We start from the raw sequence: 115343 nt of genomic DNA, 5'->3' as shown, positions 1-115343 counted from the left end.
ACGCGAAGGTTTACTAAAAACACCTGAGCGCGTGGCTAAGGCGCTGCAATATTTAACACATGGTTACGATTTAAAACCTGATGAAATTCTAAAGGGTGCAATGTTTGAAGAAGATTATAGCCAAATGGTTGTGGTTAAGGATATTGAAGTGTATTCGATGTGCGAACACCATATGCTGCCATTCTTCGGTAAAGCACACATTGCTTATATTCCTAACGGGCACATTGTTGGGCTAAGTAAAATTCCACGTGTAGTTGATGCTTTTGCCCGTCGTTTACAGGTGCAGGAGCGTTTAACGAACGAAATTAGAGATTGTATTCAAAATACCCTTAACCCTATGGGGGTTGCAGTGGTGATGGAATGCAGGCACTTATGCATGTCTATGCGTGGTGTGCAAAAGCAAAATTCGGTAACCACAACATCAGCCTTTACGGGTACTTTTTTAAGTAACGATAAAACAAGAGCTGAGTTTTTAAGGTTAATTACCGCAAGTTTAGATTAACCCCCATCCCCCTAGAGGGGGTATGGATTTAACAATAATTTTAACTAAATATTTAATTTCCCCTTTAGGGGATTAAGGGGTATGAAAGCATATATTTTTCCCGGACAGGGAGCACAGTTTGTAGGTATGGGTAAAGATCTTTATGAGCACCCAAAAGCTGCAGCATTATTTGAACAAGCCAACGAGATTATTGGTTTCCGCATTAGCGATATTATGTTTAGCGGAACAGATGAAGAGCTTAAACAAACCAATGTAACCCAACCGGCAATCTTTTTGCATTCGGTTATTTTAGCTAAAGTATTGGGCGACGATTTTAAACCAGATATGGTTGCAGGCCATTCGTTAGGCGAATTTTCGGCATTAGTGGCCGCAAATGCACTAAGCTTTGAAGATGGATTAAAACTGGTTATTGCCCGTGCAAATGCCATGCAAAAAGCATGCGAGGCACAACCATCAACCATGGCGGCTATTTTAGGGCTAGCTGATGATGTAGTTGAAAAAATCTGTGCAGAAATTGATGCTGTGGTCGTTCCTGCAAATTATAACTGCCCAGGACAGTTGGTAATTTCGGGCAGCATAGAAGGGATTGATCTCGCTTGTGCCAAACTAACAGAAGCAGGCGCTAAAAGAGCTTTAAAATTAAATGTAGGCGGTGCATTCCACTCTCCTTTAATGGAGCCTGCAAAAATTGAATTGCAGGCAGCTATAGAGGCCACTGCTATTGCTGCACCAATTTGTCCGGTTTACCAAAATGTTGATGCAAAGCCATATACCGACCCAACTGAAATTAAAGGCAATTTAATTAAACAATTAACGGGTGCTGTACGTTGGACTCAAACAGTAGGGAATATGTTAGCCGATGGTGCAACAGAATTTGTAGAAGTTGGTCCAGGTAATGTGCTACAGGGATTGGTTAAAAAGGTAAGCCGCGAAGTACAAACCAGTAGTGCTGCCATAGCTTAATTTATTCAAAATAGAATATTTTGCCAACGCCATAAACTCAGCTGTTTATGGCGTTGTTTTTTATCAATATTTAATATCTTTATCCGTAGATGAAAATGAGCTTTGGTGTAAAAATAAGATTTCTATTGCTTGTTTTGGGCTGTTGCCTCATTGCAACTTCTATTTCATTAAGTCGGTTTACAACCAAAAGTGAGCTCCTGGAGCACGACGCGCAAGAGATTCAACAGAACCTTTTGATTAAAGAAAAAGCGGTAAAAAGCTTTTTGGCTGATAAAAATCAGGTTACTAAGGCTAAAAAGTTTCATCTCAACCCGCAAAATGCGATAGATTTTATCAATACCTATCGCAAAAATAATGGCATAAACCTGTTAACCTATCAAAATAACCAACTTAAGTTTTGGAGCACCTATAAAGTTGCAGAAATAGATCCAACTACAATAAAAGAGGGTAGTTCGGTCTTGTTTTTTTATAACGGATGGTATGAGGTGATTAAAAGTACCCAGGGTAATTTTAGCTTTATTTTCTTGATCGGTATTCAATCTCAGTATCCTTTTAAAGAAACAAAGTATTTTAAAAATGATATTGATCCAATTTTATCGAATACCAAAATATTAACGCTTGCATCTTTCACCGATAAGGATGTGTATGTAATAAAAAGTTTGGATAATAAGTTTTTATTCGGACTTAAGGTTAAACCAGGATATTCAGAAACCCATTATTCAGGTACACAATTATGGTTGTTTGTTGCCGGTATGTTATGCATCTGCATGTTTTTTAACTCTTTAAGTTCGTTCATCGCCAGGCGTGGACACATTGCATGGGGTACTTTTTTGCTATTGTTTTTCTTCCTAGCCTTTAGGTTGACAGATTTATATTACGGTTGGTTTAACCACAGGTTTACTTTAGATCTATTTGATCCCAAGATATATGCCGATAATTTCCTGATGCCTTCGTTGGGCGATTTTCTGTTAAATGTAATTGCACTCACCTGGCTGCTCTTATTTATGTATAACCATAAGGAGCAATATAAGTTTCCGGAATGGGTTAAGCGGAGCAAGATAATTGGCGTTGTTATTCAGGCTGGATTAATGGTGTTGATCGGTCGGATAGTTTGGGATACCGATGACATTTTCTTTGGATTGATTTTTAACTCAAAAATTAATTTCGATATCGTTAATATCCTTAAACTCAGTGGAACCAGCTGGGTAGGGATTGTCATTTTATGTCTGGCCTGGTTTCAGATTTACCTGATAACTGCTGTTTCGGCAACAGTAAGCAGCCAATTAAACGTAAGCAATAAAGAGCGGGTCATTATTTTTTTAATTGGCTTTGCAGGTGTTTTTATCTACAAGCTAGTGGTGGATTTTAATGCTTTTTTTATCGTTTTTGCCCTCGTATTATTTATCGTGGCACGGGCTGTTTATTTAAAAGAAAAGAATTTCTCAATCGGCATGTTTGCCATTGTGTTTTTCTGCCTGGCTTTTAATACTTCCATTAAATACACCAAATATAAAGACATTAAGGAAAGAAGTTTGCGCGAGCCTTTGGCCAGAAAGGTACAATCGTCAGAAGATCCGAATGCCATTATTGCTTTAGGTACTTTGGGTAATGAAATTGTTAAAGATAACTTTCTGACTAGCTATTTTACTCAAAACCGAAAAGGCAGTTACTCGGTGCTAAAAAATCATATTAAAGATTATTTAGATGGCTATTTAAACCGCTACGATTATCAGATCTATCCATATGACAGACTGGGTGCTGCGATAGAAAATTCTGATACGCCACCAATTGATAAGTACAAAAACCTAGTTGAGGCCGGGTCTGTTAAAATTGATGGATCCAACTTTTTTTATCAGGTTAACAATACATTTGGTTATCAGGATTACTTTGGTATCATCTCCGTTGTAGATAAGGGCAGTTTATTAGGTACACTCGTTATCGAACTCCGCTCGAAGCCCTATAATTATAACAATCGGCTACCCGATCTTTTAGGCGATCAAAAATTGATCAAAGACGAAGATTTTAAGGGGTATTCTATTGCCTTGTACAGCAATAATAAATTGCTTAATCAATCTGGAAATTATACATATCCCTTAGATGGCAGCATCTTTAAAGGTAAAAAAGATGATTTTATAACCAGTAATGATGATGAACTTCATTACAGCCATTTAATTTACAAGCCAACTAACAGCAAAATGGTTGTTATCAGTAAAGAGAAGGTAGATTATGTAGAACGTTTGGCGGCGCTATCGTTTTTCTTTCTGATATTTATCATCTTCTCCTTGTTACTTTATGGATTAATATGGCTAATCAAAAACCTTGACGATGATAAGGTAGGCTGGTTTAGTATCAATAGGTCTTTAATGATCAATGCCAATAAAATTTTGTATAAAACCAGAATCCAGGTATCTATTGTGCTGGCTGTTGTTGCAACACTGGTAATTGTAGGTTGGGGAACTTACTATTACATGAACAATGAGTACCGTGGGCAACAGGATACGATATTAAAAGATAAGATAAGAAAGGTGCAGCAGAATTTTGAGAAACAGATTTTTAGCAATGGCATAATTGCAAACGACGAGAACGCTGCAGCAGATTTTAACAATTTTGCTGATATCAATAATGCGGACCTGAACCTATACGATCTGAGTGGTAACCTCATCATGACCACTTATCCAAAACTCTATAATTATAAAATTATCGGTAAAAAAATGGGGCCATCTGCCTTTGCTTCTTTAGGGGGCTTGCATCGTTCAGAATTTATCAATACGGAGGAAAAGATAGGCAACTTAACCTACGCTGCAGCATATGCTCCCATCAGGAATGCACAAAATAAAACAATTGCCTATATCGGCCTGCCAAATTACTCTACCGAAGAAGAATATACAGATAAACTGGCGCTTTTTGTAAGTAACCTCATTAATCTCTATGCTTTGGTATTTGTGGCTATTGGCGTATTGGCTGTATTTTTGGCCAATCAGATTACCAGTCCCTTAACTTTTATTCAGGAGAGTATCAGTAAAACGAAAATCGGGCAAAAGAACGAACCCATCGTATGGCGTAGGCATGATGAGATCGGCTCTCTGATTAAGGAGTATAACCACATGATTGCAGCCTTAGAAGATAGTGCGATTAAGCTAGCCAGATCGGAACGGGAGAGTGCCTGGCGCGAAATGGCGAAACAGGTTGCCCACGAGATCAAGAATCCGTTAACGCCCTTAAAATTAGGTGTTCAGCTGTTAGAAAAATCTTGGAAAGAGAAAGATCCAAACTTCGAACTGAAGTTTAATAAATTTAGCAAATCGTTTATAGAACAGATTGATAGCCTTTCGAAGATTGCTTCTGAGTTTTCTAATTTTGCCAAAATGCCCGATACCAACCTGGAGCGCCTTTCTTTACTCCCGATTATTGAACAGGCGAGAGAAGTATTTAAAAGCACGGAAAATGTAACCATTGATGTACTTAACAAAAGTGATAAGGACATCGAAATCATGGCCGATCACGATCAGCTTTTGAGAACGTTTAACAACCTGCTTAAAAACGCAATAGAAGCTATTGATGAGGAAAGTTTATGCTGCATCACCATCATCATATATGTAGATGCAAAAAATGCATATATCGAGATAAAAGATAATGGAAAAGGTATTCCGCTGGTCCTGCACGATAAAATATTTGTACCTAACTTCACTACAAAAACGTCAGGTACAGGTTTAGGCTTAGCCTTTGTTAAACAGGCTGTAGAAAATGCTGGCGGTTCGGTTAAGTTTACTTCGATAAGCGGTTTAGGAACAACGTTTTATCTTAACTTTCCTTTGGCTTAAATTAAAAACAGGTAGAGATTGATTAATCAGGAGGTGGATTTTATCTCAGCTCCACTTGAGCCTTGCCCATGGTATTGCCATCAGCATATAAAATTACGGTATATATGCCCTTTATAAATGGTTTAGGGTTTGCCCAATCGATAACATAGGTACTGTCATCGTTATTATAGTTAATAAAAATAGAGTGGCTGAACTGCATATCCTGCCCATCGGCCTCAAAATGGTTTCCTTCGTCTGCAAGCAGATTCCCAGCGGGATCGAATACCCGGAGATAAATGTTATGATGTCCTTTTTCTGCCAATTGGTTGGGCACAACATTAAAACGCACGCTTAACTTCTCGGCAGTAGATGATTTGGTTACTTCGACTTTTTTGCCGCTTGATTTTGTTCTGAAAGCAATAATTTCGGCAGATTGAAGCTTTAATGCTGCGGCAGTTTTAACTTTTGCATTTAAATTAGTGTTTTCGTTTTCTAAGTTTGATGCCTTACTGCTGATGTTTCTTAGGGTGTTCTGTAGACTATCGCGACTGTTTTTTAGGAAAATGTTGTCTTTCTGCAGCTGAATAATCTGATCATTGTAGTTTTTTACAAATGTTTTCAGTTCATTAATCTGCGCATTGGCTTTATCGAGTTCGCCCTGGGTAATCTGGTTTTTTTCTAAAGCGGCTTTAAGTTCTTCGATTTTTACCCGGGCCAGCTTCTGCTCTTCAACAAGCTTCTCATTTAAATCCAGGTTCAGTGCATTAACCTTATCCAGTTCAACCTCAATCTTTTCTACCTCAAGCCGCAGTTTATCCTTCTCTGTACTAACTGTTACAAATCTTTCACTTTGCTGTCGATCTTTAAAAAACAAGTAAGCATTTGTGCCAATTAAAGCTGCAATAACGATGACCAGGAAGTAAATTTTGTTTCTATCACCCTTATTAATCTTTTGTGGTTCCATTTTTAATAACGCTGTATCTTCTGTAAATTAATATACTTTTGTTCTCCATAGGTAAATTGGGGGTACACAATTAATTTTAGCAGGGCGCAAATTAAAATTTTTAATAAACTTATAAGAGTTTTTAAAAAAAATCGTTTACTTGCTAATGTTCATTTGTATTCAAATCAACACAAACACACAACCTGAATAAAAAATAAGACAGAAATAATGCTTAAAAACTTCCTATACGCACTTTTATCTTTAACTGTAGTACCTTATATATTAAATGCACAACCTTTATCAAAAATTGCACCAAAAAGGGAGTTTAGGGGTGTTTGGGTGGCTACTGTTACCAATATAGACTGGCCATCGAAGCCAGGTTTAAGCATCGATCAACAAAAGCAGGAGCTGATTGGTATTTTAGAAAGACATAAAAGTCAAGGGATGAATGCAATTATTTTGCAGGTTAGACCAGCAGCTGATGCGTTTTACGCAAAATCCAGAGAGCCCTGGAGCCAATGGTTAATGGGTAAACAAGGTTTAGCACCTGCACCTGGTTACGACCCTTTGGCCTTTGCCATTAAAGAAGCTCATTTCAGGGGAATGGAACTCCATGCCTGGTTTAATCCTTATAGGGCCAGTATGAGTAGCTCAGCTGTTTTAAGCGAAAACCATGCTTATCGTAAACACCCTGACTGGTTTTTTACCTATGGTGGCAAAAAACAGTTTGATCCGGGTATTCCGGATGTAAGGGAATATATTGTTCAGGTAATTTTAGATGTAGTAAAAGGATACGATATAGATGGAATTCACTTCGACGATTATTTTTATCCTTATAAAGTAGAAGGGCAAACGATTAACGATGGAAATACTTTTTACAAGTACCCCAATAATTTTTCAGATATAAAAGATTGGAGGCGCAATAACGTCGATCTGCTTATCAAGCAGTTGGATGATAGTATTCACCACTATAAAAAATGGGTAAAATTTGGCATTAGTCCTTTTGGTATCTGGAAAAATAAAAATGAAGATCCCGAAGGTTCTGCTACCAGCGGCCTATCCAATTATGCAGAACTTTTTGCCGATAGCCGTAAATGGGTTAGAGAAGGTTGGGTAGATTATATCAACCCTCAAATTTATTTTACGTTTACCAGAAGAGTAGCGCCCTATGGTATTTTGGTCGACTGGTGGAGCAATAATACTTTTGGTAGGCATGTTTATATCGGACAGGGTGCCTATCTGGTAAATTCGAGGGCAGAAGCAGCCTGGAAAAACCTGGGCGAAATACCCAATCAGATTAGATACATAAGAAATAACAACCGGATTCAGGGGAGCGTGTTTTTTAGTTCTAAATCATTAAGTACAGTTGCTAAAGCGGTGGGCGACTCTTTAAAGAATGATTTTTATAAGTACCCTGCTTTGCCGCCGCAAATGCCCTGGCTGGATGAAGTGCCGCCAAACGAGCCCCAAGCATTAACGGCAGATGCACTAAAAGATGGTGTGCATTTAAAATGGCAGCTTCCGGTAAAGGCAAAAGATGGAGAAACGGCCTCGGGATTTGTAATTTACCGGTTTAGCGAAGGTGAAAAAATTTCAGTACTCGATCCTAAGAACATTGTTAAAATAAGCTTTGAAGATTATCTATCATTTATTGATACCAGTGTAGAAAGCGGAAAGCGGTACAGCTATCTCGTGACTGCACTAGACCGATTAAAAAATGAAAGTGAACCGAGCGGGCCTGTTGGTATCGAAGTGCCTTTAGCGAAGGAGTAATAAGCACTATTTTTCTTTCTTATTGGTCGATTCTCTTTCTACAACAGCTGGATCGAGCACGATATGCTCCATGTTGGCATATGGGCTCTCCTGATTAATCATTTTCAAAAACATTTTAGCACATTCTATGCCCATTTGCGGTGCATGCTGATCAATTGTTGATAGATTAGGGGTAATGTAAGCGGAGAATGCTTCATTGGCGAAACCAATTACACCAACTTCAGGAGGTGTCTCATCAATCTCTTTAAGCTTTTTAATTACACCTAATGCGGTAAAATCATCACCTGCAATAATAGCATCAGGTTTGTTTCTGCTGCGCATTAACTTGCCAGCACCAAACCGGCCGTCTTTAATGGATAAACCACCAAAAATAATATGTTCTTTCATTAGCGGAAGGTTATGGTCGGCTAAGGCTGCTTTGTACCCTTCTAAGCGATCGTTAAATATTTTAACCTGATGAACGGTGGTTACAAACGCAATTTTTTTATAACCCTGATCGATTAAATGTTTCGTAGCGATATAACCTGCCTTGAAATCATCAAGTGTAATGGTAGGGACTTTTAGTTCTAGATCTACACGATCGAATAAAATAAGTGGTTTATTTTGCTTAATAATTTCGGCAAAGTGCGAAACATCTTTTGTTTCTAAAGACATGGAGGCCATAATGCCGTCTACCTGCGCCTCTAGTAAAGTTTTAACGCCGTTTATTTCGTTCTCTACAGATTCGTTAGATTGGTAGATAATAACACGGTATCCGCTGTCTTTCAGCCCGTCTTCTATGCAATGGATAATAGATGCGAAGAAATGTGCTTGTACACTTGGTACAATTACACCAATAATATGGGTTTTGCCAGATTTTAATGCAGAGGCGAGTTTATTTGGGCTATAATTTAATTTTTTAGCCATTTCAACAACGGCCTTTCTGGTGGCGTCACTTATTGCCGGAAAGCCACTAAGCGCCCTGGAAACTGTCGAAACAGTAATATCAAGCTCCTTGGCTATATCGTATATGGTGGTTTTCTTTTTCAATTGCAGAGGGGGGAGAATCAATTACAGCGTAAATTTACTAAACCTTAATAATAATGTTCTTTTTATACATAAAATATAATATCGCATAAAAACCGAGCACATAGGTTATGGCCCAAACTAAGGAAGCATTTATCGGGCTAAAAAACGGGCTGTAACAAGTTTCATAGAAGCGCACCAATAATCCTGTTTTTGTACCATCAGGTTTGGTAATCTGGATCAGGTTTAATACTCGGGGCATTAATCCTGCTAAGAAAAAGACCGTTATGGCATTTACACCATAAACAACAAAAGGAGTAGTGAATTTTTTGTAACCCTGAACATCAATGATCCAGTAACAAAGTGCCAGTCCAATTGACGCCAATCCACCTGCGTAGAGCACATAAGAACTTGTCCAAAGGGCTTTATTGATCGGAAATTGTAAATCCCAAAGTAAACCTAAAATAACAGCGGTTATGCCGGCAGTAAATAACCAGGCCACCTTAGTTGGATTGTCTACATCTTTTTTGCGCATCCAAACACCAACCAAAATGCCAAATAAGCACGTTCCTACCGCCGGTAATGTGCTTAAAATCCCTTCCGGATCCCAGGTTTTGGACGATGCCCAGGTATGTGCTTCTGTTAAAATACCGCGGTCGATCCAGGCGGCTAAATTGGTTTCTTTTTCCAGGTTGGGGTAGCCTACTCCCGGTACAGGAATAAATGTCATTAAGGCCCAATAAAGGGCAAGGATTACAACAAAGATTTTGAATATGGTTTTGTTCGGTACCTTGATGAAAATGATACTGCTAATGATAAAAACAATGCCTATTCTTTGTAAAACACCTAAAAGACGAACCGTTTGAAAAGCCTCCCAAATCGATCTGCCATCTATTATGGCACTGATAATTTTCCCGAAAATGGCTAAAAAGAGACCGAGTAAATAAAGTATAATACCACGTTTAATGGCTTTTATGATTATTTTTTGATGTGTAGACGGATCTGTTTTACTATTGCTCATGGCAAATGCAATGGATACTCCAACAATCCATAAGAAGAATGGAAAAATTAAATCGGTGGGTGTACATCCATTCCATTCCGCATGCGCTAAAGGCGCGTAAATATGCCCCCAGCTGCCCGGATTGTTCACTAAGATCATTGCGGCTACAGTTAATCCCCTGAAAAAATCAAGAGATAACAATCGGGATTTAGGTTCGGTCATGATTAGCTTGTTTGGGTTCAGCAAACTAATTTAGAATATTGTTTTTAGAATGAGAAATAAATAAGAAGTTGGGGGGGATGAAGGGAGCGATAAATTTAACCAGATAGATCTCTCCATTCCGCTGCGCTCCAGTCGAGATGACGAAGTTTTTTTATCTTTCACTGAAGAAACCGGGATCAGTAATGAAAGCTGCCTTACGTTCAATAAACCTGACCGACAGCGTTATCCCGATTTAAGGTTAATTTGTTTTATCGTTTTTTTATCGGGATTAAGCAAAGGGCAGGACTACAGGGGCCGAAGCACTACGGACACTGCTTTCCAAAAAAAGAGATTTTGGAAAATTAGACTTTAATTATGTTGGTTGGTGTCACAGCAACCAATAGGAAGGTACTATGCTCAACATGACGGCCTGGTGGGCAAAAAAAATCCTGCCTTGAGTTAACAAGGCAGGATCAATATTTATTTTAACACAGGTTAATCCACAAATTTCCAGCGTACAAATGCTTCCATTGCTTCATATTCTGCAAGTCCTAGTTCGTCGTATGCTTTTGCCGTATCACGGTTACGGTCTTCGGCACGCTGCCAAAACTCTCTTGAATCGTCGCCAGGGAAAACCGCCCTGTCTTTTTGGCTCTGGTGTTTGAAAATGGCATATTTTTTACGCTCAAGCTCCTGCGGAGAAATAGGAACAGCCATTTCGATTTCATACGTTTCAAATTCGTGCCAAGCACCGCGGTACATCCACAACCAGCAATCTTGTGCCCAGGCTTCGGTTTTGCGTAAACGTTTTAATGCTTCTAAAATAATATTAAAACAAACAATATGCGTTCCATGCGGATCTTCAAAATCGCCTGCTGCATATACCTGCTGAGGCTTAACTTCTTGCAATAGCGCTATTGTAAGTTCGATATCGGCATCCGTTACCGGGTTTTTCTGAACCTTACCGCTTTCGTAGAAAGGAAGCGCCTGAAAATGGATATGATCATCTTCAAGACCGCAATATCTTGCGCCGGCAATAGCTTCTCCTTTTCTGATCAATCCTTTAACCGTTTGGATCTCTGGCGTATCTATCTGGTTAGGTTGTTTCTGCTCAATAAAGCTTCTCATTTTGTTGTAGAGATCTTTCAAATGTGTATTGTCCATACCCATTTTCTCTGTGAAATCTACATTGAACTCAACGAAACGAAGTGCATCATCATCCCAAACCGCGGTATTACCTGAGGTTTGATAAGCTACGTGTACATCATGCCCTTGGTCAACCAGACGTAGAAAAGTACCGCCCATCGAGATCACATCATCATCAGGGTGCGGTGAGAAAATAATGATTCTCTTTTTGGCAGGCTCTGCTCTTTCCGGACGCTGAGAATCATCAGCATTCGGTTTGCCTCCTGGCCAACCTGTAATGGTGTGCTGTAATTTATTAAAGATATGGATGTTGATATTGTATACTGGTCCTTTTTCAGTAGCCAGTTGTGCCATACCATTATTGTTATAATCGTCTTCGGTTAACTTTAAGATCGGTTTTTTCAAGGTATTGGCTAACCAAATCACCGCTTTACGGATCAATGCATCTGTCCAAACGCAATCTTTAACCAACCATGGAGTATCAAAACGGGTCAGTTCTGAAGCTGCAGGTGCATCAAGAATGAATTCTACATGATCAGAAAGTTGCAGGTACGTTGCCGGAACATCGCCCGAAATCTCACCTTCAACGGCTTTTTTGATAATGGAAGCCTTTTTACGGCTCCAGGCCATTAATATAATTTCCCTTGCTTTGAAAATTGTACCTATACCCATGGTAATGGCCTTAGTTGGTACGAAGGTTTTTCCGCCGAAATCGCGTGCAGCATCACGGCGGGTAAGGTCGTCTAAAGTAACTAAACGGGTACCAGAATTTGGTGCAGATCCTGGCTCGTTAAAGCCGATGTGACCTGTACGGCCGATACCTAAAATCTGGATATCAAGACCACCAAGATCACCTATTTTCTTTTCATATTCTAAGCAGAATGCAGGAATGTCTTCCAGTGCAAGCGTACCATCAGGGATGTGAACATTCTTCTTATCAATATCGATATGATTGAAAAGGTTTTCGTTCATAAACGTAACATAACTTTGTGCCGCAGTTGGCGCCATTGGATAATATTCATCCAGGTTGAAAGTAATTACGTTTTTAAAACTCAAGCCCTCTTCTTTGTGCAGTCTAACCAATTCGGCATAAACTGCAATTGGGGTAACACCTGTTGCTAAGCCCAGTACTGCAGGTGTGTTGCTTGCTTGTTTAGATTTAATGAGCTCGGCAATGCGGTGTGCAACATTAATTGAAGCAATTTTTGGATTTTCGAACACGCTTACCGGTAATTTCTCGAAACGTGTCTCCTCCAGTAGATTTAATCTAGCCATTTTTTTTATATGGATTTTAATGTACGGAGCAGTAAATATAGAGAGTTATGCCCAATTTGTAACAAAGGATATTTACTTTTATTGCAAGTATTTATATAAAATTCGATTAAAGGGGCAGACAAACGTTTGATCTTTTTAGATAAAAAACCATTATGAACACACAGATTGAAAAGTTGTATTCGAAAGCAGGTAAATCGGAGCGTTTAATTATAGGATTGATGAGTGGTACATCAATGGATGGACTGGATATTGCACTTTGTTTGGTAAAGGGAAGCGGTGCTGAGACGGAAATCCGGATTTTAAAATTTAAAACAGGCGATTATACCGATGATTTTAGGTCCAAAATAAAAGCCGTTTTTTCAAAAAAAGAAGTCGACTTACAGTTGGTGTGCCTGATGAACGAACATATTGCAAATACCCATGCAGAGCTAATAAATGAAGCACTAAATGAGTGGGGTTATCAAAATGAGGCTATCGATTTTATTGCCAGTCACGGCCAAACCATTTTTCATGCGCCAAAGTCTCTGCATCAATTAGCCGATTATCCAAATGGCACATTACAAATAGGTGATGGTGATCATATTGCGCTAAAGACTGGGATTATCACCCTTTCTGACTTTAGACAAAAACACTTGGCCGCTGGTGGCGAAGGTGCCCCCTTAGCGGTTTATGGCGACTATTTAATATTTTCGAAAGCTGGCGAAGATCGGGTAATGTTAAATATAGGTGGCATAGCAAATTTCACCTATTTGCCAGGCAGTACCGATGCCAGTGAAATTTTTTCGACGGATGTTGGCCCTGGAAATACTTTGATGGACCAGTATATGCAGAAATATTTTAATCAATTTTATGATAAAAATGCGGCTGTTGCCTTGGCAGGCGAATCTAATCCCGGTCTATTGTCTGCGTTATTAAACTGCAGCTTTTTTGACCTGGATTTTCCTAAAACCACAGGGCCGGAATTGTTTAATCTGGCGTATTTAACCAGTGCACAAGAACAGTCATCAACAACCGGTTTAAGTGCGGCCGATGTAATGGCTACCTTATGTCATTTTTCTGCAGAAACCATTACCAATGCAATTAAGCGTTGCTTTGGCGAAGATGCCAAAGCACAGGTTTTTATGAGTGGCGGCGGAATGCATAACCCCTTGCTTGTACAGCTTCTAAAAAGCAAGTTACCTTTTTGCAACTTCTTAACCACTGAGGATTTAGATATTGATCCCGATGCAAAAGAGGCTGTTTTGTTTGCTGTTTTGGCCAACGAAACGCTCTGTGGCAAACCGATAAACTTTGGCGATAGGCAAGGCGTGCCTTCGGTTTGTATGGGTAAAATCAGTTTACCAGCGTAATAAAACGCAATTGTTTTGTGGATTGTAAATCAGTTTGTACAGGTTAAAAATTTGGTTTGTGCGGTATTTTGTTAAATTTGTTTTAACACTAATCTTCTAACAAAACCAAATTTTATGGAAAAAAGTTACCTAAAATGGTCACCAGGATTTTTTGCAATTTTGTTGATCCCATTTCTGCTGCTCTTATTTACAGAGATGGCGCAGGCACAAAACAAACGGTATACCATAAGCGGTAAGGTTACCGATGCGGCAAATAACAGCCCCGTTCCTGGCGCTGTTGTAAAAATTATCAATACAAATCTGGTAACAAGCACAAGTTCCAGCGGAACATATAGCTTTTCGGTTGATTTAGCACCCGGTAAATATCAGATCCAAATTTCTTTTATAGGCTTTAAATCAAATATCGAATCTGTAAGCCTTGGCGACAATACCACTGTTCAGGCAAATAGTGCTTTGAGTGGTGATGCAGTGGGACTAGATGAAGTAATTGTTACGGGTACCTCTCAGGGAACTACCCGTAAACAGCTCGGTAGTTATGTGAGTACGGTAAAAGGTGATGATTTAAATAAAGCACCGAGTGGAAATGCGCTGGCCTCACTTCAAGGAAAAACTCCTGGTGCACAGATCAGCCAGAATTCTGGAGATCCGGCGGGCGGAATTTCTGTGCGTTTAAGAGGGGTGAGTTCGGTTAACTCATCATCAGAACCACTATACATAATCGATGGGGTAATTGTAAATAATTCTACAACCAGAGTAACCAATACCTCAGGAAATTACGATAATATTAATAATGGAGTTCAGGTCGGAAATATCGGTCAGAATAGAATGGTTGACATTAGCCCGTCTGATATTGATCATATTGAGGTTTTAAATGGGGCAGCAGCAGCAGCCATTTATGGGTCGCGCGCAAATGCGGGGGTAATCCAGATTTTTACCAAGAGAGGCAAAACCGGAGAGCCCCAAGTGAGCTTTAGTACAAGCCTAACCATAAGTGAGCTCCGTAAGCAAATTGAAGTAAACCAGGCGCCTGTTAGATTTGGGGATAATGCAAACTCTGTAACGCAAGATATCATTCAAACAGTTCCACCTACTCCAGGTGCCACTCCTGTTTTACAGACCGCAAAAACTCCAGTTACCAGATATAACTATCAGGATTATATTTTTCATACCGGCGTAGGCACAGATAACTCCGTTTCTGTTTCAGGTGGAAACGATAATACCAAGTTTTACACATCGGCAGGATATTTTTCAAACCAAGGGATTATAAAGAATACAGATTTCAAAAGAATGAACTTTAGAGCAAATCTGGATCAAAAGATTAATAACTGGGCTAAAATGACCGCTGGCTTTAACTATGTACACAGCGATGCCAATGAAAAACCAGATGGGAATTCATTCTTTTCGCCAATGAACTCAGTTACCATTATTGGTAATTTTCATGATATTTTTGCTAGAGATATACTCGGTAACTTGCAGGCTGTTGGCGAACGCGGCCGTGTAAATCCGGTATCGGTTATCGAAGATATTAAACAACGAGAGTTTACCAATCGTATTATTGCCAACTTAGGCTTAAAGCTTAATCCCGTGAAAAACCTAACCATCGATTATACCATGGGGGTTGATAATTCTATTCAAAACGGAACAACATTTATTCCGCCCTTTACCTATAATGTAAGTACGGGCTTTTATGGTGGTGGAGCTAGTTTAGATCCATCATTAAATGGTTATGCAAGTGCGGCAAATGCAACTACAACACTATTTAATAATGAATTAAATTTCACCTACGATGCAAAAATATCAGAGCTGTTAAGTTCTACAACACAATTGGGCGGATCGTATCAATATCAGAAAGATTTGTTCAGTTTGTTAAATGGTAGGGGTCTGGCACCACTTATTGAAACCGTAAATGGCGCCAGTACTATATTGCCAAACAATGATAACCGTTCAGAATTCTCGATAAGCGGTGCTTATCTACAACAGAATTTTAAATATAAAGACCATCTTTTTGTTACAGGTGCAGTCAGGGTCGATCAATCGACTGTTTTTGGAGAGGGGAATGGAACACAGTTTTATCCAAAAGCAAATGTAAGTTATGTGTTGTCATCTGCCAATTACTGGAAGGGCCTTGGCTTATCTTCATGGTGGAATACCCTCAAAATCAGGGCAGCTTATGGCGAATCGGGTAATTTAACAGGTATTGGGGCCTACGACCGTTTTAATGTGTATTTACCCAGCGCATTAAATAGTAAAACATCACTGGCATCTAGCAGCACATTAGCCAATACGGATGTTAAACCGGAGCGCCAAAAAGAACTGGAATTGGGTACAGACATGTCGTTTTTTAACAACAGATTAGGCTTAACTTTTAGCTGGTACAATAAAAGTGTTAAAGACCTATTGTTGGGTGTGGTAATTGCGCCAACTTCCGGTTATTCGAGTCTGTTGGATAATATTGGCGGATCACTTAAAAACAGAGGGATAGAACTTATGCTTACAGGGGTGCCATTAAAAACGCAGGATTTTACCTGGACCACCACCTTAATTTACAATAGAAACCGGAACAGAATTGTCGGATCTGGCGCGCAACGTTTAATCAATACTAATGCCGGGGCACCGGTTTCTATCACAGATGGTTATCCTGTTGGTGTTTTTTACGGAACTTTCTTTGCCAGGAATGCCGACGGAAGTTTATTAACCAATGCGCAGGGAATTCCACTAACTGAAAGAGGGGTTCAAAAATCGCCAACTGAATATACTGTGCAACGCGATGCGAATGGATTGCCTACTGGAGATCCTCTACGCAAGGTTCTTGGTGATCCAAACCCAGATTATACAGGGTCGTTTGTAAACGATTTTACTTACAAAAAGTTAAGTCTGCACATTCAGTTAGATGCAGTACGGGGAGGCGATGTTTGGAATGCAGATTGGAGAACCCGTCAGGGTGTAGGTAATGGTAAAGTAGCTGAAGCAGAATATTTAGGACAGTTGCCACGAGGCTACGTAGCGGGGGCTTATAATGTAGAAGAATGGCGTATTGATGATGGTTCTTTTGTGAAACTACGAGAAATTTCTTTGAGCTATAACATTGGTAAGGTAAAGTTTGTTAAAGATCTTACCATAAATATTAGTGGTAGAAATCTGGTTTCGTGGGATAATTATAAGGGCTATGATCCAGAGTTGAATGCAGGTGGACAATCAACAATTTTAAGAAATATCGATTTTGGTGCGGTACCGATCCCACGTACATTTTCTTTCGGTTTACAAGCCAAGTTCTAATTCATTGAAGAAATAAATCATATTAAGATGAAAAATTTAAATTCAAAATATATTCGCTACGTATTTTTCTTTGCAATGGGCGTTTCGATGCTTGCTTGTAAAAAAGAATACCTAAACCCTAATGGAGCTGTAGCCGATGATGTACTTCTTTCTACAAGAGGTTTGACCGGGATTACTGTCGGCCTTCAGAAAAATTTCTCCACAACAAGGGCTGGCCTCTTATATGCCGCAACTACGGTTAATGGCATTACCACAAACGAGTTAATTTCTGTTAATACGGGAAATACCAATGAAGATCGGTTAATGACAGGCGGAGTGCAGGTAGATGGTACAAATTCCGTATTGTTAAATGTTTGGACCAGTTCAAATAAAATCATTTTCGATGCCGATAATGTGATAAATAATGCCGCTAAACTTGCTGATAAGGGGCTAGCTTCTGGTTTAATTGCACATGCCAGTATTTTTAAAGCTTTAGCGTTAGGTAATTTGGCAGAATTTTGGGAGAAAGTTCCGGCCGGAACCGGGCAGAATGTAACTTTTGTTACAAGGGCAGAAGGTTTTAACAAAGCCATTGCAACCATTGATAATGCTTTGGCCTTAATTGCAGCAAACCCAATCAGCACCTCCTTTTTGAGCAACATTCCTACAGGAGTTGATATTCCGAATACGTTGAATGCGTTAAAAGCACGTTACGCCTTATTTGTTGGAAACTATGCAGTTGCATTAAGCAGCGCCAACGCTGTTGATTTAACCAAAAGATCGTCGTTCACTTATGATGCGCAAAATCTCAATCCCATTTTTGAAATTGCTACTTCTACTAATAATGTAATCCAACCTAAAAATTTAAATTTAGGGCAAACTGGTGCCAATATTCCAGATGTAGGTGATACAAGAATTCCGTTTTATACTACAATAAGCACTACAGTTCGTATTAATGGTTTTGGTGCGGCTAGTTTAGCGCCAATTCCAGTTTATCTGCCTGGCGAAATGACTTTAATTAAGGCAGAGGCTTACGCTCGGCAGGCCAGCCCTAACCTGGGGTCAGCACTAACTGAGTTAAACAAGGTAGTAACGCGTCAGGCAACAGGAAATGTGCTCGATGCTAATTATGGAATGGGGGCTGGGTTACCTGCGTTAACGGGTAGCTATACACAGCAACAGCTTTTAGATCTGATTTACAAACACCGTTGTATTGAGCTTTTTATGTCTGGTCTAAAGCTCGAAGATATGAGAAGGTTTAATCAGCCATTAACCGATCGTAAACGGAATTTCTTTCCTTATCCTTTTCAGGAAAGGGATAATAATACCAATACCCCTGCAGATCCAACTTTCTAGCAGATGAAAAAGTCCCGATTTTCGTCGGGACTTTTTTATAAAATATTCAATTCTTTTTCGCGGTAACGTGAAAGTGATTCATGATCCAAATCTAATTCTGTTATTAGATAACTAATGCTTTCTATCGGGCACACCCTTAATCTTAAAGCAATATCGAGCTTCTCAGAAATACAGAGCACAGCGGTTCTTTTTGCACAGGCCAACATGGCCTTTTTAAGTTGGTTAATTTCCCAGTAAGTATCCGTCAGGCCTTCGTCTGGGTGGATGGCGCTGGTTCCCATCAGGCATAAATCGGCCTTAATTTCCGATAATTGTGTAATTACCTGCCCGCCATAGGTAACTTGCGAATTTTTTGAAAACAAGCCTCCGATCAAAATCACTTCGATATTGTTGTATTTGGCCAGTTCTACTGCCACCAACGGACTAATGGTGAAAAATGTAGCAGATAGGCCCTGTGGAAGCCGTTTTACAAACTCTAAAATCGTTGTTCCTCCCCCGGTTAAAACGACCATGCCATCTTTGATCAACTGAACGGCTTTCTTGCCAATCGCAATCTTACTATCTCTGGCATAAACCGTACTATCGTCAAAAGAACTGTGATAAGACTTCGATAAAGCACCGCCATGAACCTTATAAAGCAAGTTTTCATCCACAAGCTCTTGTAAATCCCGTCTGATGGTATCTTCCGAAACATTAAGCAACTGCACTAAGTCGGATGTTAAAACACGGTTATGCAAGTTAATCTGGCGCATGATGAAGTCGTGGCGTTCTTTTTTCAGCATAAATCATTTGATTTTCTACGAATGTATAAAAAGATTTTAAAATTATATTATTTGCGTTTTTATGCGTGTTTGTGCGATAAAATTTTGTTTGATAGGAAGATATACTTTATTAAATTGTTTTTTTATTGAAAAACATTTATGATATTAGCTAAATAATAAATTTAAATGCGCTTTTATGCGTGTTTTGGCAAACAACAAATTAACTAACAACTAACAACCCATTCCATTCCCTAAACAGGCAGTTTATGAAAAAAAAACTACTACTAATTTTTATTGGTACGTTTTTGTTGCTGGCCCATGCCATTGCGCAGCAAATAACCGTTACCGGTAGGGTTACGTCAGAAGACGGACCAATACCTGGTGTTTCCATCCGTGTGAAAGGAAACACAGCCGTTTCGCAAACCAATGCAGATGGATCATATACCATTAAAGCATCAAAAAGTGATGTTTTAATATTCTCTTACGTTGGTTACACAACGATAGAAAGAACCGTTGGCATAAATACGACAATTAATGTGGCCTTAAAATCTAACTCAAAAGGGCTGGATGAGGTTGTAATTACTGCCCTTGGTAATACTGTTAAGAAACGAGAACTAGGAACTTCCCAGCAAACCGTAAGTGGCGCAGCAATTGCAGAAACACAGCGAGAAAACTTTATTAACGCTTTACAGGGGCGGGTAGCAGGTGTAGAGGTGACAAGCTCTTCTGGGGTTCCAGGAGCATCATCTTCGATAACGATCCGTGGGGTAAGTTCTATCAGCGGTAGTAACCAGCCACTGATGATTGTGGATGGATTACCTATTGATAATAAGACTTTAAATACTTCTGCCTTTGTATCTGATGCGAGTTCAAATACTGCTTTTAGTAATAGGGGGGTAGATTTTACTAACCGTTCGGCAGATATCAATCCTGAAGATATTGAAAGTTTAGTTGTTTTAAAGGGACCGGAAGCGGCAGCGCTTTATGGTATTGATGCTGCAAATGGAGCAATAGTAATTACGACTAAAAGAGCAAAGGCAGGTGCTGGGGCTGTTAATTACAGTAACAGTTTCAGGGTGGAAGCAACTAGAGCTTATCCTGAAATTCAAAAACAATATGGACTTGGCGGTAGCGGGGTTCCCGGATCTGTATCTACCCTGAATAATATTTATCAGTATTTCGGTCCTGCCTACCCTGAAGGAACACAGTTTTACGATAACGTAAAAGATTTCTTTCAAACAGGCTTTACTCAAAAGCATAACCTTTCATTTGAAGGCGGTTCAGACAAAGTTAATTACCGTATTTCGAGTGCCTACACTGATCAAAGTGGTGTTGTACCAAACTCCGACTATCAGAGAATCAACTTGACCGGAGCCTCTCAGGGGATTGTAAATAGCTGGTTGAAAACTGATTTGTCCATGAATTATAGTTATGCAGTTAACGATCAGCCATTAAAAGGCAGTATTGGTCCTTTATTGGGCTTATTGGCCTGGCCGCAAACCGATGATGCATCGAACTATTTGACTCCAGCCGGAACCAGAAAGCTACTCGCCTTTGGATCGGCAGGTAATGCTGAAATTGATAACCCTTATTTTAATGTAAACAAGAATATCATCAATTCAAAAACAAGCAGGATCATTTCAAATCTGGGTTTAACTATTACGCCATTTAGGTGGGTAAATATTAAAACCAATATTGGTATGGATTCTTATACCAATCAAAACTTAATTGTCCGCCATCCCGAAAGTGCTTCAGCCTTTAGCAGAGGCGGAACAATTGATGTTGCTAATGATATAACCAGAAATATTAACCTGCAAAATCTGATTAATTTTAATAAGCAACAACTTACTAAAGATATTTCCTTTGACGCTACACTTGGGAATTCCCTGCAGAACTTAAAATCAAATGTTGATGCCGGATATGGTGAAGGATTTTTAGACCCTAATTTTAATTCATTAAATAATGTAGCCACAAAATTAGTTAGAACTTCAATTAGCCAACGCCGTTTGGTAAGCTTCTTCGGTAGAGCGACTTTCGATTATAAAAATTACCTGTTTTTAACCGGAACCATCAGAAACGACCGTACTTCTACCATTCCGATTGACCGGTATTCTTTTTGGTATCCATCAGTTCAGGGAAGTTTTGTTTTTACGGATGTACCTGCTTTCAAAGGGCTTAAAAATGTGTTCTATTACGGTAAGTTAAGGGCAGCTTATGCAAATGTGGGTAAAGATGCCAGACCATATGCCTATGTGCCGACATTAGAGAATAAAACAACTTCTGGCGGCGGTTATGGCTATGGATTTACAGGACCGAATCCAGGTTTAAAACCAGAATTTGCAAAATCTTATGAATTTGGGGCCGAATTGGGTTTCTTAAATAACAGGTTAGGTCTCGACGTAACGGTTTATCGCAAAGAAACCACTGATCAGATTGTAAACGATATCAGAAGTAGTTATGCAACAGGTTTTATTTTGTTAAACCTTAATGGCGGCTCTACCAGAAACCAGGGTATTGAGTTAACCTTGCGCGGAAATCCTATAAAAACAAAAGATTTTAACTGGGACGTTTTAGCTAACTTCGAATCGGCAAGGGGGAAAGTACTTTCGCTTCCAAATGCGCTACCTGAATCTTATGTGTCTGATACCTGGTTATACGCCAATGTGCGCAATGGTAATACACCTGGAAATTCAACCAGATCATTAACCGGTCTATTTTATTTAAGAAATAATCAGGGGCAGTTGTTAATAAACCCTACAACAGGAGTGCCGGTACGTTCTACTACCTTTATTGAGGGTGGATATGACAGACAGCCTGATTTTACAATTGGTTTATCTAATACGTTTACCTATAAAAATATGTCATTGTCATTCCTGCTCGATATCAGGAAGGGCGGAGATGTATTGAACGCTACCCAGCATTTCTTAACCACCATTGGTTTAGCTAATAATACTGTAGATAGAATGACCCCAAGAATTATTCCTGGCGTACTGCAGGATGGTAGAGAGAATACCGCAAATCCAACTCCGAATAACATAGCCTTTGTTCCTTATTATCAAAATACATTTTATTCTACAGCAAGCGAAGAGTTGTTTATAGAAAAGGATATCAACTGGATTAGGCTGAGAGATGTTACTTTTAGTTATAAGCTGCCGCAAACGATGCTCAAGAAACAGAATTTTGTGAAAAGCGCGAGTGTTTTTGTTACTGGAACAGATTTGTTTTTGATTACCAACTATACTGGTTTAGATCCGGTTGTTAACGGAAATACGGCTGCTGTTGGTGGTTCGGGAGCTTCTGGTATCGATTATGGTAATTTTCCAATGCCTATTGGTTTAAACTTTGGAATTAAGATTGGATTATAATGGAAAAGATTATGAAATATATATATATAACACTGCTAACAGGATTTTTATTTACCGTTAGTAGCTGCAAGAAATATCTGGATGTAAATACTAATCCAAATGCCCCACAAACGGTTACTGCAAATTTATATTTGTCGCCAATGTTACACTGGATGGTAACTGCCCCGCAGTACGATGGCAGGTTTATTGGAAGATATACCCAAAACTGGACCTCGACAACAGCAGGTACCACCTGGGATTTGCAAGGTTATGATCCGTCATCTGATAACGGTGCTGAATTGTGGAGGGATGTGTATTGGAGCTTAGGTCAGAATCTAGTAGATATGAACACTAAAGCAGAGGCTGAGCAGCGATGGGATTTATTGGGTGTTGGCCAGATTTTAAAAGCATGGGGATGGCAGTCCTTAACCGATGTACACGGAGAGATTATTGTTAAAGAAGCCATAGACCCAACTAAATATCTGTTTAATTATGACAGCCAGGAATATGCTTATCAGGAAGTGCAACGTCTGTTAACCGCTGCCATAGCTAATTTAGCCAGGACAGATGGAGCAGTAGACGCTGTTTTCTTAGGTAAAACAGACTTGATTTACAAAGGCGATCGTGCAAAATGGACCAAGCTGGCCTATGCCATGTTAGCTTTAAATTTAAATCACTATAGCAATAAAGCCAGTTACAAGCCGGATGATGTAATTGCTGCGGTTGATAAATCTTTTACAAGCAATACAGACGATGCTTTAATGGCATATCCAGGTGTTACCGGAAATGACGACAGAAATTTCTTAGGCCCAACACGAGGTAATATGCAAACTTATAGGCAAACACCTTTTATTGTTAACCTGATGAATGGAACACAGTTTACCGGAGTAGTAGACCCAAGGATGAGCCGGATGTTGGCTCCTGCGCCAGATGGTGTTTATAGAGGTATTGTAACTGCTGCAGGAACTGGAGCTTTTACAGCAAGTCAGCTGCCTAACAATTTTTGGAACATCGCTTCTATTGCTGCACCAGCAGCCAATACACAAGGAAGGTATATTTTTTCTGATAAATGTAAACTGCCGGTAATGACCTATTCTCAATTACAGTTTATTAAAGCAGAGGCCGCATTTAAAAAAGGAGATAAGGAAACCGCTTTAACAGCCTATAAAAATGGTATATCAGCGCATATTGATTTTGTTAATGCCAGAAACATTGAGGATAACCAATCTCCAACCCAAATCACAAGTGCAGAAAAAACAGCTTATATGAGTGCTACTGCAATTGTTCCTGCAGCAGCTGCAGATTTAACCTTAACGCAGATTATGTGCCAAAAGTATATTGCACAATGGGGCTGGGGACATTTAGAAACCTGGATGGATATGAGAAGGTATCATTATACCGATGCTGATCCTGTAACGGGAAAACAGGTGTATTTGGGCTACGTTTTTCCAACTACACTGTACTCTGATAATGCGGGTAAACCGGCTTATAGAATTCGTCCACGTTATAACTCAGAGTATGTTTGGAACAGAGATGCTCTGAGTGTAATTGGTGGATTGGCAACCGATTATCACACTAAACAAACCTGGATTATTCAACCTTAATTAGCACGTTATGAAAATAAAATATATAGGTTTGCTGGCGGTTACGCTGGTAGCGGCTTTTACATTTTCTTGTAAGAAAGACAATAGCATACAGGTTATTGATACGCCTGTAGATGCAACAAATGTTTCTAGAATTAAATATTTCAATTTTGCTGCAGGCGCGCCTTCTGTAAATTTTTATGCCAATGGCACAAAAGTTTCAGGGATATTAAGCGCTACTGGCTCAGAAAGTACAACCGGAACAGCTTACGGCGGCGTATACCCTGCCTCTAACTATAGTATTATCAATCCGGGTACTTATAAGATAAATGGAATTATACCCTCAACAGCCGCAGCTAATGCAAATGTTTCGATTTCTGAAGTGAATCCGGCTTTGGCAAATGGTAAATACTATTCGCTATACACCAGTGGTATATACAACAGTACAACCAAAACAGCCGAGTCGTTTGTTTTAGAAGATGTGCTACCGCCTTCAACATCAAGCAACACGGTATCTTATGTTCGTTTTGTTAATGCCATTCCAAATGGAACAGCGGCAATGAATCTGGTAATTAAAAATTCAGTTACAGCTGTAGAAACCATAGTGGCAACCAATATTGGTTATAAAAGCGGATCTGCCTTTGTTGCTGTACCGGTTGGTAGTTATGAGTTATATGTAAGATATCCATCTTCATCAACTAATATTATTTCGCGGAATGGAACAACAAATGGTGTGGTGGGCTTTTTGGGTGGAAGAGCCTTTACTGTTGGTGCCAGAGGAGATATGACCATAACTTCCGCTACAGCAGCAAACAGGCCATTGTTGGATAATACAGCCAATCAATAGCAGTTTTTAAACACATTATCAAAGCCTTGGTTTTATTAACCAGGGCTTTCTTGTTCTTGTTTGCCAATTTTACTAACTTGTAAATCCGATTAACTGCATTAAAATGAGGGTTTTATATCTTTTTTTGCTTATTGGTGTAAGTTGTCTCCAGGTAGAAGCGACAACATTTGTGGTGGTAAATAATGCAAACGCCGGTTCTGGCTCTCTACGCGATGCTATTCTCGGTTCCAATGCAAATGGTACCGCAACTGCCGATCTCATCCTATTCGATATACCGGCAACCTCAACAGGAGACATAACCATTACCCTTACCGAAGAATTACCTGCGCTCACTTCAAACATTGTAATAGATGCAACTACCCAGCCCACTACCTTGCTGGAAAGCCCAAGTATTAAGGTTAAATTAGTGCGTGGCGCAAGTCAGTTTTTTCATGGCCTGGTTATAGATGGAATTGAGCATATTGAGATTTACGGGCTTTATTTCAGTAATTTTGTATCTCAGGCAGGTATTCCGGCTGACGACAGAAAAGCCGCGGTTTTTTTGAAAAATGCAGCACATGTTACAATAGGAGCGCCCAATAAGCAAAATGGTTTTGGCAATAATTATACCGCTATTATTTCGCCAACTCAGCCTTTTGTACAGGACGACATTACCATTTCTTCCAATATTATCGGATTAGATCCAGCAGGGAAAAGCCCAGCAGGAAATGTTGTGGGTATCGATTTGAGTTACCTCAAAAATTCGACAATTGGTGGAAATACTGTCGCACATGGAAATCTTATCTCTGGTAATTCCAATGCCATTTCATTAGGTGCGCTGTCAGGAAACGTTAACATTTCTTTCAATGTGATCGGTTTTGATGTCACGAAGGCTAAAACTTTTCCTCAAATGCAGTCGACGGGTATTTTTGCCAATGGTGAAACCGTCAACCTTACCATCTCTGATAATTACATTGTCTCCCAGTTTAAAGGGATAAAAGTTGATAACTTAAAATTGAAATATACAATAACCCGCAATGTAATCGGATGTGGAGTAAATGGCGAAAACTTTGGCAATATAAAATATGGAATCGAGTTGTATAACTGCTCGGCAGGTATTATTGGCGGACCGACCGCTGCAGATAGGAATATTATTGCCTATAACGAATCAGCTATATTAGTAGATAAATCATATCCTGTAAGCATATTGAAAAACAGTATATATTGCAATGGTTCATCCGCCATCGGCTTTAAGGATATTCCACCAGATAAAAGCATTACGCAATCACGAATTGGATTGATTACGTCAACATCGGCAAGTGGCACCTATCTTCCCAACTCCATTATCGAGCTCTTTTACGATGATGAATGCCCTGATTGTCAAGGCAAAACTTTTATTGCTTCAATACCAACAAATGCTAATGGAACATGGCAATACAATGGAGCCTTAACCACAGGTATAACCAGTACAGGAACCAATGCTGACGGAGCAACTTCTGCATTTTCAAAACCATTCTTAGCTGACGGAAGTAAAATCATAACCGATGCCTTTTGTGGCAATTCAACCGGAAGCATCACTAAATTAGACGTTAGTGATGCCAGCGTTTTTAGCTGGTTTAATGAAGCTAACACGCTGGTTGGAAATGAAAAAGATTTGAAAGATGTGTCTAGTGGCACCTATTACCTAAAGGCCAGCCAGCCCGGAGGTTGCGAATCTGTTTCGGCAATTTATACCATTCGAAATACCGATATAACCTACAAGGTAAAGAGTTCTACTATAAAGCCTGCAAGTTGTAATGAAGACAATGGGAGCGTAAGCATCATAGCCTACGAAACACAAACACCTCTACTTTTTAGTTGGACAGATAAAGATGGAGTAGTCGTAACTACAACCGAAATGCTTAACAATGTAGCCCCTGGAGATTATACTTTAACTGCTGCTAACGGAAATGGCTGTACAAATGTAGTCGGAACTTTTGTAGTGGGAATTGCCGAACTTCCGGTAATCGATTTTTCTAGATTACGCACTGCTATAAGCTGTGATGGGAAATCCGTAAGTGTATACGGTGTAGATATAGATGGAACAACTGGCCCCTTTACCTATAGGTGGTTAGATAAAAATGGCAATACTGTAGCCAATACACCTGTTTTTCAAAAACTTAAGCCAGACAAGTACCAGCTATGGGTAAAAGACAGGTATGACTGTGAGGTAGGTAGCGAGGTACTCGATTTAACAAAACTTGAAAAAACGATTTTACAAGTACCTAATTCGATAACGCCTAATGGCGATGGCATAAATGATACTTGGAAGATAAATGGTACAGAAAACTACCCAAACGCTGAGTTTTATATATTTAACAGGCTGGGCGACCAGCTTTTCTACTCAAAAGGCTATGCAAAAGAATTTGATGGAAATTATAAAGATCAAGCACTTCCTGCTGGTGTATATTATTACCTTATCGATCTGAAAACAGATTGTGGTAAAGTTAGCGGGAGCTTAACTATATTGAAATAACAAAGGCAGCTAAAAGATTAACTGCCTCTATTATTATAAATTTCCTTACAAAATTTTAAATCCTAAACTCAATTGGAACAAGTTAGGTTTTTGGCTGTATTTCTCACTTTTACTGATGTTGGATAAACCAGCTTCGTAACGTAAATCAACCGAAATGCTGCCCACATCTACACCCGCACCAGCTTGTAGGCCCAATGCCTGATTCTTGTAGTTGTCGAAATCGGTAGCTTGTTGATAAGCAGAGCTGAACGACGAATTTTCATCTAAAACAAATGAAATAACCGGACCAGCCATTAAACGGAAGTTTAAATTTTTAGCGCCAAATTTTGTTCCCAACAGAAGGGGAACGTCCAACGTGGTAAATTTTACCTTTCCTTCAGCTGTAACTTCATTCCCGTTATCTTGCGTAATGCTGATAAATTTGTTGCCTTTACTGCCAATGTAAGCCTCTGGTTGTACATAAAAGCTAGCCCCGCCAATACGTGCCCAAGCGCCAATCTGGTAGCCTAAACGGTTTTCTTCGCTTGCGAAATCTGCATTTAACTTAGCTAAGTTTACACCTGCTTTAACCCCAAGGTTAAATGTTTGTGCTTTTGATGTTGTCCAACCTAAGGTTAGGAAAACAATAGAGAAGATGATCTTTTTCATGTTGTTTAAATTGTTTTTTTTAAGGATTATAAAATCATAAACAGTGCTTGAGCAATTTAACCTGCATTTTTAAGGCTTTGGTTTCTATTTAAAGTCTGCATCAAGCGGTTGTTATACCGGGTTAGATTTTATAACGTGGTTTTAACACAATTATCGTGCAAAAATATTCCGCGAATCTCTACTTTTTTTGTCACATCACATAAAAAGGTATTAACCTGAGCAAATATTTTTTACTTTTGCATCAAATAAAATATGCCATGGCTAATTTTCAACTTACTTCAGAAACTGCATTTAAAGTAAAAACCAAGTTCTTAAGGAAATATCGCGATCTGGCGAGCGAGCCTTTAGATTTTACGCCAGGCAAAGAAGATCAATTGGTTGAAGATTTAATGCGTTTGGTAAAACGCGACCGTACCTACATCGAATTTACCATTCAAAAAGCACTTGCCGATACCAAAGGAAACAGGCTTTAGTAAATCTTTCCTTTGTTTACATGCTCTTCTTTTTAGCGTAACGCTTAATTTACGCTTAGCCTAAATAAGCTGTTTTTAATATTTATCGGTTTTTGTACATTTACCTTTGTACTTAACTAATAATAATCTTCCAAAAAGAGCGGTATTTCATTTAACTTGCCCTTCGGAATTAAAATATATAAGGGAATGAAAAAACTAAAATATGGTCTTTTAGCAGCTGGCTTTGGGGTGGCTGTTTTGTCTTTTTCATTTAAAGAAGATTTATTCCTCGTATCTAAAAACCTGGATATTTTTGCTTCGCTCTATAAAGAAATCAATATCAATTATGTTGATGACACCAATGCCCCTCAGTTAATGAAAACGGGGATTGATGCCATGTTGGATAGTTTAGATCCCTATACCGAATATGTTCCCGAATCGGAGATTGAAGATTACAAGCTGAAATATGTAAGCACGCAGTATGGAGGTATCGGCGCCAGCACTGTTTTTATCGATGGAAAACTGTTTATCAACGATGTTAGTGAAGGTTATCCCGCAAATAAAAGTGAGGTTAAAGCAGGAGATCAGGTGGTGAGCATAAACGGAATCGCAGTAAAGGGGAAAGACCGTCAGGAAATTAGTCAATTGTTGCGCGGCCCGAAAGGAACACCCGTAGATTTGTTGGTGATTAGAGATGGAAAGGAAATCACTAAAAAACTTGTCCGCGATGAAATAAAACAGCCTAACGTTTCTTACTCTGGAATGGTTGGCGATGGCATTGGTTACATCAAACTCGATAAATTTCTTGAAAATTCCGGACAGGAGGTTAAGGATGCGCTGTTGGCTATTCAAAAAGAAAATCCAAAAGGCGTGGTTTTAGATCTGAGAAACAATGGCGGGGGTATTTTGCAGGAAGCGGTTAAAATTGTGAACCTCTTTGTGAATAAAGATCAGCTTATTGTTACCCAAAAAGGCAAAAATGTAGAGAAAACCATTGCCTATAAAACACTTTTAACCCCGGTTTCTACTTCGGTTCCGTTAGTAGTGCTTGTAAATGGAAATTCGGCCTCAGCTTCAGAGATTGTTGCGGGTTCTTTACAGGATTTAGATCGGGCCATTGTAATTGGCCAGCGCAGTTATGGCAAAGGCTTGGTTCAGCAAACCTTTAACCTGCCCTATAACAGCCTGGTTAAAGTAACTGTGGCGAAATATTATACGCCATCGGGCAGGTGCATCCAAAAATTGGATTATACACACAAAAATGCAGATGGTATTGCCGAGCGTTTTGCCGATTCGACCATGGTAATGTACCAAACCAAAGCAGGAAGGAACGTGTATAGTGGCAATGGTGTATATCCCGATATTGTGGTAGATGCCGTAAAGCTCAGCCCGATTACCATTTCAATGCTTAATAAAAACCTTTTCTTTAACTACGCAAATCAATATAGGAAAGAAAAACCAAGTTTGGCATCAGCCAAAACTTTCCAGTTATCTGATGCTGATTATGCTGCATTTTCTGGCAGCTTGGCCGATAAAGATTTAACCTACCTAAGCCGTACCGAAAGGCTGCTTTCCGATTTACGTGTAGAAGCCGAAAAGGAAAATAAATCTGCTGAAGTAAAAACCGATCTGGAGAATCTTAAATATAAACTTACCTCTTCTAAAAAAAACGATCTGATTAGCCATAAAGCAGAAATAAAAAGAGTTTTAGAAACACAGATCGTAAGCCGGTATTTTTACGAAAAAGGAAGAATTGAACAGAGCTTCCAGTACGATAAAGAATTGGCTGCGGCAAAAAACCTTTTTACCAACCAATCGCAGATTCTGGCCATTTTAAAAGGAGATGGAAATTATAAGGTGATCGGAAAACCGACCAAAGCCACCGCATCAATAGACTAAAACCTAACCAAACGATACCGCTATCCCTATGAAGAAATTAGCCCTAATATGCCTTGTGCTATTAATTGCTTTACAGTTAAAAGCCCAGGATTATACACCTACAGCCGCTAATTTAAAACAGCGGGCATGGTTTAACGATGCCCGATTTGGTTTATTTATCCACTGGGGGCCATTTAGTATACCTGGGAGTGGCGAATGGGTAATGAACGAACGAAAGTTGAATGTTCATAACTATACTAACCTTAAAGATTTTTTTAACCCTGTTGAGTTTAATGCCGAACAATGGGTAAGCATGGCGAAGAATGCCGGAATGAAGTACATTACACTGATTACCAGGCACCATGATGGTTTTAGTATGTGGGATACCAAATATTCTGATTTCAATATCATGAATACACCCTACAAAAAAGATATCGTAAAAATGATGGCCGATGAGTGCCACAAGCAGGGCATAAAACTATACCTGTATTATTCGCTGTTAGATTGGCGCAGAGAAGATTATCCGCACGAAACTGGCCGTACCGGGCAGAACTCAGGTAGAACGGGCAAAGGTGATTATGCAAGCTATTTGCAGTTCATGAAAAACCAATTAACCGAGTTGTTGACCAATTATGGTGAAATAGGCGGAATCTGGTTCGACGGGCATTGGGACCAGACTGAACCAGAAGGGGCAAAAGACAGGACATCGCGGATTGATTGGAAATACAATGAAATTTATGGTTTAATCCACAAACTTCAGCCACAGTGTATGATTGGTAACAACCACCACCTTACACCTTTTGCCGGAGAAGATTTTCAGATGTTCGAGCGCGATCTGCCCGGAGAGAATAAATCAGGCTTAAGTTTTCAGAAGGCATCAGATAAATTACCGCTCGAAACCTGCGAAACCATTTCAAATTCGTGGGGATATAATTTGAGCGATACCTATTACAAGTCGAATAAAGAACTGGTACATATGTTGGTTAAAGCAGCAAGTTTAGGCTCCAATCTTTTACTCAACATCGGACCAATGCCGAGCGGTAAAATCCAACCAGAGTTTCAAGACAGGTTAGCCGGTTTGGGCAATTGGCTTAAAATTTACGGGGAAAGTATTTACGGCACAAAAGCAGGATTTATTAAGCCACAGGCCTGGGGAAGCATTACACAAAGCGATAACAAAGTTTATATCCACCTTGTTGATGGAAAAACGACAACACTTAATTTGGAAAATGTTCCGGTAAAGAAAATCAAAAAGGCGTATTTATTGAAAGATAAAAGCGTGGTGAACTACACCTTTAAAAAATCAACATTAACCATTACTACAACTTTAAATAGTGCAGAACCCGATCAGGTAATTGTTTTGGAGATTGGGTAAGTGAACGTTTATATAGGCTGTCATCGTGAACGCAGTGAAGAATCTTTCTGAATTTCAATTAAAAGAGTCGTCATTGCGAGGTACGAAGCAATCTTAATGCGTTCGCTGTTAGCGATAGTTGTAAGATTGCTTCGCCGGCTGAAAAAGCCTTCTCGCAATGACCATCTCTCTCGTTCAAAAGCCTATTATCTTCCTATAATTTACTAAATTCAATGCTTTTATTTAATTTTAGCACAATTCTTCCCCCTTTATGAGAAAATAAACGTAAAACGTTTTACTTTTAGGCTTTAAATTCTAATGTAAGAAATTATAAGCACACATGCAGTTCAAGAAAACCTCGTCTATTCTATTTCTAACGGCCTCTCTATTCTCCTTTAATGCAGTTGCGCAGCAGAACCACAAACTTACCCAGTATGTAGATCCGTTAATCGGATCGGCAAAACATGGGCATGTTTTTGTAGGGGCAAATGTGCCATTTGGTGCAGTTCAGTTGGGCCCGAACAATATTTTTGAAGGCTGGGACTGGTGCAGTGGTTATAATTATAGCAGCAATACCATTACCGGTTTTGCGCACACCCATTTAAGTGGTACGGGCATTGGCGATTTAGGCGATATTTCGATTATGCCTGCAACGGGTAAACTAGTCTTAGAAAAGGGAAAAACAGCTGATGATCAGCAAGGTTATCTCTCCAGATTTTCTCATCAGAATGAAATTGCAAAAGCAGGTTATTACAGCGTATTGTTAGATAAATATAACATTAAAGCCGAGCTAACAGCCACTGAAAGGGTAGGTTTTCACCAATATACTTTTAAAAAAGGCGCTGAAAATCCACATGTCATTATCGATTTGATAGAAGGTATAGGCTGGGATGCACCTGTCTCGGCATCATTTAAACAGCTTGATGCGACCACCATCGTGGGGCATCGTAATTCGAAAGGTTGGGCAAACGATCAACGTTTATATTTTGTAATTAAACTTTCACAACCGATTAAAAGTCTGGCGTTATATGACAGCACAGCAGTTAAAAGTGGTGTGTCGTTATCTGGCAAAAAACTAAAAGCAGCGGTAAGCTTCAATGCCATTAACAATGATAAATTACAGATTAAAGTTGCTTTATCTCCGGTAAGCATCGAAAATGCTATTTTAAACCTAAAAACAGAATTGCCTGGCTGGGATTTTGCCGCTACAGCTAAAAACAGCGATGCGAAATGGGAAAAAGAACTGGCTAAGGTGAAAATTGAGGCTTCAAATACGACCAAAAAGATATTTTATACCGCTTTGTACCATACCATGGTGGCCCCATCACTTTTTAACGATGTAAATAAAGATTACCTCGGTACAGATAAAAAGGTATACAAAAAGGCAAATTTCAATAACCTCACTACCTTCTCCCTGTGGGATACCTACCGTGCGGCCAATCCATTGTATACCATCCTGCATCAGGATAAGGTAAACGATGTGGTAAATACCATGTTAGCCATCTATAAACAACAGGGTAAACTGCCCGTTTGGCATTTAATGGGCAGTGAAACCAATACCATGGTGGGCTACCATGCCGTTCCGGTTATTGTTGATGCTTGTTTAAAAGGGTACCGTGGCTTTGATGTAAACCTGGCATACGAAGCGATAAAACAATCGGCTATGCAGAAAACAGATGGCATCGAATACATTCAGGAGCTTAAATACATTCCTGCTGATAAAATAAACGAATCAGTAGGGAAGGCTTTGGAATATGCCATTGACGATTATTGCATTGCACAAATGGCCAAGGCACTGAATAAAACAGCAGATTACACTTACTTTAGCAAAAGATCGAAACTGTATAGTTTATACTTCGATCCGAGCGTTCAGTTTATGCGGGGTAAACTTACTGATGGAAACTGGAGAAGCCCGTTTGATCCCTTTTCATCCAAACACCGTGAAGATGACTATGTAGAAGGAAATGCCTGGCAATATACCTGGTTGGTGCCGCAAGATGTAGAAGGGTTGATCAATCTTTTTGGAGGGGATAAAGCTTTTATCAATAAACTCGATTCGTTATTTACCTTACCCTTAGATTTGGGAACCAACGGTTCGCCGGATATTAGCGGGTTGATCGGTAATTATGCCCAGGGAAATGAGCCCAACCACCACATCCCTTATTTATATACTTACGCAGGCCAGCCATGGAAAACTGCCGATCTGATCCGTAAAATCGACAAAGATTTTTATTCTTCAAAACCAGATGGTTTGTGTGGTAACGAAGATGTAGGTCAAATGAGTGCCTGGTATATTTTCTCCGCAATGGGCTTCTATCCTGTAAATCCGGCAAACGGGGCTTACGTTTTCGGAACGCCATTGGTTAATGATGCGATTATTTCGCTGCCCGGGAATAAGAAATTCAGTATAAAGGTTGTGGATAACAGTGCGGAGAATAAATACATTCAGAAAATTGTGCTGAATGGTAAAGCTTATACCAAATCATATATCTTGCACAAAGCGATAACAGCTGGCGGAAATATGCAAATTTATATGGGCAATAAACCATCAGCAAGCTGGGGTGTAAAACCTGGGGATAGACCAACATCCGGAAAATAATTCCAGATGAAAAGGAGGTTATATTGTAAGTCTGGTTTATCTAGATTTTGTCACGTTGAGCCCGTCGAAATGCCCCTCATGGTGTTCTGGGAGGTCCTTCGACAAGCTCTCCACAGGAGTCCTTTGGACAGGATGACAATCCATATTTATAATACATCCTCATGAAAATTAACCATAACAAGTATCAACTATAAGATCCCAAATAAATGAGAAAACTATTTCTACTTCTCTTACTCTGTTCGGTTTTAACCGTAAATGCACAACAGCGCTATGAACTAAATTCGGGTTGGGTATGTACCAATATCAAAGATGCTAAATCTTCTGGTTCAGAAATTTCGAAAACAGGTTTTTCGCTGAACAATTGGATGCCTGCAACTGTACCCGGAACGGTATTAACTACTTTGCTGAATAACAAAAAAGTACCCGATCCATTTTATGGAATGAACAATGAGAAAATTCCTGATGTATATAAAACCGGTAACGATTATTACACCTATTGGTTTGTAAAAGATTTTGAAGAGCGCGCTGTGGGTAGCGAACAGGTTTGGCTGCAGTTTAGGGGAATAAATTACAAAGCCGAAATTTATTTAAACGGAAAAAAAGTTAACCCGAAAACGCAGGTGGGTATGCACCTTAGGGCGCAATACAACATTACCAGCCTGTTATCCCCGAATGGGAAAAACAGGCTGGCTGTAATTGTTTATCCGCCAGATTTTCCGGGCAATCCCAACGGGGGGCAGGGGGGTGACGGCACCATTGCCAAAGGTTTAACCACACAATATACAGCCGGTTGGGATTGGATTCAGCCCACCCGCGATCGTAACACGGGTATTTGGGATAAAGTGACCATTGAGAAAACAAAAAGCATTAATGTCCTGAATCCACAGGTCATTACCCTGGTTCCGGGCAAACGTTTACCTGAAGGGAAACAAAATCCGGCTACCGTTAAAGTTTCAATTGAAGTTGAAAACCCTACCAGTAAGCCTGTTTCGGGTATTTTACAATATCAAATTGCCGGAAAGTTGATTAAACAGTCTACCACTGTTGCTGCAAATAAAACAACTACCGTTAAACTCCCTGATTTACAGCTCGAAAATCCTAAATTATGGTGGCCAAGCGGATATGGGCCGCAGAACCTGTATGATGTGAAGATCGAATTTATAGCGGCCAATCAGGTTTTAGATCAAGAACAGCTTAAAGTGGGTGTTCGCCAGATAGACAATATCTGGAACGAGCATACCAGGAGTATGGGCGCTTTTGTAAACGGGCAAAAGATTTTTATTAAGGGCGGTAACTGGATTATTTCTGACGCGATGCTCCGTTTTAGTGATGCCCGTTACGATGCTGAGGTGCGTTACCATAAAGATATGAACCTCAACCTGATCAGGATCTGGGGAGGAGCAATTTTAGAAAGACCTGAATTTTACAACGCCTGTGATAAATATGGTCTGCTGGTTTTTCAGGATTTCTGGTTCAGTGGCGATTGCAATGGCCGTTGGGTAGATCCCATGAAAAAAGAAGATCAATGGACACGCAGAAATTATCCAGATGATCATCATTTAACCTTAACAGCCATTGAAGATCAGATCAAGATGATCAGAAACCATGCTTCGCTTGCTTTTTGGTGCGGAGGGAATGAGATTACCCCTCCGGAAGATATTTTGGAACCTTTAAAGAACGATATTCTGCCGCGTTTAGATGGAACGAGAAAACTTTTCGATTTTTCTAATAGCGATGAAATGTCTTTCAATTCCATTGGTGGAAACGGTGATGGCCCGTACGGTATACAGGATATTAAAACTTTTTGGGGTACCAGAACCTTCCCTTATAACTCGGAAGTAGGCTCGGTAGGCGTAGGCGACTACGTTTCTTTGCTCCGTTTTATCCCAAAAGAAAACCTGATTGCACCACAATACAAAGCCAAGCCCGATTCGGTGTGGGATTATCATAAATATATCTCTTATGAACAATACCTTAATCCATACGGTAAGCCTAAAAGTGCAGAAGATTTTGCAATGAAGGCTCAATTGGCCAATTACGATCAATACAGGGCATTGATGGAAGGTTTCTCGAACAAAATGTGGGACTGGTATACCGGTTCGATCATCTGGAAAACCCAAAACCCCTGGACGGCCATGCGAGGACAGATGTACGATTATTACCTGGATCCTAACGCCTGTTTATATGGTTTAAGGAAAGGAAGTGAGCCTTTGCATGTGATGATGAATCCTTTGGATAGTATGGTTACCATCGTAAACAATGGGTTTGCCATCAAAAACAACCTGATGGTGCAAGCGAAAGCTTACGATATGGATGGCAAAGATTATTTCTATTCGCAGGTATTCAATTCGGTTGGTCCATCTTCAGTAAGAAGGTTGTTTCCGTTGAATGATTTCCTGGCCAAACTGGATAAAAAAGAAGGTGTGTTCGTTTCTTTAAGGATTTTAGATCAAAAGCAGAACATTTTAAGCGAGAACATTTATTGGCTTCCCGGTAAAGATGGCGAATATTCGGGTTTAAAAAGCATCAAACAAGCACCATTAAAAGTAGCAGCAGCTGATCAGAAAAACGGCAAGGTGGCCGTTACTTTGAGCAATGCAAATGGAAACCCTGTAGCATTTTTTAACCGTATTGCTTTAATAAATGGCAATACTGGCGAACGTGTACTCCCGGCTTTTTATGATGATAACTATGTAAGTATTTTACCGGGAGAAAGTAAAACGGTAACTGTAGAATATACAGGGAAACAAAGTAATATGGCTGTAGAGGTATATGGCTGGAATGTAGAAAAACAGAAAGTAAATATTCAATAAGTTGCGATCTAGACCTCGCAGGTTTCGAAAACCTGCGAGGTCTTTACTGCTTCTAATAACAAGCCCTTCGTTTCTAAACCTGATGAAGCGGAAAGCCCACAGCGAGTGAGGACTTGAAGCGATAGCAGGACTACTCTGGCCATTAAAACAGAACCCCACATTTCCAAAAAAAAACATCGGCTAGTTTTGGCCCACCGCTTTAAAATTGCTTCTTACCTCGTAATGATGATACCAACAAAAAAGGCGACACTTTAGGTATCGCCTTTTTCCATTTAAATATGTTTTACAACCTAGCTTACGCCGTGCAATTTTACTTTTAATCCGTCCATGTTGTTGTTTAGCTGCAGTTGGCAGGCTAAACGCGAATTTGGTAGCAGATCGGGCAAAGTATCTAACATGGCATACTCATCGTCTGTCATTTCGTTAAGTTTCTCTTCGCCTTCTAACACATCAACGCAGCAGGTAGCGCATAAGGCCATTCCGCCACAAGTAGCCAGAATATCGTACTCTGATGCTTTTAAAAACTCCATCAGGCTTAAACCCATGTCAGTTGGGGCAACGTGTTCAGTAACGGAGCCATCCGGCTCTTGCATGTATATATTAATATTGTTTTCCATTTTTTAGCTTACTTATATTGATTCACAAATATAGTAGAAAGCTTAAAATTCTGAAACTCCGTTTACCGTTGTATATTTCATGGTATATTTCACACCTGGGTTCATGTAAGAATAAGCGCTGTGGCTCATTAATGCAGCCTCGTGGAAACCACAAAGAATCAGTTTTAGTTTATTGGTGTAAGTGTTGATATCGCCAATAGCATAAATTCCAGGGATGTTTGTCGAATAATCATCAACGTTAACCTCGATTGCACTTTTATTGATATTTAAGTTCCAGTCTTCAATCGGACCTAATTTAGGGCTCAAACCAAACAAAGGAATTAAGTGATCGGCCTCTACCACCGTTTTTTCCATGGTACGGTTCTGTACAATTTCAACCTGCTCTAATTTGTCAGTTCCCTGTACCGCCTGAAGGTTGCTGTTTAAAATCAGATTGATTTTTCCGCTTTCTGCCAATGCCATTACTTTAGCAACCGAATCTGGAGCACCACGGAAACTCTCGCTTCTGTGCACCAAAGTTAGTTCAGAACAAACTTCTGCTAAGTAAATGGTCCAGTCTAAAGCAGAGTCGCCACCACCAGCAATCACCATTTTCTGATCACGGTACTTCTCTGGGTCAAGGATCATATAGTTTACACCCTTACCATTCTCAAAGTTCTCTAAGTTTTCTACAGCAGGTTTACGTGGCTCAAAGCAACCTAAACCACCTGCAATTACCACAACTTTAGCTTCGATAACGGTACCCATATTGGTCGTTAAAACGAAATCTGCTTCGCCACGCTTTTCTAAACCTTCTATACGCTCGCCCAAAGTAAACGTTGGATGGAAAGGTTTTGCCTGCTCCATTAAGTTATCGATAAGTTCCTGGGCCAACACAGAAGGATAACCAGGGATATCGTATATCGGTTTTTTAGGGTAAATTTCAGACAGCTGACCACCAACCTGAGGCAGGTAGTCAATTAAATGGCAACGCATTTTTAATAAACCGGCTTCAAAAATGGCGAATAAGCCAACCGGACCAGCGCCTATTACGGCTATATCAGTAGTGATCATTAAAAAAAATTTGACGCAAAGTTACAAAATAAAGTATTATCAATCCTGCTATTTAGAAATATTCTAGATAATTTTGTAATCCAGTTGTATTCAATATTTTATATGCTTTGGGTTGGGTTAAAACAAAAGTTAAGGGTTTTTAGGTGTTTAAAGCAAATTATAATTGGTCTATGGATTTAGTGGGAAATTTAATCCGCTTACTCTGCCATATCATAAAAAGATAATATTTTAGCTTTGCCAATAACCCGTTCCCCTTCATGAATATGCCATACCTGTCCAACATGTAAATATTGATGGAGCGATGGGAAATCAAGAAATCTAACTTTTACAATCTTTTTCTCCCCGGGCTCGATCGTTGGCCATTCGCTGAAATTAAGATCACCAATGTAAGTTTGCAATATTTGGCCCTGTTTATATTCAAATACATGATTAGGTCTGAAGCCTGATATAATCCCAGTCTTCCTTCCTCCTTCACTTGTTGGTTTTAGTTTCAGTTCCGCCTTTACTAAAACGAGTGGGTTCGAGTTTTCATACTCTATTTCATTAAAACTTACCAATGTGTATTTGTCATAAGCCATTAAATCAAAAATTTTTGATTCACCTGTTGCTAACCATTTTTTGTAAATAAGCGCTCCATTTTGATATAAATACAGCTGATTATTTTTAATTTCTTTATGAATTTTCATCATCATAACTCACAACTTTACCAACTCATCCCTAAATTTTGAAATACAAAGCTCCATACATCAGCCGCTTCTTCAATCACCTTTGTGGTAGGCTTTCCTGCACCATGGCCTGCTTTGGTTTCGATCCTGATTAAAACTGGGTTTTCGCCTTTGTATTTATCCTGTAGGGTTGCTGCAAATTTAAATGAATGTGCAGGTACCACGCGGTCATCGTGATCTGCTGTTGTTATCAATGTTGCCGGATAATTAACACCGCTTTTTAGGTTATGGAGCGGCGAATATTTAATTAGGTAATCGAAATCTTCCTTTTTGTCGCTACTTCCGTATTCAACTGCCCAGCCCCAGCCAACCGTAAATTTATGGTAGCGCAGCATATCTAAAACACCAACAGCTGGTAAAGCCACTTTAAACAGATCGGGTCTTTGGGTCATACAAGCACCTACCAAGAGCCCGCCGTTTGAACCGCCAGATATGGCAATTTTAGATGGATTGGTATACTTCTCTTTAACCAGGTATTCGGCTGCGGCAATAAAATCGTCGAAAACGTTCTGTTTTTTCGATAACATTCCGGCTTTGTGCCAGGCTTCTCCATACTCGCTTCCACCGCGTAAACTCGGCTGAACGTAAATGCCACCACGCTCTAAAAACAACAAACGCGAAAGACTGAACCCAGGGGTTAAACTAACCTGAAAACCACCGTAAGCATACAAATAAACCGGATTGTTACCGTCAAGCTTGATCCCCTTCTTTGATACGATAAACATAGGTACCTTGGTACCATCTTTTGATGGATAAAACACCTGTTTGGTTTCGTAATTATCGGTATTAAATTGGAGTCCAGATTTTTTATATAATATCGATTCGCTCTTGTTGATGTGGTAACGATAAATGGTGCCTGGAGTAGTGAAATTGGAAAAGGTGTAAAAGAATTCTTTATCTTCTTTGTAGCCGCCAAAGCTATCAACAGTTCCAATTGCGGGCAGTTTTACATCCCCAACTTTTTTTCCGGTTAAATCAAACTGAATAATATTGGTACTTGCATCTTTTAAATAGGACGCCCATAAAAATCCTCCTCCACTTCCGATTCCCTCTAGCGCCAATTTCGATTCAGGGATAATCTTCTGCCAGTTTTTAGGATCGGCATTTTTAGGGTCGACCAAAACCACCTGTTTGTTTTCTGCGCCCAGGTCGGTGTTTACCAGCAGTTTATCGCCAATATTATCAACAACGCTGTGGTTGTTTTCAAAGCCCTTAACCAATAAGGCAATTTTGCTATCCGGCGCTTTTAAATCCTGGTAGTATAGTGCGTTGCCTGAAGTACCCGCATTGGCGTAAACCACCAAAAAGCGTTCATCTTCGGTAACATTGGCACCGAAATATAGATTTGGATTGGTTTTGTCTTCAAAAATTAACTGATCATTTTGTTGCTGATCGCCCAATTTATGGAAATACACTTTTTGGTATTTATTGGCTGCAGAAAGGTCGGTTCCTTTAGCGGGTTCATCAAATTTACTGTAGTAAAAACCATCGCCCTTCCAGGCTGCGCCAGAGAATTTGGTCCATTTCAGCTCGTCAGTTAATTTGGTTTTGCTGGCTATTTCCATTACGTAAATATTGCTCCAGTCCGATCCGGCTTGTGCAACCGAATAGGCCAGGTATTTTTTGTCGTGCGAAAAGCCCAAAAGCGAAACAGCTGCCGTTCCATCTTTTGTGAGTGTATTTGGATCCAGAAAAACCTCTTCCTTACCTTCTAATCCTTTTTTAATAAACCAGATGCTTTGGTTTTGAAGCCCGTTATTTTTGGCGAAGAAATAATATTCGCCAACCTTAAATGGTGCACTTTCTTTAGGGTAGTTCCACAATGCTGTTAAACGCTTTTTAATGTCGGCACGGTAGGGGATTTGCTCAAGATAGTTTTGGGTAACCTTATTTTCGGCTATAACCCAGGCTTTCGTTTCAGCCGAGGTATCGTTTTCTAGCCATCGGTAAGGGTCGGCAATTATGGTTCCAAAATAATTATCTTTTGTGCTGTCTTTTTTCGTTTCAGGGTATTTCATCAATGTTATTTTTTCTGCAGGTTTTTTGCCTTGATTGCAGGCAAACACACTTAATGCAAATAAGCTCAATACAATTTGCTTTTTCATCTTTAATAAGATTTGTTTACTAATATATGTCTTTTTTTTCTTTGGGTTGATTACGCAGATTTAGAGATTTTTCCTTTCGGTGTGATTGCACAGATTTTAGGATTTCACAGATTAAGGCGTTTTAAGCTTTAGTCTTTCTGCTTTAGTCTTTAAGCTTTTTCCTTTGGGTTGATTACACCGATTTTAGGATTTCACAGATTATAGTCTTTCAGCTTTTTGCCTTACCTTTGAATTTGTACATGGTTAAGAATATTTACTTCGCTTCTGATTTTCATTTAGGCACACCAAATTATGCCGAAAGCCGTGCCCGTGAAGCGCGTATTGTAAGTTGGTTGAATTTTATAGAACCAAATTGTAGCGAACTGTTTTTAATGGGCGATATTTTCGATTTCTGGTTCGAGTATGCTAAAGTAATTCCGAAGGGATTTATCCGTTTACAGGGTAAATTGGCGGCTATGGCCGATGCCGGGATAAAAATCTATTTTTTTAAGGGTAACCATGATATGTGGGTGCGCGATTATTTCACAAAGGAAATTGGCCTGGAAATCATCAGCGATGAATTGATCATGGAAAGAGAGGGCAAGAAGTTCTACCTGCACCACGGCGACGGCTTAGGGCCTGGCGATAATAAATATAAATTCTTAAGAAAGATTTTTAGAAGCAAACTTTGTCAATGGTTATTTGCCCGTTTACATCCAAATCTAGGGATCGGTATTGCCAATGGATGGAGCCAGGGCAGTAGGGCTGCGCAAACTGAAAAGGAAGTTTTTTTAGGTGAAGATAAAGAATGGCTGGCCATTTATGCCAAGGAACAGTTGAGTAAGGAACATTTTGATTATTTTATTTTCGGACATAGGCATCTGCCGCTCGATATCGATTTGGGCAGCGGAAGCAGATATGTAAATATCGGCGAATGGCTCAACTATAATTCTTATGGGGTTTTTGATGGTGTGGATTTGAAATTGGAGTATTACAAGCCAGATGCTTAATTTTTAAGTTCTTTTTTTCGGAAAGCAAAGTCTGTAGCTTTTTCTAATGTCCGTCGGGCTTTTCGTTATAGTCCCGATGAAGAATTCTACCGTGTGGACACATCTTTGTTAGCCTTTATTTGTTTTTAACACATATTCCAAAGGCGATCGTCATGCTGAATTTATTTCAGCATCTTTCCTGCTATTAACAGATTCCGATTCCCTATAAATACTAGCTTGGAAATAAATTTGTTGTTTTCTGCTCTATGCCGCGGTGGCATGGTACTTTGGAGCGCCAAAGTACCCAAAGCGCTTTGTCAATCCAGCAATGGGCTCTTTACACAATCTCACGCACATCAAAAAAACAGCGGCACTTTGTTTTGTGTTCAGCACTTATTAAAGCTTTAAAATTTGCATTTATGAACACAAAACCACTGCGTTTTAGGTTTGTTCGTTCCAATTGTAATGAACTACTCCTGTTTTTTTGATTCTCCAGGCCCTTGGGATTGACGGCGTTCTTCGGTAAAACCTGTAATTTATTAAAGCAAGCTAGCAAAGCGTATAAAAAAAACCAAACCAAAAGATGTGTCCACACGGTAGGATGAAGAATTGGGAGCTGCCACTTCATCCGATAGCTATCGGATCCCGTTTAGGTACGCAGGTTCGTGCTTATGTATACCTGCCGCTAATTATAAACCCGATAAAACGGAAAGCCCGGAACGAGGCAGGAGTGAGGACTTGAAGTGATAGCGGGACTATCGGCTGCCACAGGCACAGAACTGTTCGTTTCCAAAACCTTTAAATAACTTTTTTTGAATTTTCCGACTGGCAGCAACATTTTGATTTTTTATCTGGCTTGAGTATTACGTCCAAACGATTAACCAATCGCTAATCCTAAACAAACTAATTCAGCTTTTTTCCTTATTTTTGCATTTCCTGAATTTTTGGACCTATACGGACCGTCGGGAAATTTCAACAAGAATAAATATGTTAGATAAATTAGAAGCTATAAAGCTGCGTTGGGAAGATGTAGAAGAATCGTTGAGCAATCCGGATGTAATTCAGGATATGAAACGTTTTGCGGCTTTAAACAAAGAATATAAAGACTTGGGCAAAATTGTAGACGAATATAAAATCTACAAAAATGTGATGAGTAATATTGATGCCAACAAAGAAATTTTAGCTACTGAGAAAGATGCTGAAATGCGTGAGATGGCAAAAGAAGAACTGGATCTTCTGTTAAAACAACAGGAAGAAATGGAAAGTAATATCCGTTTGATGTTGATTCCTAAAGACCCTGAAGATGCTAAGAACGCGGTATTCGAGATCCGTGGTGGTACCGGTGGAGATGAGGCCGCTTTATTTGCCGGCGATTTATACCGCATGTATACCCGTTATTTCGAAACCAAAGGCTGGAAAGTGGAAACTGTTGATGTAACGGAAGGGACAGCAGGCGGTTATAAAGAGGTAATTCTGAAAGTGAGTGGCGATGATGTTTATGGTCAGTTAAAGTACGAAAGCGGCGTACACCGCGTGCAACGTGTGCCAGATACAGAAACCCAGGGCCGTGTACACACTTCGGCAGCGTCTGTAGCAGTTTTGCCTGAAGCTGAAGAAATTGATCTGTACATTAATCCTGCCGATATAGAGCTGCAAACTTCGCGCTCAGGTGGTGCCGGCGGGCAGAATGTAAATAAAGTAGAAACAAAGGTTCAATTAACGCACAAGCCATCGGGTATTGTGGTGGTTTGTCAGCAAGAACGTTCACAATTGGGTAACCGGGTTATTGCGATGGAGATGTTGCGTAGTAAACTTTACGACATCGAATTGCAGAAAAAGAATGGTGATATTGCCGCTAAGCGTAAAACAATGGTATCAACCGGCGATCGTTCAGCGAAGATCAGAACCTACAACTATCCTCAGGGCCGTGTTACGGAGCACCGTATCGGATTAACAATGTACAACTTGCCAAGCATTATGGATGGCGATATTCAGGAGATTATTGATGCGCTTCAGTTTGCTGAAAATGCAGAAAAGATGCAGGAAGGTGCTGTAGGATAAGGGGTTATATATTTTTTGAAAAAAAGTTTGTGAATTAAGATATAGTCTCTATATTTGCAACCTCGAAAGAGACAAGAGGTTCGAACTTTAAAGAGAACAAAAGGAGTGGTAGTTCAGCTGGTTAGAATGCCTGCCTGTCACGCAGGAGGTCGCGGGTTCGAGTCCCGTCCATTCCGCAACAAATGCCTTAACTTGAAAAAGTTGAGGCATTTTTGTTTAATAATCGTTTTGATTAAAATATTTAGAATGAGGTTCAGTGTGTTACGTAATTATTGATTAAAAAGTCGATTATTATAGTGATAAACTGAATATAGTGTCTATATTTGCAATCCCGCAAGGGGAAGAGGTTCGAACTTTAAAGAGAACAAAAGGAGTGGTAGTTCAGCTGGTTAGAATGCCTGCCTGTCACGCAGGAGGTCGCGGGTTCGAGTCCCGTCCATTCCGCGAAAATAGTTTTAAATTCAACTAAAAGCCTGTAAATTAAATGTTTACAGGCTTTTTCGTTTTCTGGAAACACCAAATTATTCAATTTTTTATTCCCAATATCATTCCAATGCTGTAATACGCGTTTCTTTTTTTTAATGAGGCAGCCAAAATAATTTGTGAACAAGTACTATGAATTAATAGACAAGACCACACCATGTCTATTCAGCTCAAAAACCGTAAAACTGGTAAATAAAACAGTATTCTGTATAAGCCCATTGCGGGCTTTAGTGACGAACTTTGCGGTGCCGCTGGTGAGAAATGCGATCTGAAACTAAATAACCTTGAATTAGTAGAATAAGATAAACTTTATTGCAATGAAAACAATTTTCAGGATAATGTTATTAGCTTTTATAATGGGAACTTTATTTTCTATAACGGCCTGCAATAACAATAAAAATCAAGAAAAAATGACAACAGAAAACACTGCGATTCTTTTCCCCAAAGGAGAAAAATTAACTAATGGATATTTTACTGGAGATGCTTATCTGCAGACACTTCTGGCTAGAGATAAGAACAACAATTTTGTCTTGGGTAGCGTAACTTTTGAACCAGGGGCAAGAACCAACTGGCATACACATCCTAAAGGGCAGGTGCTGATTGTTACCGAAGGCGAGGGTCTTTATCAGGAAAAAGGGAAAACAACCCAGACCATCAAAAAAGGTGATGTGATCAACATACCAGAAAATGTGCAACACTGGCATGGAGCCACGATCAGAACAAAGATGGTACATATTGCCATTACCAATTACGAAGGTGAAACTAACGCAGTTTGGTTAAACCCTGTAACTGATGAAGAGTTCAACGCTGCCAATAAAAATTAAGCCATGAGAATAATGGGCAAAAGCAAGTTTTTAAAATGGCTACTATTTTTTGTGCTCACCATAAGTATGATCAAAATGAATGCACAACCTAACAAAACAGCTAATGCGGATTTGTCTGCACAACAGCAAAGTTTGGTAAAGATTTCGGCACTTACAGCAACGGGAAACCTGCAACTGTTAAAAGTGGAATTGAATAAAGGGTTGGATTCCGGACTTGCTATTAACGAAATTAAAGAAGCCCTCGTTCAGCTTTATGCGTATTGTGGTTTTCCAAGAAGCCTTAATGCCATTAACGTTTTTATGACTGTAGCAAAGGAGAGGAAAGAAAAAGGGATCAGTGATAAAGTAGGGAAAACAATTATCGTAGAAAATAATTCTAAAAATAAGTATGAACAGGGCAGAAAAGTGTTGGAAGAACTGACCAAGACACCACAATCAAAACCTGCCCCGGGCTTCGGAGCATTTGCACCACGTATTGATGCTTTTTTAAAGGAACATTTATTTGCAGATATTTTTGTTAGTGACGTGTTGAGTTATAAGCAAAGAGAAATGGTAACGATTGCAGCCTTGGCCTCAATGCCTGGTGTAGAAGGTCAGCTGCAGGCTCATATCAACATGGGAAAGAATACAGGCATAACTGAAAATCAATTGGAGCAATTAGCAATGCTGGTTGAAGCAAGCGTGAATAAAACACAGGGAAATACCATCAGGAAAATAGTCGGGAAACCATTGCTTCCTGTAATTGAGAAGGATATGATGGTGCGTATTTCTGAAATAGAAATTTTACCCGAATACCTCGAAGAATATAAATCCATTTTACGGCAGGAGGCCGCCGCTTCTATAAATATTGAGCCTGGTGTAATTGCCATTTTTCCTATGTTTCAACAGAAAACCCCTACCGAGGTTAGGATCATAGAAATATATGCCAATAAGGCAGCATATCAGTCTCATTTGCTAACACCGCATTTTCAGCATTACAAAACAACCACCCTAAAGATGGTAAAAGCATTAAAACTGGTAGATATGAACAGCCTGGATAATGAAACAATGCTAAAGGTTTTTAGTAAACTTAAATAAGATAGGTTAGGGACGAGAAAGGATGTGGTTTTTGAAATCGTTAAGGCTAAATCAACGAATCCGTATTATCAAAGTGATTGAACTGTTATAATTTGCAGCCTGACAATAGATTATGCATATTTTTCGGCTTCAGTCAATTCATTGAATTCCGGTATTCATTGGGCGAATGCCCAACCTGTTGTTTAAAGAAACGGGTGAAATGTGAGGGATATTTAAAGCCAAGCCCATAAGCAACCTCGCTTACCGATTTGCTGGTATCAAGGATCTGTTCTTTCGCAGCATCAATCAGTTTTAAGTGTATATACTCTAGCGCAGATTTTCCTGTTTCTTTTTTTACCAGGTCTCCGAAATATTTTGGAGACAGGTTGAGTTGCGCTGCACAATACGAAACGGAAGGTAATCCCAGCGTTTGCAGCTTTTCCGATTTGAAGTACTCATTCAGTAATCCCTCAAATCCAGTCAATACATCCTTATGGATATGTTCTCTGGTGAGAAACTGCCGGTCGTAAAACCGAACAGAATAATTCAGGAACATTTCGATATTGCTAACGATCAACGTTCTGCTATGCTTATCAATTGGATGAGCGAGTTCATACCGGATCTTATTAAAACACTCCAGCACTATTTCTCTTTCTGCATCAGATACATGAAGTGCTTCATTAACATCGTAAGAGAAAAAGCTGTATTTGTTAATACATTTGCCAAGATGGGTTCCTCGGATCAGATCGGGATGAAAGAATAATCCCCAGCCTGTCGGCTGTATCATGTTTTCGCTTTCCTCAAAACCAAATACCTGCCCGGGTGCAATAAAAAGAAGTGTTCCCTCTTCGTAATCATAGTGATTGCGGCCATATTTCATCTCCCCGCACTTCTCGTCTTTTAAAAAGATCATGTATACATCAGAAATATAACGTGCCTCTTTTACCGGCTTTGATAGCGACTGATCAAGAACACTGACCAAAGGATGCAGGGTTTTCTGGCCGCGCTCGTTATTGATCTGGGCTACACTTTCAATTCTAAGGGGATTTCCCATGACTTCGTTATTTTAAAGTGAAAATAGCTTAAGTATTTCAATAATCCCCACAGAAGCGCTAATGAACAGAAATATTGGTAAGAGAAACAGGAACCTGTATAACGATCTGATGCAAAAGTATAAACTGAACAAATAACAACTAGCCTTTACCTTTATCGATCTCTTTGGCAAGCCTAATGCGCAGCTTGCCCGCCAACAGGTTAAAGCTTACCTGAACATCAGCGAAAGACCTACAACGCAAAGTAAAAGACGGCACGTTAAAGTCTGTAAAACTGCCCGGTGGCGATTGTTTTTACCTGAAAGATTTACTGGCTGCCTACCTGGAAAGCCAGCAAAAGGACCGTATTTAATTACCCCTGCTTTACCTGTTGTTTACCCTTTGTTGCTACCAAGTTAACCCCAACGTTACCCCAGGCTTACCCCGGCTTTACCTTTTGGTTACCTAAAAGGTAAAGCCAAAGCTTGCTTTCGCAGAATGGCAACACCGCTTACGGTTATGTTGCCCTTAAGCAGGCTGCCACAGGTGGCCTGCTTAAGGGCAACGCGGACCAACCATAACGGTTCATTTTAGCTCATTATCCGTCTTAATTGGTCCATTTCAGCTCATTTTAGCTCAAAATGAGGTGCCAATACTGTTAATCCACTAGGTTTGGACATGGATTTAAACATATCGGTATAACAGCAATCCTTTTATACAAACATTTTTTCAATAAAAAACAAAAATTATGGCAACATATTCAAAAGGCGCAAATGGCGCATTCTCGGAAAAAGTAGGCCGTGTAATTGGCAGCAACTGGCGCAGCACAGATTGCCTGAAAGGTCTGCCTAAAAAGAGCAGTAAAACCAGTGCCGAACTGCAGCCCCTGAAATCCATCAGGTACTTTGCCGATTGGACCATTAAGAAAGAAGCAGATAATGATTGGCCTAGCCAAGACGGATTGACGCTTGAAAAGTCGCTACGGGTATTAAAACCAGGCGGAAAACTCATCTCGATCTCTGGTCCTCCCGATCCGGATTTTGCGCAACAAATCGGTGCATCCTGGTTCGTGAAACTGATTATGCGCCTATTGAGCTCAAAGGTAAGGAAGAAAGCAAAAAGGCTAAATGTGGATTTTTCCTTTCTGTTTATGAGCGCCAGCGGATCTCCGTTGAATGAAATTACGACGCTTGTAAACGCGGGGGCTGTTAAACCTGTGATGGATAAAATTTTTCCGCTCCAATAGGCCAATGAAGCAATAGCTTATGTAGAAAGTGGCCGTGCCAAAGGAAAAGTGGTAATAAAAATCAAGTAAATAATCGATGAATGTTCGGTTGTATTTTTGTTTGTTCCACAACAAAGGCCTTAACTTGGAAAGTTTAGGCTTTTTGTTTCTTTGACTTTAATAATTTTTAAAGCCGGTGCTTTGTAGCGTTTTAATGCGCTTTGTCGTTTTTCATTAAAAACAAAATAGACGATGAAAAAAATAGCGCTTGTATTATTGTTGGGTGTTGCCCTACTAAGCTGTAAAAAAAATAAAACTACTTCTGATTGTGGGGACAAGATCTGTACTGAAGAATTTGCCTCGGTAACGTTAAAATTTGTAGACAATAAAGGCGCTGGTGCGGAAGTAAAAGATTTCAGTGTAATCAACCAAAGAACAGGAGAGCGGGTAACGGCTAATTCGAGTGTTTATACAAGTACCATAAAAGGTTTATTTATTATCGTTGATGATAATAATAAACTTGGTCTGTCAGAACAAGGAGATAATCTGAAAATTACTGGTACCTCTGTAGAAACGAACCAGACTAAATCTGATGTAATCAAAGTAAGTGTTGGCAAGTGTGCGTGTCACATCAATAAAATCTCAGGACCGCAGCAGATTGCTTTCGATTAAACCTGTTAATATGTTCAAAACCTATAGCCTTAACCTTAGTTGAGGCTTTTTTTTATTTCAACAAAATCAGCATCAATCTGTGCTTTTACTTGCTTATTAGAAACAGCGTTTTTTAAAAGCAAGGTCTCACATATTTCTCTTAAATCTTTCTTATTGCATTAAAGCCTTGTTAATCATTAAACTGTGTAAATAATTTAGGGTAAATATTTGATTTTTATGAAAAGTATTGTTTAGTTTAGCTAAACAATAATTGATTTATGTAAACAATATCTTAATCCTGATTTAACTATGAAAACATTGAAACTTTTATCATTCTTAATTATTCTAATGGTTTGGTCTATCATGTCCTGCAAAAAGGCTGGCACTACTGATCCTAAAGAAAAACAAATTTCAGATGAACAAGCTTTAGCAGTGAATGCATTAGTTGCGAAACCTAAAAAAGTTTTGTTTATAGGTATTGATGGCTGTGTATGGAAAGCCATTACGGCCACAAACGCGCCTAACCTTAAAACGTTGATGGACCAATCGTACACCAGTACCAATGCGTTGGCCCAGGTGCCTACCTGGTCATCAAATGGTTGGTCGGCATTGTTTACCGGTGTTGGGGTAGCCAAACACAAAGCTTCCGATAATAGTTTTTCGGGATCTGATTTCGTAAACTATCCTTCTTTTTTTAGGCAGATCAAGACCAGTTTGCCCAGCTTGCGTACCGCATCAATTGTTACCTGGTCTTCGATCAATAATTTTATAGTTGCAACACCTGATGTAACGGTGAAACAGAACAGCGCAAACGATAATGCAACAGAAACCAGAATCATTCAGGAAATTACGACCAGCAATACCGATGTTGCATTTTGCCATTTCGATAATGTTGATCATGCCGGGCATGCCAGTAATTATAGAACCACAACGCAAATGTACATGGATTCGGTAAAAGCTGCCGATGCACGTGTGGGAAGGATATTAACTGCTTTAAAAGCACGGCCAACTTATAATAACGAAGATTGGTTAATTGTGGTCGCCACAGATCACGGTGGAGATTTAAGCCATGGCGGTTCGAGTTATCTCGAGCAAAATGCATTTATCATTTTAAACAACAGTGCCATTTCTCCTCAATTGGTTAATGCTTTACCAACCACCGCAACAGAATCGACACCCCACAGTATTTCTACTGTTAATTTTAAAACCAATGTTTATGGTCAGCTGCCTACGCTCAGTAGTCTTAACCTGAGCGCAACAAGCAGTTTTACCATCGAGTTTAGGGCCAGGGCAACAACCGCCACCAGCGATCCGGTAATTATCGGGAACAAAAACTGGGCGAGTGGTTACAATAAAGGTATTATCATTGCCAATAGAAACGGCGTAATCAGAGCCAACTTTGGCGATGGCACCCACAGATTGGATATTGATGGTGTTGATTTAACCGATCAGTTGTGGCACCATGTGTCGATAGTGGTTAACCGTAGCACACAAAAAGCAACCATGTACGATGGTGGGGTTCAGGTGGCTGAAGGTAATTTATCGGCAGTTGGCGATTTGCAGAGCAATATTGCATTTCAGATCGGTCAAGATGGTACAGGGAACTATAGCCCGTATTTTACAGGCAATATATCAGAAATCAGGTTGTTTAAATCTGCATTACCTGCAGCGAGTATTAGCGCCTACAGTTTTACAGCTTTAACTTCATCGCACCCGCAAAATGCCGACCTGGTTTTATATACCAAGGGAAACGAGGGCACCGGAACTGCTTATAATGGAAGTTTGGTTACACCTCAAATTAGTATCCTGACTAAAAGCAGTGCAACAGTTACCTGGAGTGCCTTAACTACTCCAATATTTAAACGTAAAACAACCGATTATCACGGCGCACCTTATTTGTATAGTGTACCACCAACAATATTAAAATTTTTAGGAATCACGGCGCCTAGCTATTATGATGGGCAGGCCCTGGTTAATTTTTAACTGATAAGAATAAAAAGAGGGTGTATCATAAATATAGATTTGTCATCCTGTCCAAAGGACTCCTGTGGAGAGCTTGTCGAAGGACCTGTTGAAATATGCTTTAAGGTGTTTCGACAGGCTCAACATGACAGGATCTGTGCTGAAATCGCCTTTATGATACACCCTCCATTATTAATTTACGCCGAGAAATAATTTTAATCCAGCAATGTCCAGGTTTTTCTGGCCTGTACCTGCTGTACAACTTGCTGTTCGGCAACCACAATATTTTCTTTGCGCTGGCCAATATATTCTAATCCACTCAACTTATTCCAAAGCGCTACCAATACATTCATAAATTCGTTGGCCATTAGCATACTGTTGTTAATTTGTTTATGATCGTAAACCAGTTCGATGGTTTTGGCCAAAAGCTCTTCAAAGTTTCCCGGGGTTACATCTTTCCACTCGTAAAAATACTTTAACAGTTCTTCTCTTTCGCGGGGGTCAATCAGTTTAATGGCCGTAAAAAAAATGTGTGCCAGGCTGGAGAAATAACCTGCTAAAACTGCTGGCGATTCGCGATGTGCAATGTTTCTATATTCGTAAAATAAACCCGCAATGTAATCTACAATTTTCTCTGAGATTAAACGGATGTTCTTGCCTAGCGGTGTAATGTTGTCCCTTCCTCCTGTTTTATCGATAATTTTAAAAGCAGCCAGCTGTAAGTCGTTTAGTAAAACACTAAAAGATTCATAATATCTAATCAGGGCTGGATGACTTGTTATGGTTGAGCTGGGCGGGATATAACTGTTGTTGATCGATAACCGGCCATTTTCGTAGTAAACCTGCCCAATGGTTAAGAAATAACTATCTGCTGTTTGTGAACCCACCTCGCTCTCCGGTAAAACCGCAATAGAATAACTTTTGGCAAGCTCCGGGTAACGGATCGGGTTTTCTTCAGGGTTTGGTGTGCCCGTTGGTACACGGTTAAAGGGGCTCACCACTAATAAAATAACATAGTTACGCGGTTCCGATTGGCCAAAATAATGGTTGTGTACCAGCGTATCCATATTATCAGATTGTATAATATCAATGTGGCAGCCTTCGGGCGTAATGGCATTACAGTATCTCACCCTTACCTCGATATGGTTGGTTGCTTTTTCGATAATTTCGATATCGTGCGAACTTTTATAACCTGCAAAAGGCGGTAAAAGTCCGTAATTACTATTATTTAAATGTAGAGAGGCGGCATCGCGTACAAAGTCCTGCAAATAAAGATCACTTAATGTAAAATGATCACTGGAAAGCTTCATGCCATTAATCCAGTTAATGGATTTATATTTTAGCGGCTTTATCATGGTAGATGTTTTTATTATAGATTAGATAAAGATAGCACTTTCTCCAACTTCATTGGGTTTGTTTACGTTTTCAGATACCCGTTTAGCGTAAATCGTCATTTTTTCTGTAATGCCATTTTCGATAATGTCGAGATCCGGATCGATGAAAATATTGCGTTTAAAAAAAGAAGTTTTAATAAAGAAAATCCATTTATAATTTTCCATATCGTCGCCCCTAAATTCTACCGGGCTTTTGGCAAATTTTAAATTGTAATCATCAATAAACTTGTGGAACCAGATACCGAAGTTCATGTTTTCTACAGCTTTTACCTTTACCTTTAAAGGTTCGGGATCGCTGCTTTTTTTGTAAAGCTCCAGCTCCAGTACCAATAAACGGTTAAAATCTACATGGTCCATGTTGATGTCCAATGGCGTATCGGGATATCTCCAGATCTTATAGATTTCTGAAGGGATACCAAGCAGTGAAACATAAGCCCACCAAAAAATAAGTGGAACAAAAAAGCAGGTGATGCTGCCGGCACCAAACCATCCAAAATTTACAACGCTTAACCAGTTAAAGGCGAGCTGATATAAATAAACGGCTAAAATAGCCGAAATTACAGTGGCAAAAAAGATAAAAGCCTTGCGCTCCAGCATATCTTTAGGGTAGTATTTTGTTAGCAGGTAAACGAATACTGTTCCCATTAAAAGATAAAAAATACAGCAGATAATATACCCCCAGGGCATGAAATTAAAGTTCAGGAACCCTAAGAAACCCGGAGCCGCTAAAATAATGCCGATAAGCAGAATACTTACGATAAGTCTTTTGTTATTAAGAAACTGGTTCTTTTTGTTGATGATAGAAAGCACCGCCGTTGAGACTATAAATATCAGCGGAAATAAGAGAAAGCGAATAAAAAATGATTGAACGTCCATTAATTTTGATAGATGTGATGTACTACAAATATAGTATCTTTAGTATTTGATTATAATCCTATTTTTTTTCGATAATATAAATTTAACCTATAACAAATAAGCAAGCTTAAAGTTTAAATGAAAAAAGAAACTTTGATTAATAACGAACTCTTTACAGATTATAAAGCGGTGGCTCATGCTGCCGATTTAATAGAGCGTAAGGTAATTGATGCCGATCGGATTGAGGTGATCCCGATAGGGCCAGATAAGCGTGCTTTTGCTAAGGATATTGAAAATACAACTACCTACTATACGGAAAGAAGAAGGCAAGACCGTATCCGCATCAATACCAATAGAGAGGGTTTGTACGATATGCTGCCTGAAGGGCTTTTCCACCGTCCGCCAACTGGTAGTGCAGGTATGGACGAGGAATCTATGATTAAAGATATCAGGGATAGGAGAGAAGAAGAAAAGGAAGCCAGGTTGTTTTTTACACCCTTTGATGCGGAAATTAATTATGTAAGGGTCATGACCGAGTTATATGAAAATATGCTCGATAAAAAAACAACCTATTCCGATTTAAGTCAGATTTTTGAATTTGGATGGGATGAATTTAATTTACTCAATAAAGAACAAAGCATCATCTGGATGCACCTGCTACCCGAAATTCAGCAAAAGAGAAACGATATCGGTTTTGCATCAAAAGTACTTACTGCACTGTTTAACCTGCCACTTACCATTGTAGATGCTACAGCTAATATTGCACCGGTAAAAATTGCCGAAGAAATGCAGATGCAGCTGGGTGGAAGTGCATTGGGCATTGATACCATCATTGGTGATCGCTTTACCCCCGAACACGAAGCTTATCATGTTAATATCGGTCCAACTTTGCCACAGGAACTGGTTAAGTTTATTCCCGGACAAAAAAACCGGGCAATTTTAGATATGGCCATCAGTTATTTAATGCCTGTTGATGCAGAGGTTAATGTAGCGCTCCTTACCGCACCCGATTATCAGGAAACGATATTGAGCGAGGATGGCGAAAGTGCATATTTAGGGTATACGGTATACCTTTAGCATGTATTCGTGGGAATTATACTAGTAGATCTCTCCATTCCACTGCGTTCCAGTCGAGATGACGGCCTGGTTTGTTAAACTGTCATCCTGAACGGAGTCGAAGGATTTCCAATCTGCGATACTCCTGATATAGAGATGTTTTTTACTCTTTTCTTTGACTCGATCGTCATGCTGAACTTGTTTCAGCATCTTTCAAGCTAGATAGACCCTGAAATAAATTACCTTCGGTGAGCTCGCCAAGGCTTGGTTCAGGATGACGAACTGCCTTAGAGGACTGAATAGATAAAAAAGTTATTTTAAATTAAACCGCTTTGTACAACACTGGCTTTAACAGCATACGGTAATGCACATTCATCGTACTCCTTAGGTTTAATTTCGCCAAAGTTAAACTCAACAGTTCTTCCCAATCCTGTATGCTAAGGTTAAGCTGATCTGCAGGTTCGATCAAAATATCAGTAGTTTTAATAAAGCCTGCATTTGGTTTATTATCCATGATCAGGCCTTTGGCCAGGGTAATGCCCTTTAATTTGTTGCCCAGCTCGTAACGGCAAAAATTGATTACATCAGCCTTTGTAATAATCCGGTCGGCCGTGGTTAAACCATATTTATAAGCCTGCACTCGGTTGGTTGCATTCAATCTCGACCGGCCGCCTTTCGTTTGGCTCAATAAAACGATACTCTCTGCATTTACTTTATTGTTATCGTATACCACTAAACGGCTTCCGGCATTAATGTGGTTGGCCTCTTCTGCTTGTGTAACCCAGATATCAAGGAATAAAATATCCGCATCGCCAATCGGTTTCAATACAATGTAGCTGGGTAATTCTTTAATGTCTTTAAGCGCTGAGCGGCTTTTTTGTTCAATAAGCGCGATATTCTGTTCCAAATTTTTAAGGATGGTGCTTAAAAAATCAGGTCCGTAAGCTGTAAAAGCTGCTTTCTCATCGCGTAATAGCTCAAAAAGGTAATCTACTAACTCTTTGGCGTTTCTCGTATCAAAACGCTCCGTGCCTCCGTACCGGATCGAAAAAGATCCGTCTCCTTTTTCGTTTTCATTGGTGTAAGGAATCTCGTTGTAACTTTTCCCTTTATTATCCTTCAGGTTTTCTACCGCAAGCATCTGATCGAATGATTCCGTTTTAATCGGGATAATATTGTTCATCGTTTTAAGGCGGTGTTTGATCTGGCTTAACCGTTTATTTACCACCGGGAACGCATTGATATAAATATGAAGCTCGTTCAGCATTTCCTGATTTATAGCCGCCGGAAAAATTACTTTAAGCCATTTTACCGAATGATCGATCTGGTTTAAAACACCCGGTTGGAAAAGGTTGGCAAACTCAGGAGGTAGTTCCCTGCTTTCGTCGATATTAAAATCGTTAAGATCGCCCAGGGTAATAAACCTGTTGCTGTAAAACTGTAAAACATCTGCTTTAATCAGATTAAGCAATTGTTTGTGCTGAAACGGTGCCTGTACCTTACCCGTTAAAGGCTCATCCATAAAACGTTCTGTATAGGCGGCGAGCTCATTGTTTTTGTAGAACCATTTCCCCAGTGAGAGCAGATCGTAAGTGTTTTCGGGTACCGAATAATTTTTCCAGTCGAAAAATAAATTCAGTTTATTAAAGTCCATCCAGTCTTTAATGCCGTCAAAGCCTATGTAAATGGTGTTTTTATCTACAGAAGTGCCAGGGAGGGTATTGTGTATAGGCTGCTTGCCCAACTGTTCTACATTAAAAAGTGTATTTCCGGTAACAATATATTTTATAGATGCATTATTTAATTTCACGGTATGCAGCGGGCTAAAAAAAATATCGGTTTTCTTTGCCTTATCATTTTCCTGCGGGATATTCTTTTTAAATGCAAACTGCGAATAGATCGAAAGATAGTCCTGTTGTTCAATCGGCCTGGCGTGCATAATGGCATGTGCCGGTAACGATGAAGTTAAATGATCTGGAGCTAAAATACGGCTGATCTTGTCAAAAATCCTGTTCTCTAAATTTTTAACATCATTGGATACATTAAAAAGCTCATTGCTTAACGCCTCAATAATCAGTCTAACAAGTGGATCGAAGTCGTTACTGTCTTTAATATTCCAGAAATCTTCTGCATTTTTTAAAATTCTGTTCCGGATTTCATCTTTTGATGAATAAAAAACTGGTTTCATGTGTAGAATATTTTGGGCGTTTTAGATTAAGTTGATAATGGGCTAAGAAATAAAGCGGTATTAAAAAAATATTTTTCTCCTGTGGTTTTTATTAGTGCACTAACGCTAATATCTACCTTTTTTTTAATCTCGGTTATCTTACGTAACGGGTATACATTTTCTACCTCAGTAATGCGTACTTCTACCTCGGTATTATATATCCTAAATTCATAGTCGGTTATGGATTTTAGCAACGATTTGCGGAATTTTTCCTCCCAAATGCTCTCGCTCACGATTAGCTCAAAGTCGAGATCCCATATTTCACATCCAAAATCGTTATGGAACCGATGCTCACCAAAACGGCTAAAAATAATCAGTTCTATGTGGTTCGAAATCGATTTTCCGAGGTCAGCTGGCTGAAGGCCAACACCTGAGAAAACCGACTTAAATCTGAAGGGTTTGTTGTAAAAATTTTCAGACATACACGGTTTGGCTTAAAGTTTGTTAAATGTAAAAGAAATAATATCGTTTTAATAACCAAACAACAAATATTAAAAAATGTTATAGTATAGTGTTAATTTGAAAATTTTGAGTGATTTTATGTGAGCGAGATGTAAGATTAATATGATAACCAATGCTATGTGAAACTATTAATGCTCTATGAAACCCATTAATGCCATCGAAATCAGGACCGCTTACACGAGGTTTATCTTAAACTTTGTATTCCTAACGCTTTTCTCTATCCTTTGTATTTATCTCTTTTTTGTCGCATCCGATTATGAGTATACCCTGCTCGATAGAAAGGTGAAGGAAACCGAAAAACTATCTTATCTGAGAAAAGATATCAATACCAATTTCGATCTTATCCTTGTCCGTTTTAAAGAACTTGCCCAATACCGCGATTACAATGCCAACGAAATGAGCAAACAGAGCATCCTTTTGGGCGATATCCAAAGTGCCAACAACAGGATTAAAGACCTTATTTCTAAAAAAACGCAGGCCAGTCCGAGTTTTGATCTCTACACCAAAATAAACAATAATGTTGGTGCAATGGCCGATCTGCAGGATTCGCTTATTAAATCAAGGGGCGATATCCAAAGGTATAAAGAACAGATAAACGATTGCCACCGCGCAAACCAGGCTACGGCAACTAAAATCAGAAACGGACGCTTCGGCCGATAATTAAACGATTATGATAAAATTAAGTATAAAAGAAAGACGCGAACAATTCTTGTTTTTTATAGCGCTGTTTGTTTTTACTGTAGGGCTTTTAAGTTTTGGTATTTTTTATAGCGATAAATCGCGCTACGAAATCTCCAAAGAAGAGCTTGAGGTAAAAATCAGCGAGAACGAAACATTCGAAAGTATGGTAAAAGAAACTTCGCCTACCATTGATACCACTTACAAACAGATTACCCGCTACAACCCAAATGTACAGGCGGTTTTCTTGAAAAACGATATACAGAATTCATTAGGCGCTATCAGGGCTGCGTTTGACCGTAAAGCATCAGACCAGCGTTATAAAATATTTGTTCAAACGGCACAGCTGTACGACAGGTTATTTTACGATAGGCAGGAACAAAATAGAAACATTACAGATATCGAATTGCATAAACGGCAATTGGACGATTGTATTCTCAACAGGCGACAATTGCAGCAAACCATATCTGCTAGATAAATACCTCAAAAACAACCTATAAAAAACGCTACCTATGTCTGACACAAACACCAAGCAAGTTAATTCAAATTCGCAGGGCTATGTTATTCTCTACATCCTATTAGCTGTATTGCTCTTAACAGGTCTTATTTTCCTATTTAAAAGTTCATTGTTCGAAAAGAGAACAATTGATGCGCGGATCTTAAAAGATGAAATTTATTTAAACGAAAGTCTGGTTTTTACCGATAATACCCCAAAAGCTACCAAATGGTTATGGGAATTCGGAAACGGAGAAAAAGCCACCACAAAAACCGGTTCTTATCACTACACAAAGCCCGACACTTATATTGTGCGCTTAACCGTTGATGGCGAACTCCGTCAGGAATTTCCGGTTACCGTACGCGATACCGTTCATACACCGGTTGTAGATAGCGTACTAACCATTAGCGGCCCAACTGCAGGTTTGGTTAACGAAGAAATCAGGCTCGAAGGAGATGGGGAAGGAAAAGATTTCGAATGGTCGTTCGGCGAAACTGGGCGCGTAGATGTTAAAGGAAAAACCGCTTTATACACCTACCGGGCCCCAGGGAAATATGTGGTACGCCTGCGTTCGGATAAAAGCCGTAAACCCGCTTTTCTAAACATTTTGATCACTGATCCAAATGCCGAAATCGTTGAAGATATTGTTGCCCCTGGCGATGGCGAACGAAAAACCATTGATGATATCAGGGCGCGTTTACAGGCCATCGCCAATGGTGCCGATTTTAACTCCAACTATTACTATCTCGTTAACAAGTACATGTGCGGTAACGAAAAAGTAACGGTAAATGTTGAAATGAACGGTAAGAAAAAACAGACCGATATTTACTCGTACTGCATGGGACTCACCTTTGGGGGAGAAATAGCCGTTGATGAAGCGCAGCTAACCATCAAGCCAAATTCTACCTGTGCCAGCTTGGTAAACATTAAACAACATTCGGGAACGGCCCAGCCTGCGGCAACAACTGCTGATGCACCGGCCAAAACAAGATAAATTAACCGCTCACCTAATTTTAAAGCTCATCTACAGATTATGAAAAAATACTATGCCTTAACCCTCCTTTTTATAGGAATATCGTTTGCCTACGCACAATCGCCGGCATCCTTTGGCAAAAGAGTAAAATACATGCCTAAATCTTACGAAAGGCCTTCAGAAAGCATAAACGTAATGGACAATACCAGTAGCAGCAGTTTGCCATGGATTGTTTTTTCAGACCGTGAAGATAATTATACCACTACTGCACCCGGTGGAAGCCTGATTATGAAAAAAATCAGCTTTATGGAACCTTTCTATGTTTCAAAAGAAGAAAACGGCTACCTGAAACTGATTAAATACAAGGCCGGAATGATCAGGGGCAGAAAAATAAACGATAAAAAAAGTGCCATCAGTTATGGTTGGATCGCAAAATCTAAACTGCTTTTATGGCAACGCGCTTTCTCTAACCAAAAAACAGGTTATGCAGAAAAAGCCATCGGTATCGTAAACGGGAAAAATGCCTTAACCGAACCAAAGTTCTATTTCGATACCACCGATTCTATTCTGGTTTACAATACACCCGAACTTAAAGACCGGCGTACAAAAGTAAGGTTGCACGAAATTGCCTATATCTACAAAAAATCAGAAGATGGTAAGAAATACCTGATCGGTTCTGATGACCAGCTGGTTGCAGATACCGCTTTAAAAAGTATTTACGGTTGGGTTTCTGCCGAAGCCGTACACAGCTGGGGCGACCGTTTGTACATTACCTCGGTTAAACCTGGCGATTACGACAAGGATGATTCTACTTCGGTAGCCATCAAAAACGGAATTAATAAAGGAACAGCTTTCGCTGTAGATCCCTTATTGCCAAGGGAAAACCTGATCCTGCGTAGTGTACCCGTTGTTTCAAACGATGAAGGAGGTAACACGGTAGGTATCGCTGCAGATGTTTTCAATAAAAAAGACAATAAAATATTAACCATTAACGGTTCTGCACTTTCTTATCAGGACTACCTGAACCTCCGTAAAAATAAAAGCAAGGTAAATGTTGTTTTTGTAGTGGACGGTGGCAGCCCAATGACCAAGTATTTTTCCGGAATGACCAATACCATTGCTTCTTTCGAAAATATTATGGGCGATTTTGGTAAAGGAACAAAAGTAAACTTTGGTGGTGTAGTATACCGCGGCGAAAGTGGTTGCGCTTTAAAAGGTATTTTCGTAAGCCCAATCCAGAACGATTACAGGCAGTTGATGACTTTCCTTTCAAATCAGGCTAAAAATACCGTTAGGTGTAATGGAGAAATAAGTGAGGAACCTGTTTTTCAGGCAATAAAAGCTGGGTTAGACTTATTTAAAGCAAAAAAGAACGAAACCAATTTAATTGTTTTAGTTGGCAGTACCGGAAATACCGGGGGAACCAACAATTACCTCATTAATGAATTGAGTGAGCAGGTTGCGCAGGCAGATGCGCGTATTTTGGCCTTACAGGTGTATAGTGATTTTAATCAATCATTTAACGATTTTGTAATCCAGTCGCGTAAACTCGTTTCCGAATCGGCTATCCGCTCGGCCGAATACAGAAAAAACACCATGGTAAAGGGTGAGGGTTTAAAAAGCTTCCAGCCTTATAATACCAGTTTACAGGATTCTATCTCTTACTATTTAGATTATCCTAAAAACAGTTTAATCCAGGGCGGGGTCGTTTTCCCAACAAAAGGTTCTGTAAACTCCAACCAGAGCATGACGATTGCTTTGCGCCGTTTTGTAAAAGAAACCAACTCCGATATCTATAACCAGATCAGTTCGTTGGATAGTGCTTTCCGTTTAACAGGCATATCGCGTAAAAACCTGACTGCCGATGTAGAAGGTTTATTGCCAGAGCCCGTTGGCCCTGAAGTTGCAGACCGTATGCCACACAATGCGTTTAAATATTATAGCACTGCAAACCTGTCGGTTGATGCGGTAAAAAACAACCCCTCAACATTACAATACGCGATCGTTTTAAACAACATGGAGTACAAGCAGATTGTAGATGTGTTTTCGATTATGTTGGGGCAGAATTTACAGGCCGATCAGTCTTCTTTTAGGAGTAAACTTGTTAAAAATTATGTGAAAATGCCAAAACAGATGCTGGGTATTAAAGAGTCATCGGGCAACATAAAGCGTTTAACCTTGGCCAACTATATTAAATTGGTAACAGGTTTGCCTTTAAACAACAAATTTTTAGAGGAATATACCGTTGGCGATTTAAAGAACACTTCTAAAATGCCACTCGAAGCGTTCGAAACGTACATTAAATTATTAAATCAATCGGTTCAACAGATTAAGAGGGCTACTCAGATTGAGCAGCAGTTTATCTCGAACGGCAAAATATACTACTACATCACCGAAAATAATTTTAACCCGGCAGTATTGCCTACAACCAACTAAGGGATATGGCAGTTACAAATTTAAGCGAATCGGTTAAAACAGCCTTGCACATTGCACAGTCTTTGGCTAAAGAGTACAGAAACGAAGTGTTTACTGCAGCTCACCTGCTCAAAGGATTGATGCATAAAGATGTTGGCCTGCGCTCGTTCATTACTTCTATTGGTAAAGATGAAGAATACATTAGCGAATGGGCTGAAGTGCGGATTGATGAACAGGCAAAATCAGCGAGTTTTACCGATACCGTAAGCGGTGCGCCAGAAATTGCAGTGATTTTTGAAGAGGCCGATAATGTACGCATTAAACTGGGATTGGATTTAATTACCCCGGTATGTGTGTTAACCGCATTGGCAAAACCGGGTATCGGTTTTCAGCCCGATCAGTTAAAATCGTTCCCCATTAAAGAACGTGAGATCCTGGATCTGTATGTAAAAGATGATGAAATTTCGCGGGTGGTTTCGCCTGATAAAACAAGCGCTGGTGCCGAAAGTAAAAGTACAGGTAACGCCCTGTATAAATACTGTATAGATCGGTTGCAGATGGTGCGCGATGGTAAAACCGACCCGATTATCGGCCGTGATAAAGAAACCAGGCAGATGATGGAAATCCTTTGCCGCCGCACTAAACCAAATGTAATCCTAACCGGTGATGCCGGCGTAGGTAAAACGGCTTTGGTTGATGGTTTTGCCATTGATATCGTAAACCAGAATGTACCCGAGAATTTAAAACCCGTGCAGCTTTTTGAGCTCGATTTAGGTTCGTTAATTGCAGGTGCCTCTTACAAGGGAGAAATAGAAGACCGTTTAAAAAACATCATCAAAGAAATCAAGCAGTTTGAAAAGGCTGTGCTGTTTATTGATGAAATCCACACTTTATTGGATAGTAAGGGCCCTTTGGGAGCGGGTATAGGGAATTTGCTGAAACCAGAACTGGCCCGTGGCGAAATTACGGTAATCGGTGCCACAACCATTGATGAGTACCGCAAAATTATCGAGCCTGAGCAGGCTTTCAGCAGGCGTTTTGAAGTGTTGCAGGTAAATGAGCCAAACGAAGAAAGCACCATTAAAATGCTGCAGAAACTGGCCGTAAAATACGAAGAGCACCATACCTTAACCATCGAACCCGATGCTTTGGGCGAATGTGTGCGCCTGGCCAAACGTTACATGAAAGATAGGAGGCTCCCTGATTCTGCATTCGATCTGCTCGACCGTACAATGGCCGCCATGAAAATGATGAACGATACCTCCGATCAGGTAATCGAAAGTTTGGAAACCGATCTGGAAGCTTTAAATGCCAATACCGAAGAACCGGAAGCAGAGAAATTTGCTGATTACAAATGGCTTTTCTCCTTGCTTCAGAATAAATTAAGTCCGGTTTTACTGGGGCGTTTAACAGATGAAACACAAACCGATGCTTTCGAAACCGCCGATGAATACCAGGGTTATATTACCAAAAGCCTACAGGAATTAAAAAAATATGCCGCTGAAAAAAGCGATCGCATCAGCAAACAGGATATTGCTTCTATAGTGGCCTACAAAACGGGTATCCCTATGGGTAAACTGCAAGCTGGTGAAAAGGAGAAATTGCTCAATATGGAGCAGTATCTTAAAAAACGCGTGGTAGGACAGGATCAGGCTTTAAAAGCTGTTTCTGATGCTATACTCGAATCGCGCAGCGGATTGAATAAAAAAGGACAGCCAATAGGATCCTTCTTTTTACTGGGGCCAACCGGAACCGGTAAAACAGAGCTGGCCAAATCAATAGCCGAATTTTTGTTTAACGACGAAAAAGCGATGATCCGCTTCGATATGTCTGAGTTTAAGGAAGAGCATAGTGCAGCCTTACTTTATGGCGCGCCTCCAGGTTATGTAGGTTATGAAGAAGGCGGTTTATTGGTGAATAAAATCAGACAACAGCCTTATTCTGTACTGCTTTTTGATGAAATTGAAAAAGCACACCCTTCCGTTTTCGATACTTTTTTACAGATCCTGGACGAAGGCCATATGCACGATCGTTTAGGAAAAGAGGGCGATTTTAGTAATTCACTGATTCTTTTTACCTCGAACATTGGTAGCGAATGGATTGCCGAACAGATCGGTAAAGGTGTAATCCCTGCTTCTAATCAGTTAATGGAAGTAATGGCCGGGCATTTCCGCCCCGAGTTTTTAGCCAGGATCTCCGAAATTGTTCCTTTTGCGCCGATAAATGAAAGTAATGTGGTGCGTATTTTCGAAATCCAGTTAAACAGTTTGGTACAATCGCTCAATAAAATGGGTATCGAGTTTGAAATTGCGGAAGACGCCAAAAAAATGATCGCTTTAGATGGTTTTACACCCAAATATGGTGCAAGGCAGCTATCGGCCGTTATCAGAAATCTTTTACGCAGGCCAATCTCGAAATACATCATTTCTGGTGAACTAAAAAAAGGATCGAAGGTTGTAGTAAGCAAACATGCAGCGGAAGATAAACTCGAATGGAATATTATTCAGCCTGAAACGATAACATTGGAACAAAAATTGAGTTAAAACGTTAACTATTATATTATTAGAAAAAAATAATCGTAAACCTAAATCAACATACTATGTTTAATTATGAAATTGGTGGTAACGAGCGAAAAATTGACACCTCAGAAGCCTTCGCGGAAATTGCCCACAACAAAACACTTTTTGTACAGAAACTTACCGATAACGATCCGATAAAACCCGAAAAAGTAGAGGGATTAAAAACGGTGAAAGATGTATTCGAACATTATAAACCAAATGTGAAGGTAGCTTTCGAGAAACAGGATGGATCTACCGTTAGCGAAACGATAAATTTCAACGATCTGGGCGATTTTGGTGTGAAAAACATCATCAACCAAAGTAACTACCTCACTAATGTGAACATCGAAAAAGAAATGTCACTTAACGTGATCAAACAGTTAAAATCGAACAAAACCTTAAAAGCTACACTTGATGACGAAGAAACAAAGTCGGCCTTCATTAACGCCTTGAAAAACTTTGTTGACGAATTGGAGCAAAATAAATAATCTAAACGCCAGGAAAACATGTCAAACCCTCAAGAAATAAAAACCGACGAAAATACAGGCCAGGCAGGCTTTAAACCAGCTGAAGCCAAAACCATAGAAAAAACATCACTTAAAGATAACCTCGAAAAACTGGCCCGTGTTGGCGGTTTCGATCTGTTGGAAGCCACTGTTGATGGCCTGCAGAATTTAAACCCTGAACGTAAAGCCCGTAAACAGATCTTCTTAACAGGTGATGAGAAAAAGAAAGAACGCGAAGAGTTGAAAAAGAAAATCCAGCTTTGGATCGATGTACTTGAATCTTCTACTTCAGTTGCCGATATGGTAGAAAAAAGTACCCAAAAGCTAAATGCGGCAGAAGAAAACCTGAATAAAAACATTGGTACCGCATTAGAAAGTACAAGAGAACTGGAGCAGGCATACCGTTCGGTACATTTATTTTATAAAAATACCGAATCTGACAAACTTAAAAATGTGGTGCTGTTAAATGCATCAATGGATCAGATCAAAGATCTCGATAATCCACGTTTTATCGAATATGTAGATGATGAGCTAAAACAGAATTATGACCGTTTGGATCTCCGCAATAACTACTCGCTGATGGTTGTGCCTGGCTATATGGGCTCCAATAAAGTGTTGGAGAGATGGGGTAAAATTGCGCATAACAACAAAGCCATGCTGGTAACCGATTTTGCCGATCTTGATCAGCCGGATGATGTACTTGATTTATTTACCGCAGCAAACTTTACCGGAGGCGATGCATTCAGATCGAACGTAATCATGACCTGTAACTGGTTGGTTGGCCGGGGTAAAGTTGCAGAAGTGGGCGAGGAAGACGATTTAACCGTGCCCGGATCAGCAGCACTTGCAGGTAAAATGTATTACACCTTAATGTCGCAGGTTACTGCAGGTAAAAAACATGGCGCTATAAACGAGGTAGATGGTGTAAAATTCGATTTAAAGAAAAGTGAAATCTCCCATTTAGAAAGAGTAGGTTTGGTGCCAATGGTTAACGAATACGGTAAAGTAATGGCTTTCTCTGCCAAAACCTTATTTAATGGCGATAACATTGGTTTACAAACTTATTCGGTTGTACGCGTATTCGATTATATTACCAAAGTATTATTCGATTTCCTGAACAGAAGGGCTTTCGAAAACTGGACTTCTAAAACGGAACAGGACCTTCGTGGCCAGATTGTTAAATTCTTGGATGGTATCCAGGGTGCCGACCGCTTAATCGAACGATTTAAAATTATGCGTTTCGAAAGAGATGAACAACAAAAAGACAGGATCCACCTGGATATCCATATCACACCATATTTCCCGGCTAAAAGTTTTGTGGTAAAACTGGATGGACACAAAGGTGAAGATGAAAATACCACATGGAGTTCAGAATATAATCAGCAATAGTTTTTGATAGCTGAAAATAAAAACCCAACCCCAGCGTTGGGTTTTTTTATGGGTTATGCATAACACTTAACAAATTCTTTATAATTTTGTAATGCATCGGCCAGATCAGATTAATCAAAAAAAATGAAGCAAGTACTTCTCCTCAATGGGGATATTGAAAAAAACGCATCTACAAATTTCCTGATTAATGCCTACAAGCAAGGGGCAGAAAGTGTTGGCGCTACCGTTAGAGAGTTGGCCATTATCGATCTGATATTTAATTCGAACAAGCTGTTTAACAACAGACAGATTGCCGATTTGGAGCCCGACCTGCAGAAAGCGTTAACTGCCATTAGGCAGAGTAACCATGTGGTGCTTTTTTGTCCGGTATATGTTGATCATATTCCTGCAAAAGTTAAAGGGTTTTTCGATCGTCTTTTTATGCCCGATCAGATCTTTACGACCCAGCAGCAGAATGTAAACAACAATTTTAGCGGTCGGTCGGCCAGGATTGTATCAATCTTGGATGAGGCAACTTTTAAAGAGTGGAAAGCTAATAAGAAAACCACTTATTTATCCATAAAAAAAATAGTGTTCGAAAAATGTAAGATGAGCCCTGTATTAACCAATACCATTGGCGAACTGCATTCGCTCGAGAACCATTATAGCCAAAAATGGCTAACCAAAATGGAAAAATTCGGCTCACAGCTCATCTAAAATTTCATCATTTATGTCGCCATGTGTCATACAGACCATCAGATTATTTTTTTACAATTATCATAAATCGGTTTATCTTTCTGAGCCTAACTTCTTTTTAGCCACAGATAAACACGGATTTTTTTAGCTGTGTACATCCTTTCCGTCTGTGGTTAATATTTATTTCTGCGGTGTGTGTGTCTTAGCAGATCATTATATTTACTTTATCAGTGCACTTGTCCTAAAACACAACACTTTGTGTACAATCGCTACGATTTTGTAGTGCAACCACTTACTGTAATGTATTTGTAACACTAAAGATAAATCTGCTTTTCCACATTTTTTCCACAAAAAGACGTTGTATAACTGCGTTTTTAGGCGGTAGATACATGTGTCGTTTTTTTGAATGGCGGTTATCACCTATCAATAAGCTATATAGATCATGTTTGGCCTGATATTTGGGAGTCTTGGCACAGTAGCGGAGGCTACGTAAATCAAATTTTTAACCTTTAAATTTTAAAACTATGGCTTTCAAAGCTAGATTAAATTTTTCAGGCAAGGAGTACGATGTGCTTCATTGTGCCTATGCGTTAAACCGTGATGTAGATGCTAAGGGAAGACCCTCTTCCGGAGTTTACGGCGGTACCATCGACATTGAGATCGAATCAACCGAAGACACCTCAATAATCGAGGCGATGGTAAACAACCAGTACAAACCTATTACAGGAACGCTTCTGATCAAAAAAACAGAAGAAGATGCCAAAATGAAAGAAGTTAATTTCGAGGATGGCTACATTGTTAAATATTCCGAAGGGATAAACATTGTGGGCGATCACCCGATGACGCTCAAATTCCAGATTTCAGCCAGAAAGCTTAAATTAGGCAACGCCGAGCACCTTAACGACTGGCCAAAAGCCTAGAGAAAGGTTGAAGGTAAAAAGGTAGAGGGTGTAAGGTTTAGGGCATGAGGTAAATAAATGCCAACGCCATGCGCTCCACGCCAACCGCCAACCGCAATTCATTCATTTCAAAACATTTAAACTTACTACAATGGCATTTAAAACCCGTTTAAACTTAGGATCAAAAGAATTTGATGTACTACAGTGCAGCTTTTCATTAAATAGAGATGTTGATGCAAAAGGGCGTCCATCTTCAGGTGTTTATGGTGGTACTATCCACATCGAAATCGAATCAACCGAAGATACTTCAGTGATCGAATCGATGGTTAACAACCAGTACAAGCCGCTTTCAGGAACATTGGTTTTCAAGAAAGGCGAAGAAGATGCAAAAATGAAAGAACTGTCTTTCGAAGACGGTTACATCATCCAGTATAACGAGGGTATTGCGGTAAACGACAATACACCTATGACATTAAGTTTTGTCGTATCGGCCCGTAAGCTAAAGCTGGGCAATGCAGAACACGAAAACGATTGGCCTAAAGCTTAGTCATTACTAAACATATAGTAATTAAAGTGTCCCGATTTTCCGGGACGCTTTAATCCTTTGCTATTTTCATCACCCTACATTTACCTATCATCCAATCATCCAAAAAAATAACATGGCTTTTTGATGCATATATTAATTTACAAAGCCAGCTCAAAAATTAATGCTCAATTATGTCTAACCATTCCAAACATGTTGCAGTAAAAAACGATTACTATTCAGGTAAAATGTTTGGTTCGGCATCAACACACAATATTCATCTGAACATACGGTTTGCAGAAAATGGATCCATTTTTAATATAAGGGCATATGCATACCCCGCATTTGGCTTAGGGTAATTGTTGTGATCAAGATAAATTAATATGGAAAAGAAACTCATTGCTGAAATCAATATAGAGGATAAGGAAATTACACATTTTGCTTCTTTTATCCTTCAACAGGCTTTTAACGAACATCACTATTTTGAACTGCGTTTTAACCACGACCAGATGGGGGCGCCGGGGCTGATCAGTTTAGATGATAGCCGCGATTTTGTGGGTAAAACCTTAACTGCTTCTTTTGGCCATTCGGCAGAAGGTATGCAGAATTTTGTAGGCCTGGTTTCTAAAGTTGAACTATCACAAAGTCATGGTTACCATGGTGTTTTAATTGTAAGTGGGTATAGCCCAACTATTTTAATCGATCGTGGACCTGATTTGGGTTCATACTTAGATAAAGACCTGAATGAGATCGTGAAATTGGCAACTAAGGATACGCCTGCCAATGATTTAAAAGTGGTGGCCAATGCCGCAAGAAATACATCAATCGATTATATAATCCAATACCGTGAAAGCGATTTTGCTTTTTTGAACCGCCTTTCGGCCGAGTACCACGAATGGCTTTTTTACGATGGCAAACAGCTTAATTTTGGAAAACCCAATACACAAAAGGAAATAGCCCTATTTTATGGCAGAGATGTTCAGGAAATGCAGTATGCAATGGAAATTGCACCGATAAAAAATAAACGGTTCTCCTATAATCCGAAGCAGAACGAAATGTTGCTGAGCGAAAGTACAGGTAAGGTAGATGGTACACCCGATTTATCTCATGCTGTAAAAGCTTCTAATCTTACTTTTAGTAAAACCTTCAACCAACCTTCATTAATCAGGGTAGATAATAATAACGATATTAAAAACCTGGTAGAAAATGAAGAGAAAGCCAATACAAGTGAGCTTTTAAAAGTAACAGCCAGGGGTGATAATGCAGGTTTAAGCATAGGCAGTATTGCCGAAATTACAATGAGCCTTCGTAAAGAACTTGCTTTTACATCCGAAAGTCTGGGTAAATTTCTTATTACCAGTATTACACATTATATAGACGAAAACGGCAAATACCACAATACTTTTGAAGGAAAAGTATCCACAACTGAACGTTTACTGGTAAAGAACTTCGAAAAACCACAACCGGATATGCAACTGGCAGATGTGATTGATAATAACGATCCACAAGGCCAGGGGCGTATTAAGGTTAAATTTAAGTGGGAGTGTTTAACAAACGACGTTACCGAATGGCTACGTGTAGTTACGCCAAGTGCCGGTGTTGGCGATAGGGGTAATAACCGTGGATATTTCGCCATACCAGAAATCGATGATCAGGTAATGATTGCGTTTGAAGAAGGTAATATAGCAAGGCCGGTAGTAATGGGAAGTGTTTACCACAGCGCTAGTGTGGATAGTAGCCCTTTAATTAAAAACCACCTTAAAAGTATCATTACCAGAAGCGGACATTTAATAGAATTTGATGATAATCAGGATACACAGGGCATTAAAATTACCGATATCCACAGCAATATTATCCATATCGATACCAAAGGCAATAATATCACCATTACCGCTTTGGAGAACATGACTTTAAACTGTAAGAACATGCAGATTAATGTGGAGGAAAATATGGACGTAAAAGTGGGTAAAAACATTTCAGAAAGTGCTGGTGAGAATATTACCTCAAGTGCCAACGAAGACATTACACAAACCGCCGGAAAAGATATCAATATCAGCGCCACTGGAGATATGAAAGAATCAGCAAATAATAAAACTGAAATGGTAGAAAAAGCATACATGAGAAGTGCGCAGGAATCAACTCAGTATGCTGAAAAGGTAACTATTTTTAGCACTAAAGAAAACATGCTGTTGGAGAGTTCTGAAAAAACGGTAGAGATTAACAGTGCAGAAAAATCAAATCTTTTTTGATATGGCCATTAAGAAAACTGCTAAAAACCTGATCATTACGATTACTGATCAATATGTTTCCACTTCGCAAACAGCATTTGAAACTGCTGAAAAGGTAGAGATTGTTGCCTTAGGAGAAAATTTGGTTTTAGCTTCTAACAAAAAAATTAATATCACCGGTAAATAAGCAGGCTATGGCAAATGTAGTGTTTAAGAAGCCGAGGTTTGTAGTACCAGAGGCAACAAAAGATAAAACTATAGTTGATTTGGTGATGATGGTTGCAGGTACCACCGACCCTATAAATACTAAAGGATTAAAACACGAGGCAAATACAACTTATTGGGATGGCAAAGATAAAGACGGCAATGCCAGTCTTGTAAATTTTTGGGCAAAAGTAAAAGAATTAAAACCTCAATTCCACAACTTACACATAGAAGGAAAATTTTTTAGCTGGTCTGGCGATAATGATACCCAGGAGCGAAACTTAGCTGCAGATCGTTTATTGGATTTGATCAAAAGAGAATATCCGGGTTTTAAAAGAAAGGAAGTACACCTACATTTAATAGGGCATTCGCACGGTGGCAATGTTATTAATCAGTTTACTAATTTAATTACAACAGAAAAGGGTAAAGCATTTCCAGAGTTGTGGAAAATAAAAAGTATTACTTATCTTTCTACCCCCTTTTTTCAAAATAAGCACCAGTTAAACCATGCTAAACTACATCCTGCCTGCAAAATTATCAATGTACATAACGGGTATGATTTAACACAACAGTTTGTCGCGGATTTTTCATTAATCAATCTCGAAGTTCTGATCCGGAATTTGAATAAAGGTAATTTTGATAAAGCATTAAAAAGGATAAAAGCTGTAGATTTTACAACCTTTGATGTATTAAGCGATTTATATATTAAGGATGATACTGAAGGACCTAGTTTGTGGAGAAATATGGCCATCCTTTTAGATGGGATTAAATTGTTGATAAGTGCAGTAATAGATTATATTTTAAGTATCAAAACTGAAAGATTCAAAGTTGAAAAAAAACAGTTTTTAGACTTATTGAATAGGATTTTAAATTGGGCTACAACAGCCCAAACAGTATTTTCAACAAATCAAAGTAGAAGAAGAGGTGGCTATGGAAGATCTGAATTTTTTACCGATTTAAATTTATTGGTAGGGCTGAGACTTTTTAACGAAATTTTAGCGATAAAAACAGGTGAGAGTGACAGCTATTTACTTGGCATTTTAGAAACTTTATTTAAAGAAAATTCCGGAATAACAGATAGTATTGAGCAAACTGGTTGGAACCCCAAAAAGCAGACTAAAGGTCTTGAAATAATTGATGTTCCTATTACTGATTCCGATAAATACAACAGCAGAAAGAAAAAAGCAAATTTTGATGCTTTTTTAACACCCCTCCAATCAGCATTGCAAGCCAAGAAATTAAGAGAAGTTTTGATGCGTTTATTGAGCCAGTTTATAACGGGCAATCAGGTTAAAGATATTCAAGACAAAATCGGTAAGCTAGAATATGTTGTTTCTGGAGAAAGTGATACCCAGTTAAAGTTACTTAGGAAAACACATCTTCAAATTTATCGCAATTTGGTAACCAGGTATCATGCAGATCTGGTTGCTCCTCAAGATTTAAATACCGGCCTAATGGAAAGACCCGGTGGCATACCTTATTTAGCCACCATATCCCATAGTTTAAGTCATAGTCAATTTTGGGATAAAGCAAAAAATGGATTAAAAAGTGCATTTGGTTCAGGAATAAATCCGGGTTATAAAGGGAAATAATATGGAAGTTAAAAAGAAGAGTCTTTGGGTAGGTATTGCACTCATTGTTATTGCAGTTGGCGTTATTTTTCCTATTGAAAAAACAGACTTTTTAGATGATTTGGTTTATACTTTTTCAACCTTACTAATTGGACTATTGGTAATCATTTACGCAATATCAGGGGCGAATTTTTTAAAAGTTATAGGCTTCTTATTAGGAAGTATTTTAATAAGCATGCTCTTCTGGTTTTTGTTTGAACGGGGTGGATGGGGCGCATCAATTGCAGTTATTTGGGGCGGGATTCCTTCAGGTCTCATCTCGGGCATTTTATTTTTAATTGGTAACTATTATTTAAAATTGGGTGAAAAGAAAGACTATAAATACCTTAAACAATTGTTACTCTATTTCTTTATGCTGTTAATAGTTTGTGTATTATTCAGATACGGAGGTGATTGGTATTATGATGTTTTTCAAAGCTAAATGTATATTAAAGTAGGATCGGTAATTCCTTATAAAATAGATTGAAACAGTTAAAATGGACATTTCAAATAAAACAATATATTATTCAGGCTTAAACGCTCTTCGTTTAGATTGGCCCGCAGAACTATCTGTAAAATATGGTGTTTTAATTATTTTTAATGAGGGTGAAGAAGATAGCAACGAAGTGAAATACGAAGTGCGTGTTACCAGGTTAAAGCCAGGTAAAGAGGGACAACCTCTATTTCAAGTTGAGCGGATCAGTGATGTTTTTGTTAATGAAATCTTGCCTGATCTGGTTGCAGATCGTCTGGCTTATGCTGCAGGAAAAGTATTTTATCCTTTGGTAATTACTGTTGATCAGAATGGTGGTTTTCAAAGTATTTACAATCACCAGGAAATATTAAAAAGATGGCAATCTGTTAAAAAGAAGGTGCAGGATAATTTTGAAGGCGACCTTGTAGAAAGTTATATAGCGCGGATGGAAAAACAGCTAGCCAACGCGGATAGTATAAACCTGGCATTTTTAAATAACGATTGGTTTATCCACACTTTTTTTAAACAGATTTATAAAGAATATGGGCAGAACCATGAAACGGAATCCATATACAAATTTCCGATTGCCAGAGGCTTTAACGTAGAGGGTTATGTAACGCAGGAGAAATTAGCTGCCCAATCCAATAGTTTTGGAGCAGTAGAATTGATTCATGATGGTACTATTATGCCTTTGGAAGATGAATTATATATCACAAACAGGGCTACTGGTAATTATGAGGGATATTATCTTTTACATCCGAAATTTAAGCGGATCATATCTATAGTTTCTGATTTCAGTTACGGAGCACAGGAAAAGGCAAAAGTGAAGGTTAAAATTGCATTGATTCCCGAAAATGACCAGGAGTTTGATCACGATTTCGAATTAGATACCAATGTTAAAGTTTTGCCTGTGACAGAAATGGTGGTACTTGATGGCCCGTCAAAAAAAGGATTTTGGGATCGTTTACTAAATAATTAAGGCAATGGCAGAGAAACATATTGTAGTTCAGGGGGCACAGTGTATGTGCAAATTTGGATCGGCGCCCGATAAACTCAAAGTGCTAACGCATACCAAAGAATATGCAAACGATAAAGATGGAAGCCAAAAATCCATAGCAACCACGATGGATATCGGCCCAACTTTTGAAAAGAACATGTTTGGATCCTGCTCAAAAATGTACAATAAACCCTGTAATGCAGTGGTAACCAAATGGTCGGGTTTTTATGAAGATACCATCCTTACAAACGGAGGTAAAATTTTGCTCGAAGATAGCAAAGCTACCTGCCCTATCGGAGGCACTGATTGCATTGAGATTGTTCAACATGGCCAAAAAGCAGAAGCCTCAAAACAAAACTTTAATAACGCAAATAAAGACGTACAATCACAGCTTAATCCCATGTCAGAATCTTTAGATGAATCTGCAAATAATTTTAACGGTGTGGAAGCGAGTGTTAAAGCATAACGTATGGCAAAGGGAATAAAGAAAATTGTTTGGACCGGCGAAGGTAAAGTATACAATGCCAATAAAGGATCTATACCCGGTCAGTTAGTGGTAGTAGCTCCCGATCAATATGTTTGGTTTAAAATAGGAGAATGGCAGCCTGGTACTACCGAACAAGATAGAAAGAAAGATATAAAATGGGCCGTTTTTAACGAGAAAAGCGTGATAGATCTTCAGAAAACAATACCCAGCAATTTTAGCTATGGTTACCGCATACCCAAAAAATTATGTGGACCATACCTGTGGTACATTGAAGCAACATGGAGCGGGAATTTTGATAGTAAATCAGGCTTAAAGATCAGGGGCGAATCGCCTGCAAAAATAGTAGACAGCAGGTGGACTCAAAATGAAGGAGGCGCAGATGTGCGCAAAACTTACCAGTTTTCGTACGGAGAACTCATCTGGCTCAGGCTCTTTACCGAAGGATTAAATGGTTATGATAATGTGGAGGTGAGGGTATTCAGAAAATTGAGATCAGCATTAGGGCTATGGCCAAAAGATGATGAAGAAACCCGCAAAATTTATCGGGTAAGTGTAACTAATGGCGAAATTAACCTAAAAATTCCCAATACGTATTCATGGTACCAATCTATGAATGATAGAGCTGATGTTGAAGAATTTTATGTGCGTGTGGTGCATCCCGTAACGGGTAAATACATTGAAGATACAGGTGGTAAGGGTGATACTGCCCATGCTAGGTTTTTAAGGATAAAAGATAAACTTAAATCGCAGGTAGTAGACATACCCGAAAACAGAACACCTGTTACCATTTACCAGCCCGATAAAAACGAGGCAAGATTTGAGCTATGCAAGTTTGAACAAATTAATATAACAGAAGAAGGAGGTAAACCCGAACTCGTTTTCGATAATGGAAGTGGAGTTAAAAATGTTATCGATAAACGGGAAAAAACCTTAGAGTCTATTATTTTTAAATTTGATAGTACGGAACTTTTGCCCGAAAGCCTTAAGCAGCTTAATAATATATTACGGTTCTTGCTCGAACATCGATACAGCACCATTCAACTCGATGGTTTTGCTTGTGTAATCGGTAAGCAGAACCATAACAATGTATTATCAGAAAACAGGGCAAAAACAGTAAGAGAATTTTTTATCAAAGGAAAATTAGATCCCAATCGGATCAAAACAGTCGGACACGGAGAGGTAAATCCCACAGACGATAAAAAAGGGCGTGATAATATTAAATATAGAAATGAGGCAGACTATCAGAATAACCGTAGGGTAGACGTTGCTTTTGAGTATTACGGACATAATGCACAAACCATTATTTATGAGACTATAGTTGGCAATAAACCAAAAGATATTACCGTGGAACCCGTAAAATTCGAGACCAAAGCCTGTTTTGACCGTAAAAAGCACAATAAAACCATCAAATTAATCAACATTGATGTAAAAGCTGAGCATGAGGGCAAAATTACAGTTCCGGCAGTATCAACAATGAGTAAATTTAATGTTATCCCATTAAATTACATTTGGCCCAGGCGTAGTGGTTTAATGAATAATTACTTGGTCCACATTCATACCTGTAGATACTTTTCAGTTCCAAATAATCCTACCCTTGCCATCCATGTTTATTCCGATATCAAATGGACGGTAGAATTTAAATGGTCGCACACGCAGTCTTTCGCGTATTCTTATGGCAATAAATTATACGGTTACGAATTAAAAAATGCCCAAAATAAAGCTATTGGTGCGGTAATAGATGCAGAATGGTCTAAAAAGTACGGTGAAATGGCACAAAAGTTCGAGCTTTCATTAACCGGAGAGTGGACCTCGGCAAATGGCAGTAAACAAAAAGTAGAGTTTGGTAAGGAGTGGGAAGAACGTATTGCTAAAACCCTGCGTATTTTTAATAAAATCAAACAGCTGGCCGATGATGTAGTTCAATCACCAGTGGCAAAAGGGAAATGGAGCTTTGAGGTAAAACCGCCTGTTATTGCTTTTTCGGCACAATGGTACCTCCAAAAAACAAATGGTAGGGTTGGTGAAATTGTAGAGATCGGTGCTGATACCAAACCGCTTGTTGAAGCCAATACTTTTATCGATCTGTTCAAGATTTTTGTGGAGTATGGTGGAAATGCCATTTGTCCCGGTGCCGGAACAGTAATTAACTGGGTACTCGAAAAACTTGAAAAAAATGTCCAGATCACATTTTTAGTAACTTTTGGTGGGGCAATCAATATTAATGGCCAAACCAAAATAAATGTTCTCTTTCCCAAAGAAACCACTGGCAATGTTAAAGTTACAGGTGAAATAAAGGTTTCTGTAGAGTTTAAGGCATTGGCTAAAGCCGGCACGGCGAATATGGGTGTTGAAGGTGTGTTAACAGCCGATGTTAAAACAAGCGTAACCGGCGGTATTGAGGTAGGTGCCGATAAAACCGGGATCTATGCCAGTCCAATCGCGTCATTTGCCGGTATTAAAGCTAAATTTGTTGCGGCTACAACAGTAAAATTCGGTTTTATTAAAAGAACATTCAGCTACGAAGGCGAGTCTGTTATAGTAAAACCAGATGAGATAAAATTCGAAAAAAATTATATTTAATACTATGAAAATAAAATTATTGTCATTCACTTTATTACTAGTGATTTTAACATCTGCCTGTAAAAAAGAGGTTATAGATATTGCGCAGTTAACTTTCAATAAACCATTGGATATTGATTTAAACAGTTATGCTTCTCGGGTGGAAAACCAGAATGGACATATCGAAGTTTCAGATGGTGGTTTTAAAACAGTTGATAAGGGCGAAAAAGTTGTTAAATATTCTTTCGATGAAAAGGAAAGCGCCAATCTTAAATTCGATGGTGCAGCAATTAGCCCTTCATTTGGGGCAGTTATTACCACCTATAACAACCTATTATCGTTTGCAACATTTACCGTTAATGCAGAGCAGACGGCTGGCAGTATACAATATCTCAAGAAAAAATTCGGGAAACCTGATAGTGCCTCGGTAAACAATATCATGGCCGAAGCGCTAAGTGCCAAAACCAAGGCAATGCTTAAAGAAAGCTTTCCCGAATATTATAAAGAGTATAAAAATGATTTCAATAGTATGGTTGTTGATTATCCACAGGTAACTTCATGGGTGAAAAATGATGTCCTATATCGGTTAACACTAGATCCGGTAAATAATAGTTTAAACTTTAAACTCGATATTATTACTAAAAAAGCATTTGAAGACGCCGTAATTATGGGGTATCATAAAAATATTGACAATCCTTTTAAATAACCGAGTAAGGCATGATAAAAGAACCCTATTATTTAGTTGACTTCAATGTCTCTCTTGCAAATTTCGATATATTGATCAATGATGTGCTGGCCTTTTCATATGATAGCGGGGGGAGCATTTACTCAAATTACCCCATAAATCATTTTATACTGAACAGTGGGGCGCAGCAGGTTAAAGTGAGGTTTAAGCCCTTGGCAGATTCGAAAACGATACATCAGGATGCAGAAGCTATTATTAAAATACAATACCTTGACGCTTCAACAATGGATAAGGAGCAGCTTAAAACTGTATATGAATATAAAATGCAGCAGGCTAAAGATGGTAAATTGCCCCTTTTAGAGTCTATCGGAGAATTTAAGGCAGAGGTACCTTATCAATTAATAGGCTGGACCAATGCTGGCATTATCGATGTTGAAAATGAAGCTGCCATCGAGAAGGTACACAACTATTACCGTCGGATTTATACACTTTTTAAAGATCGGGATGTGAATCTGCTTGCATCGCTCTTAAAAAAAAGGTACGAAGAAACAGATGCATCTATGTACCTGGAAGAAGATAATATTGCCGGACTGAACAGTATTTTCAAAATGCTTGATGCTGAGGGTTATGTGATACAGGATTTTCCGGAAGTGCCAAGGGTAGAGTTTTACGCAAAAAATAGGGTGGTAAACTTAATCAGGGAGAATAAATCTCCGATTATTTCTTATTTAAAAACGGAAGAAAACGAAGAATTTGGTTTCCCTTTTTACATACACCTGCCAAAAGGCAATAATGGGTTTGAAATTATCCGCTAGACGCACAATTGCCAGGAATAAAAATTATGAGCGGAATACTGTTTAGTCGAAATTGTATTTTAAGCTGTAGTGCTCAAACTAAAGATCAAGAAAAAAATCATTGGAAATTGGTCTGGTAATATGAAAGATCTTAAAACGGGGGCATATGTTGAAAAATGTAAAAACCGGTATTTCTTATTTCTGGATGGAGACCCTTACAGGTAAAGCGATGTCTGTTGAGTTAACGGCCTTAAACGGGAGAAATGAAGCAGCTAAAAACTGGATCGCTTTCCGTGCTTTCGATGAGTATAAAAATTAGTAATTGTCCGAAATTACGTTTCAAAAAGTAATACCATGCCCTAAAATGCTACAGTATTTTAAGCTATTGTATGTAGTAAAAATGATACGTTTCATGATTTCAAAAAAAATACATTTTTTTTCTTGGCAAAAATCTGCATTCTGTTAGCCGTAGGGTAATATTTTTGAAATAGGCATGAGTGTTATCCGTTATGGATGAGCTACATATACAATAATTGGCTTAATTTTTGGTTTATATATGATGTAGCGGAGGCTATAATAAATCAAATTTTTAACCTTTAAATTTTAAAACTATGGCTTTCAAAGCTAGATTAAATTTTTCAGGCAAGGAGTACGATGTGCTTCATTGTGCCTATGCGTTAAACCGTGATGTAGATGCTAAGGGAAGACCCTCTTCCGGAGTTTACGGCGGTACCATCGATATTGAGATCGAGTCAACCGAAGACACCTCAATAATCGAGGCGATGGTAAACAACCAGTACAAACCTATTACAGGAACGCTTCTGATCAAAAAAACAGAAGAAGATGCCAAAATGAAAGAAGTTAATTTCGAGGATGGCTACATTGTTAAATATTCCGAAGGGATAAACATTGTGGGCGATCACCCGATGACGCTCAAATTCCAGATTTCAGCCAGAAAGCTTAAATTAGGCAACGCTGAGCACCTTAACGACTGGCCAAAAGCCTAGAGAAAGGTTGAAGGTAAAAAGGTAGAGGGTGTAAGGTTTAGGGCATGAGGTAAATTAAATGCCAAACGCCATGCGCTCCACGCCAACCGCCAACCGCGATTCATTCATTTCAAAACATTTAAACTTACTACAATGGCATTTAAAACCCGTTTAAACTTAGGATCAAAAGAATTTGATGTACTACAGTGCAGCTTTTCATTAAATAGAGATGTTGATGCAAAAGGGCGTCCATCTTCAGGTGTTTATGGTGGTACCATCCACATCGAAATCGAATCAACCGAAGATACTTCAGTGATCGAATCGATGGTTAACAACCAGTACAAGCCGCTTTCAGGAACATTGGTTTTCAAGAAAGGCGAAGAAGATGCAAAAATGAAAGAACTGTCTTTCGAAGACGGTTATATCATCCAGTATAACGAGGGTATTGCGGTAAACGACAATACACCTATGACATTAAGTTTTGTTGTATCGGCCCGTAAGCTAAAGCTGGGCAACGCAGAACACGAAAACGATTGGCCTAAAGCTTAGTCCCAATAAAAACCGTTACTAATCGCTGGCTAAAAAGCGCTGGTGATGGTAACGGTTTTTTGGCTTTAGAGGTGTGATATAAGGCGCTAATTATGGCTACTGATTTAGAATATATTAAGTTATTTAATTCCTGCATAGTATCTCCGATAAAATCGGTTGAGATTAATCGAATTATTGATGATAAAATCATAAGTAATAAATCAAGATATCAGGCAGTAAGGAATAAATTGCTTAACTTAAAAGAATATACCTATCGAAATACCTGTTTTGTAACCGAACCGGATGATTTATTCCTTAAAAGGAACCCTAAAATCGGCAATAGTTTTTTTAGCAGGTCATTTTTAGATCATAGTGTTTTCTCCGAAAATACAGGCATTCCCTGGTATTTTATTGCCTGTGTACATTATAGGGAAAGTAATGCTGATTTTACCAAACACCTGCATAACGGCGATCCACTTAGCGGTTTTACCAAACAGCATCCTGCTAACAGACCAAAAATTAATCATGGACCACCGTTTACTTTTGAAGAAAGTGCCGTTGATGCTTTAAAATTACGTGGACTGGATAAAGAAACAGTTTGGTCTTTGCCAAAAGTTTTGCTGCGTCTGGAGCAATATAATGGTATAGCAAAGGCTTATCAGAATAATAATATCAATTCGCCTTATCTGTGGGGCGGTTCTAACCTTTATACTAAAGGCGGTTTTCCCCGAGATCATTTTTTTAGCCTCGATTATGTAAATAAGCAAATTGGAACTGCCGTTATTTTGAAAGTTATGGAAAGCAGAGGTTTAATCAATATCCCAAGGCAATAATATGAAAACATCAGGTATTCCATATCTTTTTCTGATATTCTTGCTTTTTTCTTGCGAAGCGAAGCATAATGACCAGCAACTGGATAAAACTGGCAATGTTGATACTGTGGCAGGGAAGATAAAAGCAGTTTCCGTCGAGGCAAGCTCGCTCGAGACGTTAGCTGCTAAAATGTTAGCCTCCAGAGAAAGTTATCTGAATGATGGAAAAACAGCGGCCGAAGAAGTATTTATAAAAGCATTTATTGACACGTTAAAACAATCAAAGACTTTTGAGTCGGACTTTGCGAACCTAAAGAAATACGAGATTAACGTTTTAAATGCTGATGACCATAAACTTAGGGTGTTTTATTGGCTTTCTCCCTATTCTGGAACCATGTGGCATGTGCAGAATATTGTTCAATACCAAGGTGAAAATAACATGGTAACCGCGGTTTCATTTAATCATCTTTATGAGAATAAAGATGATGAAGGTAGTCCTACGCCTTTTTTTCAGCACATTTATAGCTTAAACACATCGCCACAAAAAACCTATTTGCTTACAGGTTATGGACAAATGAGCGGTACCGAGCCGTATAGTGTAAGTCATACGCTAATCATTAACCATTCAGAATTTAGCATTAATAAGCCCTTATTTAAATTAGCGAAGGCAGCCAAAACTCAGTTATTCGCTTCAGCAGATCTCAAGGAAGGTCAAAGCAAGGAAAAACTAACGGCACAATTGGCCATGATTTATAATCCGCAAGATAAAACCATTAGCTATCCAGAGGTTAGCGAAACTAAAAACGGATCTGTTTTCAATGGAAAAAGAAATGTTTTAACCTTTCGGGATGGAGTGTTCAAGTAATAATAAACTATTATTTAATCCGCATGGAAAAGAAATTAATCACCGAAATTAACATAGAAAATAAGGCAATTACCCATTTTGCTTCATTTAGCTTAAAGCAAGCTTTTAATGCACATCATTATTTCGAGCTGCGGTTTAACCACGATCAGATGGGCTCGCCGGGGATGATCAGTCTGAATGACAGTCGCGGTTTTGTGGGTAAAACCCTTACCGCTTCTTTTGGCTATGATCCTGGTAGTTTACAGGAATTTGCCGGCCTGGTAACCAAAGTAGAACTGGCACAAAGCCATGGTTATCATGGCGTGCTGATTGTGAGTGGTTTCAGTCCAACCATTTTGATCGATCGCGGTCCGGATTTAGGTTCCTACCTCGATAAGGATTTAAATACGATTGTAAATCTTGCTACCTCGGATGTACCTTCAAACGATATTAAAATTGTATCAAATGCCGCTAGAAAAGATCCTATCGATTATTTGATTCAATATCGGGAGAGTGACTTTGATTTCCTGAACAGGCTTTCGGGCGAATACCATGAATGGTTTTACTATGATGGCAAACAACTAAATTTTGGTAAACCAGATGATCAGAAAGAAGTTGCCCTGATTTATGGGCGCGATGTACAAAATCTGCAGTATGCCATGGAAATTGCGCCAATTAAGAATAAACGGTTTGCTTATAACCCCAAACAGGACGAAATGTTGCAGAGCGAAAGTAGCGGACAGAGCGACGGATCGCCAGATCTTGCACACGCCATACAAGTGTCTAACGCGATGTATAGCAAAACCTTTAATCAACCATCGCTTATCCGGGTAGATAATAACAATGACATTAAAAACCATGTTCAGAACGAAGAAAAGGCACACATCAGCAATTTGTTGAAGGTAAATGCAAGTGGAGACAATGCTGCTTTGAGCATTGGCAGTATTGCCGAAATTACAATGAGTGTGAGAAAAGAACTATCTTTTTCTACAGAAAGCCTGGGTAAATTTCTGATCACCAGTATTAACCATGAGATTGATGGTACGGGGAAATATTATAACACTTTCGAAGGTGTGGTAGCTACAACAGAGCGCCTTTTGGTAAAAAACTACAGTAAACCAAGCCCTGATATGCAACTGGCAGATGTGATAGACAATGCGGATCCGCAAGGGCAAGGGCGTATTAAGGTGAAATTTAAATGGGCGTGTAAAACCAACGATGTAACGGAGTGGCTGCGTGTAATTACGCCAGATGCAGGAAGCAGCGATAAAGTGAGCAAAAACAGGGGTTTTGTATTCATCCCCGAAATTGGCGATCAGGTAGCTTTAACCTTCGAAGAAGGCAATATTGCCAGGCCAATCGTACTGGGTTCGGTATTTCATGGCAAAAGCGGGAGCGGCGGTAGTGCCAGCAATAACAGCAAAAGTTTGACATCTAAAAGCGGACATACTTTAACCATGGATGACGGCGCAGGTATGATTATGCGGGATAAAGACAGCAATTTTATCGAGCTGGATGGAGCCGGTAAAGCCGTTTTCGAAACTAAAGAATCAATCCTGATTAAATGCGGGGAGAGCAGCATTTTTATGGATAAAACGGGAAAAATCATCATTAAGGGGAAGGACATTTTAACACTAGGAGAAAACATCGGGAATTCTGCCTCAATCAGTATTGGTATTGGTGTAGGACCTGAAGATGGAACACCAACCTCCGGAATAGGAATAGAATCACAAACCTTAGATATTGGCACTAAAACGCTTTCAATGAGTGGCGAAACAGAGGCCAACCTGGCTTCGAAAAAGATTAATGTGGGCGGCGAGAGCGAAACGAATATCAGTAGCGGTACCATCAATCTAAACTAATTTTCGACACTTAAGCTCAATGAACCCGATACAACTGGAATTATTTAAGATAGATAAACAATGGCAACAGGTAGTAAGGCAACATCCATCAGAAACCCTGTTTCTCTGTTTAGGTGAGCGGCACGAAGTAAATTTATTCGAAGCTTATTTTAAATACCAATTAACAGAAGAAAGCAGGACCAATGATATATTCCTGCTCCATTATCAGGAGTTCCAGAACAAAAATGATTATGGTAAAAGTTTGGTTAAAGAATGGAAAGAGATTTTTGATTTATGGCAGAAGGATACAAAGGCGGGTGTTATTTGGAATGTTGAAACAGGCGGGGGCGATAAAAATTATAACACCGATGCTTACTTCCCCGTTAAGGCTTTGGTACAGTTGTGCAACCTTTATCCCGATTTAAAATTAAAGAAGATATATGTTCAGTTGGCACCAACTGCCATCCATGATATAGCTGGGTTATCCGAATGGATTAACGAGTGGTGCAGTAGTGTTAAAGTATTCGATAACCACAATATTAAACTGGTTTATACCGAGCACCATACACACCGTACTTTAAAAAAATTAAAACAGGGTACCGAATTCAGGATCAATATAGATGTGAGCCAGTTGATGCAAAATGCAGCAGCACATACCAACCGGGAGAAGAACGATCCCGAAAGTGATTACCAGCAACAGATACTGATTGCGAGTAATTATTTAAGTAAAGGCAAACATGAGCAGGCCAATGCAGTTTTAGAACGGGCAATTGTAATCGCCCAGAAACAAGGATTGCATGAAGCCGTAGTAGCCGCAAGGATTATGCTGGCACAGAGTTTAGCGATAAAAAATAAAAAAAATGAGGCACGCCAGCAATACGAACTGGCATTGGCCCGTGCCGGAGAAAACACACTGTTGAGTGCACATATCCACATGAGCTATGGCAGTTTCTTACTGGCACATTCGGGCAAAGATGAAGCTAAAAAGTATTTTGAAAAGGCAATTAAAATCGCAGAATTTATAGAGAACGATTTTATAGCAATGGAATGTACAAGGTTACTCGGGCAGCTCTCGGAAAGCAAAATAAGCGGCTCTGCAAAAGCCATGGGTTATTATTTAAAGTGTTTAGAAATTGCCAGAAAAATGCCGATTGAAAAACGGCGACAGAGTTCGATGGCTTATACCGCATCGATCATATTAAAAAAATATGGAGAAGAAAGCCCTGAAGGCAAAAAATTAGATATGAATATGCGGCAGGATTACGGAGAAGACTGGAAATCAATGGCCGAGGTGCCAAAAAATCACGCCAATCCATTATCATAAAAAAATATACGGATGAAAAAAATAAAAGTGAGTAAACCGAATATGTCTACTGATAGGTCAGTTAGCCTATCTGCAAGCTTAACCAAAGCCGAACCAAAAGCAGTTGGCGGTGGTGGAGCTGTTGCCCCCGGAAGTAATCCCCCTGCTGCAAAAAGTACCTTAAAGCTTGTAAAAGCTAAAAAGCCTGCAATGGCCAATACCGCGGTACAACATGTTAGCAAGCATTTTGACGTGGTGCTGGCTATCGATTTTCACTGGACAACCATTCCTATTCCACCATCTTTTGGATTTATTCCGTTGCCTTTGCCACATCCTTTTATTGGGATGGTGTTCGATCCGATGGATTACCTGCATTTCAGTATTCCCATTCCAAAATTTGCACAAGGTTTAATCGGTACGGCCAGTATCCCGATGGGGGGCTCAATTTATGTACATGGCCGGCATAAAGCCACTACTACCACTACAGTAATGGGTGTTTTGCTTCCTTTTAGACACATCAGTTCCATTCCCGTTTATTTTATTGTGAATATTCCGGGGTCCCCACATGAAGGTGAAGTATATTGGGGTTCTACCACAGTAAAAGGGCAAGGTTCGGAAATGAGTGGTTCTAACCCTGGCCAGGTGCTTACCTGCTGGTGCCCACCAATGGGTTTAAAACCCCTTCCTACGGTGCCTGGTAAATTGAAGAAAAATCCATTGGCTTATTTCGCTTTTTACAGCGATTTATTGAGTATGTATGTACAGATTAATACCGGTAAACCCGTGTTGGTTGGTGGTACATTCGCGCCCCATAATTATACGTTGAAAGAGTATTTAATGCGTTTTGCGGCCATTGGTATTATGAGGGGGCTCACCAAATTGGGCGGAGCTTTAGCTAAAGGGGCTTTAAAGGGTGTGAATAAGCTTCTCCAGCGGATGTTGGGTAAAACAAACCCACTGTCGAAAAAACTTTGCCATTGGGGGCTGGAACCTGTTAATTTTGTTACGGGTGCCATGTTTTTCGAATGGACAGATTTCGAACTGCCTGGTGGCCAAACACTGGCCTGGAACAATGTGTGGCGCAGCGATAAGCCATATGCGGGTATGTTGGGCAATCAGGTGTATAATAATTATGACCTCTATATTTACCCCGATCCTGACGCTGGAATTGTAGGTTTTAGCCATCCAACGGAAAATATGGTGATGCCTTTACCCTATATCGAACCGTATTCAGGCAAACAATACGATCGTGCACAAAAAATCTGGATGGAACGGCCTGATGAAAATACCTGGATACTTACCATCAATCAGGATATTTATACCTATTTACTTTTTAGCAGTGGTGCCAATGGAAATATCTATCGGATTAACCAGATTGAATACACCAGCGGTAACAACCTTACCTTTTATTATCAGAAACAACTTTTATCACGCATTGTAGAAAATTCTGGCCGTGTGCTCGAAATGCAGCATAATGACGCAGGCACGGCAATTAAAGCGGTTTATTATCAATATAAGAACACCAGCGATCTGTTGGTGAGTTACGATTATGATCAACGTGGCAACATGATCAAAGTATACGATCAGGCGGGTAAAGCCATTAGTTTTGAGTACGATGATCACGATCGTATAATGAAAAGAACAAACCGTAATGGAATGGCTTATTTCTGGCGTTATGATGAAGAAGGCCGTGTAATCCATACCGAAGGCAGGGATGGTTTTATGAGTGGATCAATAAGCTATTTCCCTGAAGAAGGATATAACGAAGTATATTATCGCGATGGTAAAGTAGAACGCTATTATTATGATGAAAATGATCTGGTATACAAAAAAGTAGATGCTATGGGTGGCGAAACCTGGTATGAACACGATCGCTATAATGAAGAGAAGATGGTTTCCAGCCCCGAGGGTAGGGTAATTGGCTATGAATACGATGAAAGGGGCAATATTACCACTTACCATACCGCAGATGGTGAACAATACCAGTATGCATACGATGAAAACAATAACCTGATTTTGCGTAGCGATCCTGCAGGAGCAAACGAAACCTGGTTGTACAACGAGCAGAACCAATTGCTTAAACATGTGCAAAAAGATGACCGTATAGTCGATTTTTATTATACTGACGGACAGAAATTACCGGTGTTTTGTCGCGATAATGATGGTTACGAAATCCGCTGGACTTACAATGCCTTAAACCAATTGATCGAATCGGTTTCGAGCGAAGGCAATACCCGTCGTTGGACTTATGATGACTACGGTCGACTGATCCGTTTCAGCCCTGATAGTGATCAAACTACGATCTGGGAGCGCGACGATTTGGGCCGCGTAACCCTTGTAAAAGATTTTGGAGAAGAAGCGTTACGTTTCGAATATGACGCTTACGATCTGCCGGTGTATGCCACAGATGGTCGTGAAGAATGGCGTATGGCTTACACGCCCATGGGTAGCCTTAAAACACAGATCAGAAGTAATTATTTATCAAAACAAAATAGCCAGACCCTCCATTTTACCTATGATAATTGGGAAAATTTAAAAGCCATTACCAACGAAAGAGGCGAAGAGTATGTCTTTTTAAGGGATGCGAACGATAATGTGACGAAAGAAATTGGCTTTGATGGACAAGAGCAACAATATATTCGTAACCAGGATGGACAGGTTATTAAAACGATACAGGCTGATGGTAAAGCCATTTACCATAATTATGATCTGAGCGGCCGTTTGGTATACAGTAGTTATGAAGATGGTACCTACGAAGCCTTTCAGTACAATAAACTCGGTTTGCTAATTGCCGCTGAGAACGAACTTTCTTCGGTTAATTTTAACCGGAACCCATTGGATATGATTACCCAGGAAATACAGGATGGCTACCAGATTAATTACCAATATGATGTTTTTGGCAATCTGATCAGTTTAAAAAGTTCATTGGGTGCCGACATTAAATATGATTATGATGAAACGGGTTATCTGAATGGCATCGCAGCTAAAAGTGGCGGATCAGCAGAATGGATGGCAAGCATTGGCCGTAATAAAAACGGACAAGAAACCAGCCGTAGTTTAAGTGGTGGGGTTAAGGCGACATTCGATTACGACCACGAAGGCCATCCAATTAGTCAAAAAGTTGAAGCCAGCCGTTCCATCACAGCATTTAAACAATATGCCTGGGGGCCAAACGATAAACTGAATAGCTGCTTAAATAGCATTACTGGGGGCAGCATCAATTACAGATATGACACTTTTGGTAGCCTTTCTTCAGCAAGTTATAGCGATGGTAAAGTGATTTACAAGAATCCCGATGAAACAGGGGATTTATACAAAACAGCCGATCGCAGCGACAGACGTTACGATAAGGGCGGTAAACTGCTTAAAGATGACCAATGGTATTACCGATACGATGCGAAAGGCAACCTGGTACAAAAAAGTAAACGTAATATTATCGGTCTTTCAAAGGAAGAAATTGCTAAACCGGAAGACGATGGCTTATTTGGCAAAAAATTAAACTGGGGAATGGCCAATCCCGATAACCCTAATGCTGAAACGCTGGATATTTTAGCCGACGCCGAACCCGATTTGCCAGAGTGGAAGGAGGGAGATTGGGCTTATGCCTGGGCCGCCAATGGCATGATGAAAGCGGTTAAGAATCCGCATGGCGAGATCATCAGTTTCGAATACGATACCTTAGGCAGGAGGAAAGCCAAAATTGTTAAAAATACGGTTTACCGCTATGTGTGGGATGGCAATTTATTACTCCACGAATGGAATTACCCTTTAAGCAAACGGCCAAATTTGGTGGTTAACGAGGACGGTCTCCTCAGCTACGATAAAACAGAACCGCTGGGCAACGATTTAATTACCTGGGTGTACGATCAGCATAAATTTACCCCAAGCGCCAAGATCATCAATGGCCAGTACTATTCCATTATTAGCGATTATTTGGGTACACCTGTTCAAGCTTATGATGATGCCGGTAAAAAAGTTTGGGATTGTGAACTTGATATTTATGGAAAAATACGTAAACTTAGTGGTGATAGCGGATTTGTGCCATTTAGGTATCAGGGACAATATGAGGATGTAGAAACGGGATTGTATTATAATCGGTTTAGATATTATGATCCAGAAAGTGGTAATTATGTGAGTAAGGATCCCATTAAATTAGAAGGGGGATCCGCACTTTATGGTTACGTGCAAGATACAAATGAATGTTTGGATGTTTTTGGCTTATCAAAAACACCAACCAGGACATTACAAAAGAATTGGTTGAAGCATGTAGGTTCTAAACACGTCAATCCTGATATACATCATGGTTTTCCTGAAGAATTTGCAAATAAATTTAAAGAAATTGGTGATATCGATGTAAATAATCCTAAATACTACTATAATCTACCAAAAGAAAGCCATACCAAAAAGCCGGGAATACATACTAACAGCTCGAGAACTGGTCAAAATTGGAATAAAACATGGGATGGAATTTTAAAAAGTACAGAACGGATGAATTTATCAAAAGCTGATGCTAAAATTTTTCTTGAAGCCAGATTAAGAGAGCTTGCCAGGAAAGAGAGAATAAGTAAATACAACGCAAACGCTGTAAAAGGAAAATGTATTTAATTTTAATATTATGTTCGAAAAAAAAGATGTGCCCCTGATTTTTGAAGAATTTCAGGAAAGAACAACAAAAATTAAGGATTTAAATAAGGTGCCTGTATCAGACCCGGTATATTTAAAATTTTTATCGGAATACAAGGGTCTAGAAATCACACCTGACATAGAAATATTTAGCTATGAAGGTGCTTTAAATGAAAATAAGTATATTGAGAAAAATTATCCAGCGCTATATGATAAAATTTGGATGATTGGACGAAGTGGGCAGGGAGATGAATGGTTTATTCATATAGAAAAGTCAACCATTTTGTTTTATGATCACAATAAAGGGGAATATAGTTCTATTGACGACTTTCTTGATTTTCAAATTAATTTTCTCGTATTCCTTCAAGCTGCTTTTTTGTACCGTGAGCTTGAAGAACAATTAGATGATTATGACGATAATCTGCCAGTAGAAATTCAGGAATTATTTGTCAATAGTTTAGAAAAGATTAGTAATGATTTCTATTTGAAATACCCCTATAAATACTTTTGATTTCTGATCGGGTAATACCATCAGTATAAATTTACCTCAATCGCCAACAATCGCTAATGGCCTGTACAAACCATTATTAGCAATTATTTTGGTACACTGTATGGGCTTATGGTGGTGCAGGTAAGAAAGTTTGGGATTGCGAAATGGAAATACGTAACCTTAGCGGTGATCGCGAATTTTTGCCCGTTTAGGCATCGGGACCCGTACGGGGAGATAAAACCAGGCTGTATTTTAGTCGGTTTAGATATTATATTATGATCCTGAGATATCACAGCCTAAACCCTATCCTTTAATAACAGTTTGATCACATTTTTTAAAGCTGGGTTCCGGTTAGATTCTTTCCAGATCATGTAAAGCTCTGTTCGTTGCGGAATATGCGTAAGCTCAACAAACTTTACGTTTTCCTGATAGCCATATTGCAAGGCTGTGGGTACAATGGCAATGCCGAGCCCTTCCTCTACCAGTTTGTAAATGGTGAGCGCATTAACCGATTTATGGTAGGTTTTGGGTTTAAAGCCATGATCCTCGCAAATACTCATCATCAGGTCATAATAGAATGGACTGTCGTCACTCGAGAAAAAGATAAAGGGTTCATTGCCCAATTTTTCCACCGCTTCAAATGATGCTTTTTTCATTGGATGGCTTTTAGGTAATACCAGCGAAAAAGTATCCTGATGGATCATGTGTTTAGAAATACCCGGTTTAAACTGTTGCATCCTCACAAAGCCCATGTCGAGCATGTCTTTTTCCAATAGTTCGATCTGTAGCTTATTAGGCATTTCGTCCAGATTGGTTCTGATTTCTGGAAAATCTTTGTTGAGTTTAAAAATAACTTCGGGCACGATTTTCTGTGCTGCTGAACCTAAAAAACCAATGCGAAGTTCGCCCTGTTTGCCCTCATTAATATTGCTGATCTGTTTCTTGATGTTTTCGATATGGCTGAACAGAAAATCTACCTCATCTTTTAGGTACAGGCCTGCTTCGGTAAGCGCTACCTTTTTTTTATTACGATCGAACAATGGAGCGTTAAAAATTTCCTCCATCTGTTTAATCTGCCGGCTTAGCCCTGGTTGAGAGATAAAAAGACGGTCTGCAGCCTTTCTAAACTTCAGCTCCTCAGCCAAAACCTGAAAATATTTTAAGTGTCTAAGTTCTATCTGATAACCCATGGTTATTACATGATGATGTAATTGGTATTTATAGGTATCAAATATAGGGCTTATTTTTGTTTAAAACCTTTTTAACATGAGCGAGCAACAGATTTTTAACTATGGGACAGATCATTTAACCGCTAAATTGGCCTTGGCCATTAGCAATGGCGAGATAAAAGGGATACTGAGCGAGCATACCCGCAATAAAGTGCTGGAAAGCAGCAAGGTAGTTGAACGGATAGCGGTTTCAGGTAAAGCCGTTTACGGCATTAATACCGGTTTCGGACCACTGTGCACCTCCATGATTTCGGCGGTTGATACCCGTAAATTACAAGAGAATATTTTGAAAAGTCATGCTGTTGGTGTTGGAGAGCCGATAGATCATGAAATATCAAAACTGATGCTGGTTTTAAAACTACAGGCTTTAGCTCAGGGATATTCAGGTATTAAAATCGAAACACTCGATCGAATGATCTGGTTTTTAGAAATCGGCGCTACACCAGTAGTGCCAAAACAAGGTTCTGTTGGTGCCTCTGGCGATCTTGCCCCTTTATCTCACCTCTTTTTGCCTTTAATTGGCTTAGGAAAAGTTCATTATAAGGACGAAATTATTGCAACAACTCAGCTTTTACAAGAATATCAGATGAGTCCGCTGCAATTGGGGCCAAAAGAAGGCTTGGCCCTCATTAATGGTACTCAGTTTATAGCTGCACATGCCGTTAAAGTGGTACAGCGGTTAGAAAATGTGCTGGCTTCAGCTGATATCATTTCGGCGATGATGATTGAAGGATTACAAGGCTCTGAAAAACCGTTTCATGCACAGCTTCATCAGCTTAGGCCTTATCCCGCAAATATCGCGGTCGCCGGGCAAGTACGTAAACTGTTGCAAGGTTCTGAAATTATGAAATCGCACGCTGATTGTGCCAAAGTACAGGATCCATATTCGTTAAGGTGTATTCCGCAGGTACATGGCGCTTCCAGAACGGCATGGATGCATTTAAAAGAAGCTTTAGAAATCGAGCTGAATTCGGTAACTGATAACCCTGTAATATTTAATGACGATTTAACGATCAGTGGCGGTAATTTTCATGGCCAGCCTTTGGCATTACCGCTCGATTATGCCTGCTTAGCTGCTTCAGAAATCGGAAATATCAGCGATCGTAGGATCTACCTTTCCCTGGAAGGAAATACCCCTGGCGTACCCAAACTCCTGATGAAAGAAACTGGATTAAATTCGGGTTTTATGATTGTTCAATATACCTCGGCGGCTTTGGCCAGCGAAAATAAAGGGCTTTGTTTCCCGGCCAGTGCCGATAGTATCCCAACTTCTTTAGGTCAGGAAGATCATGTGAGCATGGGCTCCATCAGCGGACGTAAAGCCCTGCAAGTAATCGAAAACGTTGAGAAAATTTTGGGAATCGAATTGTTCTGTGCGGCACAGGCAATTGATTATCATCATCCATTAAAACCAGGCAAAATATTGGCTGCGGTGCACGCGTTTGTGCGTACTGAAATTGATCATTTTGAGGAAGATCAGATTATGTACGATAGGATGGAGAATGCCATTCAAATGGTACAACAAGGTAAAATCGTTGCCGTTGCAACCGAGGCAGAATCAACATTGGATTAAGCGTTTAAATTGTAAAACATGGATTTTAAAGCACAGATACTGGCAGGTATTCCTTCAGCATTGCCTGCACACAAAAACAGGAATACAGCACTAAGCCATGCCCCCGTAAGGAAGGATGTTTTAAATGCAGATGAAAAAAGACTGAGCATTAAAAATGCTTTGCGTTATTTCCCAAAAGAATGGCACCAAACACTTGCGCAAGAATTTTTAGCTGAGCTGGAAAACTACGGTCACATTTATATGTACCGTTTTATGCCCGATTATGACGTTTATGCAAGAGATATAACGGCATACCCCTATCGTACTGTTCATGCTGCGGCAATTATGCTCATGATCCAGAACAATTTAGATCCCGCAATTGCACAGCATCCTGAAGAGCTGATTACCTATGGCGGAAACGGAAGTGTATTTCAAAATTGGGCACAGTATCTTTTAACCATGCAATACCTGGCTACGATGACCGATCAGCAAACGCTGAATATTTATAGCGGGCATCCGCAGGGCCTATTCCCTTCAAGTAACGCTGCACCACGCGTTGTGGTTACCAATGGTATGATGATCCCCAACTATTCTTCACCTGAGGACCTTGAAAAGTTTAACGCTTTAGGGGTAACCCAATATGGCCAGATGACGGCAGGTTCGTACATGTATATAGGGCCACAGGGCATTGTTCATGGCACGGCCATTACCTTAATGAATGCTTTCCGCAAAAAGGGTTTTTATGGAAAGGATACCGCGGGTAAAGTTTTTCTTACTGCAGGATTAGGTGGTATGAGTGGCGCACAAACGAAGGCAGGCAATATTGTGGGTTGTGTTACGGTGTGTGCAGAGGTAAACTCCAAGGCTGCAACCAAAAGGCATCAACAAGGCTGGGTAGATGAACTGATCGATAATTTAGATGAACTAGTTAACCGTGTAATACTTGCCCAAAAAGGAAAAGAAACGGTGTCTCTGGCATACATTGGCAATATTGTGGACGTTTGGGAGCGGTTTGATGAAGAAAATATTGAAGTGGCCATTGGTTCTGATCAAACTTCGTTACATAATCCATATTCAGGAGGCTATTATCCGGTAGGTTTAAGTTTTATTGAAGCAAATGAAATGATGGTAAACGCAGCTGATCAGTTTAAGCTTCAGGTTCAGGATTCGCTAAAAAGGCAAGCAACAAGCATTAATAAACATACTGCCAAAGGAACTTATTTTTTCGATTATGGAAATGCCTTTTTGTTGGAGTGTAGTAGGGCAGGTGCCGATGTAATGTTGTCAAATGGGATAGATTTTAGATATCCATCTTATGTAGAGGACATTTTAGGTCCATTGTGTTTCGATTACGGTTTTGGCCCGTTTAGGTGGGTTTGTGCTTCAGGTAACGAAAAGGATCTCGATTTAACAGATCAAATGGCTAAGGAGGTGATGGAAGAAATTAAGCTTAATGCCCCGGTAGAAATACAGCAACAATTGCAGGATAATATCAATTGGATCAGTGCGGCAAAGGAAAATAAACTTGTGGTAGGCTCAAAAGCGCGGATTTTATATGCCGATGCTGAAGGAAGGGCCAAGATAGCGCGGAGGTTTAACGAGGCGATTAATAGCGGCGAATTATCAGCACCAGTCATCCTTGGTAGAGATCATCATGATGTAAGCGGAACGGATTCTCCATTTAGAGAAACCAGCAATATTTACGATGGAAGCAGATTTACCGCAGATATGGCTATTCATAATGTAATTGGCGATAGTTTTAGGGGCGCCACATGGGTTTCGATCCACAATGGTGGTGGTGTTGGTTGGGGAGAAGTAATAAACGGTGGTTTCGGAATGGTATTAGATGGAAGCGAACAAGCTGCTGAAAAACTACAGAACATGCTTTTTTATGATGTAAACAACGGCATTGCGAGAAGAAGCTGGGCACGAAATAAAGAAGCCCGATTTGCTATCGAACGCGAAATGGAACGGACGGGTACTTTAAAAATTACACTGCCAAATTTGGTTGATGATGAGGTTTTGGAGGGATTAGCGATAGATAAGCCTTTTTTGTCATTCTGAACGCAGTGAAAAATCTTTTTAGGTAACAGCACATACCGAAGAGAAAGATTCTTCGTTTCACTCAGAAAGACAAACAAATAGACCGTACAAGTTCTGCAAAGACAATTTTCCAGAAAAACCTTAGCGCAATTGCTAAAACCTTTGTGTTCTTTGCGGTTAAAAATGCGATTAATTCAATGGCAAAGTAAAATGAAAAACGGAACCCTTACCTTCTTCACTTTCTACCCATATTCTGCCATTGTGTCTTTCAATAATTTCGGCGCTTAAGTAAAGCCCAATTCCAAAGCCCGAAATGGTGTGGTTACCCTGTACGCGGTAATAACGTTCGAAAAGTTTATCGATATCCTCTGGCTTTATGCCAATTCCCTCATCTTTAATCAGAATTTCAACTTCAGTATCGTGCAATTTGCAGGTAATCTCTATACGTGTGCCATTGTCTGAGTATTTTAGGCCATTGCTGATTAGGTTAGAAATTACATTCCCGATTTTATTCCGATCGCCATTAATGTTAACCTCACATGTTGGGTTTAATATAATTTGATGCGAAGATTGTGACACATAGGTTTCTTCGATGGTTTCTTTTAGCAGTTCATCTAAGCTAAAGTTTGTTTTTTCAATAAGCAGCTTGCCAGATTCTAAACGCGACACATTTAAGAAACCATTAATCATGGCGGTCATTTTCCTGATCTGGCTGTGCGCTTTATCTAAAGCGATAATGGCATAATTATCTTCATCTTTTTTCGCTTTGCGCTGCAAAACCTGCACAAAACCATTAATTGCTGTTAGCGGTGTTTTTAACTCGTGACTGACCATTCCGATGAAGTCGTTTTTTCGAAGCTCATCTAATTTTTGCTCCGTAATATCGATGAAAAGACCAGAATACTCCGTTGGGTTTCCATGTTGGTCTAAAAATACACGCCCGGTTGCTCTAACCCATTTTTCCTGACCATTGATTAAATTGTTAATGGGATATTCCATATCACTGGGTAAATGGTTTTTCATGGCATTATCGAGCGCCGAAAAAAGCATGTTATGGTAATCTGGATTCACGGCCTTCATAATCATATCCATTTCTGCAGGTTTATCCAAAGGCAATCCAAGCAAGTCCTTAACAAAGCTCGACACGGTAACTTCAAGTGTTTTCGGATTGATGCTCCAGGTGCCCATTCTGCCTGTTTCTATCGCCTGTCTGAGTTTTTCCTCACTATCTGATAGTTTATTGGTGTACTTGATCAGGTCATCATGCGTTTGAGCAAGCTCTTCATTGGTAGTGGCCAGTTCTTCGTTTGCTGCAGCCATTTCCATATTTATACCTTGCAGCTCTTCCTGATAAAGTTTTCGTTCTGTAATATCGGGACTTACCGTAGCGAAGGCAACTATTTCATCCGTTTCTTCATTTCGAATGGCAAAGCCATTCCATTCAATCCAAAAAGGATGCCCTGTTTTTTCATTCCAGAATCGAATCTCCTGTCTGAAAGTATTATTCTTTAAAATCCCTGGTAGAATTTTCTCCGCCATTAATCGATCTTCAGGAAAAACACAATCTAAGATTGTTCTGTTCGAAATGCCAGACCAACCTAGTTTTTGTAATGCGGCGGGATTTAGGTACTGGATTGACATATCCAATTCGGCAATGCCTATAAATTCTGAACTCGCCTCTATGAGTTTATTTAGATTTAGTCGCTCTATTTCAATTAACTTCCGTTCTGTAATGTCAATGCAAGAGCTAATGTAGCCAGCAAATGAGCCATCGGCATGAAAACGTGGTGGGCCACTGGCAAGCAGCCATCTGTAGTCGCCTTTTTTAGTGAGAATTCTAAATTCGCCGGTAAAAGGTTTTTGTTCGGCAAGGGCCGAAAGGTAAATATTTACATACCTGTCCCGGTCTTCAGGATGAATTAAATCTGCCCAGCCAAAGTCGAGCAGGTCTTTTATTGACCGGCCAGTAAGTTTTACCCACGGTTTATTAAAATAAATGGCTTTTCCACTTTCATCCCCAACAGCAATAAAGATGTCGGTTCCCTCGGCCATGGTTTTGAACCGTTTTTCGCTTTCCGAAAGTTGATTAAAACGTTCAGCAACCCTTAGTTCCAGTTCGTTATTTAAAACATGTAGGGTTTCTTGTGTTTCCTGGAGTTCTTCATTGGTGGCAACAAGCTCTTCGTTGGTTGTGGCAAGCTCTTCTACTGTTGCCGCCAGTTCTTCATTTAAAGTTTGTTCGCGTTGTAGCGCCTCTTCTCTTTCAAGCGCCTGTTCTATAGCCTGTTGCCTAAGTACCCGCTCGCTTACATCAATTGCCGTATGTAAAATGCAGATGGTTTTACCTGCATCGTTTTTTATAGCCCGGTATTCAAAATCAAAATAAAATGTTTGCAGTTTACCGTCGATCACCAAATCCGCTGCGGTATCTTTTCCTGAGATAACCAGGCCTTCTAACCAAACTTTTCTGAACATATCGATAAAAGGCTGTCCTTTAAGCTCAGGTAAAGCCTCTTCTAGCGATTTTCCGATCACACTCCTGTCTTTTCCCCATATTCTGAGCATTGCATCGTTTGCTGTCTGAATTATAGCCGTTTCGCCAACGTGTACAGCGGTTGCCGTATGCGTTAAATTAAAAACTTCCAATAACTGCTCATGGCTCAAAAGAAGGCTGGATTGACTCATATGGATGTTTAAGGGATAATCTAAAATAAATATTTTAAGGTTTTAAAGTAAATTTAAATCACGAACCTAAACATGATTTTTTCAATATAAACTATATACTAACCATAACCTCCTTAAAAAGGTTTTTAATGATGTGAATTTCTGCTGCATACTGCGTATTTTTTCTGCAACCGAAGTATAGGGTGTTGGTGAGTTTTGAGGTGCCTTCCCAAATTACTTTTACCTTCCCTTCTTCAACTTCTTTTTTGCAAAGAAAATCGGGGATGATAGCCAAGCCTTTTCCTCCAGATAAGCAGCGCACAATCGAATTGAGGTTAGGTACAATGTAGTTTGGGCGGAAATCGGCGTGCTTGCCAAAGTTAAGCTGCCAGAAACGTAAAAGGTGCTCCATATCGCCAGCTGTTCCATACCATTTTTGCTGTTTTAACCATGACTCCATTCCTGACATATCTTTCTTTTTAACCAACGAGTTAAAAGTTTGCCCATCAGTTTCTATTCCGCCTACTAAAACAATGGTTTCGGAAGAAAAGGCCTCATGTTCTACATTGGCCGAATTGCCTTTTTGTGGGGTGATAATCAGGTCTAGAATACCCTTGTCCAATTGATCTAACATCTCAGGATATTCGCCGAAACGGATAATCACGTTAAAAGGAAGTGTAGAAATATATTGCTCGAGCGTAATCTGAAAAGTTTCGAAACACATGCCTACGCTAATGGTTGGTGTATGTTTCTCCGTACTTTTTTGAAAATGTTTTTCGGCATCCTCCAGTTTTGTAAGCGGCTCTACAATGAAATTATAAAGTACTTTCCCTTTTTCGGTCGGGATCATCTTTCTGCCCGTGCGCTCGAACAGTTTATAGCCGACGTAACTTTCTAAAGAACTTAAATGCAAACTTACTCCAGGCTGCGAAATAAACAGGTTCTCTGCTGCACCAGTTAAGGTTCCTGTTTTATAAATTGCCTTAAAACTTCTGTACCATTCTAAATTGACCATAATAGTAGTATTATAATTCTGATACAAAGCTATGAATTAACTTGTTTTAATAATAGATTTAGGCGCTGTAATTTTGTCTTATCAAAATAGAAAAACGAAATGACAAAAATATTCATTATTAACGGAGGACAAAAGTTTGGTCACTCCGGCGGCAGGTTTAACGAAACAATAGCCGATGCAACAGCCAGTTTCTTTTCCTCGTTAGCAGATTTCGAAGTCAAAACAACCAATATCAATCATGATTACGATCCAAAAGAGGAAGTAGAAAAATACGTTTGGGCAGATGTTGTAATTTACCACACACCCATCTGGTGGTTTCAGTTACCACATGGGTTTAAACAATATATCGATGTTGTGTTTACCGAAGGACATAAAAAAGGAATCTATGTAAGTGATGGCCGCAAAGCGGATAACCCGACTAGAAACTACGGTACAGGCGGGATGTTGCATGGCCGTAAGTACATGGTAACATCATCGTGGAACGCACCAAAAGAAGCATTTACCTTACCTGAAGAATTTTTTATGGAAACCAGTGTAGATGACGGTGTATTGTTTGGTTTTCATAGAATGAATGCTTTCACTGGAATGGAACGCATAGATGGCATCCATTTTCACGATGTAGAAAAGAACGCAGATATAACGAGTGCGCTTAAATTGCATGAGGAACATTTAACCCAAAATTTTTTTAATACAGCAGTATATGAGCATTTATCTAACAGCAATTGTTAAAAGTAAAAAAGAAACCACGGCGGCATTAAGAACTATGCTGTTGGATATGGTTGTAAATTCCCGTAAAGAAGAAGCCTGCATTCAGTACGATCTGCATGAATCTGCCGTTGATAATACTTTTATTTTTCAGGAAGAGTGGAAAGATCAGGCAGGTTTGGATCTCCACGATCAGCAGTCTTATATTTTAGCCTTTGTAGCGCAAGCGGATGCGTTGACGGATGATATTGTAATCTATAAAACAGAAAAACTGGCCTAATTACAGTTTTGCACGCCTGGCTGTTAACGAAGAACCCGCAGAAGCAATAACAACGAAAGCAACGGCAAAACACTCTTTTAAAGTGAGGTATTCTTGTAAAAAAACGAGTGCAGCTAACGAAGCCATGGCGGGTTCGAGGCTCATTAAAATACTGAAAGTCCGGGCGGGGAGCTGCTTAAGGGCTCTCATTTCGAGGGTAAACGGGATGGCGCTTGATAGTAGAGCAAGCGCTGCCCCTAAACCCAGTAATTTCGGATTCAGGCCACTTAAACCGCCGCTAAAAATGCCAAATGGCAAGATGACCAGGGTAGCGAATAACATGCCAATGGCCACAGCATCGCCGCCTTTCATTATTTTTGAGATTCTGCCACCCAGTATAATATAGGCTGCCCAAAAAATGCCAGCTAAAAGTGCTAATAATACACCAAGAACATTTAGCCCAGTACTGGCCCAGGGGGCAATTAGTGCAATGCCTGTTGCGGCCAGTATTACCCAAAGGAAATCAATAGGTTTTTTAGATCCAAAAATAGCCAGGCCCAAGGGGCCAACAAATTCTAAAGTTACGCCTAAACCGATCGGAATTCTTGCTATAGCCATATAGAATACCATATTCATTACCCCTAAACAAACACCATACAGGATAACATATTTCCACTGTTTGGCATTTAGTTTAAATAGGTTTGGCCTAAAAGCGATTAATAAGATAACCGCAGATAAGCCGATCCGTAACGATGCGGTAGCAGCAGCGCCAATTTGTGGGAAAAGCCCTTTTGCAATTGCTGCGCCACACTGCACACTGATAATAGACAGTAAAACGGCTGGTATGGGCGGGATATTGATTTTGCTTTTCATCTGGCGCTCGTAAATGAGGCGCAAAATTACGGAATTATAACCTGCTAATATTTTAAAATAAAAAAAGGGAGAATTAGATTACGCTAATTCTCCCTTTTCAATCAGGTTTTAGGTTATTAACAAAACAATTCCTGCTCGTCTCTATTTTCTGTAGGAATTTTTTTTAGGAAATCATCAAACGATGGTCCTTCATTATCAGAGTAGATGCCGTAAGCATCTAATATATACCCAATATTTTTTTCCTGATCTTCTACCAGATACAATACTGAATTGTCTGCAGGGTCTGAGTCTCCTTCAAAGCGATAAGTCTTAACAATGGTTAAATCTTCGGGACTATAAATTTTTCCGAGCGATTTACTTTGCATCTTACCATGATCAGAAATTTTTAATTCGTTATCTTTCCCTTTCAGCCTCAATTTCTCCAAAATTTGACTTAAAGTGTTCATTGCAATTGGCTGTTCCATAGTTATACGATTTTATATTCTTTAAACAAGTGGCATTCGAAATGGTTTTACCATCCTTCTTTTTAAAGCAAACTAAATGATTGTCAATCTGTTTCTTATGTAAACTAAATTTTAATAAAATGAAAAAATATCTTTTAAGCTTAGCTATTGCGGGCGTAGCACTTATCAGTGCTTGTGCCAAAACCGACAAAGAAATTGCCCGGGCCACATTGACCGAAACAGCAGATAATACGAAAACCATTGGAACAGCAAAGTTTTACGAATTAAGCGATGGAAAAATTAAAATGGACATTGAGATGAATTTTGCTGCGCGTGCAGACAGCAATGTTGCAGTCCACTTTCACGAACATGGCGATTGTGGCAATATGGGCGAAAATACACACGGTCACTGGAATCCAACTAAAGAAGCTCATGGCAAATGGGGTTCTGCCGCTTATCACAGCGGCGACATTGGCAACATCATGTTAGATAATAAAGGCCATGCCACGCTTTCGGTTACTACCGATAGGTGGAGCATTAAAGAAGGCGATATTAAAAACATTATCGGCCGTGGAATTATTGTGCATGGCGGTACCGACGATTATACTACACAACCAACTGGAAACTCAGGCCCACGGGTAGGTTGCGGTGTAATTGAAGCGGTGATGTAATTATATTAATATGATCGTCATTGCGAGAAGGCTTTTCAGCCGACGAAGCAATCTTAATGCGGTAGTCATAAACCCACAGTTGTAAGATTGCTTCGTCGTTCCTCCTCGCAATGACGACTTTTCTTAAGCGGTTAAATTTTTTAACCGCTTTTTTTATGCAATTCGATCGGGTTTGTCATCATCATTAAAAACCTAAATTATTATGGCAACATTAAACGAATCTCAAAGCGGCAAGGCTGCAAAAGGAAGAACCAAAAAAGCAACTCCAAGGGTAGATCTCACCGCAATGGTTGATCTGATGTTTTTATTAACTGCATTTTTTATGCTCACCACTTCATTAGGTACTTTAAATGCGGCAGATATTGCCAAACCCATTAAAGACGATGGTGTAATTGTACAACCATATCCCGAATCACGTACCATGACCATCCTGCTCGGCAAAAACAACAAGGCCGTTTGTTACATGGGTACAATAGAAAAGGCAACCATGAAGGTTATCTCAATAGCAAATATTCAGAAAGAGATCATTGCAAATGAAAAACTGGTTGCTGAAATCCATCAGCATAACCCTTCCAAATACATGATCGTCATTATCAAGCCAGCTAAAACAGCTAATTTCCAGAATTTTGTTGATGTAATTGATGAAATGAAAATTGCCAATATTAAGTCCTATGCCATTGACGATGATCATATTGCAGAAAAGGAGACTGTATTTATGAAAATGAACGGTATCTGATCAAGCTATTTTTTAAAGCAGACTACTTAAAAAACAGCGAATAAAAAGAATATAATGCGATTTGAGGCTAATGAATAAATTGAATATGAAAACTAATACCCTAGTTTTTTAGTAGTGATTGCGTTTTTTGTGTGATGGAGGCAGTTTTTTTGAATTATTAACGAATCGTTAGGTTTTTATTAGATGTTTAATACTACATCCGTATAGCTAATAATGTTACATTCGTCGAAGTGTTTGGCCAAGCATCAGGCGCATCCCGAAAAGCCTTCAAAAGAGTAGGGATCTTAAAACTCAAAAAAATCTAGTATGAAAAGTTTAGAATTAAAAAATCTTGGTGTTAAAGAAATGAACACAACTGAAATGTCACAAGTTGAAGGTGGTGGTATTGTTAACAATACATTAAACGAACTTTTAGCTTCTCTTTCAGGAACTTTAAATGCAGTTGGTGCAGACACTTCAACATTTTTAAACAAAACAGTAACCAATGTTTTGAAACTTGTTTGGAGTCTATAAGCAATTTATTGTATCCGCTCTTCTGGTTTTCAGAATAGCGGATGCTTTACGATTTCGACCACTATGGCGCTAACCAGCTACTCTACAGAAAGAATTTCGAATACCGCTCTCGTTTACCGTTCTCAAATTAGTAAATCAAGTCAGTTAATCTATATTGTTGCCGTGGCAGCCATTTTAATTGTTTTGATTGCCCTGCCTTTTGTTAAAATTCCCATTAGTATAAATGGGACGGGCATTTTACAATCTACCATCGAAAAAACAGAGCTTATTGTACCCGTTAATGGGCGGTTAATACAATACAGGCTCACAGATAATAAAAGGCTTAAACAAGGCGATACGCTTTTGGCCATTGATGCCGGTTTACCCAAACAGCAAGATGCTTTGGTAGAAACGCGCAAAAACCAGATTACCCAATTTTTACAGGATATCCGTACGTTGCTCTCTTTTAATGGTGGTTCATCCGATCTGCAAAGCGGTCAGTATGTGGCTTCCTGGCAACAATATGTTCAGGAGTCAAAAAATGCTGGTATTGCAAAAAGACAAGCCGCGAGCAATTTTTCGCGCTACAGTAAGCTCTATCAGAATAAAGTGCTTACACAATCAGAATATGAAAAATACAAATACGAGCTAGAGCAGGCCGAATCGGTTTACTTAATGGTGCGTACTAAATATAAAACCCAATGGCAAACCGAAGCCAATGGTTACCGCAACGAACTGCGTCAGCTTTCTGGGCAGCAGGCAGAACTTAACGAACAGAAAAAACAATATGTATTACGGGCACCAATAGACGGTTCGGTTCAGAACTTAGTTGGGTTGCAACAAGGTGCTTATGTATTTGCCAATCAAAAAGTAGGGGAGGTTTCGCCCGATGCCGGTTTAGCCGCTTACTGTTATATCAACCCTTCAGATATCGGTCTGATCAGAAAAGGACAGGAAGTGCATTTTCAGATCAATGCCTATAATTATAACCAATGGGGTTTGGCAGTAGGTAAAGTAATCGATATTTCGGACGATATTGTGATTTTAAATGGTAACCAGCCTGCTTTTAAGGTAAAGTGTTTAATGGATAAAAATTTTCTGATGCTAAAGAACGGTTACAAAGGATACCTCAAAAAAGGAATGAATTTTACAGCTCGCTTTAAAGTAACCGACCGTAGTTTATATCAACTACTTTACGATAAGGTAGATGATTGGGTTAATCCGAACTTAATCCAAAAAACATAAAAGCAATGAGTACAAAAGTTAAGCAACGAGATATAACAGATTGTGGTGCGGCTTGTCTGGCTTCAATTGCGGCTCATTACAAATTAGATTTGGCGGTTGCCCGCATCAGGCAGCTTGCCGGAACCGATAAAAAAGGTACAACCGTTTTAGGACTTGTAGAAGCGGCCCAAAAATTAGGATTTGATGCGAAAGGTGTTAAGGCACCTTTTGATAGTTTGTTTAAAATACCTACGCCCGCGATAGCACATATCATTGTGAATGATATCCTTCAGCATTATGTAGTGATTTACAAAGTAAACAGTAAGTTTATAGAGGTGATGGACCCTATAGATGGGAAAGTGCACCGTAAAACGCATGATGAATTCAAAAAGGAATGGACTGGTGCTTTAGTCTTATTGTTGCCGTCAGAAAATTTCCAGATCGGCAATGAAAAAAAATCAATCCAGGGGAGATTTTGGAGTTTGATTAAACCGCACAAAGACATTCTGACGCAAGTTTTATTTGGTGCTATAGTTTATACTGTACTGGGTTTATCCACCTCTATTTTTGTTCAGAAGTTAGTAGATTTTGTGCTGGTAGATGGTAACCACAATCTGCTAAACCTCATGAGTATTGCCATGATGGTTATTCTTTTGGTGCAGCTGTTTATTGGCTCGGCAAAAACAATTTTTACCTTAAAAACCGGTCAGCTAATCGATTCGCAGCTTATTTTAGGCTACTATAAACACCTGCTCCGTTTGCCACAGCAGTTTTTTGATACCATGCGTGTGGGCGAAATTATTTCGAGGATAAACGATGCCGTAAAAATCAGGACGTTTTTAAATGATGTATGCGTAAATTTTGTAGTCAACATTTTTATTGTTTTCTTCTCGTTCATCATGATGTTTACCTACTACTGGAAACTAGCACTTATTACGCTTACCGTTATCCCCTTGTATCTTATTATTTATGTAATTACCGATAAATTTAACAAACGTACACAACGCAGGTTGATGGAAGATGCTGCAGAGCTCGAATCGCAATTGGTAGAAAGCTTAAACGCGGTAGGTACCATTAAACGTTTTGGCTTAGAAGATCATGCTAATGATAAAACCGAAACCCGTTTCATCAAGTTGCTCCAGGCAGGCTTTAAATCGAATATAAATGCCGTTGTATCAGGAACGTCTACCGAGTTTATTTCGCGCATGATTACCATTGTATTGCTTTGGGTGGGGGCAGGTTATGTGTTAAGCAATTCGATTACCCCTGGAGAATTATTATCGTTTTATACGTTGATCGGTTATTTTACAGGGCCAGTGTCCTCTTTAATCGGAATGAATAAAACTGTACAGGATGCTGTTATTGCAGCAGACAGGTTATTCGAAATTATGGATCTGGAGCGCGAAAGTGATGAAAATCAAATTGAATTAAGTGCCGATAAAATTGGAGATATTCATTTCGAAAATGTTTCTTTCCGCTATGGGGCAAGGCTGCCCGTTTTCGATAACCTGAATTTAACCATTCCGCAAGGGAAATTTACGGCCATCGTGGGCGAGAGTGGTTCAGGAAAATCGACCTTAATGTCTATCCTGCAGAATATTTATCCGATACAAGCGGGTAATGTACGCATCGGTAAATATGATCTCAAATACATTACCAATTCGTCGCTTCGTAGAATGGTATCGGTTGTGCCCCAACAGATTGATTTATTTGCTGGTAATGTGATCGACAATATTGCCATTGGCGAAGAAGAGCCTGATATGCAGAGGATTATTGATATTGCCACTAAGCTGGGGTTAATTGGTTTTATTGAGGCTTTACCTAAGGGCTTTCAGACATATCTGGGTGAAAATGGTACATCTTTATCAGGCGGTCAAAGGCAACGGATTGCCATTGCAAGGGCTTTATACCGTGATCCGGAAATTCTAATCTTAGATGAAGCCACTTCATCGCTCGATTCGGTTTCGGAACAACACGTACAACGCATGATCGAGCTTTTAAAAGCCGAACAGAAAACCGTAATCGTAATTACGCACCGATCGAGTACGCTGAACAATGCTGATAAAATTATTGTATTAGATAAAGGTTTAGTGGTTGAACAGGGCAGCCACCAGGAACTGAAGTACCATTTGGCCTAAACTCACGAAGTTTATTAGGGTACGACTGTGTGCAAACTTCGTAAGTTTAGCGGAAGGAGAAAGCCTAAATATTTTATTTTGTTTTTTGTAAAGCAATTGCAGTAGCTTTTTTTAATGTTCTCCCTGCTTTTCATTACAAGTCCGCACCCGATGAAAGATCGGGCTTACGGGCTTTCCATTTCAATCAGGTTTGGATAGATTAGGCATTTGCTACTATTAACGAATTCTGCACAGTTCCAAAATATTTATTTTTAAGCGCATTACCTTTCCCAAGAACCACCAGCCCAGGTTAACTAAACCTGACACAGGAGCGAGCACCGAACGCAGAGCGGTAAAGCGGATGGCAGGGCTTTCGAAACCGATGCACTCAGAACCCTGCTTTCCTAAAAAGTGATCAATGATTTTTTTGGTGGTGTCAGGTGTTACCACCTGACACAAATCTATTCAGTCAGATGGTAACATCTGACTGCACGACAACAAAAAAGGCGTTCTGCAATGTTGCAAAACGCCTTTTTCTATAAATTTATTCGAAGAATTAAATGCCGAAAGCAGCTTTAACCTGGTCTACGTAATCTAATTTCTCCCAGGTAAACAGATCAACCGTAACTGTTTTTTCTTCACCGTTCGGTGTTCTGAAAGTTTTGGTAACTGTTTCTGGCGTGCGGCCCATGTGCCCATAGGCAGCCGTTTCGCTATAAATTGGGTTTCTTAATTTCAAACGTTGCTCAATAAAGTAAGGACGCATATCGAAAATCGATTCTACAATTTTAGCAATCTCGCCATCGGTTTTTCCTACTTTACCAGTGCCATAAGTATTGATGTAAATACCCATTGGTTTTGCAACACCGATAGCATATGATACCTGAACCAAAATTTCGTCTGCCACACCGGCGGCTACTAAATTTTTAGCGATATGGCGTGTAGCATAAGCCGCACTTCTATCTACTTTACTTGGATCTTTACCAGAGAAAGCACCACCACCATGCGCACCTTTACCCCCGTAAGTATCAACAATAATTTTTCTTCCGGTTAAACCAGTATCACCATGAGGGCCACCAATTACAAATTTACCGGTTGGGTTAATGTGGTATTCAATTTTATCATTAAATAAATGTGCGTAAGCAGGATTACTTTTGATAATTCTTGGGATTAGGATATTCACTAAATCCGTTTTGATTTTAGCCAACATGGTGGCCTCTTCATCAAAATCGTCATGTTGTGTAGAAATTACAATCGCATCAATACGTACTGGTTTATTGTTATCGTCGTACTCTAAAGTAACCTGGCTTTTTGCATCTGGACGTAAATAAGTGATTTCGTTATTTTCGCGGCGCAGAACAGCAAGTTCCTGTAATAATTTATGAGAAAGGTTTAATGCCAAAGGCATATAATCTTCGGTTTCGTTTGTTGCGTAACCAAACATCATACCCTGATCGCCGGCACCTTGTTCTTCTTTGTTGCTTCTATCTACACCTTGATTAATGTCTTGAGATTGCTCATGTATTGCTGATAAAATTCCGCAAGAGTTGGCCTCAAACATATACTCGCTTTTGGTGTAACCAATTTTCTTGATTACATCACGGGCAATCTGTTGTACATCTAAATATGTTTTAGATTTTACCTCACCAGCTAAAATAACCTGACCAGTAGTAACCAAAGTTTCGCAAGCAACCTTTGATTCTGGATCGAACGCTAAGAAGTTATCAATTAATGCATCCGAAATTTGATCGGCGATTTTATCTGGGTGGCCTTCAGAAACAGATTCTGATGTAAATAAATATGACATTTATTAAATAAATTAATGGTAAATAAACAAATTAATACTTGCCAAACCCCTTGGAAACAGGTGTTTAAATGATTGAAAGGAGGCATTAGCAATTTTTTTAAGTGGTTGCAATCCGGTCCCGAGGTGTCGGGATAGCAAATCAATCCACTTTTTTACTGGTGCAAAATTAGCATATTTTCTTTATTTCAAAAATTATAGATTATTTTGTGCATTCATTCTTACACTTTGCACACAAAGATCAATATCCTCTTTATTATAAACCCTATCTCAGGTGGGCGAGGGAAGTTACGCATCCCTGATTTTATTGACCAATATCTGGATAAGGAAAAGTTTAGCCCGAACTTTGTTTTTAGCGAATATGTTGGTCATGCCGGCGAATTAGCAGACGAAGCCGCGACTAAAAATTTCGATGTCATTGTTGCGGCAGGGGGCGATGGCACTATTAACGAGGTGGCCAGTAAGGTGTTAAAACACAAAAAGATTTTGGGGATTTTACCGCTTGGATCAGGAAACGGTCTCGCCAGATTTTTAAGAATATCGAAAAATTTGAGGTATGCACTTTCCCTGATCAATAACTTTAATGTTGATGAGATTGATACTGCCGAGTTTAATAACAAATGTTTTTTTAATCTGGCCGGTATGGGGTTCGATGCCCATTTGAGCGCTGTTTTTTCGAAAGATAAAAAGCGGGGCCTATCAGGCTATGTAAAACTGGGCTTTAAAGAAGTTTTTAACTATAAAGCACAAACTTATTTGCTAAACATTGATGGCGTCGCATATACCAGAAAAGCTTTTGCCATTAGCATAGCCAATTCATCGCAGTATGGCAACGATGTTTATATCGCACCTAATGCATCGGTAAAAGACGGCTTGCTTGATGTTTGCATTATTAAACCTTTTCCGATAATAAAATTGCCATTATTGGGTTATGTAATGTTAAGAGGGAAGGCCGAAACATCAGACATGATTGAAATTATTAAAGGCAAAAACATTGAAATTACCAGAGAAAAAGCGGGTGCAGTGCATGTAGATGGCGAGCCTTTACAAATGGGAACAGAAATCCACGCAATAGTAAATCCGCTCTCGCTCAAAGTAATTGTACCTTGAGTGTGGCGCTAAGCGTTGACTGTTGAAGGTGATTAGACCATGAACCATCAAACTATCGACCATGGACTATTGACTAATGAACCAATGGCCAATGAATCTTTTATAAAACATGAAACCAAAGAAAAATAGTTTAAGTGATCTTGGCGGAATTATGTATTCTACCAATCCAGAATTCGAATACGAAGAAGAAGTTGATGATACCGTTACTTCGCCAAATAACCAGCAGGATTTAAGGGTAATGCTCGATAAAAAGAATCGTGGTGGCAAAGCGGTAACGTTAATTACAGGCTTTAGAGGCCGCTCTGAAGATTTAGATGTACTAGGCAAAATGCTTAAAACCAAATGTGGTGTAGGCGGCTCTGTTAAAGATGGCGAAATCATGATCCAGGGCGATGTGCGCGATAAAGTAATGGGTATCCTGCAGAAAGATGGCTATAAAGTAAAAAAGGCCGGGGGCTAGACTCTCGTAAAATACTAAAATTCTACCCACTAATACTAATTGTAAACCAGTGTATACTCAATGTTGATTTTTAAATGGATAACGCGAGACTACCTTCGTTGAACATTTAAATCAATCAACATGAAACAATTATTGTTTTTACTCTTTTTTATCATCGCTTTTGGCTTACGAGTGGCGCATGCAGAATTTTTAAATCTTGGTGCGGCAGAGATAATAATGCTTTTGGTCGTGGGCTTTCTTGCTGTGACCTTCGTTATAGGTTTTATTTTTTTATGTTTATACTTAATTAGAAGTATTAAGCCAGCTAAAAATGAAAAATAAGATAATCTTTGGGTTGGTTTTTATCCTCGTTTATGGTATTCATATTGCCTATGCCGATTTTCTAAATATGGGTAGTGCAAAAATAATTATGCTCTTGGTAGCAGGCCTTCTCTTTTTTGTTTTTTTTGGTGGCATTTTTATGCTGATCTACTTTTTGATTAAAAAAAACCGAAGTACTTCATCAAACGCTGCTCCGAATACAGTCGCCATAAACTTTGCCCCTCCGCTAGCTTACCAAAACGCTACAATTGAAGAAAGAATCGACAAAAAGGAAGTGGTTAAAGGAAATACCAGGATAGCGCTGCCTCAGCAGAATGAAATTAGGTATGTTGGTATCGAAGAAATCATCAGATGCGAAGCGGACAACAACTATACGAACTTCTTTTTTAGCGACGGCGATCAGCTGCTGATTTCGAAATCATTAAAGGAATATTCCGATCTGCTCAAACCCCACGGTTTTGTGCGGGCACACCAAAGCCATCTGGTTAACCCGAAATTTGTAAAAAGCTGGCTCAAGGAAGATGGTGGAACACTTTTGATGGATAGTGGCGATAAAATTCCGGTGAGTAAACCAAATCGGGAATTGGTGAAAGAGGTGTTGGGGAAGTAATGGGTGCGATGATCGTCAATGCTGAGGTACGAAGCAATCCTAATGCACACGAAAATAACGATCGTAAGATTGCTTCGTCGTTCCTTCTCGCAATGACGAAATTTTATTTTTAAACCTTACATTTTTGTACTTTTGCGGCTATGTCAGTTATTAAACCCTCATTAGCAAAAGGTACCCGCGATTTTTCGCCGATTGAAATGGTGAAACGCAACTTTATTTACGATACCATTAAAACCGTTTTTAGGAAATATGGTTATGCTGAAATCCAGACACCAAGTTTCGAAAATCTTTCTACTTTAACCGGAAAGTATGGCGATGAAGGCGATAAACTGATTTTTAAAATCTTAAACAGCGGCGAATTTCTTAAAGATCCAAAAAAGAAATCTTTCGATTTTGCAGATGAAGATAATAGCAATAGACTAATTCCGCTAATCTCTGAAAAAGCCTTGCGTTACGATTTAACAGTGCCATTTGCGCGTTATGTGGTAATGCACCAGCACGAGATCACCTTACCTTTTAAAAGATTTCAGGTTCAGCCGGTTTGGCGTGCAGACAGGCCGCAAAAAGGCAGGTACCGTGAGTTTTATCAGTGTGATGTGGATGTGGTGGGATCTGAAAGTTTATTGAACGAAGCTGAATTTATTTTAATCTACAATGAAGCGTTGAGCAAACTGGGTTTGAAAGATTTCAGCGTAAAAATCAACAACAGAAAAATTTTATCGGGTATTGCCGAGATTATCGGTAAACCAGATTTAATTATAGACATGACCGTAGCTATCGATAAATTAGATAAAATCGGATTAGATGGTGTAAGTAAAGAATTGTTAGAACGTGGTTTTACCGAAGCTGATTTAGAAAAACTTCGCCCGGTAATTTTGTTGGAAGGCACCAACGAGGAAAAACTGGCTAGCTTGAAAGATGTTTTAGCGCAGTCAGAAACAGGTTTAAAAGGTATTACAGAAATTGAACAGGTTTTTGAATATGTAGAAAGCCTGGTTGCTTATGGTTTACCATTAACGGCCAAATTAGAGTTGGATATTACTTTAGCCCGTGGATTAAATTATTATACCGGCTGTATTTTCGAAGTTAAAACCAACGAAGTGGCCATGGGGAGCATTGGTGGCGGGGGGCGTTACGACGACTTAACTGGCATGTTCGGTTTAAAAGATTTAACCGGAGTTGGTGTTTCTTTTGGCGCCGACCGCATTTACGACGTATTGGAAGAGCTGAACCTTTTCCCTGCCTCAGCAGAAGTCGGAACAAAAGTGTTGATCAGCAATTTTGATGCAGAAGCTGAAAAATATGCTTTGCCAATTGTTCAGCAATTCAGAAATGCAGGTATTTCCGCAGAGTTATATCCAAGTTCGGCGAAACTTAAAAAACAAATGGCCTATGCTGATGCCAAGAACATCCCTTACGTCATTTTAATCGGTGGGGATGAAATTGCTAGCGGAGAACTTACATTAAAAGATATGCAAAGCGGTGAGCAGAAAAAACTGACTGTTTTAGGTATTCTGGAATTACTGAAATAACGTCGGTTTTCGCCGCAAAGTACACAAAGGTTTTCGCAAAGAAATGCAGAGGTTCGGTTAGGTAACTGGCTTTGTGTACTTTGCGCTTGCCTTCTTTACCTTTGCGGTTAAGCTAATCTCCCAGTCCGCAATAAAACCGGGAAATGAACAGCTTTCTCAGCATCATCTCCCCAGGCTTCTTTTAGCTCGGTAAACATATACTCTAATGGGTTGCGTTCATTCGCCTTTTTATAATGCTGCAAAGAAGACCAGGTATTTAAATAGCCAATCAGTTGGTTAAAATTCCAGGTGGTTTTAATCTGAAAATGAGGAGCAATGATTTCTTCAAAAGGAAAGGGGATGGTTTTATAACCTTCTTCAATGTAACGGCGTTCACTGTCCCAATATTTACCCAAAATATCTTCGTAAAGTTTATGTATAGCTTTATCTACTTTTTTATCGATAAACATTAAGCCATAACCAATCACCGCGAAAAGTCCATCGGGTTTTAGTGTTCTTTTTACCTCGGCATAAAATGCCTCGAAATTAAACCAATGGATGGCCTGGGCTACGGTAATTAAATCGAAACTGGCATTACCCACCGATGTTTGCTCCGCTGGTTCCACTTTGTAAGTAATATTAGGCAGCTGCAATGCATTTTTTAATTGATTCTCGCTGATATCCGTTGCATAAACGGCATCGAAATGCTGGGCCAATACACGCGCAACCTGACCATTCCCCGTGGCGCAATCCCAGGCGATTTCTTTGTTTTTTATTAGGCTAAACAGATAATCGTACAGTTCCTGCGGATAAGTTGGCCGATAAATAGCGTAATCGGCAGATTGGGTAGAAAAATTATCTTTCATTTTATTAATGGTTGAGTGTTGAATGAGAGCAGGAGCGAATGCTGTCAGAATGAAAACAACTCCGCGCTTTCTTTATAAAATTATCATATTTTTGATTAACAAGTGGGGTTGATTTAAGTTTAATTCAATCATCCAAAATTCTCTCATTCAATCAATAATTTAATAACATGGATAAAAGCGCTGATACTATCCGCCAGAACGAAATTAAAGATGTAGAATATCGGTTAAAATCTATATTTGGTGGTTCGGTGGGTAATCTTGTGGAGTGGTACGATTGGTATACTTACTCTGCTTTTGCACTTTATTTTTCTCCTGCTTTTTTCCCCAATAGTAATCCAACTGCACAGTTATTAGATACCGCAGGGATTTTTGCAGTAGGCTTTTTAATGCGGCCTATCGGTGGCTGGCTGTTTGGTAGCATTGCCGATAAGCTAGGACGAAAAAGGTCGATGACACTTTCTGTACTCATTATGGCGATAGGGTCGTTAATTATCGGATTAACGCCAGGTTATAAACAGATCGGCATAGCAGCTCCCTTATTACTGATCTTTGCAAGGCTGATCCAGGGCCTGAGTACTGGCGGCGAATATGGAACTTCTGCCACTTACCTCAGCGAAATGGCCACCAAAAAACACCGTGGATTTTATTCAAGCTTTCAGTATGTAACCTTAATCGGCGGACAGCTATTGGCTTTGGGCATTCAATTAATTTTACAAAACTGGTTGCTTACGCCTGCCGAACTGCACAAATGGGGCTGGCGGATTCCATTTTTTATCGGCGCCATACTTTCTTTCGTCGCTTTGTATTTAAGGAGACATATCGATGAAACCAACGCTTTTAAAAGCAAAAATTCAGCAGATAAAAAAGGTGGCATTGCCGTACTGATGAAATATCCAAAGGAAGTTTTTACCGTAGTAGGCTTAACTTTGGGCGGAACGATTGCCTTTTATACGTTTAGCACTTATATGCAGAAATTTCTGGTTAATACGGTTCACCTGAGTAAAGAAACCTCTACAACCTTATCATTCGTTTCATTGTTGGTTTTTGCCGTTATGCAGCCGCTGTTCGGCCTATTATCTGATAAAATTGGGCGTAAACCTTTATTAATTGGTTTTGGCATACTGGGTACTTTATGTACTTATCCCATTTTAACCGGTTTGGCTGGAGAAACCAATACGACTATCATATTCTTGCTGATGATTGGCGCCTTAATTATTGTTAGCGGTTATACGAGCATTAATGCCGTAGTTAAGGCAGAACTGTTCCCTGCCGAAATCAGGGCTTTGGGTGTGGGTTTACCTTATGCTTTAACCGTTGCCATTTTCGGTGGAACGGCAGAATATTTTGCATTATGGTTTAAGAATATCGGTCACGAAAATTATTTCTACTGGTATGTAACCGGATGTATTTTAATCTCGCTGATTTTATATACCACCATGAAAGATACCAAACACCACTCGAAGATTGAGGATTAGACTTTTCGTGCCGTCTGCCTTAAATAGTCCTCGTTTGTAACGAGGATTATCGAGATCTGCATTTGTAATGCGGATAAGAAAAAAAATGGCGATAAAATCGCGTTTCTCCTCCGTCCTCGTTGCAAAGTAGGATGATATAACTTTGTGTTACAATATCTTCCGTGTCAATCCGTGTTTCCGTGGCAAAATGCTGCAGCTATATTGAAATAAACCCGACAGTAGCGAAAATCCTTTTTGTTGCTCCTTCGATAAACTCAGGAAGACAGCACAAAAAGATTGTAGCGAATGGCGGGGCTAAAGGAACCGAAGCACACTAAGCCCTGTTTTACTTATAATAAAAAGCATTGTCATCCTGAGTTTTAATTTATTGCATAAATCAGTAGTTTAAAGATCTCTCCGCTCCGCGTTGCTTCGGTCGTATTCTAGGTTTACCACAATTGCAAATTTATTTTAAGAAAAACTCTTTTTTTGGAGTTTTTCTTAGCTTTT

The 115343-nt window shown here is 39.4% G+C and carries 89 protein-coding genes and 2 tRNA genes (1 of these 91 running past the window's edge); 69 read left to right on the top strand and 22 right to left on the bottom strand.

What is annotated here, in order from left to right; all coding sequences use genetic code 11:
• From folE to AC07VK_RS15515, 3 genes are all read left to right on the top strand, one after another.
• Positions 1 to 502: the 3' portion of a GTP cyclohydrolase I FolE gene (gene folE, locus AC07VK_RS15525; protein ID WP_029274208.1), read on the top strand. It extends 134 nt beyond the left edge of the window; only the last 502 of its 636 coding nucleotides appear in the window; the start codon falls outside the window, past its left edge; the stop codon is at positions 500 to 502.
• 81 nt (positions 503 to 583) lie between these two features.
• The gene (gene fabD, locus AC07VK_RS15520) at positions 584 to 1465 is read left to right on the top strand and encodes an ACP S-malonyltransferase (protein WP_492953931.1); all 882 of its coding nucleotides are present in this window, start codon (positions 584 to 586) and stop codon (positions 1463 to 1465) included.
• Between the two features lie 89 nt (positions 1466 to 1554).
• Positions 1555 to 5286 (top strand): sensor histidine kinase, encoded by a 3732-nt coding sequence (locus AC07VK_RS15515; protein ID WP_493053041.1) that lies wholly within the window; start codon positions 1555 to 1557, stop codon positions 5284 to 5286.
• A gap of 40 nt (positions 5287 to 5326) precedes the next feature.
• Here the strand turns inward: AC07VK_RS15515 and AC07VK_RS15510 are convergent, their stop codons facing one another.
• Positions 5327 to 6229 carry a DUF8428 domain-containing protein gene (locus AC07VK_RS15510; RefSeq protein WP_492953933.1) on the bottom strand — a complete coding sequence of 301 codons (903 nt, stop codon included), beginning with the start codon at positions 6227 to 6229 and terminating at the stop codon, positions 5327 to 5329.
• Between the two features lie 207 nt (positions 6230 to 6436).
• Here AC07VK_RS15510 and AC07VK_RS15505 point away from each other — a divergent pair, with 207 nt between their 5' ends.
• Complete coding sequence (locus tag AC07VK_RS15505) at positions 6437 to 7981, top strand: glycoside hydrolase family 10-like protein (protein WP_492953934.1); 1545 nt, start codon at positions 6437 to 6439, stop codon at positions 7979 to 7981.
• A 6-nt stretch (positions 7982 to 7987) separates the two neighbouring features.
• Here AC07VK_RS15505 and AC07VK_RS15500 read toward each other — a convergent pair whose 3' ends face one another.
• The 3 genes from AC07VK_RS15500 to nagB all read right to left on the bottom strand — a co-directional run bounded on the left by AC07VK_RS15500 (position 7988) and on the right by nagB (position 12608).
• Positions 7988 to 9010, bottom strand: a complete 1023-nt coding sequence (locus AC07VK_RS15500; RefSeq protein ID WP_492961584.1) for a LacI family DNA-binding transcriptional regulator — start codon at positions 9008 to 9010, stop codon at positions 7988 to 7990.
• 37 nt (positions 9011 to 9047) lie between these two features.
• Entirely contained in the window at positions 9048 to 10208 is a 1161-nt protein-coding gene (locus AC07VK_RS15495; protein WP_492961582.1) for an acyltransferase family protein, read from the bottom strand.
• Between the two features lie 474 nt (positions 10209 to 10682).
• The gene (gene nagB / locus AC07VK_RS15490; RefSeq protein ID WP_426326997.1) at positions 10683 to 12608 is read right to left on the bottom strand and encodes a glucosamine-6-phosphate deaminase; all 1926 of its coding nucleotides are present in this window, start codon (positions 12606 to 12608) and stop codon (positions 10683 to 10685) included.
• A gap of 152 nt (positions 12609 to 12760) precedes the next feature.
• Here nagB and AC07VK_RS15485 point away from each other — a divergent pair, with 152 nt between their 5' ends.
• The 3 genes from AC07VK_RS15485 (at position 12761) to AC07VK_RS15475 (ending at position 18568) form a co-directional block, all read left to right on the top strand.
• Entirely contained in the window at positions 12761 to 13957 is a 1197-nt protein-coding gene (locus AC07VK_RS15485; protein WP_492961580.1) for an anhydro-N-acetylmuramic acid kinase, read from the top strand.
• Positions 13958 to 14071: 114 nt separating this feature from the next.
• Entirely contained in the window at positions 14072 to 17233 is a 3162-nt protein-coding gene (locus AC07VK_RS15480; RefSeq protein ID WP_492961578.1) for a SusC/RagA family TonB-linked outer membrane protein, read from the top strand.
• A 27-nt stretch (positions 17234 to 17260) separates the two neighbouring features.
• Positions 17261 to 18568: a RagB/SusD family nutrient uptake outer membrane protein gene (locus AC07VK_RS15475; protein ID WP_492961576.1), complete on the top strand. Its 1308-nt coding sequence runs from the start codon at positions 17261 to 17263 to the stop codon at positions 18566 to 18568.
• A 35-nt stretch (positions 18569 to 18603) separates the two neighbouring features.
• Here AC07VK_RS15475 and AC07VK_RS15470 read toward each other — a convergent pair whose 3' ends face one another.
• The gene (locus tag AC07VK_RS15470) at positions 18604 to 19350 is read right to left on the bottom strand and encodes a DeoR/GlpR family DNA-binding transcription regulator (RefSeq protein WP_492956020.1); all 747 of its coding nucleotides are present in this window, start codon (positions 19348 to 19350) and stop codon (positions 18604 to 18606) included.
• A gap of 245 nt (positions 19351 to 19595) precedes the next feature.
• Here AC07VK_RS15470 and AC07VK_RS15465 point away from each other — a divergent pair, with 245 nt between their 5' ends.
• The 4 genes from AC07VK_RS15465 to AC07VK_RS15450 all read left to right on the top strand — a co-directional run bounded on the left by AC07VK_RS15465 (position 19596) and on the right by AC07VK_RS15450 (position 27597).
• The gene (locus AC07VK_RS15465) at positions 19596 to 22694 is read left to right on the top strand and encodes a SusC/RagA family TonB-linked outer membrane protein (RefSeq protein ID WP_492961574.1); all 3099 of its coding nucleotides are present in this window, start codon (positions 19596 to 19598) and stop codon (positions 22692 to 22694) included.
• A gap of 11 nt (positions 22695 to 22705) precedes the next feature.
• A complete protein-coding gene (locus AC07VK_RS15460) occupies positions 22706 to 24277 on the top strand; it encodes a RagB/SusD family nutrient uptake outer membrane protein (RefSeq protein ID WP_492956022.1) in 1572 nt (523 codons plus the stop codon).
• Positions 24278 to 24287: 10 nt separating this feature from the next.
• Complete coding sequence (locus AC07VK_RS15455; protein WP_492956023.1) at positions 24288 to 25103, top strand: DUF4397 domain-containing protein; 816 nt, start codon at positions 24288 to 24290, stop codon at positions 25101 to 25103.
• A 103-nt stretch (positions 25104 to 25206) separates the two neighbouring features.
• On the top strand, positions 25207 to 27597 hold the full coding sequence (locus tag AC07VK_RS15450) for a T9SS type B sorting domain-containing protein (RefSeq protein ID WP_492961572.1): 2391 nt from the start codon (positions 25207 to 25209) through the stop codon (positions 27595 to 27597).
• A 45-nt stretch (positions 27598 to 27642) separates the two neighbouring features.
• On the opposite strand, the gene AC07VK_RS15445 is transcribed toward AC07VK_RS15450, so the two are convergent.
• Positions 27643 to 28245: a porin family protein gene (locus tag AC07VK_RS15445; RefSeq protein ID WP_492961570.1), complete on the bottom strand. Its 603-nt coding sequence runs from the start codon at positions 28243 to 28245 to the stop codon at positions 27643 to 27645.
• A 257-nt stretch (positions 28246 to 28502) separates the two neighbouring features.
• On the opposite strand from AC07VK_RS15445, the gene AC07VK_RS15440 reads away from it, so the two are divergent.
• From AC07VK_RS15440 to AC07VK_RS15420, 5 genes are all read left to right on the top strand, one after another.
• Complete coding sequence (locus tag AC07VK_RS15440) at positions 28503 to 28718, top strand: hypothetical protein (protein WP_492956026.1); 216 nt, start codon at positions 28503 to 28505, stop codon at positions 28716 to 28718.
• A gap of 186 nt (positions 28719 to 28904) precedes the next feature.
• Positions 28905 to 30596, top strand: a complete 1692-nt coding sequence (locus AC07VK_RS15435; protein ID WP_492961568.1) for a S41 family peptidase — start codon at positions 28905 to 28907, stop codon at positions 30594 to 30596.
• 28 nt (positions 30597 to 30624) lie between these two features.
• Positions 30625 to 31950 carry an alpha-L-fucosidase gene (locus tag AC07VK_RS15430; RefSeq protein ID WP_492961566.1) on the top strand — a complete coding sequence of 442 codons (1326 nt, stop codon included), beginning with the start codon at positions 30625 to 30627 and terminating at the stop codon, positions 31948 to 31950.
• Positions 31951 to 32269: 319 nt separating this feature from the next.
• Positions 32270 to 34528 (top strand): GH92 family glycosyl hydrolase, encoded by a 2259-nt coding sequence (locus tag AC07VK_RS15425; protein ID WP_492961564.1) that lies wholly within the window; start codon positions 32270 to 32272, stop codon positions 34526 to 34528.
• A 206-nt stretch (positions 34529 to 34734) separates the two neighbouring features.
• The gene (locus AC07VK_RS15420; RefSeq protein ID WP_492961562.1) at positions 34735 to 37341 is read left to right on the top strand and encodes a glycoside hydrolase family 2 protein; all 2607 of its coding nucleotides are present in this window, start codon (positions 34735 to 34737) and stop codon (positions 37339 to 37341) included.
• 290 nt (positions 37342 to 37631) lie between these two features.
• On the opposite strand, the gene AC07VK_RS15415 is transcribed toward AC07VK_RS15420, so the two are convergent.
• From AC07VK_RS15415 to AC07VK_RS15400, 4 genes are all read right to left on the bottom strand, one after another.
• The gene (locus AC07VK_RS15415; protein ID WP_025141835.1) at positions 37632 to 37958 is read right to left on the bottom strand and encodes a 2Fe-2S iron-sulfur cluster-binding protein; all 327 of its coding nucleotides are present in this window, start codon (positions 37956 to 37958) and stop codon (positions 37632 to 37634) included.
• Between the two features lie 42 nt (positions 37959 to 38000).
• On the bottom strand, positions 38001 to 39011 hold the full coding sequence (locus tag AC07VK_RS15410) for an NAD(P)/FAD-dependent oxidoreductase (RefSeq protein ID WP_029274634.1): 1011 nt from the start codon (positions 39009 to 39011) through the stop codon (positions 38001 to 38003).
• A gap of 197 nt (positions 39012 to 39208) precedes the next feature.
• On the bottom strand, positions 39209 to 39703 hold the full coding sequence (locus AC07VK_RS15405; RefSeq protein ID WP_492961560.1) for a hypothetical protein: 495 nt from the start codon (positions 39701 to 39703) through the stop codon (positions 39209 to 39211).
• 11 nt (positions 39704 to 39714) lie between these two features.
• A complete protein-coding gene (locus AC07VK_RS15400) occupies positions 39715 to 41841 on the bottom strand; it encodes a prolyl oligopeptidase family serine peptidase (RefSeq protein ID WP_492961558.1) in 2127 nt (708 codons plus the stop codon).
• A 239-nt stretch (positions 41842 to 42080) separates the two neighbouring features.
• Here AC07VK_RS15400 and AC07VK_RS15395 point away from each other — a divergent pair, with 239 nt between their 5' ends.
• The 6 genes from AC07VK_RS15395 to AC07VK_RS15370 all read left to right on the top strand — a co-directional run bounded on the left by AC07VK_RS15395 (position 42081) and on the right by AC07VK_RS15370 (position 47254).
• Positions 42081 to 42830 (top strand): UDP-2,3-diacylglucosamine diphosphatase, encoded by a 750-nt coding sequence (locus AC07VK_RS15395; RefSeq protein WP_492956034.1) that lies wholly within the window; start codon positions 42081 to 42083, stop codon positions 42828 to 42830.
• Positions 42831 to 43796: 966 nt separating this feature from the next.
• Positions 43797 to 44870, top strand: a complete 1074-nt coding sequence (prfA, locus tag AC07VK_RS15390) for a peptide chain release factor 1 (RefSeq protein WP_057933254.1) — start codon at positions 43797 to 43799, stop codon at positions 44868 to 44870.
• Between the two features lie 102 nt (positions 44871 to 44972).
• Positions 44973 to 45046: transfer RNA gene (locus AC07VK_RS15385), tRNA-Asp, on the top strand.
• Positions 45047 to 45240: 194 nt separating this feature from the next.
• Positions 45241 to 45314: transfer RNA gene (locus AC07VK_RS15380), tRNA-Asp, on the top strand.
• Positions 45315 to 45763: 449 nt separating this feature from the next.
• On the top strand, positions 45764 to 46177 hold the full coding sequence (locus AC07VK_RS15375; RefSeq protein WP_492961556.1) for a (R)-mandelonitrile lyase: 414 nt from the start codon (positions 45764 to 45766) through the stop codon (positions 46175 to 46177).
• 3 nt (positions 46178 to 46180) lie between these two features.
• On the top strand, positions 46181 to 47254 hold the full coding sequence (locus tag AC07VK_RS15370) for a carboxymuconolactone decarboxylase family protein (protein ID WP_492961554.1): 1074 nt from the start codon (positions 46181 to 46183) through the stop codon (positions 47252 to 47254).
• A 133-nt stretch (positions 47255 to 47387) separates the two neighbouring features.
• On the opposite strand, the gene AC07VK_RS15365 is transcribed toward AC07VK_RS15370, so the two are convergent.
• Positions 47388 to 48287, bottom strand: coding sequence for a helix-turn-helix domain-containing protein (locus tag AC07VK_RS15365; protein WP_492961552.1), 900 nt, complete (start codon positions 48285 to 48287; stop codon positions 47388 to 47390).
• A gap of 725 nt (positions 48288 to 49012) precedes the next feature.
• Here AC07VK_RS15365 and AC07VK_RS15360 point away from each other — a divergent pair.
• The 3 genes from AC07VK_RS15360 (at position 49013) to AC07VK_RS15350 (ending at position 52123) form a co-directional block, all read left to right on the top strand.
• Positions 49013 to 49510: a zinc-binding dehydrogenase gene (locus AC07VK_RS15360; RefSeq protein ID WP_492961550.1), complete on the top strand. Its 498-nt coding sequence runs from the start codon at positions 49013 to 49015 to the stop codon at positions 49508 to 49510.
• 231 nt (positions 49511 to 49741) lie between these two features.
• Positions 49742 to 50161: a hypothetical protein gene (locus AC07VK_RS15355; protein ID WP_492961548.1), complete on the top strand. Its 420-nt coding sequence runs from the start codon at positions 49742 to 49744 to the stop codon at positions 50159 to 50161.
• Positions 50162 to 50449: 288 nt separating this feature from the next.
• On the top strand, positions 50450 to 52123 hold the full coding sequence (locus tag AC07VK_RS15350) for an alkaline phosphatase family protein (protein WP_492961546.1): 1674 nt from the start codon (positions 50450 to 50452) through the stop codon (positions 52121 to 52123).
• Between the two features lie 194 nt (positions 52124 to 52317).
• Here the strand turns inward: AC07VK_RS15350 and AC07VK_RS15345 are convergent, their stop codons facing one another.
• Together AC07VK_RS15345 and AC07VK_RS15340 are read right to left on the bottom strand one after the other, a co-directional pair.
• Positions 52318 to 53457 carry a hypothetical protein gene (locus AC07VK_RS15345; protein ID WP_492956040.1) on the bottom strand — a complete coding sequence of 380 codons (1140 nt, stop codon included), beginning with the start codon at positions 53455 to 53457 and terminating at the stop codon, positions 52318 to 52320.
• Positions 53458 to 53478: 21 nt separating this feature from the next.
• A complete protein-coding gene (locus AC07VK_RS15340) occupies positions 53479 to 54372 on the bottom strand; it encodes a TssN family type VI secretion system protein (protein WP_492961544.1) in 894 nt (297 codons plus the stop codon).
• 117 nt (positions 54373 to 54489) lie between these two features.
• Between AC07VK_RS15340 and AC07VK_RS15335 the strand changes: the two genes are divergently transcribed.
• On the top strand, positions 54490 to 55428 hold the full coding sequence (locus AC07VK_RS15335; RefSeq protein ID WP_492956042.1) for a type VI secretion system baseplate subunit TssG: 939 nt from the start codon (positions 54490 to 54492) through the stop codon (positions 55426 to 55428).
• Positions 55429 to 55729: 301 nt separating this feature from the next.
• Here AC07VK_RS15335 and AC07VK_RS15330 read toward each other — a convergent pair whose 3' ends face one another.
• Both AC07VK_RS15330 and AC07VK_RS15325 read right to left on the bottom strand, forming a co-directional pair.
• Positions 55730 to 57595: a type VI secretion system baseplate subunit TssF gene (locus tag AC07VK_RS15330; RefSeq protein ID WP_492961542.1), complete on the bottom strand. Its 1866-nt coding sequence runs from the start codon at positions 57593 to 57595 to the stop codon at positions 55730 to 55732.
• Between the two features lie 26 nt (positions 57596 to 57621).
• Positions 57622 to 58056 (bottom strand): GPW/gp25 family protein, encoded by a 435-nt coding sequence (locus AC07VK_RS15325; protein ID WP_492956044.1) that lies wholly within the window; start codon positions 58054 to 58056, stop codon positions 57622 to 57624.
• Positions 58057 to 58234: 178 nt separating this feature from the next.
• On the opposite strand from AC07VK_RS15325, the gene AC07VK_RS15320 reads away from it, so the two are divergent.
• The 28 genes from AC07VK_RS15320 (at position 58235) to AC07VK_RS15185 (ending at position 90695) form a co-directional block, all read left to right on the top strand.
• On the top strand, positions 58235 to 58756 hold the full coding sequence (locus AC07VK_RS15320) for a hypothetical protein (protein ID WP_492961540.1): 522 nt from the start codon (positions 58235 to 58237) through the stop codon (positions 58754 to 58756).
• Positions 58757 to 58766: 10 nt separating this feature from the next.
• The gene (locus AC07VK_RS15315; RefSeq protein ID WP_492961538.1) at positions 58767 to 59252 is read left to right on the top strand and encodes a type VI secretion system transmembrane protein TssO; all 486 of its coding nucleotides are present in this window, start codon (positions 58767 to 58769) and stop codon (positions 59250 to 59252) included.
• A 34-nt stretch (positions 59253 to 59286) separates the two neighbouring features.
• The gene (locus tag AC07VK_RS15310; RefSeq protein ID WP_215124637.1) at positions 59287 to 60264 is read left to right on the top strand and encodes a PKD domain-containing protein; all 978 of its coding nucleotides are present in this window, start codon (positions 59287 to 59289) and stop codon (positions 60262 to 60264) included.
• A gap of 39 nt (positions 60265 to 60303) precedes the next feature.
• Entirely contained in the window at positions 60304 to 62679 is a 2376-nt protein-coding gene (gene tssR, locus AC07VK_RS15305) for a type VI secretion system protein TssR domain-containing protein (protein ID WP_492961536.1), read from the top strand.
• Between the two features lie 5 nt (positions 62680 to 62684).
• The gene (locus AC07VK_RS15300) at positions 62685 to 65201 is read left to right on the top strand and encodes an ATP-dependent Clp protease ATP-binding subunit (RefSeq protein ID WP_492956048.1); all 2517 of its coding nucleotides are present in this window, start codon (positions 62685 to 62687) and stop codon (positions 65199 to 65201) included.
• Positions 65202 to 65257: 56 nt separating this feature from the next.
• A complete protein-coding gene (locus AC07VK_RS15295) occupies positions 65258 to 65704 on the top strand; it encodes a hypothetical protein (RefSeq protein ID WP_492956049.1) in 447 nt (148 codons plus the stop codon).
• Between the two features lie 18 nt (positions 65705 to 65722).
• The gene (locus tag AC07VK_RS15290) at positions 65723 to 67111 is read left to right on the top strand and encodes a DUF5458 family protein (protein WP_492961534.1); all 1389 of its coding nucleotides are present in this window, start codon (positions 65723 to 65725) and stop codon (positions 67109 to 67111) included.
• Positions 67112 to 67234: 123 nt separating this feature from the next.
• On the top strand, positions 67235 to 67807 hold the full coding sequence (locus AC07VK_RS15285) for an NAD(P)H-dependent oxidoreductase (protein ID WP_492961532.1): 573 nt from the start codon (positions 67235 to 67237) through the stop codon (positions 67805 to 67807).
• 503 nt (positions 67808 to 68310) lie between these two features.
• Positions 68311 to 68706: a type VI secretion system tube protein TssD gene (gene tssD / locus AC07VK_RS15280; protein WP_025141859.1), complete on the top strand. Its 396-nt coding sequence runs from the start codon at positions 68311 to 68313 to the stop codon at positions 68704 to 68706.
• Between the two features lie 130 nt (positions 68707 to 68836).
• A complete protein-coding gene (tssD, locus tag AC07VK_RS15275; protein WP_025141860.1) occupies positions 68837 to 69232 on the top strand; it encodes a type VI secretion system tube protein TssD in 396 nt (131 codons plus the stop codon).
• 359 nt (positions 69233 to 69591) lie between these two features.
• Positions 69592 to 71457 (top strand): type VI secretion system Vgr family protein, encoded by a 1866-nt coding sequence (locus AC07VK_RS15270; RefSeq protein WP_492961530.1) that lies wholly within the window; start codon positions 69592 to 69594, stop codon positions 71455 to 71457.
• 1 nt (position 71458) lies between these two features.
• Positions 71459 to 71623 (top strand): hypothetical protein, encoded by a 165-nt coding sequence (locus AC07VK_RS15265; RefSeq protein WP_492956193.1) that lies wholly within the window; start codon positions 71459 to 71461, stop codon positions 71621 to 71623.
• Positions 71624 to 71945: 322 nt separating this feature from the next.
• On the top strand, positions 71946 to 73232 hold the full coding sequence (locus tag AC07VK_RS15260) for a hypothetical protein (RefSeq protein ID WP_492961528.1): 1287 nt from the start codon (positions 71946 to 71948) through the stop codon (positions 73230 to 73232).
• Between the two features lies 1 nt (position 73233).
• Positions 73234 to 73692 (top strand): hypothetical protein, encoded by a 459-nt coding sequence (locus AC07VK_RS15255; RefSeq protein ID WP_492961526.1) that lies wholly within the window; start codon positions 73234 to 73236, stop codon positions 73690 to 73692.
• A 55-nt stretch (positions 73693 to 73747) separates the two neighbouring features.
• The gene (locus tag AC07VK_RS15250) at positions 73748 to 74704 is read left to right on the top strand and encodes a hypothetical protein (protein WP_492961524.1); all 957 of its coding nucleotides are present in this window, start codon (positions 73748 to 73750) and stop codon (positions 74702 to 74704) included.
• A 4-nt stretch (positions 74705 to 74708) separates the two neighbouring features.
• On the top strand, positions 74709 to 75188 hold the full coding sequence (locus AC07VK_RS15245; protein WP_057935167.1) for a DUF4280 domain-containing protein: 480 nt from the start codon (positions 74709 to 74711) through the stop codon (positions 75186 to 75188).
• Positions 75189 to 75191: 3 nt separating this feature from the next.
• Complete coding sequence (locus AC07VK_RS15240; protein ID WP_492961522.1) at positions 75192 to 77789, top strand: OmpA family protein; 2598 nt, start codon at positions 75192 to 75194, stop codon at positions 77787 to 77789.
• Between the two features lie 4 nt (positions 77790 to 77793).
• Positions 77794 to 78474 (top strand): hypothetical protein, encoded by a 681-nt coding sequence (locus AC07VK_RS15235; protein WP_492961520.1) that lies wholly within the window; start codon positions 77794 to 77796, stop codon positions 78472 to 78474.
• Between the two features lie 11 nt (positions 78475 to 78485).
• Positions 78486 to 79268 carry a hypothetical protein gene (locus tag AC07VK_RS15230; protein WP_492961518.1) on the top strand — a complete coding sequence of 261 codons (783 nt, stop codon included), beginning with the start codon at positions 78486 to 78488 and terminating at the stop codon, positions 79266 to 79268.
• A gap of 145 nt (positions 79269 to 79413) precedes the next feature.
• Positions 79414 to 79566, top strand: a complete 153-nt coding sequence (locus AC07VK_RS15225; protein ID WP_492961516.1) for a hypothetical protein — start codon at positions 79414 to 79416, stop codon at positions 79564 to 79566.
• A 292-nt stretch (positions 79567 to 79858) separates the two neighbouring features.
• A complete protein-coding gene (tssD, locus tag AC07VK_RS15220; protein ID WP_025141859.1) occupies positions 79859 to 80254 on the top strand; it encodes a type VI secretion system tube protein TssD in 396 nt (131 codons plus the stop codon).
• 132 nt (positions 80255 to 80386) lie between these two features.
• Positions 80387 to 80782, top strand: a complete 396-nt coding sequence (gene tssD, locus AC07VK_RS15215; RefSeq protein ID WP_025141860.1) for a type VI secretion system tube protein TssD — start codon at positions 80387 to 80389, stop codon at positions 80780 to 80782.
• 92 nt (positions 80783 to 80874) lie between these two features.
• Positions 80875 to 81594, top strand: coding sequence for a hypothetical protein (locus tag AC07VK_RS15210; RefSeq protein ID WP_492956202.1), 720 nt, complete (start codon positions 80875 to 80877; stop codon positions 81592 to 81594).
• Position 81595: 1 nt separating this feature from the next.
• Complete coding sequence (locus AC07VK_RS15205) at positions 81596 to 82438, top strand: hypothetical protein (RefSeq protein ID WP_492961514.1); 843 nt, start codon at positions 81596 to 81598, stop codon at positions 82436 to 82438.
• Positions 82439 to 82461: 23 nt separating this feature from the next.
• Positions 82462 to 84279 carry a type VI secretion system Vgr family protein gene (locus AC07VK_RS15200; protein ID WP_492961512.1) on the top strand — a complete coding sequence of 606 codons (1818 nt, stop codon included), beginning with the start codon at positions 82462 to 82464 and terminating at the stop codon, positions 84277 to 84279.
• A 19-nt stretch (positions 84280 to 84298) separates the two neighbouring features.
• Positions 84299 to 85582 (top strand): tetratricopeptide repeat protein, encoded by a 1284-nt coding sequence (locus AC07VK_RS15195; protein ID WP_492956205.1) that lies wholly within the window; start codon positions 84299 to 84301, stop codon positions 85580 to 85582.
• Between the two features lie 12 nt (positions 85583 to 85594).
• A complete protein-coding gene (locus tag AC07VK_RS15190) occupies positions 85595 to 90166 on the top strand; it encodes an RHS repeat-associated core domain-containing protein (RefSeq protein ID WP_492961511.1) in 4572 nt (1523 codons plus the stop codon).
• 10 nt (positions 90167 to 90176) lie between these two features.
• A complete protein-coding gene (locus AC07VK_RS15185; protein WP_492961509.1) occupies positions 90177 to 90695 on the top strand; it encodes a hypothetical protein in 519 nt (172 codons plus the stop codon).
• Between the two features lie 275 nt (positions 90696 to 90970).
• Here AC07VK_RS15185 and AC07VK_RS15180 read toward each other — a convergent pair whose 3' ends face one another.
• Complete coding sequence (locus tag AC07VK_RS15180; RefSeq protein ID WP_492956208.1) at positions 90971 to 91864, bottom strand: LysR family transcriptional regulator; 894 nt, start codon at positions 91862 to 91864, stop codon at positions 90971 to 90973.
• Between the two features lie 76 nt (positions 91865 to 91940).
• Here AC07VK_RS15180 and hutH point away from each other — a divergent pair, with 76 nt between their 5' ends.
• Together hutH and hutU are read left to right on the top strand one after the other, a co-directional pair.
• On the top strand, positions 91941 to 93476 hold the full coding sequence (gene hutH, locus AC07VK_RS15175; RefSeq protein WP_492961508.1) for a histidine ammonia-lyase: 1536 nt from the start codon (positions 91941 to 91943) through the stop codon (positions 93474 to 93476).
• A gap of 18 nt (positions 93477 to 93494) precedes the next feature.
• The gene (hutU, locus tag AC07VK_RS15170; RefSeq protein WP_492961506.1) at positions 93495 to 95519 is read left to right on the top strand and encodes a urocanate hydratase; all 2025 of its coding nucleotides are present in this window, start codon (positions 93495 to 93497) and stop codon (positions 95517 to 95519) included.
• A gap of 168 nt (positions 95520 to 95687) precedes the next feature.
• Here the strand turns inward: hutU and AC07VK_RS15165 are convergent, their stop codons facing one another.
• Both AC07VK_RS15165 and AC07VK_RS15160 read right to left on the bottom strand, forming a co-directional pair.
• The gene (locus tag AC07VK_RS15165; RefSeq protein WP_492961504.1) at positions 95688 to 98183 is read right to left on the bottom strand and encodes a PAS domain S-box protein; all 2496 of its coding nucleotides are present in this window, start codon (positions 98181 to 98183) and stop codon (positions 95688 to 95690) included.
• Positions 98184 to 98274: 91 nt separating this feature from the next.
• Complete coding sequence (locus AC07VK_RS15160) at positions 98275 to 99177, bottom strand: LysR family transcriptional regulator (RefSeq protein ID WP_492961502.1); 903 nt, start codon at positions 99175 to 99177, stop codon at positions 98275 to 98277.
• Between the two features lie 99 nt (positions 99178 to 99276).
• Here AC07VK_RS15160 and AC07VK_RS15155 point away from each other — a divergent pair, with 99 nt between their 5' ends.
• Both AC07VK_RS15155 and AC07VK_RS15150 read left to right on the top strand, forming a co-directional pair.
• A complete protein-coding gene (locus AC07VK_RS15155) occupies positions 99277 to 99906 on the top strand; it encodes an NAD(P)H-dependent oxidoreductase (protein WP_492961500.1) in 630 nt (209 codons plus the stop codon).
• Positions 99878 to 100162, top strand: coding sequence for a putative quinol monooxygenase (locus AC07VK_RS15150; RefSeq protein ID WP_492961498.1), 285 nt, complete (start codon positions 99878 to 99880; stop codon positions 100160 to 100162). Before AC07VK_RS15155 ends, AC07VK_RS15150 begins: the two co-directional genes overlap by 29 nt.
• Here the strand turns inward: AC07VK_RS15150 and AC07VK_RS15145 are convergent, their stop codons facing one another.
• Complete coding sequence (locus tag AC07VK_RS15145; RefSeq protein WP_492961496.1) at positions 100163 to 101014, bottom strand: EamA family transporter; 852 nt, start codon at positions 101012 to 101014, stop codon at positions 100163 to 100165.
• Between the two features lie 116 nt (positions 101015 to 101130).
• Positions 101131 to 101478 (bottom strand): hypothetical protein, encoded by a 348-nt coding sequence (locus AC07VK_RS15140; protein ID WP_492961494.1) that lies wholly within the window; start codon positions 101476 to 101478, stop codon positions 101131 to 101133.
• Between the two features lie 119 nt (positions 101479 to 101597).
• Between AC07VK_RS15140 and AC07VK_RS15135 the strand changes: the two genes are divergently transcribed.
• The 5 genes from AC07VK_RS15135 to AC07VK_RS15115 all read left to right on the top strand — a co-directional run bounded on the left by AC07VK_RS15135 (position 101598) and on the right by AC07VK_RS15115 (position 106718).
• Entirely contained in the window at positions 101598 to 102128 is a 531-nt protein-coding gene (locus AC07VK_RS15135) for a superoxide dismutase family protein (protein WP_492961492.1), read from the top strand.
• A 202-nt stretch (positions 102129 to 102330) separates the two neighbouring features.
• The gene (locus AC07VK_RS15130; protein ID WP_492961490.1) at positions 102331 to 102864 is read left to right on the top strand and encodes an ExbD/TolR family protein; all 534 of its coding nucleotides are present in this window, start codon (positions 102331 to 102333) and stop codon (positions 102862 to 102864) included.
• Between the two features lie 306 nt (positions 102865 to 103170).
• On the top strand, positions 103171 to 103377 hold the full coding sequence (locus AC07VK_RS15125; RefSeq protein ID WP_492956218.1) for a bacteriocin: 207 nt from the start codon (positions 103171 to 103173) through the stop codon (positions 103375 to 103377).
• A gap of 63 nt (positions 103378 to 103440) precedes the next feature.
• The gene (locus AC07VK_RS15120; protein WP_492961488.1) at positions 103441 to 104601 is read left to right on the top strand and encodes an HlyD family secretion protein; all 1161 of its coding nucleotides are present in this window, start codon (positions 103441 to 103443) and stop codon (positions 104599 to 104601) included.
• 5 nt (positions 104602 to 104606) lie between these two features.
• Positions 104607 to 106718, top strand: coding sequence for a peptidase domain-containing ABC transporter (locus tag AC07VK_RS15115; RefSeq protein WP_492961486.1), 2112 nt, complete (start codon positions 104607 to 104609; stop codon positions 106716 to 106718).
• 535 nt (positions 106719 to 107253) lie between these two features.
• On the opposite strand, the gene metK is transcribed toward AC07VK_RS15115, so the two are convergent.
• Positions 107254 to 108504: a methionine adenosyltransferase gene (metK, locus tag AC07VK_RS15110; protein ID WP_029277640.1), complete on the bottom strand. Its 1251-nt coding sequence runs from the start codon at positions 108502 to 108504 to the stop codon at positions 107254 to 107256.
• Between the two features lie 225 nt (positions 108505 to 108729).
• On the opposite strand from metK, the gene AC07VK_RS15105 reads away from it, so the two are divergent.
• The 5 genes from AC07VK_RS15105 (at position 108730) to hisS (ending at position 112534) form a co-directional block, all read left to right on the top strand.
• Positions 108730 to 109611: a diacylglycerol/lipid kinase family protein gene (locus AC07VK_RS15105; protein WP_492961484.1), complete on the top strand. Its 882-nt coding sequence runs from the start codon at positions 108730 to 108732 to the stop codon at positions 109609 to 109611.
• A 109-nt stretch (positions 109612 to 109720) separates the two neighbouring features.
• A complete protein-coding gene (locus AC07VK_RS15100; protein ID WP_492956222.1) occupies positions 109721 to 110071 on the top strand; it encodes a translation initiation factor in 351 nt (116 codons plus the stop codon).
• Between the two features lie 120 nt (positions 110072 to 110191).
• Entirely contained in the window at positions 110192 to 110392 is a 201-nt protein-coding gene (locus AC07VK_RS15095) for a hypothetical protein (RefSeq protein ID WP_492961482.1), read from the top strand.
• A complete protein-coding gene (locus AC07VK_RS15090; protein ID WP_492961480.1) occupies positions 110382 to 111002 on the top strand; it encodes a LytR/AlgR family response regulator transcription factor in 621 nt (206 codons plus the stop codon). Before AC07VK_RS15095 ends, AC07VK_RS15090 begins: the two co-directional genes overlap by 11 nt.
• A 140-nt stretch (positions 111003 to 111142) precedes the next feature.
• A complete protein-coding gene (gene hisS / locus AC07VK_RS15085) occupies positions 111143 to 112534 on the top strand; it encodes a histidine--tRNA ligase (protein WP_492961478.1) in 1392 nt (463 codons plus the stop codon).
• A 107-nt stretch (positions 112535 to 112641) separates the two neighbouring features.
• Here the strand turns inward: hisS and AC07VK_RS15080 are convergent, their stop codons facing one another.
• Positions 112642 to 113379 carry a class I SAM-dependent methyltransferase gene (locus AC07VK_RS15080; protein WP_492961476.1) on the bottom strand — a complete coding sequence of 246 codons (738 nt, stop codon included), beginning with the start codon at positions 113377 to 113379 and terminating at the stop codon, positions 112642 to 112644.
• Positions 113380 to 113546: 167 nt separating this feature from the next.
• Between AC07VK_RS15080 and AC07VK_RS15075 the strand changes: the two genes are divergently transcribed.
• Positions 113547 to 114854, top strand: a complete 1308-nt coding sequence (locus AC07VK_RS15075; RefSeq protein ID WP_492961474.1) for an MFS transporter — start codon at positions 113547 to 113549, stop codon at positions 114852 to 114854.
• The last annotated feature ends 489 nt before the right edge of the window (positions 114855 to 115343 follow it).

It is taken from the genome of Pedobacter sp. GW821-FHT01D05, from assembly GCF_059422505.1.
This window is presented reverse-complemented; position numbering and strand designations above follow the sequence as displayed.

Excerpts from the sequence above, each read along its gene's own strand:
- fabD (WP_492953931.1), top strand. The coding sequence starts at position 584 with ATGAAAGCATATATTTTTCCCGGACAGGGAGCACAGTTTGTAGGTATG.
- AC07VK_RS15515 (WP_493053041.1), top strand. The coding sequence starts at position 1,555 with ATGAAAATGAGCTTTGGTGTAAAAATAAGATTTCTATTGCTTGTTTTG.
- AC07VK_RS15510 (WP_492953933.1), bottom strand. The coding sequence starts at position 6,229 with ATGGAACCACAAAAGATTAATAAGGGTGATAGAAACAAAATTTACTTC.
- AC07VK_RS15505 (WP_492953934.1), top strand. The coding sequence starts at position 6,437 with ATGCTTAAAAACTTCCTATACGCACTTTTATCTTTAACTGTAGTACCT.
- AC07VK_RS15495 (WP_492961582.1), bottom strand. The coding sequence starts at position 10,208 with ATGACCGAACCTAAATCCCGATTGTTATCTCTTGATTTTTTCAGGGGA.
- nagB (WP_426326997.1), bottom strand. The coding sequence starts at position 12,608 with ATGGCTAGATTAAATCTACTGGAGGAGACACGTTTCGAGAAATTACCG.
- AC07VK_RS15485 (WP_492961580.1), top strand. The coding sequence starts at position 12,761 with ATGAACACACAGATTGAAAAGTTGTATTCGAAAGCAGGTAAATCGGAG.
- AC07VK_RS15480 (WP_492961578.1), top strand. The coding sequence starts at position 14,072 with ATGGAAAAAAGTTACCTAAAATGGTCACCAGGATTTTTTGCAATTTTG.
- AC07VK_RS15475 (WP_492961576.1), top strand. The coding sequence starts at position 17,261 with ATGAAAAATTTAAATTCAAAATATATTCGCTACGTATTTTTCTTTGCA.
- AC07VK_RS15470 (WP_492956020.1), bottom strand. The coding sequence starts at position 19,350 with ATGCTGAAAAAAGAACGCCACGACTTCATCATGCGCCAGATTAACTTG.
- AC07VK_RS15465 (WP_492961574.1), top strand. The coding sequence starts at position 19,596 with ATGAAAAAAAAACTACTACTAATTTTTATTGGTACGTTTTTGTTGCTG.
- AC07VK_RS15460 (WP_492956022.1), top strand. The coding sequence starts at position 22,706 with ATGAAATATATATATATAACACTGCTAACAGGATTTTTATTTACCGTT.
- AC07VK_RS15455 (WP_492956023.1), top strand. The coding sequence starts at position 24,288 with ATGAAAATAAAATATATAGGTTTGCTGGCGGTTACGCTGGTAGCGGCT.
- AC07VK_RS15450 (WP_492961572.1), top strand. The coding sequence starts at position 25,207 with ATGAGGGTTTTATATCTTTTTTTGCTTATTGGTGTAAGTTGTCTCCAG.
- AC07VK_RS15445 (WP_492961570.1), bottom strand. The coding sequence starts at position 28,245 with ATGAAAAAGATCATCTTCTCTATTGTTTTCCTAACCTTAGGTTGGACA.
- AC07VK_RS15440 (WP_492956026.1), top strand. The coding sequence starts at position 28,503 with ATGGCTAATTTTCAACTTACTTCAGAAACTGCATTTAAAGTAAAAACC.
- AC07VK_RS15435 (WP_492961568.1), top strand. The coding sequence starts at position 28,905 with ATGAAAAAACTAAAATATGGTCTTTTAGCAGCTGGCTTTGGGGTGGCT.
- AC07VK_RS15430 (WP_492961566.1), top strand. The coding sequence starts at position 30,625 with ATGAAGAAATTAGCCCTAATATGCCTTGTGCTATTAATTGCTTTACAG.
- AC07VK_RS15425 (WP_492961564.1), top strand. The coding sequence starts at position 32,270 with ATGCAGTTCAAGAAAACCTCGTCTATTCTATTTCTAACGGCCTCTCTA.
- AC07VK_RS15420 (WP_492961562.1), top strand. The coding sequence starts at position 34,735 with ATGAGAAAACTATTTCTACTTCTCTTACTCTGTTCGGTTTTAACCGTA.
- AC07VK_RS15415 (WP_025141835.1), bottom strand. The coding sequence starts at position 37,958 with ATGGAAAACAATATTAATATATACATGCAAGAGCCGGATGGCTCCGTT.
- AC07VK_RS15410 (WP_029274634.1), bottom strand. The coding sequence starts at position 39,011 with ATGATCACTACTGATATAGCCGTAATAGGCGCTGGTCCGGTTGGCTTA.
- AC07VK_RS15405 (WP_492961560.1), bottom strand. The coding sequence starts at position 39,703 with ATGATGATGAAAATTCATAAAGAAATTAAAAATAATCAGCTGTATTTA.
- AC07VK_RS15400 (WP_492961558.1), bottom strand. The coding sequence starts at position 41,841 with ATGAAAAAGCAAATTGTATTGAGCTTATTTGCATTAAGTGTGTTTGCC.
- AC07VK_RS15395 (WP_492956034.1), top strand. The coding sequence starts at position 42,081 with ATGGTTAAGAATATTTACTTCGCTTCTGATTTTCATTTAGGCACACCA.
- prfA (WP_057933254.1), top strand. The coding sequence starts at position 43,797 with ATGTTAGATAAATTAGAAGCTATAAAGCTGCGTTGGGAAGATGTAGAA.
- AC07VK_RS15375 (WP_492961556.1), top strand. The coding sequence starts at position 45,764 with ATGACAACAGAAAACACTGCGATTCTTTTCCCCAAAGGAGAAAAATTA.
- AC07VK_RS15370 (WP_492961554.1), top strand. The coding sequence starts at position 46,181 with ATGAGAATAATGGGCAAAAGCAAGTTTTTAAAATGGCTACTATTTTTT.
- AC07VK_RS15365 (WP_492961552.1), bottom strand. The coding sequence starts at position 48,287 with ATGGGAAATCCCCTTAGAATTGAAAGTGTAGCCCAGATCAATAACGAG.
- AC07VK_RS15360 (WP_492961550.1), top strand. The coding sequence starts at position 49,013 with ATGGCAACATATTCAAAAGGCGCAAATGGCGCATTCTCGGAAAAAGTA.
- AC07VK_RS15355 (WP_492961548.1), top strand. The coding sequence starts at position 49,742 with ATGAAAAAAATAGCGCTTGTATTATTGTTGGGTGTTGCCCTACTAAGC.
- AC07VK_RS15350 (WP_492961546.1), top strand. The coding sequence starts at position 50,450 with ATGAAAACATTGAAACTTTTATCATTCTTAATTATTCTAATGGTTTGG.
- AC07VK_RS15345 (WP_492956040.1), bottom strand. The coding sequence starts at position 53,457 with ATGATAAAGCCGCTAAAATATAAATCCATTAACTGGATTAATGGCATG.
- AC07VK_RS15340 (WP_492961544.1), bottom strand. The coding sequence starts at position 54,372 with ATGGACGTTCAATCATTTTTTATTCGCTTTCTCTTATTTCCGCTGATA.
- AC07VK_RS15335 (WP_492956042.1), top strand. The coding sequence starts at position 54,490 with ATGAAAAAAGAAACTTTGATTAATAACGAACTCTTTACAGATTATAAA.
- AC07VK_RS15330 (WP_492961542.1), bottom strand. The coding sequence starts at position 57,595 with ATGAAACCAGTTTTTTATTCATCAAAAGATGAAATCCGGAACAGAATT.
- AC07VK_RS15325 (WP_492956044.1), bottom strand. The coding sequence starts at position 58,056 with ATGTCTGAAAATTTTTACAACAAACCCTTCAGATTTAAGTCGGTTTTC.
- AC07VK_RS15320 (WP_492961540.1), top strand. The coding sequence starts at position 58,235 with ATGAAACCCATTAATGCCATCGAAATCAGGACCGCTTACACGAGGTTT.
- AC07VK_RS15315 (WP_492961538.1), top strand. The coding sequence starts at position 58,767 with ATGATAAAATTAAGTATAAAAGAAAGACGCGAACAATTCTTGTTTTTT.
- AC07VK_RS15310 (WP_215124637.1), top strand. The coding sequence starts at position 59,287 with ATGTCTGACACAAACACCAAGCAAGTTAATTCAAATTCGCAGGGCTAT.
- tssR (WP_492961536.1), top strand. The coding sequence starts at position 60,304 with ATGAAAAAATACTATGCCTTAACCCTCCTTTTTATAGGAATATCGTTT.
- AC07VK_RS15300 (WP_492956048.1), top strand. The coding sequence starts at position 62,685 with ATGGCAGTTACAAATTTAAGCGAATCGGTTAAAACAGCCTTGCACATT.
- AC07VK_RS15295 (WP_492956049.1), top strand. The coding sequence starts at position 65,258 with ATGTTTAATTATGAAATTGGTGGTAACGAGCGAAAAATTGACACCTCA.
- AC07VK_RS15290 (WP_492961534.1), top strand. The coding sequence starts at position 65,723 with ATGTCAAACCCTCAAGAAATAAAAACCGACGAAAATACAGGCCAGGCA.
- AC07VK_RS15285 (WP_492961532.1), top strand. The coding sequence starts at position 67,235 with ATGAAGCAAGTACTTCTCCTCAATGGGGATATTGAAAAAAACGCATCT.
- tssD (WP_025141859.1), top strand. The coding sequence starts at position 68,311 with ATGGCTTTCAAAGCTAGATTAAATTTTTCAGGCAAGGAGTACGATGTG.
- tssD (WP_025141860.1), top strand. The coding sequence starts at position 68,837 with ATGGCATTTAAAACCCGTTTAAACTTAGGATCAAAAGAATTTGATGTA.
- AC07VK_RS15270 (WP_492961530.1), top strand. The coding sequence starts at position 69,592 with ATGGAAAAGAAACTCATTGCTGAAATCAATATAGAGGATAAGGAAATT.
- AC07VK_RS15265 (WP_492956193.1), top strand. The coding sequence starts at position 71,459 with ATGGCCATTAAGAAAACTGCTAAAAACCTGATCATTACGATTACTGAT.
- AC07VK_RS15255 (WP_492961526.1), top strand. The coding sequence starts at position 73,234 with ATGGAAGTTAAAAAGAAGAGTCTTTGGGTAGGTATTGCACTCATTGTT.
- AC07VK_RS15250 (WP_492961524.1), top strand. The coding sequence starts at position 73,748 with ATGGACATTTCAAATAAAACAATATATTATTCAGGCTTAAACGCTCTT.
- AC07VK_RS15245 (WP_057935167.1), top strand. The coding sequence starts at position 74,709 with ATGGCAGAGAAACATATTGTAGTTCAGGGGGCACAGTGTATGTGCAAA.
- AC07VK_RS15240 (WP_492961522.1), top strand. The coding sequence starts at position 75,192 with ATGGCAAAGGGAATAAAGAAAATTGTTTGGACCGGCGAAGGTAAAGTA.
- AC07VK_RS15235 (WP_492961520.1), top strand. The coding sequence starts at position 77,794 with ATGAAAATAAAATTATTGTCATTCACTTTATTACTAGTGATTTTAACA.
- AC07VK_RS15230 (WP_492961518.1), top strand. The coding sequence starts at position 78,486 with ATGATAAAAGAACCCTATTATTTAGTTGACTTCAATGTCTCTCTTGCA.
- AC07VK_RS15225 (WP_492961516.1), top strand. The coding sequence starts at position 79,414 with ATGTTGAAAAATGTAAAAACCGGTATTTCTTATTTCTGGATGGAGACC.
- tssD (WP_025141859.1), top strand. The coding sequence starts at position 79,859 with ATGGCTTTCAAAGCTAGATTAAATTTTTCAGGCAAGGAGTACGATGTG.
- tssD (WP_025141860.1), top strand. The coding sequence starts at position 80,387 with ATGGCATTTAAAACCCGTTTAAACTTAGGATCAAAAGAATTTGATGTA.
- AC07VK_RS15210 (WP_492956202.1), top strand. The coding sequence starts at position 80,875 with ATGGCTACTGATTTAGAATATATTAAGTTATTTAATTCCTGCATAGTA.
- AC07VK_RS15205 (WP_492961514.1), top strand. The coding sequence starts at position 81,596 with ATGAAAACATCAGGTATTCCATATCTTTTTCTGATATTCTTGCTTTTT.
- AC07VK_RS15200 (WP_492961512.1), top strand. The coding sequence starts at position 82,462 with ATGGAAAAGAAATTAATCACCGAAATTAACATAGAAAATAAGGCAATT.
- AC07VK_RS15195 (WP_492956205.1), top strand. The coding sequence starts at position 84,299 with ATGAACCCGATACAACTGGAATTATTTAAGATAGATAAACAATGGCAA.
- AC07VK_RS15190 (WP_492961511.1), top strand. The coding sequence starts at position 85,595 with ATGAAAAAAATAAAAGTGAGTAAACCGAATATGTCTACTGATAGGTCA.
- AC07VK_RS15185 (WP_492961509.1), top strand. The coding sequence starts at position 90,177 with ATGTTCGAAAAAAAAGATGTGCCCCTGATTTTTGAAGAATTTCAGGAA.
- AC07VK_RS15180 (WP_492956208.1), bottom strand. The coding sequence starts at position 91,864 with ATGGGTTATCAGATAGAACTTAGACACTTAAAATATTTTCAGGTTTTG.
- hutH (WP_492961508.1), top strand. The coding sequence starts at position 91,941 with ATGAGCGAGCAACAGATTTTTAACTATGGGACAGATCATTTAACCGCT.
- hutU (WP_492961506.1), top strand. The coding sequence starts at position 93,495 with ATGGATTTTAAAGCACAGATACTGGCAGGTATTCCTTCAGCATTGCCT.
- AC07VK_RS15165 (WP_492961504.1), bottom strand. The coding sequence starts at position 98,183 with ATGAGTCAATCCAGCCTTCTTTTGAGCCATGAGCAGTTATTGGAAGTT.
- AC07VK_RS15160 (WP_492961502.1), bottom strand. The coding sequence starts at position 99,177 with ATGGTCAATTTAGAATGGTACAGAAGTTTTAAGGCAATTTATAAAACA.
- AC07VK_RS15155 (WP_492961500.1), top strand. The coding sequence starts at position 99,277 with ATGACAAAAATATTCATTATTAACGGAGGACAAAAGTTTGGTCACTCC.
- AC07VK_RS15150 (WP_492961498.1), top strand. The coding sequence starts at position 99,878 with ATGAGCATTTATCTAACAGCAATTGTTAAAAGTAAAAAAGAAACCACG.
- AC07VK_RS15145 (WP_492961496.1), bottom strand. The coding sequence starts at position 101,014 with ATGAAAAGCAAAATCAATATCCCGCCCATACCAGCCGTTTTACTGTCT.
- AC07VK_RS15140 (WP_492961494.1), bottom strand. The coding sequence starts at position 101,478 with ATGGAACAGCCAATTGCAATGAACACTTTAAGTCAAATTTTGGAGAAA.
- AC07VK_RS15135 (WP_492961492.1), top strand. The coding sequence starts at position 101,598 with ATGAAAAAATATCTTTTAAGCTTAGCTATTGCGGGCGTAGCACTTATC.
- AC07VK_RS15130 (WP_492961490.1), top strand. The coding sequence starts at position 102,331 with ATGGCAACATTAAACGAATCTCAAAGCGGCAAGGCTGCAAAAGGAAGA.
- AC07VK_RS15125 (WP_492956218.1), top strand. The coding sequence starts at position 103,171 with ATGAAAAGTTTAGAATTAAAAAATCTTGGTGTTAAAGAAATGAACACA.
- AC07VK_RS15120 (WP_492961488.1), top strand. The coding sequence starts at position 103,441 with ATGGCGCTAACCAGCTACTCTACAGAAAGAATTTCGAATACCGCTCTC.
- AC07VK_RS15115 (WP_492961486.1), top strand. The coding sequence starts at position 104,607 with ATGAGTACAAAAGTTAAGCAACGAGATATAACAGATTGTGGTGCGGCT.
- metK (WP_029277640.1), bottom strand. The coding sequence starts at position 108,504 with ATGTCATATTTATTTACATCAGAATCTGTTTCTGAAGGCCACCCAGAT.
- AC07VK_RS15100 (WP_492956222.1), top strand. The coding sequence starts at position 109,721 with ATGAAACCAAAGAAAAATAGTTTAAGTGATCTTGGCGGAATTATGTAT.
- AC07VK_RS15095 (WP_492961482.1), top strand. The coding sequence starts at position 110,192 with ATGAAACAATTATTGTTTTTACTCTTTTTTATCATCGCTTTTGGCTTA.
- AC07VK_RS15090 (WP_492961480.1), top strand. The coding sequence starts at position 110,382 with ATGAAAAATAAGATAATCTTTGGGTTGGTTTTTATCCTCGTTTATGGT.
- hisS (WP_492961478.1), top strand. The coding sequence starts at position 111,143 with ATGTCAGTTATTAAACCCTCATTAGCAAAAGGTACCCGCGATTTTTCG.
- AC07VK_RS15080 (WP_492961476.1), bottom strand. The coding sequence starts at position 113,379 with ATGAAAGATAATTTTTCTACCCAATCTGCCGATTACGCTATTTATCGG.
- AC07VK_RS15075 (WP_492961474.1), top strand. The coding sequence starts at position 113,547 with ATGGATAAAAGCGCTGATACTATCCGCCAGAACGAAATTAAAGATGTA.